We start from the raw sequence: 115343 nt of genomic DNA on the forward strand, positions 1-115343 counted from the left end.
GGATCTATCGAAAAGGCCCTGGCTCAAGACGGAGAACTTGGAGTTTGGATAACTAACCAGCGAAATAGAAGAATTCCTGAAGAAAGGGCTAGGTTATTAAAGTCAATCGGGGTAAATCTTAAATCACGCTTTGATAATGCCTGGGACAAGGCATTCGATTTGTTGATGGATTACCTGGAGAAGAACGAAGGGAAGCATCCTCCACTGTCCTTTCGAACCGAAGATGGTTTCGCCCTGGGGAACTGGGTTAGTAACCAGCGGCAAGCCTATGCATCCTCGAAAATGTCTGAGGAAAGAATTTCACGGCTTAAGTCAATCAATTTTATCTTCAACGCAGAGGCTGCTGCCTTTGAAAAAGGGCTGAGCGAGATAAAGATATACAAAAATAAATTCGGCAACTCTAACGTGCCGAATAACTACATAAGCCCAAGCGGCTATAAACTTGGCCTCTGGATAAGAACCACCCGGCATAGAATGTTGGCTGCTCCTGATAAAGAGAGAATTGAAGCCCTTGAAAAGGCTGGGCTTGAAATTATTAACACTAAGTGAATTTATAAAAATAATTTAATTATACTTTTAGTGAAATATATTTTTGAAATAGTCAAAATGGATTTGGGACATCCGGCGCAGCGTCTTTTATGGCAAGATATTGTTCATGCGTAGGCATTTGTATTTCAATACGGCCAAAAGATCCAATTGGATGATGCTTTAAGCGAAGTGCAACTGCCTTATTCCACGCGGGTATGTATCCAAGTTTCCCAATATTAAATCTCTTTCTTTTCCACTTTCCTTCATCAAAATATTTGCAAGTAAAATACCCATAGCTTTTAGCCGCCCTCCTTTCAACTTCAAGGTGCACTCCGGAAAGACCATCTTCACGATGTCTACTATTTACTCTCACAATTGGGGAGTCTGAAAGTCTCGATGGCAAGTCGTATACTAAGTACAAAGAATCTCTGTATTCGATTGCTTTTTGGAGGGCCTGCTCTTTAGTGACAGCGCTGGTGATATGGAACGATACACGCAGACTAAGCCTTTTAACCCTGACCGTATAATGAGTTCGATTAAAGCTGATGTAACTCATGTCAATCTGGTCTTGATCCACGAAGTTACCATTATGAGCTCGCTCATCTGGATTGAGCTCTGGTGAAATGGCCAGCGCGATGTCTCGCAGCCGTAGTCCACGCTTTTTAGCACCTTTTTTGATTTCGTTAGTGATATCACTTAGCGCCTTTACTTGATCACTAACATCTGAGATTTTCTTTTCCAGGGCTGCACGCTGTTTATCCAGAGCGGCACGCTGATTTTCCAGATCCTGCAAAAGTTCAAATTTGCTCATGTGACTCACTCCGCTGGATAGACTACCTATCCTTAATACTCAGATTTCTTGAAGTGTGAGCGCGCTCATCATCAATCGCATTGTAGTAAACATTCTCGGTCGTCGACTGATGAGCATGACCGAGATCGATCTGAAGATGCTTTACAGGCCTGATCTCTGCATCAAATGTAGCAGCGGTATGACGCAGCCAGTGAAGCGATGCCGAGCGTAGTTGAGCAACCTCGCTCTCAACGCGCCCTTCAGCCTTCATCTTCATGAACGCCTTGTCGAAGACCTCTTGAACAAGTGTCCTGATGTGGCGGTCGGATAGCCCCCCACGGCCATATGCAGTCTGGAGCAATGGTGTTTTCTCAGCATGGGAGGGGTAGGGCGACAAGTCTCTGCTGAGCCGATAACGCTTTAGATACGTATCAACGAACTCCTGCTTCACCGACACCTTGCGCTTCTTGTTTCCTTTGCCGATGACATGCATCCACCAGTTACCTTCGGAGTCCAACCGGAACGCGCCCATGGTTGGTGTCCAGTTATCACGGCCTACGATATCCGATACACGCAGGTACATGGAGAACAGGCAAGCTATGATGAATAATGTGCGCTCATGGGGCGGATCTTCATCGGCCATTTCTTCAGCGGTTTCGAGAATATAAACCCACTGAAATTTACTGAGCACCCTGGCATCGCCAGCATCCTGTTGAAGGAAAGCTGAATTCTTGTCCTGACCGTCTTCTGAATCCTTGCCCTGGTTCTTGTAGCGGTTGCGCTGTTTAACCGACTTGATGGGATTGGATTCCCCCAGGCCTTCGTGAAACATGAACTCGTAAAAGCTGCTGCAAACATTGAACAATGCGTTCAGTGAGGCCTGATTGAACGAGAATTGCTCTACCTTCAGTGCCTGATTGCTTTCCGATGCTTGCTTGCGAGCAGCTTTTGACACGACCCAATTGAAAGGCCGCCACTCTTCGTTCACCACGTAGGTGTCAGAATCAGATGCTTTGCGGCCTCCGATCCTGATGAACCTTGATTTCGTGACTGGGCCTATCCACTCAGCTGGCGGATTCTGGCAAAAGGCAATGAAGTCCTGAGCATCAGTCCGCTTGAGGTTGAGAATCGGTTTCTTTGCAACCAAAATGCTCCACAGCAAAAGGCGCTCTATGTGGGTGCGGTAGCTGTTGTAGGTGGTGGCCACGCCGTTGTATTGCTTGAGGAATAGCCTCACAAGGCGGTACGAATCCAAAGCTCCTACGGCGTCTGGTTGAGCCTTCAGAAACTCCATGACCATGGGGCGCTCACGAGTGAAGCCGTGGAAATCCAGGTCGTTGAACTGCTCGTAGGTGTCGAAGAGAGGAGTAGGGCGCTTGGACATGGATTTAGATCACAGATGGATTTCGGAGATTCTCCCACAAGACGCGTAAATGGCAAAAGATGGTGCGCTGTGATGTGTCTTCCTTAGGCCGATTAACCTGATAGGTGACTGATCTTGATAGCCAAATCGGGCTAGACGATGGCGCCTGATTTGAAAACAATGTCGAGGCATTACATAAGCGAAGGCTGGCATTATACTGAGCCATCTGGTCAAGTCTTAAGGTTTGACGGGAGATCTGTTCGATGAGCAACCCAAAAACAGTGATGCCCTAATGAAAGTCATCAATGCTATAAATGTTCGACAGGGCAGAGGCGCATTGAGGTTGGCCAGAGATGTGGATGCGGGTTCATGGAAGATGACCAGGCAGCACCTCTCGGATGAATATACAACTTTCTTTGGCGCCATTTGCCGAGAGCACGCTAGCTTTAATGGCTTTTTCGCCGATTTGCGATAAGCTGATCGTATTTTCTAAGATGAGGTGTGGCGATGATGGACGAGCGTTTCGTATTGCAGAGCTTGGAAAGGGCACAAGGGTGGATTGACGCCTACTCGGTTTCTACAGGAGCCACCGCGCATGAGTCAGCTTCAACGCTGTCCCATATCTGTGGCTTTAGCAGCTGGGACGAAATGGCTCATGCCATAAGTACGCTGCGCCCGAGTTTGCCTGACAATGCCATTGGCAAGAAGTCGGTAAAGCAGCGGCACCGGGTATTTAGAAAAAGACTGATTGATATCCACGCGATGGAAGATGCCCACGCCAGGTACATCATCTCTCATCTGTCGCCATCATCAGAAAAGGCCTTTAAGCGATTTTCCCTTAATCTTGAAAAGATGTATGAGCCATCGGATGCAGGCGGATTAAACCTGATGGAAATGTTCGAAGCATTCGACATGGACGATCAGGAAAGTTTTGCAAAAGCCTCAAAAGAAATCTTTGGGGATGTCATGCCGGAGGGGTACGACTTTTCCAATTTCGAAGATCGACTACGCCTTTCCGGGGGTATAGAACCTGCTTGCTGGTTCAACATCCTGACCAGCATTGGCTGGAATGTCCTGGATGATGAAAGCTATGACGAGGAGGCCGCTTTTGGTTCACCGTCCATGCTGATTGACGAGCCAGATCTGGGCATCGTTCCGGTTTACCTGTGCGCTGCCAGCAGAACGCCATACGACCATGAAGATGGCGCCGCAAACAGCATGATGAAGGCGGCCCTGGACGACATGAGGCGGAACTGGCCGAACTCCAAGACAGGTTATATTCTTTGGAAAAATCCACTTTCAAAGCAGATAAATGGGCGTCATTACTGCCATTTAGGGATGATTCTCTATGACAACGAATGGCGCGAAGCCCTGATAAACCAGCATACCGACTCGTTTGGAAAAATGTATAAGCAGAACGAGAGCCTGGTAAATATTGACCTACCTCCATCGTCACTTGAGGATAAGGACAAAATCCTTTTGACATCGATCATCAGGCACCTGGCTGGCATGGACGAACCCGATGCCCCCAGGACAGGCTGGAAGTCAATGGAGGTGTCGTCTCCTTCCGGATGGACAAGCCTTATGATTGGGCAAGGCTGAGCGCCAACTGGAAACTGACCACGGCACTGCGTAGTGTGAATTTTCAATGAGAGGCTTTCAATGGCCTCTCAAAATGCTTTTCTGCGCCATGATGTCCTGTGTTGTTGATGCCAGACATCATCAGGGCAGGGCATCATCTGCAAGATGAATTTAGATCTTTCGACGCTTGGCGATCATCAACACGAACGTCTTCAATGATGTTTTGAGGGCTTTCGAATTCACTACCGCGTTCAAGTCCATATTGCCTGCGGTACGGGCAAGACCAGGCTCGGCCAGGCTGTTGCTTATGAGCTTGAGTTACAAACCACACTCTTGCTGTTCACGTCGAGATGACAACCGAGCCAATGTCGTGCAAAAGTCTGGAACTCTGGTGGACGTATCAAGCGAGCAACATGGTGATCGCAACCAGCTCACCGTCTCTCTAAGTGGTCGCCAGGTCTCCCTGGGCCGCTCCCGACAGAATCCGTTGAAGTCCAGGTCATTGAACTATTCGTAGGTGCCGAAGAGAGGAGTAGGGCGCTTGGACATGTATTTAGACCACGTATGGATGAGGGTAGCAACCGCTATCATGCCGATGGTGCACAAGCTAGGCGACAGCGCAGCTTGTTGTTTTGCTTTACAGTGACAAAATAGGATCTAAAGGGCACCTCTAGCTTAAAATTTGACACTAGCACAGATCAATTATCAAAATACAACCAAGGTACTCATTTGATGAATTGAAATGATAAGGTTTCTTATGATAAACAGCCAACTGGCTTTCCTTAAAGCAATTAAAGAAAACCCCGAAGCCGCTTTTCAAAGTATAAGTGAAGGTTGTCTTCACCCGGAAACACTTGTAAAGGCAATCGAAATTAGCCCTTTCAACCTTATGTATCTGCGGAACATCGAACTCACTCAAGAATTTTTGGATGAGCTAAGGGTGCTAGCGGTCTCCTTAAACAAAGAGGTGATAAGCATCATACCGGAAGAACGGCAGACGCCTGAGATGATATCAAAAATCCCATTGGATGACCCAAGAGGCATCGATCTGATATTCAGGAATGTCAATAAATCGCTTTTAACACAGGAAATGTTTGACGCGATGCTATCCAACTCAAAGTATCCGACAATGGAAGGATACCCAAAACACTTGATGACTCAGCAAAATATAATTAGGGTTGTGCGAAATTTCGCACCGGCTTTTCCATATATTCCTGATGAATACATAAGCGAAGAGGTGGCTCAGGCGATATTTCTTTGTAACCCAGGGATATTTCCATCCTTGCCTGATCAATTCAAGACGCTAGAGTTTGCAATCAAATACACTGAAACTCCAGCCCAATTGTCACGCCTTAAAAATGGTTATGCTGAACATATCGCAGGCATGTGGCTTGAGGATCCTGAATCTGTCGCGCTGAAATTCGAAGCACCACTCCCAACCGATCCAGTTAGTGCTTTAAAAGCTCTACGTGAAGCTGATGAAACCTACACGAACGAAAACTGGTTCTATCAAACGGGTGTAAAAATAATCCTTACCAAGGTTCTTGCCTCTTTCTCACCGAAAATCGCATGGAGCGCCGCAATGTGCAACGATGAAAAATCGTTAGTAGAGAAGGCATTTGGACGCGATAGGCTTGTGAGGGAGGTTGATTTGGATGCGAAAACCAAGAATAAATGGATTTCTGATAGCCTTGAAATATAAGAGTATGAAATAGTAGAGATATTAATTTATTCAATGTTATTTGCGATTCGAAATAATCGGGTGGAGCCAATTTTACCATGTTCAAAGATCAAGCTGAATTTTTGGAGATCGTCAGGATAAAACCAGAAGCGGCATTTAGAGATATAAATGCTGACTGGCTTCACCCTGATACGCTTGTTAAGTCAATTGAACTGGATCCCATGAATATTAAGTATATCCAGAACCTTGGACTTGAACATGATTTTCTCAGCGAGTTACAGCTGATGGCTGTGTCGCTTAATAATGACGCGCTAATGCTTATTCCTAAAAATGAGCACACTGAAAAATTGGCTGCGAAAATACAGCTTGATTCAAAAGGTTTGGAGCTTATTGGAAACCACTTAAACAAAAAATTAATCACCCAGGAAATGTTTGAGTCAATTTTTGCTAATTCAAAATACAGCATGTTCGAGGATTATCCAAAACACTTGTTGACCAGTGAAAACATTTCACGTGTCGTCAGCAAACACCCAATGGCCTATGTCTGGATTCCGGATGAATATATTGATGAGAATGTTGCACAGGCCATTTTTATTCGCAGCCCTGGTATTTACCCCTCATTGCCAGAAGAATTCAAGACCATTGAGTTTTTAAAAAAATACGCTAGGGATCCGTCTCATATATCAAATATACCTTTATCTCAGGCTGCACATATCGTTGAATTATGGATGAACGACAAGGATTCAGTGGCTCTGGAGTTTGAGGCAGAGCTATCTAATGATCCGAAGGTTACAATAAGAGCTATAGCAAAGTGCGATGAAGGGTATCGGGAACAGAGCTGGCATTGGAAAAATGGCGCTAAATACATCTTAAACTGCCACCTGAAAAGATTCGATCCCACAGCGGCATGGAAAGCAGCAACAACAGTGAACGACAGAAGGATAGTCGAGGAATGCTTTGGTCGTGATCGGCTGGTTAGAGAGGCGAAGCTTGATGGAGCCACGAAGAAGCGTTGGTTGAATGATAGTCTGGAGCTGTAGGTTCTATTCGACCTAGAAGCAGCAGCCACTAACGCTGGGAAGCCAGCCTTAGAATGTGGCTCTAAAAACTGTTATAAACTCTATACAAAATAGTGGATCTGTAGATATGTTTGACATGATAAAAAGCTATATAAAAAGTTACCAAAGTGGCGTTAGCATGCCTGAAAAAATTGACTTGGCCAGCCTCGTAATTCGTAAAGAAAGCGCAACATGGTACAAATCTGCCCAGGCGACCTCTCTCGTTAATGTTGAAGAAGTACGTTCGTTTTTCGATGAGATACAGAAGGCAGATCCTGTTGCTTTCTTTGCATTGTTTTCCGAACACATTTCAGAATACACAAGGAGATGGGGGGCACCATGCTTTACCTATCGTTCTGAAAGAAACTGGAAAGGCTGGGTTGTTGAGCTAAGCAAGGACGAAAGTCTTATTTTGCTTACCTCTAAGGGAGGTGGATCAGCATTCGAAATATCAGGGCCTGGCACGGGACAGTGGGCGCCAAAACTATCCAATGACGCTTTGGAGGTGCTTCTGCGAATCATGGTTACTATAAACGATGAAATAGCTGGGCCAATTAAAAAGAGGATTGAGGAGAAAAGGTCAAATAAAAGAGAAGATGATGGGCCTAGCCCTTGAGACGCAGATCGGCATAAGCAATGGGGAGTGCTCGTATTTGGGTGAATCAGATCAGCCAGATCGCATGGCTCAAGGCATCAGGGTACAGAGGTGCCTTAGGAATCATGCGTAATAAGACCGGGAAAGCCGTATGTGCAATATCCGATGATAGAGGATATCGGATATTGCATAGATAGTTAGGAAGCCCCTCCTGCTCCGTATACAGGTATCCATGATACTAGTTAGAGAATCTAAAAACACCCAATAAATCCAAGGGCCAGTGGAAACTAAATATCTAAACTATTATTTAAATCAAAGAGTCTATTTAAAAGTGGAAGTCTATCAACTATCGAGGAATTTAGATCAGTTCTTACTGCGGTTTTACTTAGGTATTCTAATATTTCTTTAGTAGGCGTAAAGACTATCTCATAAGAAACATTGGGCAGGACAAAGATCTTTTTATTGTAGTAAAAGCTGCGAACATTCCCCTCTGCTAGTTTCTCGCATACGGCAAGATTAATTTTTGATGTGAACTCCTTGTCTTTTGAAATTCCAGAAATATCTACATAATTAAGTAAATTCTTATGTATCATTTCTCGGCAAAATTTATAATGAATATCTGAAAATCTCCCAGACTCGTATATCTTTGCAAGAATGTCTGGCAATCTATGTAGACAAAGCTTATTTTCGAATTTCAAAATTACAGACAAATCGTATTCGCATAGAAAATCGTAACTATATATATCGCCTCCTCCAGCTAATGTTAGATGAATACCAAAATCAAATTTATTATGATTAGCGAACCAAAGGGGCTTTATTTCAGCGACCTTGTCCATAAACATGTTTATTTTACCAGCTTCTACATAAGAATAATAATAAACAGAGTCATTTTCCACATTTTCCAGGTAGTCGATTATTTCCATTAAGTCATGTTTGCTGAACGAAATTGAATAGTGCTCGTTTATATATTTTCCATAACGGAGCGACTCGTGGAAGCATTCAAATTCTATAGAGTCTCCAGTTTCATTGAACGCCCAACTACCTGGGTTGCTTGTCCAAATTTGGAAAATGAAAGGTGCCAGATAATTGTATTTTGATATATTTTTACTGTATGTTCTTTCACTACTTATGAAAAATCTATCACCTGTATGATTAAAATCACCAATTTTTGCATTTCCTCTAGCTCCAACCTTTGTATTTAGTTTATTTACAACTAATCTTGCATTATCACTTGACCTCTTTGAGCCTCCATAGACCTGGCTGAATTTTATCAAGTTCTTTTGAAATTGGCTTTGCGAATACGCCTGGAAGTCAATAAGTTCAATAAGCGGGAATACCTTTATACCGCCGCTACTTCTTTCGACTAACGATTGAGAATTCAACTCAAAGAGTAGCCTAATTTCGTTCTCTTTATACCATTTTGTAAGCATATTTTCGCGCCAAGAATTAGGCCCTTCTGATATTTTATAGAAAAGTCTTTCCTTTAGCTTCGAATATGGGCTTAAACTTGAACTGTATTGTGTTTGACCAACTCCTGAAAGATATTTAATTCTCCTGGCAGTAATTCCTTTTTCAGCTAGTCTATTTTCATTGAGATCAAGCTTTAAAACAACGCCATACTGATCATACTCTTCGTCCTGGCTTATTGCCTTCTCTTTGCAATATCCTTCCCTTATAAAATGTCTTTCAGATGATTTGTTTATAGTGCCGCTCAGCACCAAATAAAGGCTTGATGAATAGGCTCTGACGAAATCTCTTCTCTTGTCTCCAATCAGTTGCTCAAGTGTTATGCCCCTGACTAAGCAATTCCATATAGATACCAACCTGTCATAACTAACAAATTCGTTTGACTTCATTTTCCTAACAAAAGATTCATTCTCTAATTTGAGCTTAGCTACGGTTTTACTATTCAGTGGAACTCCAGTTTTTTTACATAACTCAATTAGGCTATCCCCATCCATTCTGATTGCATATAGCGCAGGGAAAGTTGAAAAACCTTTCAGGTCATTGTTTTTTACAATATCATTAATTTGGCATGATAAGATCTCAATTATTTCAGTGTCATTTTTTTCGTCTGGAAAAAGCTCATATTCATCGTTAAGATCTATTGCCTCTGTTGTGCGTAGTGATAGGTTATCGCAAACCATGTTTGCGACCCTGAGATTTAAATATTTATAGAATTTCATCTTACACCCTCTGCATACGTACGTCGTCACATTCTCAATATGGCTCATGTGTGCGACCTTTAAGTCAATAATATCATATGATAATATATATTATCCATACAAATATCATTGCTAGAAGGCTACTAAAATACAACTTATTACTTGGTTTAGTGGAATTTCAGGCAATACTTTTTCTTGCCACGTGGCCGATAGCTGCCTCATGCCTCACTACCCGCAACACACTTCAGAGGTGAACGTAAAACATGATTTAGTCGGCGAGCGTCATAAGGTGGCATAGATTATAGTTATTTCATGATTTTTGAAATTTTATCCAATACGCTTTGAGGTATGTTATCCACATCAAATTCACATGATGAAATATACGCAAGTATGGCTTCATAGCGACTTTCTAGTGGGAAGTGTGAATTCATACTTCTGTTTGCCCACTTGGGAAAATAACCACATGCTAATATTTTAGAAGCAACATTATAAAGCACTCTCTCCCTATCGCTTTCGAAATCGTAGCCATAGAAAAGCTTAACGCCGCTCATGTGAGCGTTTTCAACTATATAAAGAAAAGACATTAAAGTGTAGACTCTTTCAACCAAATCAACATCTACAATTTTTCGCCTAATCTGCCTTACGATTCTTTCTGCTTCTGATTTTTTCATTTAGCAACCTTAATTATTATGAGAACCAGCTGTTTATAGTTAATTACGCTTTACTCGACTCAATGATTCAACCTGCACTTCAGAGTACACAATACCTATTAATCAAATCAGATCCCTCTGAGCCACGATAAAGAAAATATTCTTGTCATTGCAGTAAAACCCAGTGTGCAAATCATCAATGCTAAAGAACCCGCCCCCATCAACAATTGCATAAGCGTCCTCATGAGGCTGCACAACCTTGTTTTTGGCATAAAACTTCGTATTCAAGTGATTCGATAGACGAATAATCCTTTCCCTCGCCTGGGCATGGCACTGCGCTTTTGATTCAACTGACCCGATGAGCATGGAAACCTCGAAGTGATTGGTCACCTCCCCCCTTTTGCTGTAAACGGTCGTTTCAGGTAGCCCCATACTTCGTAAAACCTCACCATTGAAGGCTGTCTTCAGGGATACCTTGTCTTCTTTCAGCATGTAGCCGTACTTCTTGTCTCCCTGCGTAAGGAAAGCAGTGCTGCCGACCGGCAAGTTAGGCTTGATGTTTTTGAATTGACTGAAATCCGCATTTCTCGCATAGGGCGACTCGATTTTGGCGATTTCCTTTCTCATCAGGATTTCTGGCGCATTGAACATCGTTGGCGCGATAAAGGCGATCACGACACCACACGCAAGACCCAATATCGTGTTCCATCGAACAAATGGTTTTTCTGCGGAGCTTCTTCGGCCTTCATCGGTTATCCTCAAATCTATCGAAATTCACTTTCATTTACGAACAAGCAGTAGCTCCAAAATCATGACCAGGCGCTACCCACCACTCAGACCCTCATCCAAGCGCAGCCAGCCAGGCGAAGCTCTCTTTGTTTACAAACCATTCCGTCTTGCTGCATGAGCCACTGCTTATGCTCTTCATGCGTATCGCTGCCTTGCTCCCGCTGAGATCCTGGCCCGCATCAATCACTCGATGCCACCGCTATGTGGATCAACAAACATCACCACGACCAAGCCCCCTGCCCTACCTCACGTTCGGCGGCCATATGGGAGAGGTGGAATAGCTAGGTATCGATCCTCATTGCCTCATCTATTCGTCAATAATATCATATAGAAAAGAAAAGTTTGCGGGTCAGATGCTTGCCTGATGAATATTTTTTGGAAAACCAGATTATCGAGGTATCAGGAGTGGTGATAAGGTGTAGATAAAGAGAATGTTCGTCGTAATGATTTCACATGTCCAAGTCTAAGCGTCGTGGATCATCTTAGAAACGCGCATTTACCTCAGTAGTGCGTCGCTCAATTTGGCTACAAAAGCTTCAAAGAAGCTAGCCTGCCAGTTGGCAAATATTTCATTAGGGATTTATGCTGTCGATTGATAATTTGGTTTCAGGCTCATCTTTTCTGTATTTGGCTATGCTTGATGCACTCACGTCTAATTTGCTATTTTCGAAGGCATGAGCTATTTGATTCAAAGAAAATTGAGATTGGTTGTCTCTTGGAAATATTTTTTGCTTTCTCGTGCATAGCCTGATGCCGGTTTCAATTTCTACTATTACAGATGATATATTTTCTACGTTAATAGTCGAGTTAGGTTTCAGAGCCAACCTGTAGTCAGGGTATTTTACGTCAGGAGGCATCTTGTACTCGCAAAGAACGCAAAATATCTCCTCTGCCTGTTCTAGCCTGCTTTTGTCGCTATACAAATCAATAACGTTATCGAAGAATCTTTTCGCCCCCTCTGGCGATCATTGGCGTGAGCAAGAGCACTTATGTTCTCAAGTAGAGCTAATTTTTCTCTCTTTTCGAGCGTATTAAGTCCATAATGTCCAAGGAGCTCATGTCTAAGAGTTCCTGCAAGGTCTTTCGTGGAATCGATGTTGGAGGAGATAACGGCAACAACTCCGCTTGAGGGGCTGTAGGCGCCTTTGAACTTTCCGAGCCTTTCTGCGTTTTGTTCACCATAGATTTCCTTGGCAGTCTGTCTTAATAACCCGGAGCCCGGTTTTTACGGACTTTCCAAAACTCTTCTGGAAGGCTCGATATGACAATTTCTCGATCTGCCAGGTATTGGCCTGACTGAGCAGCTCGTTCACAAGCTGACCATGTTCATTCTTGCGGCGCGCCTGTAGCTTTCGCTCACTATTAGCGATCTGGATTCTTAAGCGCTGTAGGCGCTTGGAGCTTTGGACTTTCTGTCCTCTGATCCAGCGACCTTTATCATTGAAGGCATGGGGGTTTGTGACCCTCAGCGAACGATCAGCCTTGCGCTGCAAGCGCCGTAGCTCTTTGGTGCATGGCTCGACACCAGGGCAAAACCGGTGGAGGAAGGCCCCTGAATCACTGAAGCTGGCTACGGTTGAGGGGCCGATATCGAGGCCTCCTAGAGCATTCACTGATTGGCAGGTGGCTGGAGCAATGCCTTCCAGGGTTAACTGAGCGAAAAATCGCTGCTTGCCCTTGATGTTACGCCAAAGCACCCGAGCGAATTTAACTCTTTTATGGAGCGCTTCATCGAGGTATGGATCTTTCCCCGCCCTGGGTAATAAAACAGGCATCAAAAGGCCTGCCCAATACAGGCAGGCGGTTTCTGGCTGATAGCGTATGGCAGACGCCGCGCTTTTACCTTCTATCGAATGCAGGGGCCGCTTGCGGCCCTTGAAGCGGGGCAGGCCCCGCTTCTTGAAGCTGTATTGCTCCAGGGATGAAAACACCCGTTTAGCCAGGGTCTGTGGCTCATGGGCGCCCAGATGATCCTTCCATAGCCTGTTTTTAAGCGCAGTGCCGAACGCTGAAAGCTCATATTCCGAGAAGGCGTATTTCTCCCGAAGCGCCTTGTAGCCCGCCCTCTTATCCTGGGCTTTCGGGCACCCCTGCAATGCTTTCCATTCGGAATCTCGTCGCATAGCGTTGAGCCTGCGTAAGCCTTCTGACAGCAAGGCGTTATAGAGCCGCCTGGCTGCCTCAAACCGTTTTCGCATCACTGCGACATCGCGACCCTTGGTCACGAGCGGCAGGGTGATGACAAAGCTTGCGGTTGAGGCTTTCTTCATACGCTTTTCTGCTGCTCGATGTACTGCTTGATCACTTCCAGCGGCGCACCACCGACAGTGGAAACGAAATAGCTATTCGTCCAAAGTGAGGGCAACCGGGATTTTATAAACCGAAATTCGGAGCGCAGAATACGGGATGACCGTCCCTTGATCTGCTTCACCAGACGATGAATGCCAAATTGAGGGTCGACCTCAACCAGCAGATGGACGTGATCAGGCATCACTTCAAGCTCAATCACTTCACATTCAAGCTCTACACAGACAATATGTATAATCTCTTTTAGCCGAGCATCAGCGCCATCAATCAAAACAGGTCGACGGTACTTGGGGCACCATACAACGTGGTACTTGCATGAGTACACCACATTATTGTTGTGCTTATAGCGTAGCTTGTATTCGGACATGGCCGCATTATACAATGAAGAGCAGAATAATGCAAGCCGCTAGACCCCATGGATGAATCCAGGGGCTTGCGCGGCTTTATTGGTCAAGGCCGCTGAAAAGCCGTTGATGTGATCTGAACATTACGGAAGGCCCAAGCTGTCACAGGTGAAGCTGGATATACATGATGAAGACAGGCTGTTTTCATTCAAAAGCTGTATAGGACGACTGAGGAGCGTTTGGCTCATCTGAATGCTTTTTTGGTGCGGATTCCCACGCATCACACAAGCTTCATTCTATGCGCGTAGCAGAAGGTATATGATAAATGTTACACACAGAAAAAAGTCAAATGGAACAAGGGCTAAGTCGCTGCTATACTCAAAAAAAATGAGGCCATTTTATGAAAAATCAAGACACATGCTATGTTTGGGTATGGCTACCAAATGAAACAGAACCTGTAGCAGCTGGTAAGCTATCATCTATCATCAATAATGAAACAAAAGAAATATTCAACTTTGAATATCTTGATTCTTACTTACTTAGGCCTGACGCAGTCCCGCTTAACAAGTCAGAACTCCCTTTGATTCGCGGGACTATTGCTCCCTTTAATGATTTAATCATCTCCAATGCACTTCGCGACTCTTCCCCAGACTCGTGGGGGCGCAGAGTTATTTTGAACAAGTTGTTTGGTAGATATTACGATGGCAACACCGAAGAGCCAAATGAAATAACATATATGCTGATGTCCGATTCGGATAGAATTGGCGCCATAGATTTTCAAGAAAGCGGTACTATATATAAACCAAGAAATCCTTCATCAGCAAAACTAGAAGACCTTATCAAAGCAAAAGAATATATTGAGAAAGGAATACCATTGCCTGAAGCACTAGATCAGGCAATACAACATGGCACTTCTATTGGTGGAGCAAGGCCAAAGGCGCTTCTTGAAGATGGTTCAACAAAATATATTGCGAAGTTTTCTGCTACAGGCGATACACATAATGTCGTAAGATTTGAGTATGTAACAATGAGGCTCGCAGCCCTGGCAGGACTCAATGTAGCCAAGGTGAAACTAACTAAGGCTGGTCAAAAAGAGGCTCTTTTGGTGGAGCGCTTTGACCGTGAAAAAACAGATTCAGGCTGGCGCAGAAGGATTTTAACATCTGCACTTACACTCTTGGAATTAGATGAGATGCAAGCAAGATATGCATCTTATGCCGATTTGTCAGAAAAAATGAATGAAGTATTCGCAGATCCGGCCTCAGATAAAAAAGAATTATTTAAAAGGCTTGTTTTTAACATTAATTGCTCGAATTCTGATGACCACGCCAGAAATCACGCAGCGATTTTTGACGGAAATTCTTATAGGCTTTCGCCAGCTTACGACATTTGCCCTGACTCTAGAGGTTATGAGTGCAATCAGGCAATGTCGATTAGCGGCAATTGCCGTTCAAGCAAACTTCAAAACTGTATCGATGCAGCATCGTTGTTCGGTATAACAAAAAAAGAAGCCGTAGAAATAATGGAGCATCAAGTCAAATCTATTAAGGAAAATTTTAACTCAGTATGCATTGAGGCAGATCTCGGAATTGTAGAAAGACGTGTTCTTCTTGCTCGGTATCTTCATCCATATGCTTTTGACGGCATGGATGTAGAATATGATATTAGCAAATCAGCTAATAATGCACGGGAGTCAATAATGCAGGATCTAAGTAATTTTGAAGGCTTGTCTACGACCCCTAAAAGTATTGGGAATATGTTAAAAAAAGATCACAAATCTGATTATGAGCCACAATAATTAGCCGCTGTTATCACAAGGTTAATTAATGAAGCGCTAGAGCAGGGAAAATAGGCTCAAGGTTTTCAGTATTGAATAACGACAGCCTATAACTTGATACTTAAAAATCTCAATTCTTCGATCAGTATTTCAAAGTTCAGACAAAAGTTTCCCAATTCGCAAAACTTTAATTCCCGCATTGGAAATGTCGCATTGCAATAAAATGCCTCTTTGCTTTGGTTATCGCATCTCATGAAGACATAAAAATCTTTGATCCGCCAGATAGGCAAGATCTATAATGACAGTAATACATACCCGACTGCTACTGGATAGACAATCTGACGCCGGTAGAGAATAAGGATTCACCGTGAAGCAAATAAACGCAACTGAAAAACGATACCCCCGAGAAATTTTTACCAGAAAACTAGTGAAGCTTTGTCAGCATTTGGATCAAATCTCAATTGAGCGCGTTAGCTGGAAAAGCAGATACAGCGATGAGACAACAACAAACATAATAAAAATCCAAAATCTTTGGGTTGTTGGCTCATATGCAAGGGGTGCTTTGGAGTGTGGCGACCTAGACCTAGTCATAAATTTCACTAGCGAAGATATTGTCAGGCCTGGCCTACACGATGTGGTTAAGTGCTTCTTTGGTCGAGTTCAGAACACCAGCTTCTTTGAGGGCACTCCAGAGCAAAATAGCTCTTATGTACCTTTCCCGGATGCAGTAGATATTTGGTCAGGCCCTGGTTGTGATTGGGAAAAGGCCATTGAATCGATCACTCCAAATCCAGATGCAGGAAGGGCATCACGTCCATCAGATTTGATTCCACTTCGCCTGAGTCAACTGAATACCACTTTTGAGCGTGTTGATGAGATTATTAGCATGTTGGATGCCGGAACGATTGAGAGTGAATTCGTTCCATTTACAGCAGATCTCCTTGAACCACTAACTGATGAGGATAAGAAGGCGCTTATTTCAGAAAACTGGCAACGAGTCGGCCTTGCTACTGAGAAAATATTGCCTGCTATTGTCAGGGTTCTTGAAGAAAAAGACCCTTACTTCGATTTTTCCACTCTGGATAGATCTATTTTCAGGATCGGCGGAACCAATGTTCACGTTGGTAATCCGATCATACCAAAACTAACGGTTCTTGATGATATTTCCGTTAGACAACTGGCCATCGTTCCGCATTTATGTGCGAAAGGCCCTAACGGTGTTTGGTTTATAAGGAGAGGGCCAAACCATCCATTGTTAAAATCATTTAAAAACAAGAGAGCTTATGTCTTAACACGGGATAACGAAGCCAACTACATTGAGGAATCGTTCTTGGGGAGCTATCAGAGATCATGGGTTTTGGACACCTATACCAGCAGAAAATCAGCTAAAGAAGGTCTGGAGGCATGGACAGATGGGCTCAGTAGCGATGACGCTGCTGCCTACTCAATCGCACAGCTATCAGGAAAATCTCTTCATGATGCCGTCAGCGGATGTGATATTGTTGAAGTTGATTCCATGGCTTTCCCACTTAATCATAACGCGGCTATTAACATGGGAGAAAAGAAATGCGAGCCAATTGATCTTCTCAAATCTTTTTTAGAAATGAAAAGCCCTCGGACTACCAAAGTTAACCGACAGACTCGCGTTGAAGATCCTGAGATTTTCTGCCTTTGATGCAAAAATTAATGTTATAAGCAATTGCTCGCTTTGCATTAAAGGTCATACATTCCGATCAATTCTAATAGAGACAATACGCATCTTACGATGAGCTATAGAGCAATTGGCAAGTCTTATAGTCGACAAGCTCAATAGCTTGTCGAAAATGGTTTAAATCAGATCACTTTCCTTTGAGGAGGACTCTAACACCAGAATCCGTCAATATCCCTAAATCCAATTTCCACGATCCCCGATTACGCTGCTCCCAAAGCTTGAACGCTGCCTCGATCTCCTGATCCACCTCTGCCCTACTCAGGCCACTGACCTTTATCTTGTGAGCAATGGCCTCCTCGGCTTTCCCCTGGATGTTGGCATAGCCCATATGGGTGTACAGATGGCAGGATTTGCAGAGGCTGACGATGCGCATCAGTTTCTGGACGCGGGTTGCGTTGTCATAATGCCAGAGCTCATGCGCGTCCAGGTAATTACCGCTCTCTGGATCCTCAGCGGCGCCACATATCTCGCATTGGCCCCCTGCCCTCGCCCGTACCAGCTTACTGAGTACACGCCAGTGGGATTCTTTGATGTCGGAGCGCACGTTCTTGAAAAAGCACGAAGCCGGGATTAAATCCACGAACAACCCATTACCGCCGAAACTCCTGTCCTCCCCCTTGAGCTCCTCAAGCCCCATCACCAGGCGAAGATCATCCACCTCATCGTCTGCCATCGGCTTGAACTGCGCGGACATCGCAGAGGACACCGCATCATTGGGAGCGTACCAGAGTTTGAGATCAAAATTGAATTTGGCGCCGAGCTTTTTGGCTAGGTCTTTGTCGTTGAAGCTGACGTGATAGAAGGTCATGCGGTGTTCCTAATGAAAAGGCACATGACCGTTTGAAGAAGTGAGAGATCATGCGATATATGTCAATAATAGCATATTGAAACTGCGTAATGTGAACCTCATACTGTTTTTCAGCATGAGCTTACTTGACCAATACTTACTGATCTCTGAATCCATTAGAACTCAAGTGACTGTTCTGTTTGCGTCTTTTTGGGGCGCTTAATAATACTTGCTGACGGCATGGTAGGGAGTTTCCGAAGACCCTCTTTATCCATCAGCATCCATTGATAGCCATGTGCCTTATAAGGTGAAAAACCCAGCCCTTGGTAAAAACCGTCTACCTTGCTTTGCTCTTTCTTGAACAGTTCATCATAGGCTTTTGTTTTCTTGAAGACTTCTTCCCCTGGCCGTGACAAACGCATTCCTTTAACCTGTTCATCTGCTGCATTCGGAAAACTTTGCAAAATCAGATAGTCAATATCCCTAGTGAACTTCTTGAGCATGGCCATTAGGCCTTTACCAATGCCCTTACCTCTCATTTCTTTATCCACCAATACATCTTCAACGAATCCAATTTTGGCCATGTAGTGAGTAGCCCATATCACTTCTTCAAATTCATCGACATCATGATTTTCGTAAACTTCACCAAATTGCTCATGGATGAAAGATAGAAACTCAGGCCTGAATCCTTTAGTCACATCCTCTCCAGTAAGGGTAAGGGGAGTTCCGTGATATAGGGTGCTATACAGTCTATCCAGGACGCATGACTCATCGAAGATATCTAACATCCCTTCCTCCATCAAACCCATCATGTCGAAGATGTATCCATCCAGACGGCCAACTACCTTATCGCCATCATGAGCTAGAACCTCGATTGCGCGGACATAATCTCCTGATTCATCATAGTCACACATGTACTTATTTTTCTTGCTGCTCACGCTATATTTGATATCAGACATTGCTTTACTCATGTATTTTTGATTGGAATTGTCTATATTGTAACACTCAGCAATAGCCAGATTTCCATAGAAAGGCTGATTCAATCTATCAATTGCGCGGAGTACTCCATCCAGAGCGCGTAGCGTTTGGGTGGAGGTGAAAGCGCCAGCGCGGTAACGCGCTCGGGCTCTTGATTCTTCTCATTTACAAGTCCCGCTTAGATCACTATACTGTACAGGCATACAGGGAAAAAGTCCATGCAGTTAACCGAGCGCATCCTGATCAAGCGCAATGATCCGAATTTCAAATCGGTTGCTCACTTGTGTCGTTCGGCGAAAACCCTTTTCAATTGTGGAAATTATCTGATTCGGCAGGCTTTTCTTGCCGGTGATCGGTTTGGCTGGATGCAGGCTGATCTCGCGCTGAAGCAAGGCTCGCATGCCCATCCTGCTTACCAGGCCATTCCAAATGCGATGAGCCAGGCTGTTTTGCGCAGGCTTGGCCAGGACTGGAAAGGCTACTTTGCAGCCCTAAACGAATGGAAGAAGAACCCCGCCCGTTTCAAGGCCAAGCCCCGCATGCCTGGCTACGCCAGGCAAGCCAAAACGGCCTCGATGCCGTTTCAGCACTTAAGCTGTAGAGATGGCCAGATCCATTTCCCAAGCAAGACTGGGATTGCGCCTGTAAAGGTTCGCTGCTGTGTCGACCAGGCACTCAAAGCAAAAGGCGCTGACCAGATCATTCAAGAGATCCGCTTCGTGCCCCATGGCAGCTGCTATTGGCTTGAAGTGGTATATGAGAATACTGCTATACAACAAGGAAAAGGCTCAATTCTCCTTGATCGAAACAAACACCTTTCCATCGACTTGGGTATCGACAACCTTGCCACACTGATCTCCGACCAGCCGGGTTTTCGCCCTGTTCTGGTCAATGGCAAGGCCATCAAGTCAGTCAATCACCTGTACAACAAGGACGCGGCGGTGTTACGCAGCAAGGGACATGGGCAAATACTCAAGCACAAGGCGGTGAGCCGCTTCTGCTGGATGAACGACCACCTGCACCGAGTCAGCCATTTCGTGATCGACCAATGCTTACAGTACGATATCGGTCGCATTGTGGTCGGCCTGAATCCTGACTGGAAACAGGGCGTTGGCATCGGTAAGGTCAATAATCAGAAGTTCGTCAGCATCCCGCATGCACGACTGGTCGAGCAGATTCGATACAAGGCTAAAGCCTATGGAATCGAGGTAGTTGTCCGGGAGGAAAGCTACACATCCAAGGCATCATCCCTGGATCTGGATAGACTACCGGTTCATGGACAGCCAGGCGTTCGCAACTTTACAGGCAGGCGATTGAAACGAGGGCTGTATCAGAGCAGCACGGGTTTATTGCTGAACGCTGATGTAAACGGTGCTTTGAATATTTTGCGAAAAGAAATCGGTGATAGCTTTATTAAGTCGGTAGCCGATGAGGGTCTTGTCTTCAGGCCCAGACGAGTCACATTAGGATGACTCGCTTAGAAGTAGAAAACCTTGCGACTGTTTATCGCTCTGGATTTTCTACAAGCCCCCACTATAGCGCGAAGCGTTTAGTGGCGGGTAGTTGACGATGGCTTCATGGTATACACCTAGATAATGAAATGGGTACATCGATGAAAAAGTATCAGCTTGAATTTACCTTTAAGGATGATCATGTCCGGAGACATGGTTGCGCCAGGGTCAGCCACTCCAACAAAAAAGAAGCTGAACAAATGCTTCAGAAGGCCATGGCAATGACCGTCAAGGGAGGTTCTGTTAGTCAGTTTCTTGAAATTGGCGAGAATCAGCCAGATGAACATTTCCCCCGACAGAATGTGAGCATTGAGATTGGAATTGGGGCTGGTGACACCTGTTCAAGCCAATTAGCAAAACACCTTTTACTGGATGATGATTTAGCGCCTCATTGAAATAATCGCTATGAACAAGGAATTCCACCAGCGTGTTTTCCTTACTGAAACAAAGGGCCTTTGGCATTGACAACGAATTGGCCCATTAAGATGATAAAATAATGGGCTATTTCAATCGTTAGCGAAATGTGTTTAGTTATCCCATCTAAAACAGATTAACTAATAATTACATGATGCCATCCATGGCAAAAAATAATCAGGTGCGCTATTACATCCGCGTGCCTTTGGCCTGCTTGATATACCTTTTTGCTTCTGCCTTGGAAATACCCATACTCTTGCACAGTAGATCAATCATCCGAGCCTCATCGGCTTGCCGTTCTTGCTCGTTCGGCCTTAGGGCAGTTTCCATAAATTCAATCAGTGGTCTTACCAGTTTAGTGCCAGGCGTGCCATCTTCTTTTGATCGATTTAAGCCCATCGACAACATCGTTGTCATGGCACCAAATGGGGTATAGCCAACGGCGATCATGTCATCGTAGGCTTTGTCGGCAATAGACATTGCTTTAAGCTTTTTTGCATTATCAGCCAGGTCAAGCGCTTGCTCTTCAACGCAATTGGTCAGTGGCGAATAATCCATAACGATGGTAGACGCTTGATTGAAGATGGAAAGTGCCGTCATCAAACCAGGTTTTGAAAGCGCCCTTTGATCCATGTCTTCCTGAGTCGCCTCTGGGTAATTACCACGGATGAGCGCTACGTTGCCAGGGCTTAGGTTTGGCGGATATGCCCCATTCAGAAGCTTGATAATCACCAAGGAAAGGGCCATTGACGCGTTGTCTTCATTGTTTCTAGAGAGATCTTGGATGCGGTTTGATATCTCGTCGGCCATTTTTTGTACTTCAGGGATTGCTGGCATCTTACTCTCCTTTAGGAAATTACTTTAGCTTCATGAAGATGGAACTTGTTATCAAAAAAGTCATACTGCAAAACGAGCGAAATTACAGGCATGCATCATTTTTCACACATTTACCCTATTTTTGATGGAATCTTGATGCAAGTTCCCATAAGTTCATTAATGATCCTTGCAAGCTTCAATCCTGAAGCCCCATCTTGCACCGCCGTTTCAATGCCAATAACCGCAAGACTGGACGCGGCACCTAGCGTCGAATAGCCAAGATTCACGATATCGGCATAGGCTTTATCTACAATGGCTTGTGCCTGAGTGAGACGACCTACATCAGCAGTGTCCATGGCTACTTCTTCTTGACAGTTAGTCAACGGGGAGTAATCCATGATCATTGTCGAGAACATCTGATAAAGCGAAAGCGCTGAACGCAGTCCATCCTCGGAAAGAGATCTCTTTTTGATATCGGCCTGGGTTATCACTGGACAGTTCTGCTTAATCAGTGCGACGTCATTTTTACCCAAAGATGGGGGGTGCATCCGATTGAACAGGTCTACAATAAGAAGCGAAAATGCCATCGTCATCATGGACTCGTTCCCATCAATCATGTCTTCCAGTCGAACAGATATTTGGCTCATGAGGTCTTGCATTTCTAAGTTAGCTGGCATTTTATACTCCAAGAAACACGATCAATCGGTTGTACATGAGGTGCTAAATAAGACAGTCAGCACCCCAGCGCGTGAGAATAATACTAGCCTAGCCTTCATCCAGACAATGGCAAATTGGTTTTAAAATACAAACTCCCTCATTTCTTGAACCTCCTCGTCGCTCAGCAGGCTTACCAATGGGTTCTCATTCCATGAGCGTGCACAGATACCCACAAGCCCCGTTCCTTTACGTTTCATTCTGAGCCGGATCTCTTCACGATTTGCAATAATCCAACCCGCTTCCCGCTGAAGCTTCAACACATCGGCTAGGCGTGTGCAGAGGTTCGCTAACTCAGGTATTTCCTGATTGACCTCGGTGTAACTATCAATAGCTCGCGCAACGATATCCGTCGCCCATTTAACCTGTTTATAGGTTCCCTGAATCCCACCAGGCCGGTTGTTAAGAATGTCCCGCGTCATAGAGATAGATTCGAGCCATGGCATTTCAATGTGGCTGACGACATAGGTAGTGCCGTTATTGTCTTCTTTGAAGACAAATCCATACTCCATGTGAAGCTCGCTTGGCATCCACAACACAGAGGGCTCTTGTCGAAAATCGCTGCTCATCCCCATGGTTTTTGCGATAGTGACAGCCTGCTCCCAATCCTTGCTGAATTTTTCAGAACGGTAGGCTAGATCATAGAGCTCACGACCATCTGAACGGATCTCCTCATCACGCTTGATCGCTTTCAGCGTATCTTCAACCGTTGGAAGGTGTTCCCAGCCAAAATCGATGGGCGGGATTACGTAGATGAAGGGCTGTCTGTTTTTATGGGAATCTAGTCGGTGACTGACTGATAACTCATCTTCGTAAGATACCCTGGCAGCGGTTGGCAATAGCTTATGATCAAAACCATCTGCCTCCCGAATTGTCGCGCGTAGGACACTACCTTGCCCCTCTTGTATGTCATATGTCGCCATATGGTTGCCCTTCATGACCACGTCATCAAGGACAAGCAGAAGGTCTGTGTTTGGGCCCTTTTTCCGTGATGATTTGCCAATTTTTGTTCCAAATGAAAATACAATCGAGCTTGGCCTCTCCAGTTTTTTTACGCAATCTATCAAGCCTTGTATGATGCATCGGTTGGCTGTTGTGTCAGATACATCAGCCTTGTAGTAAATAGATTTGTCCTTTCGCACAATGCTGGCTTCGTAATAGCCCAGCCGAGATTGAGCGTCACAGCTACCCACAGAAAGGATACGAACAGCGTCTAGGCTCATAAAGGCTCCTTGGTATTTTGGCAATCGAATAGGCGGGATATCCTAGTGGCACCTGGATACCCCGTCAATAGACATTGTTCGATTTAGCAAAAACCACGCGCTGTTGTGTGTTGAAGACCTGCGGATCAGCAACATGAGTCGTTCGGCCAGCGGCACCCTGGAAGATCCAGGTCGTAACGTGAAGTCCAAATCCGGACTGAACAAGGCGATCCTGGATCAAGGCTGGGGCGAATTTGGTCGCCAGATGGGAAAGAAAGCACATGAGCAAGGCTGAATGCTTAATTTTATTGTTGTTGCTTGAATTATTAAATATAAAAATTATTCGCAAAGAGCCCATGTATTTAAATTATTAGATCGTGAACAGCAAATTGTCGTCATTTCATCTAGTGAGAATGTGTCTATAATTATAGGTCTCCCCTTTTTTGGAGGGCTCATTGAAACATCAAAAAATCTAATAGCCCCCTTCTGTATCTCATCCACATCATCCTTTGCGTAAAGCCCCACAAATCCCCTATCACACAATCCATTGTCATCCTTAATCCCAGGATGAAGCCTTCCGCTCATCTCACGAAGCTTTAACACTGCGTTGGCAAATGAGGATGGCGCTCGATCTGTTTTGTCAGTGGTGGATTCCAGAGGCATGAAAATGATGCCGATCATTCTGGATTGGGGTAGATGCTTATGAACCAGGGAGACTTCCGATGACATTTCGTAGAGACGCCCTGTCAGGTTTTTATCGTAGTTGCCACTTTTTCCGTCAGGGGTGTTTAGGCCTTTCAGTGAAAATCCAACCTCAAGCCCCAGAAATCTGTCTGCCACTATGACGTCAATGGATTTTGATGTACTGGAATTGAGCGGCACTAACGGCTCTGTACGTAATGTTTGCGCATCAGGGAGAACAATTTTCTTCCGAACGCATTCAATTGATCTGACACTGTCCGCAATCATCATGGCACACTGATCAGCGAAAAGCTCGCTCCAGCGCCTTTTTTCATTCTGACTATTGGCAGCAGAAAATGACCCAGCTTTCTCCAGAGCGGCTACCATAGCGGCCTCGGGATCAAGATCGCGCCATTTAAGCGTAGTGCCAGGCGCAGGTGCATCTGGTTTTTTGTTTGACAGCAAATCTACAGCAGGCATTTAGATTGCCTCTTATTGTTGTGGTCTGCCACTGTGATGGGAGACGTGGATGGCCAAAATTTTTTCTTTCAATGGCAGAACAGGCCATCAAACATTGAATTGCTTTTCATTTCTGCGCAGCTGCTTCAAAAATGGTGTCTGGCTGGATTGATATCACATAATAACCTTTATTTAGCCATCATGGTGTCAATATAGTAATATTGTATGTAGGGTTAGCCGTGTTGGCAATAAGCAGACCATTGACAAGCGTTAGCAATTATGTTATACGAGTAAAAAGAATGCCAAAATTATTCAAAGACATATTAGAGATTAAGAAAGCTTTCGGGAAATTAATGAAACTTGAAACCAACCGGCAACTCTATCAAGAGCTTTCGAAAGCATCGAGTCTTGAAGAGATTAATTCCTCTGGCTGGCATATTATCCCTGCTGGCTATAGACTTGTTCGGGCAGATGGAAGAGTAAAAAGTAATTTAGACACTTTTGAGTTGGCCTTGCTTTGCGACACGACAAACGAAGTGGCCTACTATAATAAGGTTATTGTTACCAGTATTTGCGAACTTAGTTCAAAACCAGCCACGCAAAGGTTGATTTGGAGAACGCCAGAGAATAGGCATCGGAATGCTATTTCCGGCCTCTCCTCAAATATATTTTTCAACTACATTCTTCCAAGGTACGATGCCATATTGAGCGATGGCAATCAAAGCGTATTTGGCAAGTTCTTTTGGGAATCACAGATATCGACCGCTCTTGATCTTGACAAGCATATCTACTTTTACAAAATGATGAGCGCAGAGTTAGAACCCATTAGGAACAGAGAAGATTTTGAAATTCTCAAAGAATCGATATGGGGCCAAAGTGCTGATCATGAATTTCATCTTGTTATCATCAGTCAAGAGCCACTCCCATTGGATCGAAAGTACGAATTACCCATCGATACTATTCTTGAGCTTGATCGAGAAGACGCTTCTCAACCAATACTCAGGGATGATGAAGATTTAACCCCATGATCTTTGTGCAAAAAAAATCCACCCTCGAAACGATATTGTTCAGCATTCCTCACTGGGCAATGTCGGCTTGAAGCCGAGCATGCATCTCAGATTTAACAGCCGCCCAGGACTCCACAGCATTTCTGACCTCGACGCCTGAGGCCTCACGTTTGACCATCGATTCAAAAATGTCCTGCGAGTTTTCCACAATGGCCATCGCCGTCATCATCGAAACAGGCTGATTGCGCTGCTGCTCGATGTAACGCGATGGCAAGCCATCTTCTGACAGCGGATTGATGTCACGAATTTGGTTCAAGGCTCGATCATAGATCTGGATCTTGTGAGCCGCACCCGTCGCGTAAATCTCATCGACGGTATCGAGAACGCCTTGATAGGCTTCGTCATGAACCGAAATCGGCGCCATTCGGCCATGGCCTTTGGTGATCTTCTGTGTCTCATAGCGCATAACGATGCCGGTAACGCTCTCCATGGCTGGAACCGCCATGGGCCTGTCCAGGACGGTAAAGCCATTTTCCTTGAACTGGAGCAATGTGCTGGTAATGGGGTTTGGGCTACGCATGGTGGACTCGAAGACCACGTTAAAGCGGTTATCTAGTGCATGCTGCAAAAGCTTTTGCGTCCAGACCCTTACATATGGGTCTGTGAGCCTGGCGTAGTTTTGTTCGCATTAGATGAGGATTTGGTCTGAATCTGAATGCCATCCGCGATATTCTTCACGAATTATTTTGGCTTTAATTCATCATCATTGTTCTTAGAGGCCGATAATTGATCAAAAATCTTATTTGATGATTGAAGTCCGGTATCTTTTATATTGTATGCTGGGGAAGGTCTGAAGTAACCCTGTATTTCCGGTCGACTTCAGCCCTCGCTGCTTTTGAAAGCGGGCCGTCGATCAAAATCGACCAGGTAACCCGCTCAGTTCTCCGTTTTTGGCCGCCGCGAGCACCTCGCAGCAGCCATTTCCCGCATTACAGGCGTACCTCTCCTGCGGTAGTCAGCAAATGTCGGCGCGCCATCCACAGGTTCGACAGCGCGAACAGCGTCACCAGTTGCGCCGTGTTCTTCGCCAGACCACGGAAGCGCACCTTCACATAACCGAACTGGCGCTTGATCACCCGGAACGGATGCTCGACCTTGGCTCGTACCTGAGCCTTCGCCTTCTCAATCTTGCGCTTGGCTTTGTACAAAGCACTGCGCTTATCAAGCTTCTTGTAAGTACTACGGCGGGCGGCGATCTGCCAGATGACCTCCCGGCCTTCATGTTCAGGGCGTTTCTCGACGCCGGTGTAACCCGCGTCGGCACCGACCATGTTCTCATCGCCGTGCAGCAGCTTATCGACCTGGGTGACATCGGCCACGTTGGCCGCCGTGCCCACCACGCTGTGCACCAAGCCCGACTCATCATCGACACCGATGTGCGCCTTCATGCCGAAGTAGTACTGGTTACCCTTCTTGGTCTGATGCATTTCCGGGTCGCGCTTACCGTCCTTGTTCTTGGTCGAACTCGGCGCATTGATCAGCGTGGCATCGACGATCGTGCCTTGGCGCAGCGACAGCCCTCGGTCGCCCAGATAGCCATTGATTACGCCGAGGATGCCGGCTGCCAGCTCATGTTTCTCCAGCAAGCGACGGAAGTTGAGGATGGTGGTTTCGTCGGGAATGCGCTCCAGGCTCAGCCCGGCGAACTGACGCAGGATGGTCGTCTCGTAGAGCGCTTCTTCCATGGCCGGGTCGCTGTAGCCGAACCAGTTCTGCATCAGATGGATACGTAACATGGTCATCAGCGGATAGGCTGGACGACCACCTTCACCCTTTGGGTAGTGTGGCTCGATCAGGGCAATCAATCCCTTCCACGGCACCACCTGATCCATCTCGATCAGGAACAATTCCTTACGGGTCTGCTTGCGCTTGCCGGCGTACTCGGCGTCGGCGAAGGTCATCTGCTTCATGGAAAAACTCGGCTGGCGGGATCGGCGTATTTCACCAGATTCGGGAAGTCTTTTTCAGACCTTCCTTAGGCTAGTAGACTCGCTGGATAAGCCAAGTTTCTAGAATACTTGCTCCGCGAGAGCATTTACTGAGTTAGGACTAGTTCGCTGCTTTAGTACGTTTTAGAAACATGCTCCGCATTGCAATATTGTAATGCAAGGAACATCTTTGCGTAAGGTTGGCACCTTTAAGCTATCTAGCATCAACTACCAAGAGGTGTTACCGATGAAAAATATTGCAGCTGTTTTTGCTGTTGTTATAGCCATCACTTCTTCCTTCGCAATGGCTGAAGTGGATCGAAATTCCACGATGCAGCATGACTATTCGACCGCCGAGGGCAGGCAGGCTCTAAAAGTCCTTCTTGAAAGCGGTGATGTTCTAAGTGTGTCTCCAATGGGTGGCAAGAGTGTTGTAGGCAGGTCAAGTGGTCGCGTGCAGCCATACGAAATCAAAATTCGTACTCCTGATGGACTCGTTCACTCAGTTGAGTTCCGTAGCGTGCCGGTTGGAATAAATAACGGTTAATGATTTAAAAAGTCGTTATAAGCCAGTCGCATGATCGTTGCGATTGGCTTATCACTTATTTTTAAAGTGGCCGATTTCTCTGCATAAGAGTGGCAGTAGTAAAGCCAAGCGCGTTGGTTTGGGTATAAGAAGTAGGTGTTCCTCTGCTGAATAACAGCGCCATCCTGCCAAGACCATAAACACTATCTTGGCAGGAGGCGGCTTGCTGGTTATACAGCCATACGCTCACATTCTTCAGCACAATTCATACAGGCTTTCGCGCATTCTTGGCAGTGATCCATCTGATGCTTGGCACACTCTTCACCGCAGGCCCGGCAAATTTTTGCACACAATGCACAAAACTCTTTAGCCAACTCGCTCTGGCGACTCATGAGTCTGGCTGCCAGAGCACACATGTCAGCACAATCCCTGTCGAGCTCAATGCAACGAGCCATCGCTTGTACGTTTTCTTCGCGTAAACAGGCAGATGCGCATGCTTCGCACACTAGTGCGCAGTTTGAACAAGCTTGAATGCAGCTATTGAACATTGTATTAGTCATGACTTCCTCCAAAGTTCGTATTTAAGCGTTCAGCCTTGAGCCGGCCCGAGGCATTCCTCAGGTAGCACATAAATCCGACACGTGTAGAGTTCGTCCGTTTCAATAGTTGAAATTACAATCTTGTAAGGTTGCTCATGAGCGCTATGCGGCTGATTTTGAAATGTTATTTATTTAGACGGGGAAGCTCTATGTGAAAGCCCGTCACGCCGTCTACTGAGGTACACCAGATTCTGCCTTTATGGGCCTCAACGATGGATCTGGTGATTGCCAGGCCAAGGCCAGCGTTGCTTGGGCTACCCTCGCGTCGGGCAGGATCGACCCGGTAGAAGCGATAGAAAAGCTTGTCCAGGTGCTCAGGCTTGATCGTCCCTCCGGGATTCTCGACGCTGAGGGTGACCGTCCTTTCCGTCTCGTGAATGGTTACAGAAATAGTTTCCCCAACCGGGGTGTAACGCAGCGCGTTGGATAACAAATTGGAGACCGCTCTATCGAGCATCAATTTATCTCCAAGCACATTGCCTGCGCCTGAGAGACGGATATCGCGTTCGTCGGCTAGTAAGTGATAGTAATCAAGCAGCTTAACAACGACATCAGCGAGTTCGGTAGGCGCTTGTTCGGGGATAATCAAGCCATTGTCGGATTTGGCCAAAAAGAGCATGTCGTCAATCATGCGTGACATACGCTTCAATTCCTCTAGATTGGAGTACAGATTCTCCCTGATAATTTATGCGATGAATAACCAATCTCTTGAAGGACATGGCTTACCCATCTTGGCATAGCAACAGAAGGATTTTTCTCAAGCACACCATTTTCAATCGTTGCAATTAAATTGGCTGCTGACTCAGTATTATCCCAGATTTCTATTCTTGTTGCTATTTTGGCCGCATGAACTAGATTATCGCGACTTTCTTGGTATCTTTTTCGTACAACGTCGTCGTCGACAGCATGACCACCCCTAGCAACTCGTTGGTGTACACGTTCCACATTTAGCTCAGCTGAAGCAAGACCAATATAACGTAGCTCGGTATAGTATCCTTCAGATGCCGTCTTCTCCATTCGTTTCAAAATTGACTTTCCCGTCAAAGTTGATTCCATTGTAAAAGACTTATTTCTCTCAAGAGCCAATTCAAATATCCTAATGGCCTCTTTGCCAGCGGCAATATCAACAGATCGAGGGTCTTGGGGATTTATTTTACGGGCAACTTGATCTGGATCGATATGAATATCGATACTCTGATCATCATAAGCAGCCCGAAGAGTTGTCTTACCGGAGCCGTTCGTTCCGCCATAAAAAATAGCAATAGGCTTATCTACTGAACTCTGGCTCATGATTTGTCCGATTTTGTTTTTTATTATTTTTGTCAATCAGACTGGATGCGTTTTCTGCTTTTTCATCCTTAATCAAAGGATAGCCTTGTGCAGCGAATTCAGCAAAACGCTCCATTGCGCGCTTTGCTTTTTCATTTTTATCGAGGAATTTGTTCATTTCTAGATACCTCTAAATTATTTTGGATAATAGCATTTAAGCCAATCTTTGTAAAAGATTAGCAACTAAATTATATGATGATATTATTACTTCGCATGGCCATCTCCAAATCAATACTCAATGCGTCAAATACAACCCACCCAGCGGCTGATGCTTCGACTCCGGATCTCTGTTCACCAGCATGGGCTGTATCCAGCGCAGCCGGTACTGTTGACGCCCCTCCCCGTACGGCTGATTGCGCCAATGGCCCCGCCGCCAATGCTGCCGACGACTTTCCTCTGATCCACCACCAATCCCGACATGCTCCTGTACAAATTTCAGGCCGCAGAAGTGCAGCGGGCGATAACCCATCTTCTCCAGCATGGATTCCATCTTCTTCTTGTTGCCCTTTGACTTGTCACGAACCTGCGCCTGAACGTGTTTGGGCAGCTCTGGCCAGACCCTTTCCACTTGCTCCGGGTAGCTGCTCAGGTAGCACAGGCTGTTCACCACCAGGCGTAAGGCCTTATGTCCGACCTCATGGAAAGCCTCGATCATTTTCTTCTCAACCGCCGCGCGCAGATGACTGTTCGAGGTCACCATTACCTGCTTCACCCCTCCTCTGCCATCAGGAACCGTCTGAACACGATCAGGGATCGGATGGTCAATCTCATGCTGAAGATCGGCGATTTTTTTGTCATACGTTTCATCCATCGCCTGGCCGAACGTTTTGTCGTACTGCTCTCCTGATATCACCATGAAGTAGCAAGGATCGGGCTCCTGGGCCCAATTCCAGGAACGCTCCAGGTTATCCGGGACACAAGTAACCATCATTTGAAGCACTTTGTGCTCTGGCATGTGCATCACATAGGCACCATCGACATGCCAGCCTTCGGTAAATGGCATGTCTTCCTGGCGCCCGAAGTACAGGTAAAAACAAGGGTACGGCGTCTTCATCTGCTGGACGGGCACATCATGGACATCCGTCTGCTTGAACAACGTGGTGAGGTTCTGATTGATGTCGAAGATCTGTTTGCCTTTGGCTACAAACTGGTTGTGGTAGTAACCCAGCTGGAGCTCGTTTCGGGTCAGGAAGGAGGTATTGCCCGAGTTCTCGTTGAGTCTGCCCTTTAGCGGGAAGGATTCCAAAAGCGCAGACATCTCGTCTACCAGTGCTCTCTGGCCTTTTCCGTTATCTTCTCCCGTTAGCGATGCAGGCGTGATTGAACCGTTTTTTATGTATTCACGGGTTACCTTGGCGCGTTCCGGGTGATAGCGAGCCATCGGATTGGTGATGGGCTTGATGGGGGAAATGGGTTCGTCGGTGTAGAACACTTCATCCAGGTTGTTACTGGCCTGCACGATGGTCATCATCATGAGCTCTGGCTGCGTCGTTTCAAATACTCGACGCTCCCACAGCAAGTCCATCATGCTCGGAGTGTCGGTCACGATATCAACGGTGAGCTTGTAGGTAGTGACGTCGATGGCCTGTATCGAGAAATCCAGGGTAAAAGGATGGTTACCTTCGAAATTCTCAAAGTGAGCATTCATCGCGATATCTTCCTGGCGAACCCAGGCTGTGAGGTCGTCCAGGAAGGCGGTGTCAGCTTGCGAAGCCATTGCCAGTAGCTTCAGTGCCTGACCTGCCTTTGCCTTATCTTGATCAGGAAGAAAGTACAGATAGGTGCAAAGGCGTTGCCGATCCTTGTGAAAGAGCATCATTAACTCATTAGGATCGATTTGACCGGCTATGAGTTCGTCAACCAGGTTGTCGACAGCAGTTGCAGCCAGCTCCATATCCATGCCCGTGATTGAGGGCGTGATGGGTTTGAGGTGTTGCTGGAGAAGCGCGAGGGCATTTTGGGACATGGCAGGGCTCCTTTTTTAAATCAAAGATAGTACATGCTATGAACACAAAGTCAAGGAGCCTTAAATGCGATTTTCAATTGAATGAGTTAATTCTTGTCAAGCAAATCTAGAATGTCTAATTCGAATTTTAAGACATTTCTACCCTGCTGTTTGATTTTATCTAAAAATTCCAACTTAACTTCATTGCTATTACTATTACCCTCAATCTCTGAAGGCGACTTGTCATTTTGCAATATTATGAGCCACGGTGGCATTTTGAAGGTTAGGTTTCTGATGTTAACCGTCAATGGTTTGCGGACAAACATCAAAGCTTCAAGAAGAAAGGCAGGAGCCGCAGTTATAGCAATAATACTGTCTTTACTCAGATTTGTATCTTTCGATAGGTAAACGACTACAGCAATCGAAATCAATAGTGCAATGTGGCGAATGAAGTATCGTTTTCTAACATCACGAAGAAGGGCCTTGTACTGCTCAAGGGATATCGGGTTGCTTAGGTAATCTTCTACACTCTTTCGTTCAATGACTATTTTCATCTGAATAAGCACTTATCGCAGCTATTATAATTAACCCTATTGAACCGCTTTTCAGGCTGCTTGTAAATGACAATACTGTTCAAACTTAGTTATATTCAGTGCAACTGAAGTAATGCATAGCATTTATTTTGCAATTGCTGCGGATGACCAATACACTATAAATTGCCATTAGTTTCAACAAGAAAACTAAGGTGATTAACATGACAGCGTCAAAACAGAGTTATCTCGGCATCAAGCGTTTAGCCAAAGCCTATACCATAACCATTCCCGCCGCCCGCAAAGCCCTCATGGCACACAAAGTCATGACTATAGACGGTCAGCCTGTTAAACCCGTTTATGCCAAAACCAGTGTAATGGAAGATGGGACGATTTGGCATCAATGGGAGAAAAAGATAGCGCACAGAGCCTTCAGCAAATCCGGCTATAAGCTTGCAGACAGTATTGATCTACTTGGACATGCCCAGGGTCGACATCAGGCCGACCGGCAAATAGATCTCTGTTTAGTCGGAATTGGCGATCTGGTTGATATGAGTAAGCACAGAGATACGAAGGATGCCGAAATTTCTAAAGCCTTGGATATTTATCTAGGTGCTAGTTTTCATGATTGCCACGCCATCGGTGGCCCCTGCGCTGTTCTGATGATTCATTCACCTGAGAGCTGCGTTGAATTTATCAAGCGCCTTCATTTTGTGAGCATGGATTACGTGGCTACGTGTAAGAAGATGGCTAAGAATGATAAGGTTAGGGAGGAAATTGACAGGTATCACCATTCTATTAAGCGATTGTCAGATTGGGTGCAGGCACAGTACTTCAGGTGATTTAAATTGTCGCTAATCATATAAAATACCCAAGAAAAATCCAGATAAATGCTGAGTAGCGAATTACTTTTATTGGCACATCTCTACAAGGCATTTAATCTATTGCTATTTATCCTAAACCCAGTATCTTTGAGCTTAGCTTGAATCCATCAAAGTCCTGAGGCATGTTCGTATTCTTCTGTTTTGTTGCTATACTTTTTAAGTATAGTACGAACGTGATCAACATTTTCTACGCTCAATAGCCTTTTCTCATCCCTCAAGACAGATAGCTTTTTCTCAAGAGCCTCAATCTTTTCCTTATTTGGGTTATTGGTTTCGTTTTCATTAACTATAAGGTTTATGACCTTGCCGGTCTCTTCAGCCAATAGCTCTATAGCAGACTCAAGCCTTGCTGTCTTAGCTATGATGTTGTTGCTTTTCATAAGTTTCTCCTCTGGCTTGCTAAATATAGCCTATCCATTGAAAATCTTTAAGAATGAAATTAATTGCCTGAAACAATGTGTAATGCAAGGTTTGCATAACGTGGATTCAGCGGCGGCCTCGTATACCACAAGATCCATTAACGCCTCAGCGCCAAATGAGAATGCCTATAGACAGGAATATTGGGTACTGTGATATTCTTTTAAAAAGACATCTCTGAGGAATTGGCTATGGGTTATGTCGCAGTAGGCGAAATTACAGATACGCACGCATCTAAAAAAACAAGGTTAAAGCTTGCCTGCCTTGCTCATGCCATGAGCTACAATGCTACTTCTTACCAAAAAATTCAAGAATACAGACGCATCCAGTCCGTTGCCAAGAAGCATATTGAGGAGCTTGAGTCCTCAAATCTTACTGAGGGTAGCGCTATTTCTCTCAAAGACGCCTCAGTCGAGGTAATGCAACACTCAATCTCGGCTGCTAATGAATGCATCGAAAAGATTAACAATAACGTGTTGCTAAACACCAAGCGCCAGGATTATCTTTTCAAGGCATTGATTAAAGACGGCTATTATGATTTCAAGAATAGAGCCTTCACTGTTGCGAACACGGGTCGATACCTCGATTTCATCAGGAAGAGTAAGGAGAAGGAGGGATCATGGATGGTTGACAATAAAAAGCTCGCAGAGATGTTTGTTAAAGACTTCAAAGAAAGCCTTCCCCCAGGAATTCCAGACAATGCATTTTCTTTTTGCTTGCTGAAAAATATTGAGAGTCGTTTTCAAAAGTCAGACGCGCTGGTTGTCGCCTTTAATCACGTCCTGAAAGATTCGGTCAAGGAGGCGCTGATTAAGGTCACGCAGATGAATCTGGCACGAATGAATCAGGATGATTATCCAGAAAACGTTAAGCCAGAATCTGATACTTCTGACACACATACGCTTAAGTATGATGATGTTAGGCGTCTAGCTTATTGCATGCCCTATTTAGTTGAGACTACTGGATCGAGTAGCTCTACTGGAGATCTGACTATTGAAATTCTTCGCTCATCTGATCCAGTAACAAGGATGAGCGAAATCGAGTTTCAAGAACAATTTCCCCTTATGAAGATTGAGCATTACGCTACGTTTGACAACAAACTGAAGGGCTTTATTGAAGATGCCTTTGGTGGGTCAATAGGCAGAAGCGAAGACGGCTACCGCAGAGCCATGAAGATCTGCATGGGTCATTATGCTGAGGAAAGGTCTAAGGAATTTAATATTGAAAAGGAATTGGCAAAAGTAGATGAGAAAATTATAGGAAAAGTTGAGCATGGGGTCTCTGACTACTCCATGTAAGGATCGCTTACTCATAAAGCACTAGATAATGGCGTCTCTATCGATGTATCGCCATGGGCATTAACCGCACTACAGTGGTTTTTAGTAATACTTATAGGCATAGGAGATTTTACAACTATTTGTTGATTTTCTATTCGCACACCATCATCATGAAATTAGTAAGTAACAAGCAAAAGCCATGCACAACGCCATTACATTAGTAAGATCAGCCATGGAGCGCGGAGAGCTTGATCAACAAGTGATCGCTCTGCTCAAGCGTTGGCCACTTCTTCATTTCTCTGATCACGCTGAAGAAATTCAACAGAACGGCTTTCGTTATGGGGAGAATAACCTCCATGCTCTTGATTGCACCTACTCGTACCTTCAGGAGCGCAAGCAACATAATCAGCCAGGTTATGCCTTTGCCTTTAATGCTGTGGGATGGAGCGTTGAAAATGATGTACTCGATTTTGAGGTCGCCGGGCCAAATTCCATGCGTAATCTGACTGGCATGTATGCCGAGTCCGCCCTGCTATTTTCAGGCAATGGGCTTTACACGCGTCATTTTGATGAGTTTAACCAAGTCATTTGCTGGGGGCCTGATATTGATACCGGAACCTCACTACTTCTGACCAATGCAGGCCATCAGGAGGTCGATGGAGAAGTCGTGCATGACGAGAATGGCAATGCTGTGGAATGCTGGACGGTTAAAGCTGGAGATGGCTCCACCCTGATTACGGCGGACGAGCATCTGACGCTGACAGAATGCGTTGTCAGAGGGGTATGTTACCTTGCAGATAAAAAGCTGCTCTCCCCTACCGCCATTAAGGAAGCGCGGGAGCTATATGCAACTGAACTAGAAGCCCTTGGTTTGTCGCTTGATTTTCCTCGTTCACGTGAATACGAGCACGTGTCAATAGGCAGATGAAAGGAATCTTGAAATCCAGCAAAGAGGAAAATCCCTCAGGATCTTGGCTAAGTCTTTTGAGAGCTCAATCACTTCATAAGTTAACTAATTAGGGAGTCTGTTTCTAATTTTTCCTTTTTTCTTTTCATTACTGTTTTTAGCAGGAGTTAAATCTTCAGCAATAAGCGGATAGCCTTCCTTTTTAAATTCTGCTAAACGCTCCATCGCCTTTGCGGCTTTTTGGTTTTTCTGAAGAAAGTCTTTTATAACCATACCCCAACTCTCATAATTTACATTGAAGTTCATTGATCGTGTATATACCCAGGAGAATTGAACTTTACACGAGTGATTAGAATTATATTATTGTCTTTTCACCGCCTGAAACCTTCTTTAAATTCCAACTCAACTTGCGCTATATTTGAAGAATCTCAATGCTACAGAAAAACGATACCATCTAGAAAATCATGGCTCGAAACCATCGCCGATCTCTTTATTAAAATAAATCACCTCAGTCGGTGAAATGGTTTGATTAAAATCAGGCTTAGGATGTGATCCATTGTTTTCTGTCAATTTGTTGAATCTAATCGCAGCTTTAGACAGATTTAATTCATTTTTGCTATATACATTGAAGTTTCCGAATCGCTTCAGATGGGCCTCCCTCTTCGCCCTTTTTTCTTGAATTTCCATTAATGCTCTTGGAAACCTTTTTTCAATAAATGATTTATGGAAATTAGGATGCGTAAAATCTATAGCCTCCATAACGTCAATTTTATGCTTTAAGTAAAGTTCGCAGCCTTTAATGCTTTTGCATATGCCAAAAACAGTCTCTACCATTTTTGAAATTTCGCTTGTCCAACCCCTATCAAGCTCTTCTCGAATAAAGGCTTTGCAACATCTTGCTGCAATATCAATTCGATACAACTCTTTTAGTTTGTCTGATTTATAAGGGGCGAAAAAATTATGTATTCTCGACTTTAGACACAGAAGCGGATTTATAAGAGGCAGATCAAAATCATCAATGGTAACAATCTCTGTTCCGTTTTTTATCTCAGCTACCTCTAACCCGCCGACTGACTCGATAATATCTACAAGAATATATCCGTTATCATTGTATATCGAGGGAATGGTGAATATACCCAGATTAACAGTCGGCTCGAAATCTTCAGGCGTTTTGATATGGACGTTTAACTTTTTTCGGAGAAACTCTAAAGACAGTTTCAGACCAAAGAAGTCAACATCATCGCTGAAGCTGTAATGCACATCCATAGGATTGCTGGTTGAGAAATACTGATAATGCCAAACAGCTAGCGCTTGACCACCAACCAAAATTAGATTTAGATTATGGACAAGTTCAGCCACATTTTGATCAGCATATACTCGCTTCAGAAGCTTTAAAAAATCGTTCCGATTAGCTAAATAACGAGCTTCATCAATCAATTCAGATGCCAAATCCACAATCCTTGAAGCTGCGGCGGGATTTAATCTTGGGTGGAAGCCGGCCTTCGGCTGCCGCTCGATCAAAATTTTCTTTGGCGACTACCCAATCTTCTGCTGACATATTTCTAATTGCCTGCTCTTTTCTTTCTTGAAGACTGCGCTTTGCTTTTATGAGATCAGCATAGCTAGCGTTTTTCATAACCCAATACCCCTTTGCTTCTTCTTTCACCTATACTTCATTCTTGGTAAATAGTCAACTATTTATGGAGCCTATGCGCGGCGCATAAAGCGCCGCACACATCTTCCCATCAATCCGTCAGGTAAAGCCCTCCCAAGAGCTTCGAGTCATTTTCCTTGTTGACGAGCATTGGCTGTATCCATCGCAAACGGTAATTCTGACGCCCTTCGCCATAGGGCTGGTTACGCCAATGGCCACGAAGCCAATGCTGCCGCCTACCCGCCTCGCAATTCCCAATCGTGACGGCATTTTCCTGAACGAACTTAAGGCCGCAGAAATGCAGAGGACGGTAGCCCATCTTTTCAAGAAGCGACTCCATCTTCTTCTTGTTGCCTTTGGCTTTATCCCTCACATTCGCCTGGACGTGCTTGGGCATGCCAGGCCAAACCCTCTCGATCTCTTCAGGATAACTGCTGAGATAGCACAGACTGTTGACCACAAGCCTCAATGCCTTGTCAGCGACCTCATGGAAGGCCTCGATCATCTGCTTCTCGACCATCGCGCGCTTGTGGCTGTTTGAAGCCACCACCACCTTCTTTTGCCCACCCATTCCATCAGGAACCATCTGCATACGATCCGGTATCGGGTGATCGATTTCATTCTGAAGGCTCGTACGCTTTTTTTCGTAGGATTCGGTCAAAGCCTCGCCAAACGTCTTGTCATACAGATCCTCACCAATCGTCAGGAAGTAGCAAGGGTCTGGATCCTGTGGCCAGTACCAGGATTGCTCAAGCTGATCAGGTACACAGGTGATCATCATCTGTAGAATCTTATGCTCAGGCATGTGCATCACATAAGCTCCCTCAACGTGCCAACCTTCTTTCAGTGGCATGTCTTCCTGTCTCCCAAAATGAACATAGAAAGCAGGATAGGGTGTGTTGATCTGGCTAACCGGTACGTCATTGACGTCGGTTTCCTTGAACATGGCGGTCAAGTTTTTGTTGATATCAAAAATCTGCCGGCCCTTGGCCACGAACTGATGGTGGTAGTAACCCAGCTGGAGCTCGTTGCGAGTTAGAAATGAAATCTTTCCAGAGTCGTCGCGTGCCCGGTACTTCAGTGGTAGATACGAGAGTATATCCCCCATTTCGACCACCAAACGTCTTTGTCCCTTGCCTTCATCATCGCCCGTCAACGATGAAGGTGTAATGTAACCTTTCTTGATGAAAGTGCGAGTGACCTTTGCTCGCTCAGGATGGTAGATGGCAAGCGGATGATCTATTGGCTGTATCGGGTTATAAGATTCCCCCATGTGGAAAATCTCGCCAAGATTTGGACTGACGCCGACAATCCCCATCATCAGTATCTCTGGCTCAGTCGTTTCGAACTCCCTACGCTCCCAAAGCATGGATTCGATGCTTGGGGTGTCAGTCACTATGTCGATAACCAGCTTGAAATGAGTGACATCAATGGGCTTGACGAAAAAATCCATGGTGAAAGGATTGTCGCCCTTGAAGTTCTCAAAATGCGCGTTCATCGCGACATCTTCCTGCCGGATCCATGTCCTGACTTCTTCTATCAACGTATGAACATCAGGCTCTCTTATGACAAGGCGTTGCACTAGCTCAGGTGTTGAGGGCTGGTGAGTAGTCGCCAGTACCTGTAAATAATTGCTGAACAGGCTGTGATCTGCCCTGAAGAATGACAGAAGTTCATCAGGGTCAAGGCTACCCTCTAAGACCATTGATGTGCCGCGCTCGACTGTAATCGATGCACCGTCTGTATCATCGTGACCGAAACGAAATTGCAGATCCTTTCCGAGTTGCCTTAGCTCTTTTTTCATCGTGAGCGACCTCCTGGGCTTTTGCGGATGATAGCAAGAGACCATGTGATCGTTAAAGATTCGAAAAAAGTCATGTTAATCAGATGAAAAGAGTAACCGGGAAGAAGTCAGAAAAGTTGACTTTTAATCAAGCTTTGTGCCGTCCTCTGCTTCAATAGATCGTTCGCAGCCTAACATGTGTCCTGATATTAACCCCCATTTTTCATCGTAAACAGCCGAAATGCGCCTATTATCGATCCTTGACGTTATTATTATCTCGTAGTCGGCTCCAATTCTTGTACTCAAGCCAGTAAGATTTACTTTCAGTATAACAATCTCTTCGTCAGTAAATTCATCGGCCATCCAGTTCATCAATGCGTCTTCGCACATTTCTTTTGAATGAAATAAATAGACTCCTGGCTCGACTTCACCTAATCTTGATGATCTATCACCTATTCTAGGCTCTAATCCAGCTTGGGCTATTTTAGATAGATTTTTGAGTGGTGTGATGTGATAACCAAATTTCATCTTATGAGCTCATTGTGCCAATGGTATTTTTGTATTATCAGAACAGTTTAATTAATTACAGCAAAAACTTTTTCTAGTCAAGCACCCTGGTTTGCTCAAGGGCTAGCATCTCGATGCGAAACCATTGTTGTTTCCAGTTTATGCCAATGAGATAATGAGCTATCGGTAGTGGGCATAGCTTTTATTCTGAAACTATTACGGGGTTCACATGGGTGTAAATGACATACTCGATGAGCTTGAGGCGATGAAATCTGTCGAGGAATATGAGACAGAAATCAGCATGCTTGGTCGTGAATTCAACTCGATCCCGGAAACAAAGAAGAAGCCTGTCGCAGAGCTATTGGCAAGATCACACTCGGGCTTCAAGAGGATACCACCTGATCATCTCACCGCCGAAATGATCAATATGGAAAAGCACAGGATTTGCGAGAAAGTAGATGCCCCAGGCGAAATCACTTCTTGGCCGTACCCTGAATTGGTTGAATATCTTTTGATTGAAGGACGTATGTCTTTCAGCGCCGTGCACCCTGTATTCATCACCAAGGAGTTAGTCCTTAATGTATTTAGAGCTGGCAATGATGCAGGGTTTCATATAGGCGTTACGCCGGGAGCTGGGCTGATCATTGATGAAGAGCTCGCTAATGTAATGGTAAAGCTTGATGTTCGTTTTATATTGCATGTTCCAAACCCCGCTGTTGTTGATGACCATTGCCTGCTTGAAGGGTTAATGAATAAACCAGACAACGCTCATTATCTGGCCAGATTCGGAAGAGAACATGTTGTAAGGAAAGCCGTTGCGGAAGGATTGTGGCCGAGCTATAAGCAAAAACCTAAGTCCTTGGTAGAAGCCATTAAGATGCGGATGAAAAACCAAAAAAATGATGATTTAAATGCCTACCTAAATGCCTTCATCTCAAACTTTCAGCCAGATGAAGTAGTGCCGTTAATGAGAAGCGAAGCCCGAAAGAAGGTTCTTTTGGGGATCTATCCTCCCGATGTCTTGCTTAATCTCATGCCAAACGATAACTTCGTGAAAACTGCTCTTCTTGATCAGGCGATGGCTCTCTGAATATCTTAGAAATCTGATGAAATTAAGTTGAAGATCAAGGATTTTGCTGTACTCTCAAAGTTTTCTGATCGCCAGCTCAAAATTGTCATCCCGCTTTATTCGCCTGGGTCTATTGGTGGTGAGCCTTTTGTCGAGATTACTAACGTCAAGTTTGGTAAGCGAAATATGTTACCATTTACCAATAATGAGCGTGGAAGCCCTATCATTTTTAAAGCCTCTCATGGCGTTTAGTTTTTTATTCAGATCAGAGTGATGCGAAGAGGATCTATGACTTTCATTCAATAGCACGACATCTTGGCTCACAAAACTATCAACGCCAGGCATGGCGAGCGTATTGAACGCATTATCCATACCCACAGCCTATTTTGTCTTCACATTAATCAGTACATCATCGCTCTGTCTGGCTTGCTCTATTTTCGAAGGCTTTGGCGCCGTAGGGTGAACAGTATTTCGATCCAAATCGTACTTGGTAATCCATTCCTTTGAGATCCGCCTGCTTTGCAATCTCGCAGTCAAAAGATTTGTGTCGCCGTTAACTTCAATAAGCATATTCAACGCATGCTGATGGCTAATGAAAGGTTCGACACGGTAATCCTCCTGAAGCTTTAACGCCGTTCTATTGACATGGCGATATATCTCCATATCTTCACTTTTTAAATGGCGGATCATATCTGTGGTTGAAACGCCTTGCTCTTTCATATTAACGAGCTGTGCATGAATCTCTTTTGACATTTCTTTTTCGGCTTCGTAATTAGACCTGAAAAAGTTCAATATCTTACTAACAAAACCCTGTTCATTAAGGTTTTCAGCAAGATGATTGACCCTGTCGCGCTCAAAGTTAACCGCGCCCCTGTATGACCAATTTGTGTAGAGCGACTTTCCTAGGAATAATGTTGCCGCGAAAGAGACAGCTAAAATGGAAGTGGTGAAAATATGAGACTCAGGGCCACCCATGAACATTTGCAACGTCGAGTTCATTTGGCCGATAAAGCCTTCATTAGCGTGATCAGCCACATATCTTCCGATTGGGCCTACACCCGCTCCGGCTACAAGGATCGTAAAAAGGGCTTTGCCTCCAAAAATTCTGGCAAAACCAAGTGCGGCGGATGCTCTATCACTCTCACCCGCTCTCGAAATGAATTGACTTAAACCAATTTTCTTAACGAAGTAATTGTCTACAGTGGCATCATGGAGTTTATCTAAAATACGTTTGTTATCGGCGTAGTCGACAATTTTGCTGTGAATAGATCGATCTTTTGCGAACCCAATAAAGCCCTTAGCCTGATCCTGGTCGAAAACATCACCAAGTCGTTCTACGACAACGTTAGCGACTTTGACTGTTGCTTTCTCAGATTGGTCGACCTTCTGATCAAATCGCTTGGAAATCAGCGAGTTCATTCTTTTTTTATTCATGTCGAGTTTTCTCTATTTCGTCTAAAAACGCAGATACCTGGTATTGATATTCAGAAGATGCACCAATGAAATCCTGTAAATCTTCAATAGACTCGTCTTCAATTGCGCCCTCCAGCTGAGGAATGTAATTGCATGAAAACAACAAGCCCAGTCGCCCGCTGATGACTCCCAGTCTACGAAGTGTTTCAACGGCATCTGTATCATCTATTCCATCTTGAAGCTCGCAAAGTCTTTGTGTCAATACAGTGTTATCAGCAAGCAAGCTTTCGATAAGTGCGATATCTAGAGGAAAACTCATATAGAAACCTTTGGCCACGAGTGTGTTATTTAGATCTCAGATGACAGGGTTTATCCTTTCAACTGAGTTATGCTTAATTACTTTATTGCACAATAATATCACATTGAAAGCTCTCAGTAATCATTTTTGTGAATAGCGATAGTGGTCGCTTTCCACATTTTTTCTGGCGTTTTCTTCATATTCTGGTTTAACCTAACCTACACACGCTTGAAGGATCGGCTATGACCTTGCCAGACGACACTATTGTTTATGTCGACATTCAAATGTCTGATGAGCAAGCCGTTGAGCTTTTGCAGCTGATTAGGTCGCTGAGAGAAAAACACCCGAATCTCGTTTCAGTATTTGATGCCATCGAGAGAGAAGCAACAATGTCTCTTGAGTACAATGCAACGTGCATACCTGGAACTATGAAAAAACGCACAGGCCTACACTGACTAACAGCCATTGCGCTATTAGTGGTCGATTAGAGAGACACTGGGTTTGAAAAAGCTAGAAACCTGGGCCTACCATGAATGAGACCAACATGGCCGCTGGAGAAATCGATCTGTACATCACCTCTCTAGCTCATAGCAAAGGCATTACATGCAAGCAAGATGACCTGTCTTCGATGGCCACAACAATCACTCGACTGGCTGGGGATGATGTCGAGCTCGATCTCACCGCCAATCTGATGACCAAACTGGCTCACAAAGGCTTACTCAGTCCAGAAAATGTCGTGAGCATGCAGTACAAAAGGATCCTAGCCAGGCAGGCGCTCAAAAAACCACCCTCAAACACAAAGCCCTTCGACCCATTCGATGACTTCAATGAAAGGGGTTACCTGCGCAACAGGTTCGAAATCAAAGATTCCGACATCATCAAATCGCTAGAACACGTAGCATTCGCTTCTAGCATTGGTTTGGCCGTCCAATTTCTTGATAAACATGCACGTATCGGCTACGAGCAGTATCTGGATGTCCACAAGATCATCTTTGGTAGTCTCTACCCGTGGGCCGGGCAGGATCGATTACAGACTGCGCCTTGGAAGGTCATCACCAAAGGGTCGCCGGCATCAACCGACCACACGATTTTTGCGCCGCCCTCGGAATGTCGTAGGTCGATTGAGTACGGCCTGAACCTGGCACACAGCATTGAGCTCAGAGATCGTCTGGGAGAAATCATTGGATATTTTGCCTATGGTCACCCATTCCTTGATGGAAATGGGCGAACAATGATGCTTGTAGTACAAAACCTGTGCCAGCGCATGGGTGTTATTGTCAGATGGGATGACGTTGATCCAGATGAATTTCTACGAGCTTTAAGTGGCGAAATTGAGAAGCCAGGTGAGAAGCTACTCGATGGACTCCTAAATGATTTCATGGAATGAAGGATAATTTCTTCTTGCAATTTCATTGAAGTTTGAATTGCACTAGATCCCATCCCCTCCATTCCTTCCATGAATCAAGGTTAAATGCTTGAATATAGTACACCGCGTGTAGAACGAAGTCCTCTTTGGTTTTTGAGTGATTCAATAGACTCGGAAACTTCTCAGTCAGAAATCCTAGGAAATCATCTTCCGTACTTTCCATCTCATCAGCATGAAAAAAAACAAGCTCTTCACACATCTCAGCAGCCTGCTCCAGGTCATGTTCGTTTTCAAATGCCATGCAATCAAACACTTCGCCTACAGCCTCCATGAACATCATCTGGGCTTTCCCATCTTCCAGTCTAACGTTCTCCAGTGAGTAAATTGACAACATTCCAACAAGGTCAAGGCTCATGGCATAAAGCTTTTTGTCAGGATTCTGTTCGCAATAAATAATGGCAGCATTGAAGTTCATTGGTACACCCCTGGAATGGTTCGTTCTGGATAGGGGGTACTATATCCAGCTATCGGCGCCTGTAAAGACCCATCCTTGATGTTAACCTTCAGGCCTGGTGTGCAATTGTTCACCACTGTACTTCAACGGGGGATTTCCGATGACGTCCAAACACATCCGTCCAAATCCATAAAGACACGTATAAATTGGACTGTCGATCCGATTTTCGACCGAAAACCAGACATCATGGCCGCCTGATTTCCGACGAACGGCGCAGCCTTGAGCGATAAGAGCTTTGCCAGCCTCAATAGTGTTGAGCCAGCGGGATATCATGCGGCGCGAAGCTGCAACTGAAAAGCTGGGTTTGCTTAAGCTCAACATGAAATATCTTTGCTCAGGCCGAGGATTGTTCGCCTTTACTTCTTAACTGAACTAATTATCATCAATCAAATTGAGAGACTACAATGCCCTGATCTACTACAAACTCAAGACCTAATTCATTTAAAATAACTTCCAGCTCTGAAAAGACCTCGCTGACGAAATCAAGCTCATCCGCCGTAGCCTTTCCATCAAGCGTGACCGTGCATCCTTGGAAAATGTGCTTATAGCGATAGAGGTCTTTGCCCACTAGGAAAACGACCTCGCTGTCATCATTGTTAGGGGTTACTGCTACCTTGACTCCTCGATGATAAGCCTTGGCTACCAGAGCCTTATAGGCTTCGAGATCAGTGACGGAATTGCGTACTTCATAGGGATCGCTTGAACTGATTGAAGCAGATTTTCCTTCAATTACATGAATGTAAGGCATTTTATATCTCTTATATTGTCAAGGTGAAGATGGATTTTACGAAATTTTAATTGGAAGAACTGATTGGATCAACTTCACAACGGGATAGCCTCGCTATAAGTTTTGGCCCACCGTTCTCCATAAGTAGATTCTACAGTGATTACTTGAACCGGCAATCCCAATTTATCAGAGAGTTATTGCTCTAGCTGAGCCAGATCAAGTGCGCTGACTCTACGAGAGCCTTTGCTAACGAACAAATCTAAATCACTCCTCTCCTTGTCAGTCCCTTTTGATGTGCTAACCCTGAGGAAGTGGCATCAAGTGGTCATGCTTGCGATTAAGCTTAGAGCCTAAATGTAGTATTTTAGACAGAGAATAGCTCATCCTTTAAGGAGCGTAACAGTCTGTGTAACCGATGACAAATTGCGTTCTAATGCGGGAAAGGGGCATCAGCCCCTTTTTGTCATTCCTCTGAATCTTCGATCAGGTCGACGGCGCCTCTTTGAGCTCAGAGCCCGTCCAGAGATAGCTCAGTTCTACTGTTTCGCTTGGGCAGCACTGCGGGTCATCAGGCCCATGCTGGAGGGTTGAAAGAGCAACCACGCCTTCACCCTTGCTCTCAATCTTATCTGTGATTGGAGCGTAATTTGCGTAGGCGTGAGTGAAGTCACTTCCATTGTTAATCAGAACCGACAACATCTGGTGAGATCCGTTAACGCCACCCTCCCCTTCGATGGTATACAAAACGACGGCGTCTTCAAGGCCATTGCCATCGAGATCGATATGAAGCACTTGTCGCGCCTCTTCATACTCCGTCCCTGCATCCTCGGCGCTTAACGCATTGGTCAGGTATGCATTAAAACTGCGCTTGATTAATTCATCCTTCGAATTTACCGAGACATGTGCTGTTTCGGATACCTGAGCTACCTGTTCGATGGGGTCACTTTCCAGGGTGTCTTGGCCCAATAGCTCAGCAAAAGACTTAGCAGCATGAGCGGTTGGATTCAAGGCTCGCTCGAATTCTGCACGGATGTCTTTAGGCATATTCATGCTGGCAAGATAGAGCTTCAGCATCATGATTCTGGCTTCTTCTGGCATGACATCATCATCAACCAGCTCCTGCAAAATGCCAGGCGTAACTCTCAAAAAGTCGTTTTGAATTGCCACCATGTCGAAAACGACTTTATCACTTGGCTTCGAGTCACCCATGAACCAGCGCTTGAAGAACCAGGGTCTTTTGCTTTCAAACTCATCGACTTTTTCGTCAATAACTTCGTTATACCTCTCAACAAAAACCTCGCTAAACTCCTCAGGCAATCCTTGTGATGTAAAGGTGTCAGCGATCTGGTCGAGTCCATTGGTCGTAAGTTCAAGGGCCGTGATGCTAAGGTCGATTGCCTCATTTGTGCAATCCACGGTGTTCTTATTAGCACAAGCAGAAATATGCTTACCCAGATCCTTTTGCAAGTTATAGGACTTGATGTTATCGCAGCCAGACAACACAAACGCTACGCATAAACTAGCCGCAATTAGACCGATTTTCATTCCTTGACCCCTGATGTTAGTTTGGCGCCATGCATAATACAGAGCATACGTTTTACTTGCAACTAGTGAACACCGATAATGACCATGAAGTTCACGCATCATCAGTATACTTGCTCGGTTTTAAGTTGAGCTTGCCGTGTTTGTCTTGAATCTTGTCCCGACACCAATCCTTCCAGTGCAAATGTCCCACAGTAGCCTACTAGCCTGTTCATCTCCATGGAGCCGAACAAGCTGATCGTAGAGTCCGAATGGCACACCATCAGCCAAAATAACGGAGCCACCCTTCCCTTCAGCAATCCTGACCAACCCGAAACGCAGCAAAAGCCCCAGATGAAGCGCGCCGACCTTGGCTTGCTGATGACGTTTTACGCTGTTTGTTGTCGCGATTCTTGCCAAACTAACCCGCACGGCAGAAGGCAGAGCAGATAGCCGCTTTAGAAAAGTGAGCGTTTCGAAGAATAGGCTCTCGTTGAAAACAGGATGTAAGCCCAAGGATTGACATTTATCTCGATGGACGCTGTCCCAATGCTGATCAATGAAAGCGCCTGATGCGATATCAAGGTCGACGCGATACCCACCTATTTTACAAAATGCTTCCTGGAGAGGATGAGGCTGCTGGTCAGTCCTGTACATCCGCTGCGTTTTAGGTTCATAGGCCGCTGATACCGCATGATTTTCACAAAACAGACCGACTCGACGCCAGTCGACCAGCTCTTGAGGGTGCAAATCATCGGTAATGACCCTGTAGAGCAAGCTGAAGCACAGAGCGCTGCCGGAGTCCTCCAGCGAGTGCTGACACCCAGGGTACTCGCATTTACCCTCCGAGCGGTAAAGGATCCTCCGTGCCATCTGGCTACTGGTAAATGAGGTGCTACCAGGCATGAGAAAAGGAGAGCCTTTGCCAAGAGCTCGCATCGAGATTGCGTGCGTTACATCGCTTATGGATGACCCTGGCAAGGAGTCAGGGGCATGCAACGTCTGAACAACCAGCCCTTTCTTGCAGGAAAGCTTGAGCATGTTGCGCAACACCGGCATTTTCTTTGCCGCATCGATGAGCATGGGATAGGAGAGTAAAACGATGCCCTCTTCTCGATACAGCTTGTCGATTAGAGACCAGTGCTCAGGCGTTGTAGGCTGATCTTCACCGATGATCAACACGTAATCGATACTGAGTTCAATCGCAGACGACAGCTCGCCATGTTGATCAAAAATTGGATACGGATAATCGTTGAGAAGACCCTCGAAGGTGCTGAGCAGCGTAGTTCTCTTATGGGTGGCGCCAAGGTCTTTTTTCCACTGCCTAACCTGATCGATGCCCTCTTCACATCGATAGTAGAACTTCGAACCGGCTTTCCAGCCATGCAGGAAAATCCGTCGCTTTGAGCTTTCAATCTCTACAAGCGTTATTTTTATCCGGTTGGCTTCGGTGCTCAGGTATACAAAGTCTGGCTTTCGCCACGAAGGCAGTGGGACTTGCGTGAAAATTGAATCAGCAAGCAAGCCGCCACTCAGCAGGTTCGGCGTGAACAGCAGTGAAGGCTCCTGCTCGAACAGGGGTTGAATCAAGCGTTCGTTGTCAGGTTCGCGTGTAGGCGCGACCTTAAGCTGCTTGCTAACCCGCGCCCGCTTGGATTGACTCATCTCACCGCGCACCCGATAACGATTCGTAGAAACGGGCGGTGTAGCCGCAGCTGGCTTGAACACTTCGCGTTTTTCAAGCAGGGCCTCAAGCCTCTTTGTGGCGAGTTCTAATCGCTCTAAATCCATAACGCGCCTCCAAGACTGCGACTATCCATAGGTTTCCCTTGAGCTAGTTTAACGCAGACCTCAGAGTAATCGTTGCTAACCGATAGTCGCTTTCACGCGACAGAACGAGCACACTGCGGATCCAATCCCATCATTCTGCTCGATTTGAAGTCGCGCTTGTATTGAAGATACACAATGTAAGCGCCTAGCGCCGCCACCAGGTGCTTTACGGAGTGGCCACTGATATAGAGGAACAGCTCGTACATTTCCGCATCCCAGTGCTCACACAATTTAGCAAGCGCGTAGTAAGTAATCACAAGCCAAATCGTTTTTGACTTCAAAAAATCCGCACTGCTTTTGCTAATTAGTATGGGGACAAGAATCAAGGGAAGAAATTGAACAAGTACGTAGGCTCTAAGGTCGCCCTGGCCACGCCATTCCGTGTCAACTACCCGCCACTAAACGCTATCGCGCTATAGTGGGGGCTTGTAGAAAATCCAGAGCGATAAACAGTCGCAAGGTTTTCTACTTCTAAGCGAGTCATCCTAATGTGACTCGTCTGGGCCTGAAGACAAGACCCTCATCGGCTACCGACTTCATGAAGCTATCACCGATTTCTTTTCGTAAAATATTCAAGGCGCCGTTTACATCAGCGTTCAGCAATAAACCTGTGCTGCTCTGATACAGGCCGCGTTTCAATCGCCTTCCTGTAAAGCTGCGAGTTCCTGCCAGCCCATAGGTCGGGATTCGATCCAGATCCAGGGCTGATGCCTTGGAGGTGTAGCTTTCCTCCCTGACAACCACCTCGATTCCATAGACCTCGGCCTTGTATCTGATCTGCTCGATCAGGCGCGCATGCGGGATGCTGACGAACTTCTGATTATTGACCTTACCGATGCCAACGCCCTGTTTCCAGTCAGGATTCAGGCCGACCACAATGCGACCGATATCGTGCTGTAAGCATTGGTCGATCACGAAATGGCTGACTCGGTGCAGGTGGTCGTTCATCCAGCAGAAGCGGCTCACCGCCTTGTGCTTGAGTATTTGCCCATGTCCCTTGCTGCGTAACACCGCCGCGTCCTTGTTGTACAGGTGATTGACTGACTTGATGGCCTTGCCATTGACCAGAACAGGGCGAAAACCCGGCTGGTCGGAGATCAGTGTAGCAAGGTTGTCGATACCCAAGTCGATGGAAAGGTGTTTGTTTCGATCAAGGAGAATTGAGCCTTTTCCTTGTTGTATAGCAGTATTCTCATATACCACTTCAAGCCAATAGCAGCTGCCATGGGGCACGAAGCGGATCTCTTGAATGATCTGGTCAGCGCCTTTTGCTTTGAGTGCCTGGTCGACACAGCAGCGAACCTTTACAGGCGCAAGCCCCGTCTTACTTGGGAAATGGATTTGGCCATCTCTACAGCTTAAATGCTGAAACGGCATTGAGGCCGTTTTGGCTTGCCTGGCGTAGCCAGGCAAGCGGGGTTTAGCCTTGAAACGGGTGGGGTTTTTCTTCCATTCACGCAAGGCTGCAAAGTAGCCTTTCCAGTCCTGGCCCAGCCTGCGCAATACGGCCTGGCTCATGGCATTTGGTATGGCCTGGTAAGCAGGATGTGCGTGCGCACCTTGCTTCAATGCGAGATCAGCCTGCATCCAGCCAAACCGATCACCGGCAAGAAAAGCCTGCCGAATCAGATAATTTCCACAATTGAAAAGGGTTTTCGCCGAACGACACAAGTGAGCAACCGATTTGAAATTCGGATCATTGCGCTTGATCAGGATGCGCTCGGTTAACTGCATGGACTTTTTCCCTGTATGCCTGTACAGTATAGTGATCTAAGCGGGGCTTGTAAATGAGAAGAATCAAGAGCCCGAGCGCGTTACCGCGCTGGCGCTTTCACCTCCACCCAAACGCTACGCGCTCTGGATGGAGTACTCCGCGCAATTGATAGATCACCAGGTCGAGAAAGGAAATTTTGATAGACTTGAATTGTAGTACCTTGCATCCCCTGTCACCTCTACACCAAGCCAGGATGGGCGCTCAAAATACTCATCCTCCTGCTCAAGCTCTACCTCTGCGATGACAAGCCCTTCATTCTCACCGGCAAAGACATCGATCTCATAGACATGTCGGCCACATGGAACGAGGTAACGGGTTTTTTCGATTTTGCCCTTCTCACACATGGCGAGCATGACGCGCGCATCGTTCAGATCGATAGGTTTTTCCCACTCGTAACGACTGACCCCTGTTTCGTTACCAATTCCCTTGACCGTAATGAAGGCATCGCTGTCGCTGATTCTGATCCTTACCGCTCTGGCGGGATCGGAATTAAGGTAGCCCTGAGCAATGTATTTTGAAGGGTAGCTGCTTAGGTTGGGCAACTCTGGAATCAGGAATTTTCTCTCAATCTCAACGCTCATATCAGATCCTCGTGCATGCAGTGATCATAACCATGTTTTCGTTGCATATCAATTGACGAGTGCATGCTCAATGTTCATCATAAGCCTACACGCAAAATGACGAAGGACGCATCGTGCAGCTACCAGATCTGAGCAAAATTGTTTTGACCACTTCCAGTGAAATCAAGCGCCGAGAATTTGCCAGATTCGGCCCAAAGGGTCTTGCCATTGAGTCTGGTGATGATTTGCCCGAAATCATGAGCATCCCTGATGACATCATTGTCCACAAGGCGATTGCAGCGGGTGAGAACAAGCTGGTCGAAGACACCATTCTGGTTGTCGATGGACAACCATGGGTAGACATCAAATTTAGAAAGCATGAGCTTGAGAAAGGGCATGTACCAGCTGGCACTCCCTTGGTGTGGGAGGTTAGGCTAGGATTCGTTCAAGATGGCAAGGTTTACAGCTATCTCGGCCAAATCAGCGGACAAAGCTGTAAATTCACAATCCCAGGCGGTGGATTTGACCCTTATTTTTTCATCACAGAACAAGCCAAAAGCCTTGCGCAACTAGAGGTCGAGGGCATCAAGGATGCGTATTCATCGCGGCGGATAGCCCTTGAGAAGCTTACTCTGGCGCAGCCCTACTCTGTACTCGAAAGATCATCTATTCAAAAGTGGGAAGGAGCCTGGCAAAACCAGTCATGAGGCTCAAGCATTAGATATGCCGGGAAAATGCCGATTAAGAAAATTACCCAAGATCATGCAGCCTTCTCTAGTCCAGCTAAAGCTCAAAGTCGACATCGAGCATTTTGGTTCGCTCGGCGCGATTCCCGGCCCTCTGACACGCCTCCCAGCGCGTCATTTCATAGAGCGCTGGCAGCTTTTTCAACTCAACCGCAGCCAGGACAAGGCCATGGCTGCGATCTTCCCTGATTACACTCAAAGCCCCACGCCTTATCTCCGCTACGTTTAGCTTCCCAGTATCTTTGAGCGGAGTTTCCAGAAGAAAGTGGACACATGCCTTATCACTTAGCCTGCTCATGAACTCGGAAAGCCATTCTGCGTAGGCAGGCCTCCACATCATCGTGATGGCATCAATGACATGTTTTCGGGTCGCCTTTCCTTCAAGCAACGCACTGATAGACGTCATAGCCAAAATAGCTTCAGGCTGCATGAAACAATGCGTCATGACGTCGTTTGGCGCATCCTGATTGAATCTGCACTTGTACTGAATCTCATAAACAGTCTGATTGCCTGGTGCAATAGACGCCCTATCCAACATGATTTTCGTTAGTTGAGCGTTAGGTAGAAGCATGTTTTTGACTGCAAAAACAACGTCTTCGAGCGATATCTGGCCAGCAAGGTGCTTGTCAACATCAGCGCGGAGGCTCTGTAGCTATACTATGCTTAAAGGCTGATTTTTGGACATACTGTGACTCTGCCCCTAACAATCATTGTCTGCTTGGTATTCAGCCTAATTTCCAGCCCTGAAATTCAACCCCATACGCTCTAAATCCAAGGCGATTCCAATGTTCCCGATAATCGAGCGAGTCATGGTGATGTCCATGAATAGCTTCTTGAACACCAAGCGATTGAGCAAGCTCGTCGAGTGCAGCAAAGCCATAGGGATGACAACTTGGTGCTTCGTGAGCAACCAGGATCTCTGCGCTTTCCATGGCAAGCGAGTAATAATCGTCAGGATAGATGCTCGATAGAGCCTTTAGCTTCATATTGTCAGCGACATGATGTGCCTTACTCAGTAAAAGAGTCTGCTTGCAATAATCCTCATAGTTCTGCACATCAGCGCTCTCATATCCGGGCATCCAGACTGACTGCCGAAATACACCACCAAGGCCAGCGACCCTACGACCATCAACCTCACAAACCCTACCGTGAAGAGATTTGTTCGCAAGATTGCTGTCATACAGGTTATGCCAAAACTCTTCTTGATAAGTATCATGATTGCCATGGATGAACCAGATATCTGTCATATCTAAGATAGGCCTTAGCAGGACATGAAGCGGGAGAGGCGCTTCTATGTCTCCAAGCAATACAATAGCTTCAGGCTCTTGTCGCCTAACCTCACGAATGATATGACGAAATTCACCATGAGGATCACCAAAATATATGATCATATAAAGTAGTCAATCCTCTTCTGAATCAAAGTGTGAGCCACAATATTCAGTGAACGTAGAAAGCCCCTCCTTCAATTGATCTGCGCAAGCATAAATGCCAACGACAGCGAGGTTTGTTTTCAATGACATCAAGGTTTGCGTGATCTTCTTACAGTCTTTATCAAACTGCTCATCCAGCGATTTAATGAGCCTAGCATCATCCATGTATTGATATGGTTGGATCAAACAGGCCAAATGAATGTTTCGTTTATATTTCTTTTTAAGCCTTGAAAGGCAAAGCTCCAAAAGTCTTACCCCTGAACCCTTTTCAGATTCCTGAGAACGCTCCCAGTGAGCTAAAGTAACCAGATTGCCGTCTTGGAATATGAGTTGTGTATTGATAATGCTTTTGTCAACTTTTTGACCGTGAACGTCCTGTATCATCTCCTGAAAAGCTGAAAGTACGACGTCGACAATTCGAACATCAAGGTCATTTGTCTCATCAGCAGCTGATACCAGTTCGAATCCAGAGACTTCATTTGTTGGTGATCCAGATATATATGAACCCGACGCTGTTGCAAGAACATCACCTGAAGCTGTTTGAAGTTGTCCATTCCATGTATAGGTTCTAAAATCTTCGGAGTCGATCATGTCACGAGAAACACTGAAATAAAAATATTCTGAGCCAAGTTCTATCTTCTCGACTCCAGGGTGGTCTTGCAGACGATGGGGTGAAGTGTACATACCCTCATTATCTCGTTCGCGAAGAAACAATGAGCTTGCTGGTCTTCTTAAAATGTCTTTATTTAGAAATTCACGGAGATGAGAATACAAATTTGGGAATCCATTTTCATTGCGGGGCAGGTTTACCAGGTCTGACATACTCATCCCGGTAGCCTCAGCAAGTCTCACCATATCCCCGTAATTGACCGATAATAGAGAACTAAACACACTTGGCATTATGTCTTGCAGAACGGTCTCCGCCAGCTCCTGATCCACCACATCCGCAACTTTATTATCATTAATTTCTTCAACAGAGATATTCGGACATAATCTGGAAAATAGAACCGCCGCAGATGGGGAATTAGCCACACGCGTCAGAAATGAGTCTGAACTGATAGACCTGTTGCACCATGCTTGTTCGAAAACGCCTTCAATCTCCTTGAGAATGTCTCTTGTTAAAACACAGCCTTTGCCTTCAAAATTCCATCTGTTGATAAGATCTAGAGGCCAAGTCTTAACGAAATCATTTGCACCTTTGTTTACTCCCAAAATAATAGACAGGCGCTCTAAATGACCAGCTTCATCATCGGGCAGATTTTGCGGGGAGAGATTTAGTTCAGCAAAGTTTTTAGAGATCGAGTGCGTATCGCATATGCCGGGAATCACAACATCCGAGCTATTCTCTACAGCTTCAGCATAGTCTTTATAGCCTAAAGATTGGGCCAGAATATTCAGCGCATCAGTCTTACTTGGCTTCATGTCAAAAGGCCAGGTATCTCGAATAAACATGGCTACCTGATTGAAGCGGCCCGACTCGATGTCATCGGTTGAGAGTGCTACTTTTCTATAGAGCATGCTGATCCTGACCTGATTAGAGCTAATTGCTCAAGTCTATGTAATTGGAGCTTTTTTGCAAGCCATAAGTAGTTGATCAATTTTACCCTACTGAACACTCGTGTGCCGTGGCGCCTGGTATACAGCAATATCAACAAGAATTTCCTTTAAAAAGCTTCGCTTTCGATACAGTTTGAACAGCCCTTGACCTGTTAACAATCGTTGCACGGTGTTGACTATTCGCGCATGTAGAGTAGATAACGATCTCATTGCACACCCTAAAATGGGCAAGCGAAGGGGTGTTCGGGCTTTGGCCTCCAGCCCTGAGGGCTCAGGCATTGAAAATCAGCCAATTTTATGAAATTATGCCACAGCAATAATTATTAGCGACGTCTAATTTGAGGTAAGCGGACATGAGCATATTCCATCGCCCCCAGTTAGCGAGCTTGATGGCAAAGCAGCTTTTGAGGCCTGGCGTGCTTGACGAGGGGCTGCGCTCTGGCCTGTTCATATCAGGCTTACGCCGAACTGGCAAAACGACGTTCATTACCGCTGACCTGATACCTGCACTGGAATCCATGGGCGCGATTGTCATCTATGTCGATCTCTGGAGCGACACGCTGACCAACCCAGCAGAGCTGGTTCATCGAGCGATCAAGGCCAGGCTTGAAGATCTGCAAAGCCCCTCCTCTTCCGCAGTCGAAAGGCTCAAGCGCGTCAATGGCATTGATCTTGGCGTGCTTGGCTTCAAATTCGGCTTTAAGCTGGAAAGTATTGGTAAAGCTGGTGGCCCAACCCTTGCTCAGGCGCTTCGCGAAGTAGTCGATCAAGCGAAGACCGATCTGGTGCTGATTATCGATGAAGTCCAGCAATCCATCGCGACTGAGGAAGGCCAAAATCTGTTGCTGGCCATCAAGGCGGCGCGCGATTCCATCAACCCAAGACCAGCGACGCCAGGGCATTTCCTTTTCATAGGTACTGGATCCCATCGGGCGCAAATCAGCGAGCTCACAGCCAAGCGTAATCAGGCTTTTGCAGGGGCTACATCCATCCCCTACCCTCTCCTTGGCAAAGACTACGTCGAATTCCTGCTCTCCAGGGTTGCTGATCAGGTCAGCGAAGATAAGCTCCCATCTATTGATGTCGCCTCCCAATGCTTTGACCTCCTTGGAAACAGGCCAGAGGAAATGATTAAGGCGATCAAGCAGCTGGTCATGCAGGAAGGTGATCCAGATGTACTGCTCCCAATTATCGCCAGCACGATCAGGTCGACTACTGCCGATAATGAAATTCTTAAAATGGAACGGCTAGGCAGTCTTGCAATTGCTATTTTTTCAAAAGTGGCGGGTTCACCTGATTATGCAAAAGGTCTTTTCTCAGCAGACGCCGCTGCCGACTACTCGTTGGCGGTCGGCAGAGAGGTAAAGATTGATGAAATTCAACCTGTAGTTAATGCGCTAGTAGCGGAAAATCTAATCATGAGGGTGGGACATGGGTCGTACACCATTTCAGATCCTTTTGTTAAAGAAATCTGGCAAGAATCAAGATCACTAGATATTCTTCCACCACCCCACGGAAATGATTGACCATGACCTGACGGTTGCACCACCTATAATGAGAGATCATTCGAGACGAGCAATCGTTTAAGGCTGTGGTGAGATTTCAGGAGTTCGTGAGGCAGTTCCTTAGCCAAGGCTGTCTTCACGTCATTATTGACAGCCAGTCTTTCAAGTTTTGAAATGAGGTCATGCGCTCTGCCAATCAGTTCAGGCGACGCATTCAATGCATCGCGAAGACCACTCAGAAAAAGAGGGTTCGAAAGCGTAAGGAAATTCATATCAAAGTCGCTAAAATACTTCTTTTCAGTAAATGGAAGCGTATCGCAATCTGTATTTAGAAAGTGATAGGCGTAGTACTTCAGCGGTTTATCTTTTGGCTCAAAACAGTCTCTATCAAATGCTTCCGATGCTGATGCATACCATGAATTAAAGTCAGGCATTTTACGATATGTCTGGCTTGCCTTTAATAGGATATCGATTCTATCATTCGATTTTGGATATTTTTTCGTTCTATAGAAAATTGCTTTAGAGAGTTTTTCCGCACCAATAGCATGCAGTCGAAGCGCATCTTCCATAGCAATTCTTGGACTCATATCGACGCTCAAGCTCACATCCTTGATAACTTTGGCTAACTGTTTATCTCTTGAAACAAGGTATTCAACGACCTCAGAGCTCCAAAGCGAAGGTATTAATTTACTCCCGAGGATATCGGCAATTCTATATGCGTGCCGATCACGGTCAGAAAACTCCAGCATGGCATCCATGCACACAAATGCTGGCTCGAAATGTTTTTTCTCCATTAAGCCTTTAATCAAAAGAAAAAATTGCCGTCTATAATAAGGCAAATCCGATCCGCCGTACCCATAATGAACATCAGAATCGTTGACTATTTTTTTAACCAAGACTAGGTTTGTGTCTTTACTCTCTGCCTCTCTGCATGTAACCCCATAATAAACAGGAAGATTGTTAACTACGTAATCATATACGGGCTCAGGTAGTTCCTCAATGCTGAATTTTCTGTAAATATAGATCAATGACTCTTTGAAGTTGGCTTCTTTAAATTCAATTCGTGAAAGTCTGTTAATTTTTAAGGAAACAGTGTCAGCCTTGTTTTTGTCCCCCGCCGCCAGGGAGTCAATCAGTTTATTGAAGTGGTGACTCAATCTTTTTACAAGATTTTCTGGTTTTGTGTATTTCGTTATAAGCAAGTTAAGCATAATCGGCATTGTTATTAATTAGTGAGGATTATCCAGCGTTTTAATTGAAGTGATCTACAAACCAAATGAGTTTGTGATGATTTTCCTCTTTGAGGATCTGTCATACAAGTGCTCATAGCCTTCAATAGAAAAAGCAGAGCAGACTTTTACCAAAGTCTTTGGTACAAATAGCTTTGGCAAAATCTCTTCTAGGTCATCACGACCCTTTGTTACCTTTTCAAGGCCGTCCAAATGTGTGTTGACCCTCTGGAAAAGCACACCAACCCCCACGCCATAGAAGCGCTTAACGCCTTCCTTAGCATAGCAACCCTCTTTCGCCTCATCCAGAAAGGCGTTTAAGAAGGCTGAATGACGCTCTTCGCTATCAAAGATCCCCGCTCCCGCCATTTCCTTGGTGACTGAGGTGAGCCAGAGCTCTGGAGTCGCAACCGAACCTGTCAAAAGAATGAATTTCGAAAAATGCCTGTCACGCACGTACGGATCGTCTGGGTAAATGGCTAATAGCCTTTGATTCACCAGCCCAAGGGCAAGCGGGTAAAAAGGAAAGTGCTTGTCGAGCATATCGACTAACGCATCACCTGTTTCTGTAAAACTGTCGGCTACGCATAGGACAGGGTGACCAATGTATTGGGCGTGTTCAAGATTATATTTCATGGCAGATGATTTCTTTATGGAATATTTAAACTCTAGCACATCGCGCTATACTCTTAACAACGTTGATTAATGATTACACATACCTTTACAGGCCAATCCATGAAATCCAATGTCATTAAGAATGCCAAGGTTACTGACTTAGGCTCAGATGATGAAATCGAAATCACACAGGAAGATTTTACAACCATCGTGAACATGATGATGTTCTATGAAAAGTCACAAATGTGGGACTGGCTTTCAGAGCTCAATGGCATGCTGGAAGAAATTGACCCCATGACTCGACTCATATGGCTCAGCCACGACCTTGGCGAACGCGATCCAGAAATCCTGTGCAAGGAAGTCCATACGCGCCTTTGGTGGGTGCTGATCAACGAGCGGAACGATGAGGTAATCTCTGAGCTCAAGCAATACCTGAAATCTGCTGATGGCAAGGGGCTCAGACACGTCATGGGCCTTTGGCTCAGCATGATGGGCGAAGACGACAACGCAGATGATCGCCCACCGACCGAGATCAATATCATTGAACTGCTCGAAGCCTGATCTTCCAATACCAAGATCCGGCTGATACCGCTGATTATTCGATTGCACTAAATTGACATCACCCTTTTGGCTTGAGTATGATCCTGCGCTCATCTTCAGGAGGAATCATGCTCAATCTCGCCGCTGCGTTCATCACGCTCACCACGTTGCTGACGTACATAAACTACAAGGTAATGAAGCTGCCACCCGCAATCGGTGTGATGGTCAACGCGCTACTGCTTTCCGTGGGCATCCAGATGCTGAGCTTTCTGGGCTTCCCTGGTGTTGAGGCTGAACTGAAGGAGCTCGTTCAGGGGATCGATTTTCACGAGATCTTGATGAAATGGTTCCTTCCCGCTCTTCTGTTCGCGGGCGCCTTGCATGTCAATATCAACGATTTGAAGGAACACCGATTTGAAATTACAGGTCTGGCGACCATTGGTGTAATCGTCTCGACGTTTGCCATTGGCTATGCAGCCTACTTTTTGCTGGGAGCAATCGGGTGGAACGTAAGCTTGCTGTACTGCCTTATCTTTGGGGCACTTATCTCCCCTACTGACCCGATTGCTGTTATGGGCATTCTGAAATCATCCGGTGCTCCAAAGCCACTTCGCATGACCATCGTGGGTGAGAGCCTTTTTAACGATGGCACCGCTGTTGTCGCTTTCAGCATCATCCTGATGCTCATCACATTGGATACCGATCCAACCATGGGCACCATCTCAATGCTGTTTGCACAGGAAGCCATTGGCGGAATCGTCTTCGGATTGCTGCTTGGCTACGCAACGACCAAGTTGATTGAGACCATTGATGAGCCTCAGCTCACCGTCATGCTGACGCTTGCGATGGTTTTTGGTGGCTCTGCCTTAGCAAGCTACCTGCACATTTCAGCACCCATCGTTGTCGTAGTCGCAGGCCTCATGATCGGGAACAAGGGGCGTTCGCTTGCCATGAGCGAATCCGAACGGCGCTATGTCGACAAGTTCTGGGAACTCATTGATGAAATCCTTAATGCCAGCCTCTTTGCCCTGATCGGCCTGGAGCTTCTCCTGGTGGACTTTACGCTTATGCATGCAATGGCAGCTGTCGCGCTTGGCTTCGTCATGCTGCTGAGTCGATATGCTATCGCGGTGCCCGGCATCTTCGTCATGAACCGACTACACAAGAGCAACGAACCCATGTTCAAGAAAGGATCAGGGCTTGTTCTTGCGTGGGGAGGACTGCGGGGAGGGATTTCCGTGGCGCTAGCACTGGCTCTGCCCGCTGGGCCAGAGCGTGACATCATCCTGCCTATCACCTATGTCATCGTCCTTGGCTCGATCATCATCCAAGGTCTGACCATTGGATCGCTCATTAGACTTCTTTTCGGCGAAAAAACCGAGCCTGCCGACACCAGGGAAGTAGAGGCTTCGGTCTAATCGCTTGAAGTAAATTGGCGTAATCGTTTACTTGAGAAAATGGCAGCCAGGTTAATTTCTGCTTGGCTACCGTATCAAGCACAGAGCAGAAAGGAGGACTCTTGCAGATTTTGCGCGCCACGTCTAACCATCACACTACGAAACCAATGACTACTTGATTTTGGGTCAAAGTCCATTAGCGTTAACCGTAATAACTAGTGACTATGATACATGGCAGAACGTGAAGGAATGTAATGCCTCCTTCCACTATAACCGCAGCCTGCTCAAAATACACTAATGCTATTTAACTTTCCTATATTTACAATGTTTATTTCTCACGATAACCTGTAATCGAATAAAGCAGAGCAAGCTTGCTAAAATAAATTGCACATAGAAAATAACCATGAAGACCGAGAACTACGAAGAATTTAGTTATAATATCAAACAAAAGCTTTCCATTTCTAACAACCACCCCATCGTCGTAATAAGAGAGTATGAGCGTTTAGCTTTTAGAGGAAAAATCTTTCTCAATACTAGATATTTTGATATTTTGGAGGACATTGTTATAAATTTTTTCGATGATGATGGAGTAACACAATTTGGCATTGCAATTATAGATTCATACAAACTCTACATAGAGATGGGTTTTTCAGAACAACTAAATTATGTTGTTGCCAAATACGACAAATTTTTCGAAAAGACAAGTGAAAGGGTTAGGGCAAGGCTAAAAAAAGCACAATCCAATCTTTCTGACTTAAGGCACAAGCTTACAAATAGAAGTACACTTAAAATACTATCAGGAAAAATACAGATTTACGCTAGAGATGCAATTTTTTTACTTGAAAACACAAGCGATATGGATGATCTTATTATAGATTCCATGGGCTTATCAAAAGGAATAATAGATATAGATTTTATATTCAAAGATAACTCTGGGTCTGAAATTGAAGTTATAAATAAAGATATTGTATCAAGAATTTTATTACTAACTATTAACAAGGATTCAACTGGTCGACTATTTGAACGTACTGCCGGTGAATATTATAACTCTCCTAACTTCGTGTACACACGATTTTGTATTTCAAACCTAATTGAGTTAAGTAATTCCAAACCAGAAAATAACAAAAGTAATAATCATAGAGCTATAATTCAAAAATTCATTAATAAATATCAAAATACAATCATACAGATCCAGGAAATGAGAAGTGCGATTGCGAATAACATGGAGGCCGATACCAGGCAGAGAATTCGAATAGATAGAATAAAGCCTTTCCCCTTAAAAGAACTATTATGGCTATCTGAAGCAGGTGGTTATAACCTTGCAAAAATTTTCGCCGGATCATGCTATTTAACTGAGCAAGGCGGTGGAAATATATACGACGTACACAACCTTTTATTTCATGATGAACACATCCCGAGCGTTTATTTCATTAACATACTAAATAACACAATCGAATCCTGTAGATACAATAAAAACAGTGCATTCAATATTGATAAATATGGTTTTGTGCAATACTCTATAATGTATAATATTAATGACATTGCAGAGCAGCTTAATGAAATAGATGATAGTTATACGAGTACTAGCGAATACATCGAGCAGCTCGCCAAACAATACAAGCAGGCCATTTATAATAATGATATTGAAGTTGAAAATTTGTACAAAGCTAGAATATTAAATGACCTTGAAAGCCTAAGTAAAGAGTTTATTGAGCTAATGCTTGTGTGGCTTAAAAAGCATATTCCATCATCCATTTTAATGAGCGTTCCCAGCATAAAGATAATTTCTATATGCAAAGAATTTGAAATTTAACTATATAATTATTCCATCAATCAAATTTGCATTTTAGAAAAGAAGTTCGCGTTTATAAGCGAATGCTATCAAAGTGCTTGGAGAATAAAAATTAAGTAACTATAAATAAAGCGTTGAAAGATCTTGATCTTTGTTCTCGATATTGTTTAAAGCTTTTATTTATGGTGCGCCGGCAACACTTTTGTCAGACTAGTTTTTCATTCTATCTATCAGCCAGGCGGACTTACCTGCTTCACCTAATGCGTGTGATGTGGTACGCTCCGCTGAATCTGAAACAGACATATTGTCAGGCTTTGATCATGAAGACCCTTCTCATACCCATCGCCATTGCAGGCGCCGCGCTTTCTGGCTGTGAAGAATACCAGCCAACCCAAGAGGAAATCAGCCAGGAGTCCAGGCTTCTCGCTGCCAAAGACACTTTGGATCTACAGGAAAAGCTCGCCGAGATGCAGGCACTTGACCCAAGAATTCAGGATGCGTACTACGGTTTCAATGCTAATGGAGAGAAAGAGCTGCACATCATTCGCTCCGAAGTCGATGGCATGATGAGTGATGTCGTGTTCCCAGCGGCAGCTGCTGGTCTACTGGCGGGCTACATTTTCTCTAACGGCTTTGCATCATCTGCCAACCAATATGGGCTGAGAAGAGATCAGTTTCCTCCTGAAAAGGAGAAAGAGCGCAAAAACGAAAACGGTGCAAGACCCATGGCCTATATACCTATCGCCGGTAGATCGCTGACACAACGGGCTAAATCGTCTGTCATCTCGACAAAGTCATCAGCATTTTCTTCCACGAGCTCTGTTCGTGCGGGTGGTTACTCTTCAGGCGGTTAGCATGGATCTTGAATTTCACCCTATCGATTTCGAAATTCTCGAATTCGTTAAAAAGGAAGCGCCATTTTCTGCTGAGCTTAACGGGCTTGAGACAGCCAATAAGGACGTCTCAATTCTGCTTGAGCATCAGCTCAAGATGAGGCAAGAGATGCCATTCTACGCAATCAGCGAGGCTGCCTTCACCGAAGCCAAACACGTAAGCGCAGGTCTCTACGCGGGGATGAAGCGCGCCATCGCCATGGCCTTTGAGGATCAAACGCTTCTGAGATTCTTTGAGTGTGAGTTTCTGAACCGGTATGCCAGGCATTTCGTGCCCTATGCCCGCGCCTCCCTGTTAAGAGGTGATGAAGGGCTCTACGGTCGCTTTGACTTCGCATACGACGGTAAGAACGACACCATCAAGGGCATGTTCGAATTCAATGCCGATACCCCTGTAATGCTGTTCGAGTCAGTGAATATGCAAGACGCCTATACACGCTCAATCACTGACAGCTATAACCAGGGCAATGAGTGGTATCAGATAATGGCCTCACGGAATCTCCCAACAGGATCCTGGGCGGTTGGCTGTGATACACGATTTGTCGATGACCTGTTCACCTGTGAAACCTTATGCCAAGGCATTTATGCCGCAACTGGGATAACGCCAGCATTCATCGACATCAAGGACATTACCTTTGACCACGGAAACCTGGAGCGCCCCTTTGAAGTAGGCGGTCATAGCCTGGACAACATTTTCCTGCTGCTACCCTGGGAAGAAATGGTCGATGGCAGTCCTGCGATCTTTGCACAGTGGCAGCAGTGGTTTCATAAAACGAGGTTCTACGAGCCTCCATGGCGCTGGTTCATGTCCAATAAAGGCATCATGGCACTGGTCACCCACCTGCTTGAAACCGATGTTGATTTCCGAGCTCAGTACGGCCATTTGCCATGGCTTTCAACCACGCTGGATCAGCCAGCAGGCGACTACGTGAAGAAACCCATCTATGGCAGGCTTTCACAAAACATTGAAGTCGTAGTCAATAACTGCGTTGTCGAACAATCGGATGGGTGCTACCCACACGCCAAGAGCATATATCAGGCCTACTGCCCGCTGGATGAAATCAACGAAAGCAAGTTCATTGCGTGCATGTGGATGTGTGGAGAGGCGCCGGCAAGCCTGGCATTCAGGGAGTTTGATAGCAAAATTTCGGTACTCGATGCCGAACGGTGGATACCTCACATCCTGAAAGTCTAGTGACTGGAAGCGTCTAGCGCGGTTGGAATATCTCCGCTCGCGCCAGACCTTGTGCATGGGAAGATCATCCGAGATCAATGATCTCATCATCGCTGTCACACCCTTGCCCAGCCCCCAGCATATCGGCATACATGCCCTTTAACGCTTGTTCGCCCCTGCCTTCACTGAGTGCATCAATCTTACGCCAGGTCAGCAATCGCTCAGGCTGAAGAAATCGGTAGGGATCTTCCACAAGACCACATCGATAAGAGCCATCACCCACTGGCATGAGCGCCTTGCAGTTCTGGTCGTCGCCAAGCTCCACGCCTAGCGCACAAACCTGCTCAATGCAGCAGAGGCCGCATCCATTGCATGGACTGCCGAATGCAGGCTTCTCTAGCGAGACAGAATTGATGATGTGCCATTTCACGAAGGAACACCCTGCTTTCCAGGTTCTGGTCTCACAGAATACGTCGCCGAAGAGGCACCAACAAGATTATTTGCATTGTTAAAAGAGAGTAATAGGACTATTCGCAGTTAACCGTAAAATAGTACACTTAAATAAAATAAGAGAATATTCACCATGTCGCTATTACATAACCCAAATAGCTGGCTAAAGAAAGCCGTTATCTTAACGTGCATGGCCACTGTTCTGTCGCAAGCCATTGCGTTGCCCGCCACTGCAACTGAGCAAGTCAAAGATGCTGCCAGTACAGCCACCCTTCAAATAGGTGAACTGGACAATGCCTACGCTTTCACCACCCAGTCAATGAGAGGCGAGAAGGTCACTTTCCTGAGCCCAGAATCCGAGGCTGTCTCCAGAGTGATGCCTGAGTTCAGTAGCCAAGGGCCGATGGCGGCGTACCTGAAAACCGCAGAAGGCGATGTGGCCTGTACCGTATCTGAAAACCCTGGCATGGTGGCCAATCTTGGAAATCGAATCATTCAAATTGATTCAACGGCAACGGGAGCCGTGGTGGATGGCTCGCTGACCCGTCTGGTCACAGCGGCGCATGAATATGGCCATTGCCTGGATATGCTGGCTAGCACGTCGATCAGCAAAAGCACTCAAGCAGCAGGGATCTCCCCCTACTCTGTTCCTTCTGTAGCCATTGAAAAGGCGCTTCATAATGGCAGCGGCGAAATGGACTTTGACTGGATCAATCGCTCTGAAGCAGCACCAGCGACCACAGCTGTCGAATCAGCACGCGGTTATCACGCAATGGGTATCTCGGTACTCGAAACCTACGCCGACCTACAAGGCGCACTACAGACTGCCTCAACCACCGGAGATCTTAGAGGATTTACTGAGTTCGAGATGGCTATCCGCCTGAACAACCTGTCGTCCATGGATCATACAAGCGCATTTGCGGTGGCCCAGATTCTCAAATCTGAGGTAGACAACGGCTTTGATGCCAGCTCATTGAAAGGTCAGTCATTTGACGCTGTAAACCATCAGGTCAACGAGATGTTCATTCGCCATTTCAGCAAGGATGGCACGCTTTCCATTCACAGCGATGGTTTCAAGAATATCATCAAAGAGTTCCAGATGAAGGAGCAGATCGGCGTCCAGGTTGATAGCCCCACAAAAGAAGCGTTATCGTCTCTCGCACAGGCAACAGGAACAGAGCCTAATGCAGCCGAAAAGGCCATTTACATTGAGCTGATGAACCAAAACCACGCCAACCAGGCAAGGCTGGTTGCATCAGCCCATCCATCCTACGTGCAGAACTCTTCCGTTTTGCAGATGCTGGATGGTTTGCAGACAAAAAATGAAAACGCACGGATTGCACTCAATGCCGAGGCGGGTAACAACCTTGTGTCAATATTTTCAACAAGCCAGGTTAGTCAGGGTGAAGTCAAAGATGCCGCTTTGGATTTCTTTCACAAGGCGCTTAGTATCAATGAAACCAAGCTCCAAACAGGAACAATTAAACTGACCGACTTACTCAAGGATAAAGCGCATAGTGGTCGAGCAATGGATTACACAATGTAGTGGCGGTCAATCTCATTACTCACATAAAATAATGTATCAATCATATTTCAATAGGTAACCCAATGCATCGATTCGTAACCAGCTGCGTGAGTGCGCTGGGTGAAGATATAACAGAAATGTGCGCCGTGGCATTGAACAAGGAAATTAGCAATGGCCATTTTATCAAGACCATTGCGACAAATAATGGAATAAAGGATGAAGTTCTTCGCATGTTGGGATACGACACCATGGCCTTTTTTGCAAACGACTGGGCGATGAGTTGTCACAAATCGTTTTATCAAGGCATTCCTTGTTACTACATCAGACACAGTGCGATTGAGTATGTGTTCGTCGACAAGCATGACTACGATAAAGTGGAATTCGATCATGACGTATCAGTAAAACGTCATGACACCATCAGTGATTTGGAGGACTTGCTTGCCGAGCATATGAGCAGTGCAAGCATAGATACACCTTCAAAAATGTACAAGGCCATGAAGGCGTTCTATCTGACTAACAAGGAAATGCTGGTCAATGGGAGAATCCTCATGAGCTCCCTCACTGCTTATGCCACACCGTATCGGGAATCTGCCGCCTTGATTGACAAGAAGCTTCATCTCAACGAGCTGACCGGCGCCCGGTTTATGGAATCTGCGAATCTACGCAACATCAGCATTCGATAATTGATTTTTTCATTAGAGCTTGCCATGAAGATCAGGGCTTACCACGGAACAAACTTCGAATTCGATAGATTCGACACAAGTAAACTAGGGATCAGTTGCGACAACCCGACGACCCTGTTCGGATTTTTCTTTTCAGAAGACAAGGAAGATGCCCTTTCATGGGCCACTCGGGCGAGTGAAAGGCGACGCGTTCAGAGCAAGCCTTCGGTGGTGACTGCCGAGTTCGAAATGAACAACCCGATGCACATTCCCTATGAGGTGTTCTTGTATTACCTCAAGCATGCAAGGCGATCCACGATCACAAGGCACAAGGAAAAATGGATCGATGAGGGGCATGACGGCCTGATGGTCGTCAGAGAAGGCATACAGTGGTACTGCCCTTTTGATGTGAACACCATTGAGATCAAGCGGCGGTTCACCCCAAAGGCAGCACAAGCGCGTGACGTCTGCGAAAGCCCATCACCTTGAGGCACTAAAGGTGATGGGTACATGCCTTAGTGCTGAGGCTTGATCGCGCTGTAAATCAGGTTCATGTGAGGCTTAATCGCCGCCTCAAGCCTTGTCATGTGCTCGACCATCCAGGCGCTGATGGCACCCCAGTTGTCCTTGTCGTAGCTGTCTACAGCCTTGGCGTACTGGATCCGACATGACTTCTTTTCTGGCAAGGGTAGCCAGTCCAATGCAGCGCCAAACGCCATCTCGATCTGATCCTTCATGGACAGGAGCGCCTGATAGGCCAGCGTGTTCTGCTCAGCCTCGCTGCGTTGCATGGAGAATTCAACCCGGATCTCGTTTTTGCTGAAGATCAGGTTGTATGGCATGGAGCTGATCCCCGAGCCTGCACTGATCCAGTGATCCTTTGTCGGGCTGATGTTGTTGAACAGGTTGCAGCCGCTTTTGCCAAAGGCCTCAAGCGCCCTACCCCAAAATTCCATACGCCTGCTGTGCCGCGTCTTCTCTTCCATATCGGTGTGGCGTTCCTCGGACTCCTTGGCCACCATGCCAATCATGAATTCCTTGGATTCTGGGGTTGGAATGATCTGCTCAACGCTAATGAAGATATCATCGCCACTCTTGTAGGGCGTGACCTTGAAGCACTGACACGCAAGACCAAACTGACTAAGCCACAGCACGGTATTGGTGACTTCACGGCGATACCGGCCTGCGACCATCATGATGCGTTGCGACCTGATTCGATTGAGCTGAATGGACTCAAAGTCATCTGCGTCAAGGAACTCGATGATGACCTTTTCAGCGCTCAGTGGCTCCTTGCCCGATACCGCTGCCTTTTGATTGAGATAGCGCTGGAAGATTTCGACGATCTGCTGCTTGCTCAAGTTCGCGCAATAGCTGGCATATTTGAGGGACTGCCACACGACATCCTTGCCTGAGTCGTCGAGCTTGTTCTCGATGATGACCAGGTTCCCTTCCTTGTCCAGCGCCAGCAGATCCAGTCGCTCTTTGGTTTCATCGAAACCATCGAACTCCTTTTGAATGATAAGGAGCTCATCACCTTCACCACGACCCAAAGCCTCCGGGCAGTTTTCCAGCCATTCCTGCAAATGCTTGCGCTCTGAGAACCCGAGTTCAGAAAATCGCTTGGACTCCAGCGCCTGAATGGTATTGCTGCTCGTGTTTACCTTGAACATGTGGCCCTCCATCCATAGAAAAAATCCATATATCAACATGCGCTTCTTGCGTCAAGTGGTAAGTCATTGTCGCCTCGAATCGGCATTAAAATGCTGGTTAAAGCCAAATTAGCGGATTAACAGGAATTATAATGCCGATTTTAAAAAGTAGACGTAACCGCACTTTAAAGCAAAGCAAGCCCACAGCCATATACAGATTTACCAAGCAATGTCAAGCGTAAAGCCTTTTTATATTACGAATGGCATTTATTGACACAGCTACGGAACCTTTGTAGCCTTTCTGAAATCAACTTGACGGGCTCGTTATGATGGCTGCATCGCTACAGGAACTGATCAACACCCCTCTTGAGGACATTACGGTCGTCTATTTTTCCAAAACAAAAAGCCCCAGATTTCTTGGGGCTTTTTATCTTTAATCATTACAAATCAAAGTCAGAAGAAATGATCTTCTTACTGATTTGCTGTCGCTCATTACTGCCCAAACATTTCAATATCTTTTGTGATTCATGCGTTGTTATTTTTCCTATCACAGCCGAACCCCAGTCAAGCTTGAAATCCTTTCCCTTATCGCTTGTAAGTTTGTTGAACAGATTGAAGGCAAGGACAGTATTCCCACCTTTACGCAAAGCAATCTCAACAAGCGCAAGGTGTCCGCTCTTGATCGTGGTATTACGATGGCGAGCATCAAGCAATTTTACGACGTCTGGCAGTTTTTCAACAACATCCTCAATAATTGAACCCGCGTATATATCACCCGTTTCCATCACAATGCTTCGCTCTGGATTATCATTGTTTTGGTAAGTCGTTTTTGTATAAATGCTGTATGGGTTTGGATCATCATCTGCTATGTCTAAAATCGGAATCCGAGAGCATCTCTCAAATGTATCCTTAAATGAAACCCTGCTTATTTGCTTGGTAAATTCATCAAGGGCTTCAATTCCATGAACTTTCAATGCCTCGAATAACTTATTAATTCGGCTCCGCTCAGTATTATCGAGCGGTAACGGGTAGATCGAATATTCATACAGTGAGTCGTATAGATTATTTAACTTCTCTGGCTCATGTCCAAAAAAACGACAGAAAGCCTGAACACCGGGATCCTGAAGAAGCGACAGATCTTCCAGGTCATACGCGGTATCAGTGAAGCTTGACAATATTTTGCATTGCAACAAAAGTGGTAGGGTGTTCATGCTAAATGCCTAACTCCGTGCTAATAGCCTGCTTTCTTACCAGGCGCCTGTCATGAGGTGAAAGCATACTCATTATAGTTTGAATCTCTTTGCTGGAAGCGTTTTTGTTTTCAAACTCTGACTTGCTCCAATCCAATTCTAATCTCACAGAGCCAGTTTCTATGTCGTATTGACCTAAGAGTAAAGGTATTTGAACCAGCTTTTCATTGCCTCGTCTAAGCGCTATATGTGCCTTAGTAATTTCACCATCAGCGCATATATATTTCGGATGCCTTTCTCTTAGTATCTTCATAGCATTTTCAATATGACCCATTGGGCCTTTTATATCTGAACAAGCATAATATCCATCGTCTTCATACCATGTTAAGTACGAGCTGGCGATATCTTCATAAGCAATGAAGTATTCCAGATTATAGGGTGTGTAGTCGTTTGCATCTATTTCCAAAACCGGGAAGTTAACCATTGATTCATAGCATTTTTTAAAAGACATTTCGCACGTTTGTTGAATAAAAGACTCCAGCCCCTCAAACCCGTATCGCTCCAGGCTGCTGAAAATGATTTCCTGATTAACGATATCATGAACCCTGAAGGCAAGTGGATACATGTTGGTATAAGCCATATTAATACTTAATCTTTCAAGATCAAGCTTGTTTGGATTGCAGTCGAAAAATTCAATGAAATGTTTTACTGCCGGGTCGTCTAGAACGCTATCATCGTACAGGTTTTCGTTGGACACTGGACTTATCGAAAACAGTGTTTTTCTTTGTCTGAATGTGTCGAGTAACATATTTAAATCCTAATTATTTAAAGCTAAACGATGTTAGCAAAATATTTTTGAGCCCTCCCGCCATCTCCTGTTAACAGAAAGTGCACAGGAGTGGCAGGTGGATAACATTGCTAGGTAGATAACGATCTCATTGCGGCCCCATTAGACGCCAGGCTCAGTCGGAAACGGGTTGGGTCTTTCGGCGAGGCTGACTGAAGATTCGCCGTCAACTGTTAGCAGCGGCACAACCTTCGCCGGCCTTTGGCCATCATAGAAATATTCGCCTGGGTTTCTGGCCTCGTAGACGTCCCTGGTTGAAACCTGTGCGACAGCAACTACCTGAGGCTCGCCCTCATAAATGGCTGTGGTCACGGCATGCTCAATGGCCATCATGATTGTCTTTTCGATACCTGGCCTGACCGGGCTACCCTCTTCATACGCCTGGAGAACTCGCTTGGCCAGGGTATAGAAGGCACCATAATCAAGCCTGTATACGTAGTCCATTGGATGAATATGCTTGCTGTTGGCGTCCATTGCCCTGATCACGGCAACCTTGCGAATACCCATTGATTCACTAAGCGGCTCCCCACGCATCGATTCTCTTCGAGACGACAGAAGCGATGGTTCCAGAAGATGGCCAAATTTTTGCTGCATCACGTCATTTTCAAAGCGCGCAGAAACCAAAATACCTTCCTTGACCAGAACCTCACTGTTTGGTGCAAGATCCCCACGCAGAATGTCGCCTTCTTTGAATTCAAATTCCAGAATGACATCATGGTCATCCGTTCCACCCAGGTAGTACTGAGTAAAATCAAGGCTGGTGCCCAGGAACAAGCCGCCTGGATAGGCATGGCTTGAACCTAGTGTGAGATTGACAGGCTTTCGCTCCATCAGTGTTTTAGCTGTTAATGTGGCGATGTCGTAAGAAACGACGCGATAACCAGTTGGCATGGAAAGCTCCCCCTTTTTCAATTAGTCTATATCATTAGCAATCCGACACTCAAACTGATCAAATCATCAGGCACAAAAAAGCCGCCAGGTTTCCATGGCGGCTTTTCATCACTCCAGAGTTTAGATGCCCTCTGGCATCTCCTCTCCACCCATCGCCTCAATCAGCTGTGGAATGAAGTTCTGGAAGGTCATCATCATCAGCGTGAAGGAAGCATCGAGCTGGGACAGCGCATCGTCGCCGCCATCCTGGTCTGCTTGATCCTGAAGCAACTCCTCGAATTTCAGGCCCTTGACGATCAACTTGTCATCCAGCGTGAAGGACAGCTTTTCCTCCCAAGCCAGTGCAAGACGGGTCACCTGCTTGCCCACTTCCAAATGGTTCTGGATTTCTTCGCTGGTCAGATCCTGACGTTTGGCTGAGATGTTGCCACCATCCTCATGCGTATCGGTCAGCACGGCATTGTCGAGGATGTAGAAGTCCTCAGCTGCTTTCTGCTCTTTTACCCAGCTGGTCAGGGTAGCCGATGGCGCAATCTTCACTGTCAGCGGACGCACCGGTAGAGAGCCAATGCATTCGCGCAGTGTCGAGAGCAGGTCTTCCGCTTTCTTCGGGCTCGCCGAATCCACGTAGATGAGCCCCTGGTTAGCATCGATAGCGGCGAAGGTCACGCTTTTGCGGATGAATGCACGAGGAAGGAATTCCTGAATGATTTCGTCCTTGATCTGATCACGCTCCTTTTTGTATACCTTGCGCGCTTCATCTTGCTCGATCTGATCGACCTTCTCTTTAACAGCGTCACGCACCACGCTGCCAGGAAGAATGCGCTCCTCTTTGCGCGCACTGATCAGTACGAACCCGCTGCTGGCGTGGACAAGTGGGGCATTCTCTCCACGACCAACGGGCGCGATAAACCCGTAGGTGGACAACTCTTGGCTTCCGCAAGCGCGAGCTGGCTTCGTCGCAAGAGCCGATTCGAGCGTATCGGCGTCCAGAGGAATTTGGTTGGTCAGGCGGTAAACCAGCAGATTACGAAACCACATAGGAGCACTCCATTAGAAAAGACACGCAACGTTCTTGGTGATGCGAACTGTAACGGTGTTATTGACACCTGTCAATCCCTGTTGAGCGCCTGCGTTGACAATTTGCACTATTCGGATATGATCCCATGCTATCAGCTTTTGCCAGGAGTCAGGCGTGATGAATGAAGTGCCGAGCAATATTGAACCTCAAAGCGACTTCACCTTTGCTGAGATTGTCCTCGGCATGGGCATGATCGCCATCATAACCATTATTTCCATGTCCTTTTATTCGAGTGCGAATGATGCATTCGTGAATCAGAACATCGTAAAAGCAGTCATCTCTTCGCTGAACAGTTCGGAGCATACCGATCTGAATCAAGAAATTCATGGGGTCAGGCTAAGCTCAACCGCACCATCTGATAAGGCGGTCGTTACGATTCATGATGTGGATGAAGACGCATGTGTGCAATTGGCCTCCATGCTCAGAAAGGAGCGGCTTGAGGTTGGGTTTGTGGGATCCAATTTGAACTCGCTATCGGTCTGCACCACAGGCAACAGTCATTCCATAGAGGTTTCGGCCTTTGAAAATACGATGCCTAAGAAAGCCCTTTCTCAGACGTTTGCGACAGCATCAACTGACACGTTCTGAATCAATAACAACCGATGGATTGAAGAATGAAGAGTGAAAAGGGCTTTACGCTTTTCGAAATGATTTTCGTTATGCTGGTTTTATGTGCCATCGTGTTCGCCTCATTGATGAGCATGGTTTCGGCGAGCTCAAATTACGCCAAGGTTCTCACTGCCACCAAGCATTTACTCGACAGCCACGAGCCATACAAGAATGATATTTTGGTAAATGGTATAGCAATTGCGCTTAATAAGGATGGTTCAGTAGCCAGACTGCATAATGTCGACCATACTCTTTGCGATTATCTAATGAAAGCCGGGGACAGCATTGGGTTGAAATTCAAGATAGAGGGTTTTTCGCCTGATGAAGAAAAAGCATGTAAAGGATTGACAAGTGGAACACTGACTGCCAGTACAGATGTGATTTATTCACCAGATCCGCCAGAGAGCACTGTGCAGAATCATGTGAAAAATAAGCGTTCTTTCAATACAACGGGTGGATTCTAAACAAGAACATTCGGTATCCTATTGATATAGGTAATTATCAATACGCGAAACCAATGAACATCAAAACCCAAATCATGGAACTGCATGCCAGCGGCATGTCAAGAACCAAAGCCGCTAAACACATTGGCGTTCCAAAAGAAAAATTCGATGCAATGTTGGACATCCTGAAAATCGAATGGAAGCCACGCATTCGTGGCGGCAACATTGAGATCAATGGCGTGAAAGACACGCTAGAGAACCATGCCAAGCGTCAAGGTATAAGTCCCCATACGCTTCGCTATCGATTGGCAAAAGACAAACCACTGGATGATCCAGCACCAGCAAAACAGGTCACCCAGCAAGAGGCTGAGCGTTTTTACCTTCTGAGAAAGGAAGGTGTCCCTGCATGGGATGCTGCCAACCAGGTGGGTCGTCCCTATCAGACACTTCGTATTGCTGCTAAACGCCTCTTTCCTGACTACGAAAGCGTTGTAAAGGCAGCCCCACGAATTCGCCGTCGCCCTGAAGAGATGCAATGCAGCCCTTTTAGTGAAGTTGCATAGCCACGGCGGTTCTTGATAACAAAAATAGCCACTTGCGTGAAAAAACGATTCTGCTAATAGGTTACCCCTAATGACTCATTTCAAAAAATCACTGGAAGAACGCTTCAAGGATGAAGAAACCATTGGTGTCTATGTTGAAGATAGCGATACAGGATTAAGTGAGTCGGAGTTTTCACAACGGTATCCAGATAAAGAGTTCTCGGGAATTTCCTTATTGCCCAATGGCGAGTCGTTTTTTATCTGCACCAACTCTGCGAAATTTGTCATCCAGACGCTTCAAGAAGGCGAGCTTTACGGATTCGTGACCGATGACAATCCATCAGTCACGCACAGTGAGATTCTTTCATCTGAGGGGCATGACTTCGCCCTACTCAGAAATAGATACATTGTAGACCTATGGATTAGCCACTTCACCGGCTGCGAGAAGCAAGTCGTTTATGACCTATGGGATGTAAATGACCATGCCAAAATTAAAGAGATCTATGGTGATCCTACGGCTTGGTTAAAGTACGAAGAAGGTAGAGAGTGGGTGAATTATGAAAGCATGAAGTCAACGGCCAGGCCAAGAATGAGGGTCTTGCCAGACATTGATGCGCAAAATTCCCCTGATATCTAAGTAAACTAATTTAGACTAATGCAAACTTTGACATCCTCCCTCCACTAAACGGCTTTGCCGTTATAGTGGGGGATTCCCACAACTGGACGCTCATGCCCGAGCGCGAGAACATTCTTTGCGGCGTTAACGTCGCGATCATGAGTGACACCGCACCCACAACAAGTCCATTCTCTTATTCCAAGCCCTGCGATACCTCTCGGCCTCGTACTGGGGAGTGATCCACAGCTCGAACAGGTTTGGGTGGTGTATCGCTCATCCACAACCTTGAAAACGATGCCTGCGTGCTCGCATTTATAAGACAGCATCGATTTCAACATGCCCCAGCCAGCATCCAGCACTGACTTGGCCATTTTGGTTTTGGCGAGTTTGGTTGATGAAACATTTCCAACGACGATCAGGCCACTGCGCTTTACCAGTTCACTGCTGAATTTATGCAATGCATCTTTACGTCGATTGGCGATCTTGGCGTGAATGGCCTTGGCTCTGCCCTTTTTTCCGGTACGCTGAGCCACAGCTAGCTTGTCTTCCAGATCACGATAAAATCGCCCTGATTCAAGCTTGCTGCCATCACTACAGGTCGCTGTTGTTTTCAGCCCAAGATCAATCCCCAGGCGATCTTGACCCGGATGGATTTTCTCCTCAACTTCAACAGTAACATTAAAGTACCATCGTCCACGACTGTCCTCATTGAAACTGCCTGAGCCGAACTTGAACTGACTCAGGCCAAAGCTATCCCACACTTCCAAATAGTGCTTATTGTGATAGACACATCCATTTTTGAAACTGATGCAGTCATGGCGGACGGGAATCCACCCCAATGAGCGGCGATCTCCGCCTGATTTTCGCCACTGTAGTCGGGGTTTTTTAAACTGATTGCGCCGATTAGCATATTCATGACCAATCATCTGAATGGTTGCTGAATTGATGCCTAGCTCTTTGCTCGCACCCCTGGTGTAATTTTGAAGATCATAGCCTGACAGCCAGCGCCTCTTTTCAACAATCGAACGATGGCTAATCTGGTTACAATAATTCCACACCTGGTTGACAGAAACTGCCCATGCGCGAAGCACTTTCGCATGTTTGTCACGCACCCTGACTTTCAGGGTTTTGGTATGGAGTCGGTTGATCATAGCTGTTATAGTAATAAGACGCTTACATGGTGTCAATCTATGAAGTCACATTATCACTGCGTTTACGACATGAAATTTCACTTGGTGTTAGTAACCAAGTATCGACACAAGTGCTTCACGTCAGCCATCCTTGGTCGGATTGAAGAAATCGTCCGCGAAATGTGTGAGCGATGGGAGATTCAACTTCTTGAGTTCGGTGGGGAGGCGGATCATGTTCACCTTCTGCTTAGCTTCAATCCTACTGTTCAACCATCAAAATTTATTAATAGTCTGAAGACTGTAACGAGCCGATTAATTCGCAAAGAATATGCAGATCACATGAGTACGTTCTACTGGAATCCTGTGCTGTGGAGCAGAGCATATTGCCTTCTGACTGCTGGTGGCGCCCCACTGGAGGTATTGAAGGAGTACATTGAGAATCAAGATAGACCGACCTGAGCATTTGCTGCGCTATCCATCTCCACCCAAATCAAAGATTATGGATGGAGAATTCCGCGCGTTTCGTTAAAAATGGTGCGCGATTTCTCACGCACCGCTTCCCATCAGGCACCCTTTACGCAAAGAATCTGCTTGAGCTGATGGATAACTTCGACCAGATCACTCTGGTTTTCCATCACCTCATCAATATCCTTGTACGCCCCTGGGATCTCATCAAGCACCTCGGAATCCTTTCGGCACTCGACACCCTGAGTTTGCGCTCGCAGATCCTCAACCGTAAAGGTACGGCGCGCCTGCGCCCTGCTCATCTTTCTCCCCGCACCATGTGAGCACGAGCAGTACGACTGCTGGTTTCCTTTGCCCCGCACGATGTAGGAACGCTGCCCCATGCTCCCTGGAATGATGCCCAGGTCGCCTTCGCGCGCCCGAATCGCGCCTTTACGCGTCACCCACAGGTTTTGACCGAAGTGGTTCTCACGCTCCACATAGTTGTGGTGGCAGTTGATCGCTTCCTGGGTGATCTCAAACGGCTTAGGCACCAGCCGGCGCATAACGGCAACCACCTTTTCCATCATCTGGCGACGGTTTTCCATTGCATAGTCTTGAGCCCATTGAACGGCCTCAACATAGTCGTTGAAGTCGTCGCTCCCCTGCGGCAGATACGCAAGATCAGCATCTGGCAGCGTAATAAAATACTGCTCCATCGTGCGCTTGGCTTTCTCGATGAAGTAGCTACCGATCATGTTACCTACCCCACGAGAACCTGAGTGCAGCATGATCCACACGTCCTGATTCTCATCCAGGCAAATTTCGATAAAGTGGTTGCCTGAACCCAGCGTGCCGAGTTGACCCGCCGCCTTGTCCCAGCCTTTGCCCGCAAACACACCTTCGCTGATCGCATGGTAAGCACGCGAGGATGGCTTAGGCAGCAGTTTGCCATTTGCGCTTAGCAGATCATTCTTCTTGTGCTCCCCGCCTTTTCCAAGCGGAACGTCTCGCTCAATGGCATTGCGGATCGCCTTGAGGTTATCAGGCAGATCGGATGCCTTGAGGCTCAGTCGCACAGCGTTCATGCCGCAACCAATATCAACACCCACAGCAGCCGGAATGACGGCCTTGTCGGTTGCAATCACGCTGCCAACGGTCGAGCCGAAGCCCGCATGCACATCCGGCATCGCCGCCACACCGTTCTTGGCAATGAAGGGCAGACGGGACAGATTTTTGAGTTGGACGAGCGCAGCATCTTCTACATCGTTCGTCCAGATCTTGATTGGAACGCCACCGTCTTCCCGGATTACCGTTTTCATTGCTTTTCTCCTGTATTCGAGCCTTTATTATAGTTGGTATAACAGAGTTGTCAATACACGATAATCCTTTACTCGCGAGCCAGGCCGCTGCCCCTGAACCATCTGATCACCACCTGGCCTTCCCTCAATGGCACCGCTGACCTTCAAAATGCCCTTGTCACATAGCCTGCGCGTAAACCACAATCAACAGATAGGGGGAAGCAATGCATACGAATTTAAAAACAGCCATTGCCAATGGCGACTACGAGATTGCGTTTCACGGAACGGCTACCCGGACGCGAGCATTCACCAATGAGCGGATTGGCTTTGGCGCAGACGCCAACAGTGCCCTTGGCCTGTTTCTAACCGAGCTCCCTGAATCGGCGGTTGAGTATGCCGATATGGCGGTTGCCTCGAAGGAAGGCGATGAACCCATAATCTACGCCGTCGCCTACCCGGCGCGCAAAACCTACAGGTTCGCCAGCCATGAGGCTTTCTATGGGCTGGATGGCGAGACAACTGATTTTACGGCGTTCCGGCACCAGCTCATCAATCAGGGCTTCGATTCAGCTGAATTTGAAAGCGGTGAAGACGTAATTCGTATATGCCTGAACCCAGATCAGGCACTGATCATTGCAGAGATCGGATCCGAGCAAGCCCTCACACTTGAACAGGCCATGTTCGACAGCCCAATGATACTTGATCTGCTTGCCCGGCACGGCTGGCTTGACCTGATTCAGGATCCTATGCCGAGCCCTGCCCCATTCGCTTCGGCTACGCTTTCAGACTCGATGGCCATGATCAACCGGTGGCTTGAGCAGTTCGATGGATTCCCACTTGAATGCGATGGCATGACCCGCGCCATCTCAACCCTGCTCCACGCCAACCATATCGAACATGAGGTTCATGCTGGGCGTATTTGCTCCACGACCGAAGAACAAAACGGCATCAGCCACTATTGGATCCAGTTTGAAGATGGATTCATCATCGACCTGAGAGCCAGGATGTGGATGGGGAAACAGGCGCCCCATGGCTACTTTCTCAATGGAAACATTGATGTCAGCTATAAAAGCGCGGGCACAGTCGATAATTTCACGCTTGATCCAATCCTCTTTGAGATACTGACCGAACGTTCGATTGATGCCGTCACGCCTTTTCCGGCGCATGCCTTGAACAGAAAGCCCGTCAAGCACCCATTGCTTGCAAATACCGTCGTGTCAGACAGCCTTGGAAACCCACTCAGGGTTTTCCGAGGCGAACATGGCCCAGTAGATCGTGATACCGCGTTGCTGAGCACGCATCTCCCGTCAATCACGTTCAGCTCCTGTTCTGTGGCCAACACCTATGCCATTACCCCAAATGTCAAATCGACATGGAATGAACAATTGAGCCAGCCTCGTATCGTGCCCTGTTACCTGTCCATCACAAATCCCGTGTTTAGCTCCAAACGCGATCCCTACGTTGATTACACGGATCTTGTAAGCCTCATGGGCACGACTGAGGCGACCAAGGCGTTTCTGCGCATTAGCCGCAGCGTTGAAGACACCAATGCCTTCCACGAGCTCTCTGTAGAGTATGGTGTTGAGACCCTGTCTGATTTGATCAGATGCGCACCAGAATCGCTTACCGAGCTCTATGGCCTGGCCTGGGAACTCCTTGATGACCCGGAGTTCGTTAGCTGGTGCATCAGCAAGGGTTACGATGGAGCGATCAACCTTGGAAGCGGCGCGTCTCTGGATACGCTCGAATACCGGGTTTTCGACACAAAGCAGGTTGTGTCAGCCATCACCCTTGAAAGCGATGCGGACAGGCCTCTTGAGTACGGTACTCCATCCACAGTCATCAAGCGTGAAGAAGGCTCGATACACTCACGTCACGCGACTTCGCCGAGTCCTTAAGGCGCGCTTGCAATCGTACCGCTCTTATTGACAGCGATTATCAATCAGGCCATCATCCAAAAATGATCGAGAATCATATTCATTTAAGGGTGGTGGCTAATGTGGGTTTGCATATGCCTGGGCGTCAAGGACAGTGATATCGCACGGCTTGTTGCACAAGGCTTTCAAAGCATGGATGCCATACAGCAGCAAACGGGCCTCGGAACCAAATGCGGGAAATGCAAAACGCTTGCTGGCGAGTTAATCGAAGACCTTACGCAGGCCATTCGCCCTATTACCCATGAAAGCAGCGCGGTCAAACAATGGTCTCCAGCCGATGGATCAATGACTGGCCGGGACTAGCAAAGCGTGTACAAGTCGATATTCATGGTGTCAAATTGATAGCTCGTGGGTTATGAGGCTCCTCCTAAGGGATGGATGCGACGCCAGGATGTCAGGAGGCAGAATCCTGGCAAGCTCAGCTTTTACTGACTCATTTGTTGCAAGCGTCTCTAGTCGTTTCACGAGCACATGGATCCGCGACAGCACTTCAGGTGACGCGTCGATTGCATCCCGCAGCCCCGATAGGAACAAGGGAGAGGAAAGCTTGATGTTCAGGTAATCAGGGCCAGGTGTGTCCTTTGGGCTGAAGGGGAGCGCATCGCAGTCAGTATTCAAAAAATGATAGGCGTAATACATCATCGGCTTCTTTGCTTCGACAAAGTTTTTCCTGTCAAAAGCCGAAAGAGCAGAGGGCGCCAGCGATTTAGAGCGTGGCATCTCGGCAAACAATTTGCTCGCTCTCACAAGGATACTGATATCTTCAGGATATGCCGGGTAATTGGTTGTGCTGTAGAAGATTGCTTTTGATAGTTGCTTGGCACCTATTTCGTATAGTCTTAACGCCTCTTCCATTTTAACCTTTGGCGCCGACTCTAGGTTATACAAACTAAATCCGTTTGAAATTGCTTTGCATATTGTGTTTTGATTTTTAACAAGATAGGCGGCAACCTCACGATCACTCATAATTGGAAAAAGTGATTTCTCAATTAAATGTGCAACTTGATAAGGTTTTCCGCTTTCACAAGAAAACTCTAAAATACTGTCAAACGCAAGGAAGGCAGCCTCAAAGTGGCGTTGTTTAATTAGTCGATGAAATAGCTCCTCAAATCCCTGTCGATTCCCTGGTGATCCTGATTCGCCATCAAGATGAATTGCAGAATCAGTTACCATCTTCTGGATCATTATCCGGCTGGTAGTACTGCACTCAACCATCATTGAGCAGTGCGATTTTAAATAAACGGGTAAATGCTGTATCAGGTAGATTTTAGTTTCGGGTGGAAGTTTTGATATTCCATTCTCAAAGTAGGCCCAGATCAAGCAAGCCCTAAACTTTTCTCGACCTTCAGTCTCGGATAATCTGTAAATCTCTACGGCACTTTTGTCGGCTTTCTCTATCCTGCCCTTTTCAATGGCGCAAGCGATTTGCTTGACGAGGTAACTCAGTCTTTTATAAAGAGCGTCATTTTTTGATTTTCCGTTGAGCATTAAATGGATCATAGCCTTCCTTTTTCTCTCATATTAGCAGTGCATGACGTTAGTGGGGAAATCCAGAACGCATCGATCCATTCGACTTTTGGCAACCCTCAGTCATTTTCTTCAGCAACTGTCAAGCTGGTCTCATTCTGACATGTCACCTAAAAAAGCATATTTACATAGACGTTTATTGACGATAAGCTGGCCGCTCTTTTAGGGGGTAGTCTATGGATGATACCAACGCGCTGAGGCAGCTCGTCAGTGAGAAGATAGACCAAGCACACGCTGGCAGGGAGGCTGCATTGCGCCTAATTGAGCATTTTGAATCGAGCAGTAAGCCCGCGCGCTCGCTTCACAGGCTGTCTCAATTGTTCACCCAGGCTCTCGAACAGATGAAGAGCTTCACCAGCACATCATGCTCAGCGTCAATGCATCAAAGCCTTTTGACAGCTGATGTGCTGATCAATGTGATGAGACAGATTGAGCAAGGCATCAATTGCACGAAAGGCCCTGCCGACGATACCCAAACCCGGCTGGATCCTAAAAGCGATATGTAATCTTTAGGCGCAGAGGCACAGGCGCCAGCATTCCTCACTACAGACCAGGACGGAACGTGAGTGGGTCTCTCGTCAAACATGGATCCAGCTTCCTAACACTGCATCTGTAGGCCTGACAGCCATCCCCTATGGGCAGCAATCACCGCAAACGATCCGCCTGCTTGTCTTAGCCTCTCCCTTCCCTGAAACCCCCTGATACCCAGTGAAACGGATTGGGACATCTGAATTGCTTAAATTGACACCAGTGCCAGATTCTGTTATACTTTATATCATTAGAAATCCAGGATCTCGACATGAACGATCAGCAAGAAAGCGCCGTTAACACCCCCATCCCAAGCGCAGCAGACCCTCTCTCTGTGGCTATTTCTCAGCAACAGGCTCTCGCACAGGGCGAATTCAAGCTCTTGAGAGCTTACCTGATCGATTCGCTAGCTCCAGGTCGCCGTGTCTGCTTTGAGCTCGATGGCGGTGCCGTGCTGACGGGGGTGAACGGGCGAGGCAAGACCTCACTTTTGCAATTGCTGCTGCTGTTCAATGGCACGAACCCCAACCAACTGGTTTCCAAGGGCAAATCCTCGTTCATTGAATACTACCTGCCCAACAATACGTCCTACATTGTCTTTGAATACCAGGTTGAGGACGGCAGTAAGCGCATGGTCATTGCGTATAGCAATTCGACCGGAGACAAGGTTTTCTATCGTTTTGTGCGCCAGGGTTATGACAAGGCGATCTTCGTCGATGAGGATAAGCGCTTCATCACCAATAGCGACCTCAGAAAGCGCCTGACCAACCTCAAGATCGTTCACAGTCCGCACCAGATCGAGACCTACACCGACTACCGCGCAGTCATTCAGTACAACGTTCCTCAGACCGTTGACCGCAAGCACCGTGACAAGATCAAGGATCTGTGTGCCGATTACGCCTTTACCCGTTACAACAAGCCACTGACCAATATGGATCGGCTCGGCTTTGGCATGTTCTCCCAGACCAGCAATTTCGATGTGCTCAAGTCCATTGTCATTGAATCGATCTTCGACAACCAGACCAGTCACCGTGTGGGCACACAGCGTAGCGCCATTGAAAGCTGGCCAAGCAAGTACAAGGCCTACCTTGAGGTCATGGAGGCTCAGGACAAGTACGAGGAAGCCAAGGACAAACTGCTGCTATGCGATGCCGATATTGCAAGCCTGTCTGAAATCCGTGAGCAGGTCGCCCTGCTTCTCGATGACATGACGATCAAAGAGGTACAAACCCAGGCATCGCTAGACCAGGCCAAGCATTCGCTAGCCGAGGAAGTCAGCAGCTACAACGACAGTCACATGCAGCTTGAGTCCCGTCGCGTGCAGCATGTCATGCGAATTGAACAGCACACACGTGACATCGCTGCCATTGATGCAGACAAGGCTCAATACGACTCACTGGATATCCATACCAAGCAGATTGAATACGCCAGTCGCCCAAATGTGGCAGGCCAGCTCAATAGCCTGAAGGCCAGAAAAGATGCGATGACAGCGTCGCACACCCCTATCGTAAGCCGCTTTGAAATGATCAAGGCCGAGATTATCTCGCGCTTTAGCACTGCGCAGCGCCTGCATATGGCCGCAGTCGATGAATGCCGTGAAGCCTCGCAAGTGAAGCTTGATGCCATTACCGCCAATAACCGCGCGGTAGAAGAACAGCACCAGGCTCAGTACCTTTCCAAGCGCAGCGCGTTGATGAATGAAATCCAGGCATTGTTCCAACAGCTTGGTGCGTGCCAACAGAACCTGAGCAACCCTCAGGTTCCCGAGTCAATCGTTCAGCTGCTAGCCAGAGCCGATGACACCTTGACGACAACCCGTGTTGCTTATGAAAAGCTGCGCGAGATTCTGATTGGCGCCGAGCAGGAGCTGGCCAAGGCCAAGAAAGCAACCGAAGCGGCACAGGATAAAGTCAGCCGGGGCGCTGAAGAAATCGTGCGTCAGCGCGAAAAAGTCGATCAGATCATCAAGGACAATACCCCGGCCAAGGATTCACTCCTTCATGCATTGCGCGAAACCAAACCCGACTGGAACACGGATATTGCACGGGTAATCCGTACCGACATCCTCCATCGTAATGATCTATCGCCTACATTCTTCGAGGGCACGGGGATCTATGGGCTTGAGCTCGCCCTGGATAATCTGGATGCCTGCCCTGAGTCCGATCCTCATTACCTCCAGCAGCTGGTTGAGGACGAGCAGCGCAAGCTCGACAAGATGGTCAGCGCACAGAAAGAGCTCGAAACCACGCTGAAAAGCCTTGAGCGCGTTGAAAACGAAAAGTCCCAGGAGGTTTCGGGGCTCAAGCGTGAGTCGATCAATTCCAAATCTCAGCTCCAGCAGGCTGAAGCCGCGAAGGAAAAGGCCAAGTTCGAATTTCAAAAAGCCCAGAAGCATGCCAAGGACATTGCTCAGAGCGCTGCTGACGACGTTGAGCAAAAGCTGAAGTCCGCACAAGCGTTGCAAGAAGATTTTGAAACCAAATCAACGCAGGATCTCAATGCTCGGAAAATGGCATATGCCAAGCAGGAGCAAACGGCCAAGGATGAGCGCAATGAGGAAATCGCGCGACTTGAAAGGGAGTTCAAGTCCAAGGAGTTGCAGCGCGAGGTCGATTTGGCAAACTGCCAGCGCGAGTGCAATGAGGCACTTCAGGAAAAGGGTATCGATGCGCAATCCTTGAAGGCACTTGATGACCAGATTCTTGAGTGCGAGCAAAAGCTGGAATACATCGACTCCTTGAAGCCCCTGCTTGGAAAGTGGGTGAACTGGCACCGTGAGGTTTACATCAAGCGAGATAGCTTGGCCAACCTGATGGAGCTTGAGATCGAAAGCAATGAAGAAGTTGTCGCATCCCAGGCTGCGCTTAAGCAAAAGCATGACGCGCGAAAGACCGAGCTAGGTGAGACGATCACTCAGTCAGAGGATGCGCTGAAAAATCTTGCCGCCCTGAAGACCCGTGGTGCCTTGATGGGAGATCGGCTGGCGCAATACGTGCTCCCTTCACGGCATCAACACGTAGACCCTTCATGGTCTATCGATGGCCTTTCACAGTTGATGGCCTCGGTGCTTGAGTCCCTTGAGGCTAACAACAAGGGCCTGGACAAGATGGTTTCGTCGCTTAAGCGTAAATTCGAAAAGACTGTGAATTCGACCGTCTTCGAGACCTATGAGCATTATCGTCAGAATCATACGATGGACAATGCTCGCGACTACATGGCGTTCTTCGAAACCTGGTACACCCAGGCGCACCAGAGTGCATTCGATACGCTTCGCTCGGTAGCGGTATTGTTTACTCAGGACATCATCAGCTTCCACGACAAGCTCAAGACCTTCTCTGACAAGCTCAACCGCTTCAACCGTGACCTGCAAAATCACCTCAGCGGCTGCAACGACTACTTCCGGGAGATCCAGGATCTAAGCGTTCACATCTACTCGGCAGTCGATGAGCTCAAATCATGGGGCACCATCAAATCTATCGTCGAGAACCGTGGTGATTGGATCAATGGCCAGGATCGCCTGCCCGATGGCAAATTCGTCAGCGATGTCGAGATGCTGCTTGAACAGTGGGACATCAAGAACGGCATTACGGCTGAATTCATCCATCTGATCAGCATTCGGGGACAGGTGACGGAGAACGGAAATGTTCGCAAATTCAAGCGAAGTGAGGATCTGAAAGGCGTTTCCTCAAATGGCCTGTCTTACCTGATTCTGATTCTTCTGTTCGTGGCGTTCTGGAACAAGATCAAAAAGGATTCGCCGGTTAATCTGCTGTGGGCGCTCGATGAGCTCAAGGTCATCAGTGAGAACAACATCGAAAGCCTCATGAGGCTGCTGAGAGACAATCGTATTACGCTGGTCAGCGCATTCCCTGATCCAGACGTCAATACCCTTCGCCTGTTCAAAAACGCATACACCGTCGATCAAGACCGCCGACTGGTCAGCACACGCATTGCCAGTGCTCAGGAGAACCGCCATGTTTGAAGCCACCGTAACGCGCCTGATGTCGGGCCAATTCATTTGTCAGGTCAGTGATCCGGTCGGTTATGAGTTTTTGACTCGAAACGACCTGCACAACGGCAAGACGAACAGCGAAGACGTTAATCAGTTCCTTGCTCGCGTTGGCATGAAGCTGTCAACCACTCAATCTGGAACCGCCTTCTATTGCAGCCACCTGGATATTGATGACCAGGGTAAGAAGGCTGCCAAAGCATTATTTGCTGAGCTTAAGAACAATCTCCGTCTGCTTGTCGATTTCTTCAAGCTGGTCATGGACACCACCGGGAATGACTTTTCGGTCAACCCTGGCCAAAAGCTGGATTTGAACCGCCTGGGGGCTGTTATCAGCCAGAACCAGAACCTGGTTGAAGCGCTGCGCAAGGTCGCTCTGATGTGCAAGGGCGTGGGTGGCGATACGGATCGCGGCAGGCTGGAAAAGGTCGTCAAGAAGCTCAAGCTCGACGGCTATCTGATTGAAGTCAACAAGGAGCAGGATATTTACCAGTTCACGGGTAAGGTCGAGTTCTTTCACGACACCCTTCAATTCCTCATGCAGCATGATCAGATCAGTGAGGAAGATGAGGCGTTCAATGACAAGGTGGACAGTCAATGAGCGCCAGCAACAGCGATTACCAGGACATCGTCAGCTACATAGAGCACCTGCATTCATCCAGGCACCTGATTGCCCAAGCCTATTGCGATGGAAGCATTGACATCCTTGAGGAAAATTCGCGCCTGTTGCGTCAGCTTCAGCAAATCCGCGTGATGCGCAACAACGTGAACCGTGAAGAGAGCCTGCGCCTTTCTTCAGTCATGATGAAAATGCTCGACCAGGCTGTTCATCGTGTACGCACGATGAAGGGCTCGACCAACCTGAACGACCACATCTCCAGAATGTATACGCTGGCCGAGGGATACCTGAAAGCTGGTATTGAGGGTCGATTGGAAGATCAGGAGGTCTATAGCAGCGACTTCGACCTGGCGGCTTATGACGTGGCTGAAGAGGTCGACGTGATGCTTATGCACGTTGACACCATGGCCCATAACAATTTCGCCAACGTCTCAAGCTACAGCGAAAAAATCAGGCAAAACGAGCACTACCTAAAAGAGATGAAGCGCCTCGTGGATGCAATGGGCATCCTCAATGATCCGGCGTTGATCGACATCCTTGAATCAAGCCTCGACCTACAGCCGTTGTCACTGGTTTACTCCTCGCACATTTTGAACAACATGCATAAATGGCGCGCCAAGCTTCTGGATATCATCGCCCACCTTGAGCGTTACATGCACAAGGTCAGGGAGATTGAGCCTAAAGCCAGGCGAATTCGCGTGTTCAGCATGTTTTTCCATCGACACCCGGAATACAACCCACGCGAGACAGAGGAATACCCTCATATCCCAGAATGGGCTTACCGGCATGAAGGGCTTAATATCAACCCAGTCCCTGACGTGCTGAACGAGGAACAGGCCGAGCCACTGATCCCTATTGCATACTCGATTGAACGGGCCGATTCGATTACGACCAAGGTTCGTCAGGGTGGCATGCTGATCGATGACGATGAGGATCTGGAGCAGGTTGTGTACATCCAGCCGACGCCGTTCGAGGAGGCGGTGCATCAGCTCGTGAACCATGCGAGAACCGCAGGCTCTGAGGTTTCTGCCAAGGCGTTCTTTGCATCCAATCCGCTTGTAAATGAAATTGCAGGCAGAGTAACGCTGATCTGTCTGGCATCCTTGTTGGACAACTCCCCAAAAAGCAGCCTATTCGGCTTCGATGATCTGACCGTAGAGCGAGAGGTTGAACAGGAGCTGGATCCTGCCAGCGGCAACGTCTTCATCGAGGATTTCAAACTATGTCTGCGTCACTGATACGTACACTGCTACGCCTGCACCAGAAGCGCCCTGAAACACCTCAGGGCGGCGTAAACCTGGTTGAATTTTGCGAGGCCTATGGATTGGGTGAGCTACGCAAGGGCAAATACAGGCTCACAGAGGCTGACTATGATGAGACCGGCGTCTACCTGACCAACATCGCCGGCATAGACCCCAATACGCCTACAGACGCCTGGGACGGGCTCACGCGGCATGAGGCTGCAAACCTTTCTGCAAACGAGAAGATGACGAGCTCAAGGGTGAAAGAGGGTCGTGTTGCGATCAAGGCTTTGCCTGGCAAGAGGCTTTCCGTTAACGGATCGCTATTGGCCATGCCTGATGGGGCTCACCTTGATATGCACTGGGATCAGATATCCCTTGGCGCAATCCATGCCAGCGTACTGGTGATCGAGAACTGGGAGAATTTCGAAAAGGTTCATATAACCCCTTTGATCGAAGGGATTGAGGGCAATCCGCTGGTGCTGTACCGGGGAGACCCCATGTACAACCAAAAGTACAGCAAGAAGCTTCTCGAAAAACTAGACATTCCCGTGTACGCGTTTGTCGACCTTGACCCGGAGGGGTTGATCATCGCAGCCACCCTACCCTGCTTTCAAAAACTGGTGGCACCTAGCAATGAGGATTTGCCAGCGCTGTTTGAAGGCGCGAAGAACGCTGATCGGTTCATTCGCCAAAAGGCCGTGAATATTAACGCGCTTGCTAGTCTTTCCAGCCCTCAGCTAAAGCACATATGGATGCTGATGGATAAAAGCTCTGCCGCGTTTCCCCAGGAGAAATTCATCGAGGCGCAAGGTGTTTCAATCCATAGCTGATATATTTTTCACTTATGCTTTGATCGTATTAATCATGGCAATCATGGCTGCGGCTTTATTTACCATTTATTATGTTTTAAGTAATATAAAGCCTTCTTTTAATAACTACGACGATGCCGCTTGATACTTTAGCCTTTATTTTCCGTACATAATACTGGAAAAGTCTGATCTAAAGAATGTGTCTGTTCTGATGTATTTTGGGTGGACTGTTGGTGTCGAAAGGGATCGCTATCTTGTTTTCAGAAGAGGATTCTCATTTAAAAAATTCAGGATTGGCGACCGATTGAAGGCGAGGCAGTTCCTTGTGCCTAAATGTACATCTGGCCTATAATTTGATAATACTGTGCCAATAGCAAGTCATCGCACAAGATTCATTGCTCTTAAAACCGCTGCGCTAGCGCAGCGAAATAACGACTCCCCCCACTCAATATTGACAAACAAAAGGACGACAATGGAGAGTATTAATTTATTGAACCACCAAAACAGGGCTCAGCTTATTGGTATTTGAACCATCGCCAAGTTGTTTATACCAGTTGTACCCCCAGCACATCATTTTTTTATTTATCAAAATCGCACATGAATGAGAACCTCCCGCCGCAATGTCAATAGTCTCATCAATAACGGCAACCTTAACAGGAACAGCTTTATCTCTTTGCGTATCATCTCCCAATTGACCGTAATTATTTCTACCCCAACACTCTATAAAACTTCCTATGCTGGCGCAGGTGTGATGGTCACCAGCAACGAGCCTCACGGCTTTAGATGAGATCTGTGCAATTGAGGGAGCCGAAGCATTATTCTTGTTACCATTCCCAATTTGCCCATATCTGCCTTCTCCCCAACAGCTAACTGAACCATACTTCAATAATGCGCAAGAATGATTATAACCAGCGGCAATTTGTTCAACTTCTTTAACTTCAAGTACGTTAACAGGAAGCAACTTTCCAACACTTGTACCGTCACCTAACTGACCCTGAAGATTGTACCCCCAACATTTAACATAACCAGTGTTAGTTTTTGCGCACGAGTGACCATTTCCCGCTTCAACTTGATCTGCGTTGTCAATTCCGTTAACGAAAACAGGTGTCGTTCTGCTTACCTTTGATCCATCTCCAAGCTGACCTACAGAGTTATTTCCCCAACACTTAACACTTCCAGAATTTAACGTAACGCACGCATGACTTGAACCAAGCGTTAGCTGCTTAGCGTCTTGTAAATTATTTACCACTACCGGATAAGCGCTATTCTCCGTTGTGCCATTGCCTAACTGCCCATTTTCGTTGCTCCCCCAGCAAACTACCCCTCCCGACAACAAAAGAGCACACGACTGAGAACCTCTAGCAGCTATCTGTGCCACACCACTTAAATTAGCCACAATTGTTGGGGCTCCTCTATACAAAAAGGAGCCGTCACCGAGCTGACCTTGATCATTCCTACCCCAGCACACAACTTGATTTTTAGTAGTAATCGCGCAGGTATGATGGGATCCTGCTTCGATATTAATGGCCCCAAATACAACACCACCGACATTCAGGGTATAGATTCGCTGACCCTCACCTTTTTCATAAGTTGCCAACACTTCAAAAGACGTTTTCTCTTCTTCTGTCGGAACACCTTCTAATATTCCATTGTTCGTAAACAAGAGGCCTGCTGGTAAAGTGTTTTTAACAGTCCATGTAAGGGTGGGGGGTTGATTGGAACCCGACCACACAGCCAATTTAGAAAAGTCGTAGTAGTAAGAATTACCTACCGCTGCATCAGGTAATTTACGGTCTTCTAGTGAAAGCGATCCTTCATCTGTAGGATTTTCTAGCATTGCAGCAGAAATGATAGGCGCATGTAAGCGTATTACATTCATTGAATATGAATAATGGCTACAAGATGCAAGCATGACAAACAAAAAAAATTTAAACATCCTGACACAACCTAAATGATATTTAAATGAGTTTACCATAGATCAAACTCGACGGTCTTATGGGGATTTGGTTTTATTAAATTTAATTAAATTAAATTATGTTAGATCTTGCGCCCACGGCTCCCGCGTGCAAGGTTGATCTCAATCTTTGACGCGATAGCTGACATCAGATCGATACCAAGCCGCTCGGCTATTTCAAAAGACTTCGCCACCAACCTGACCAGGTAATCTCCAAGTAGCTCATAGTCATCTTTTCGACTAACGTTGACGGCCTTTCCCAGAATGACGTTCAAATCCAAAAAACACCGCTCAATAGGCTTGTACGCAACTTCTTTATCATCATGACCGATCAGTCCCATCTCGATATCGAGTCCAAGAAGCTCTGTGAAGTCGATGCAACGCAGGACAACATCAGCAAGCTCAAGCGCAAAATGACTGGTAACGCCAGAAAGCGTAACCTCGTCTGCCGCCTCCCCAATTTCAGACGCAATCATTGCAAGCGCCTCAAGGTACGTGCGGTTGTGCCAATTCATGGACGCAACCCAGCCATGGTGCAATTTTGCCAATTCATTGAGAGTCATCACATCTCCTGCCTACTCGTTAAGGATGTAGACAGTATACATCAATAGACGCCAATCATTATAACCCTAGCTGTTCCGAAAGGAACTTTTTGCGATCTGATTGTTTGAGAAGGCTCTTGAATTGGCTAAACGACTCTTGTCGAGTGAGGCTGGCCAGGGCGGACGGCTTCATGTTTGTCTTAAGCCATTCACCCATCTGTTTATCTGACTCAAATGAGCCGAGAAGGTCTTGGTGAAACGGGCTATGTCCAAGCTCTTGATGCCCGTAATCAGAGACGAAGCTTTCGGTAAAGAGCTTTTGATGCGTAGCAGTGCGGTTATGGCTCGAAAGAGATTGTTGGAGGAGCATTTCGGCTACCTTTGGATGCTCATGCTTCATGAACATGTAGGTATGCGCCAACATATGAGCAGACTGACGAAGCGAGTATTTGTCGCGTGTAGCCTGATGCGCGATGAAAAAATCGACCATTTTGCATGCTTGATCCTGATCGGAGTCAGGGCTCAAGGAATCTAGCACCTTGTAAACCAGTATTCCTAGCGGCATGTACTGGCTGTTAACGTCAAAGCCTTTATATTTAGAGCGCAGCATAGTTACATCTGAATTACCCATTGCCCACTAAACAGATATATCAACCAACAACTCAGGATTTGGGAACAGATGATGCTTGCTCCACGCGATGTCGGTCACATCACTCATGTACTGAGACCAGTTCATAAAATATAGGCTATAGAATGGCGTCATATCGTAAAGCATTTGCTATTCTTCACTCATAATGAAAAATCGTCATTCATGAGATGCTTCTTGCCAGAAGGTGTCAACTGGCCACGACGATGCAAATACCTTAGGTAGGCGGGCTCGACGAGCTCAACCATTTTTGCAAGTTCCTGATGAGCGAATGCGGCCTCATCGGCTATTATTACGCCCTTTACCGAAACGCTACCTAGCTCGATTGCGGGGGCCTTTTTAAACTCTTCAACAAGCTTCTCAGGCAAAATATCAAATGGAAACTTAACATAATAGACTGATTCGTTAATCAAATTGTAGGAACGTGGTTCGCACACACGTCGAAGCAGGTGAGGGTCTTTGGCCACATTCAAGACAGCATTGACGTATCGAATGGTCTCAAGCGCCCCCACTTGCTCAGCAGAGAGCCTCCACTCTTCGTCTGCCGTGACCGAGTAGCTCAATCCGTCATTGCTTAGATGTACGTGTTTAGATTTGATCATGAGGACACCTTACATCGAAACGGACAAACCCGCCTCATCCCGCTCCCGGCGAACCTGGAGGTTAATCAGCTCTACAAGGCGCGATGCTTTCAGATCGTATGTAATGACGTCGTATGCGCGATCACCTTCCCCATTACGGCATGAAAATGCCTTGTCTATCCCGCCGAGCTCAACCAGTGCTTCCAGATCATCGTTAAGCTGCTGGCAACCGAGCTTGTCAGAATCAAGCCTGGTATAAGGCGCTTGGCAGAAATTGTGATAATCCATCACCATCCTGTAATCCACCGATGCATAGAATGGGTTGCGACCTAGCCAGCGCTCAAGCCACTCCATGCGGTCTTGCTTGGTAATCTGATCTGCTTTGTTAGTCATGATATTCACAAAAATGTCAGTCTGGATGTTCCATTGTGCTCTACATACACAGCAATATGTCAATATTCATCTATCGGATCGATGCGCTAGAAAGGTAATCGCTTTGCTCGCCATCCTGGCGATAGATGCAATCGTTGTATGCGTGAGCTCGTCTAGCGATACCCAGCGATACCCTTTGCACTCGACTTCAGTGATAAACTTATCTAGTTAATAGTCGAAGCGGGAGCGCGTCATGACAAAAGATCAGGCTGTTGAAATGATGCTTAAGCATCCAATAGATGACAAACGTTTCCACGGGATACCAAAGCAGCTACAGGGCAAAGTTGCGCTGGCTGTAATTGAGCAATTACATCACAAGATTGAAGTTCCAGTGCTATTTAAAGAAGCAAGCAGCAAACGTCTCTCCAACATAGCGCATCTTGCAGTAGCTGCTATTGCCGAGCTTGGGATTGAGAGCGTATTGCCTTATGTCAAAACTCCCGCACAGCGCAGGATATTGCACCAAGTTTTTGGCGCCAAAGCTTCACTGGAAGTAATAAAACCAAATACGAAAGAAAAAAGAATCTGGGCTATGCACGATTTAGATATTTGATCTTATTAAGACTAGATTACTCTTCCTCGGCTACCACGCGCGATGTTTATCTCAACTTTCTCTGAAAGAGATGCAATAAGATCGATGCCTAGCCGCTCACCAATTTCAAATGATTTCGCAATGATTTCCACAAGATAATCACCTAGAAGATCATCGTTGCTGGCTCGTGCGGCATTGACTGCCCTTGACAATAATCCTATCAGATCAAGAAAGCCTCGCTCCAAAGACACGTAAGCAACTGAGCGCGTAGTTGGTGGCAAAATCCTTGACTCCAGGTCAATACCTAGCGACTCCTTGACATCCTCCCCGGCATAAATGCCAGGATTCCCTACGGTGTCACTTGACAGATGCCAAGTGCTCACTTCGATGGGTTCCTGCTGCTGATGGCCTTACTGCACCATTCACTTCACAGGCGATCCGGCCATAGCCCTGGCCTTTGAGCGAGTTCAATCCGCGCTCACGGATGTTCTTGGCAGCGATCAGGTCGGCATTCTCGGTGTGGGCGCAGGCCACACACAGAAACACCGCCTGGCTTAGCCGATTTTCAGCACTGACATAGCCGCAGCAGGGGCAGGTGCGACTGGTGTTTTGCGGCGATACTGCTATCGCGTCACCCCCGCACCAGGCCGACTTGTACTCCAACTGGCGACGAAATTCACCAAAGCCTTGATCCAGAATAGACCTGTTCAAACCAGCTTTGGCGCGAACCTGTCGGCCCGGAGACTCTGGCGTACCCTTGGCGGAACGACTCATGTTGCTCACTTGCAAGTCTTCCAGACACAACAGCGCGTGGCTTTGGCTGATGCTGTGTGAGGCTTTATGCAAGAAGTCGTTGCGCGCATTGGCGATTTGGTGGTGGATCTTCTGGACGCGTGCTTTGGCTCGCTTCCAGTTGCTGCTGAATTTAACTTTATGACTTAGTTGGCGCTGCGCCTTAGCCAATCTAACCTGATGGCGCTTAAAGCTGTGCAGCGGCGCAATCACCTTTTCCTGCTGGCCATCCCATAGGGTCGCGAAGCGGACAATCCCCAGGTCAATGCCAACTGCTGTAACAGCCGGGTGGCGTACGATGTCCACTTCCCGCTCAGTCTGAAATGAAACATGCCAGCGACCGGCCTTCAGGCTGATCGTAGTATTCTTGATCTCGCCCAATACAGTGCGACTGGCGCGATACTTCATCCAGCCGAGCTTGGGCAAAAACACCCGACCTTTTGCCTGATCGAGCTTAACGCCCTGCGGGTAGCGGAAGCTGTCCGAAAAACCCTTCTTTTTGAATTGAGGAAATTGAGCCCGTTGCGCGAAGAAATTCTGATAAGCCGCTTCCAGGTTTTTCAGCGACTGCTGAAGCACCTGTGAGTGAGGCTCTTTTAGCCATGGTGTCTCAGGATCTGTTTTCCACGCGGTCAATGCCTTGCACATGTCCGCATAGGAGAGCTTCTTGCCAGTGCTCTTGTAGTGCTCTTGTTGCAGGCTCAAGCCGCGATTGAACACATATCGAGAAGCCCCGGCAAACTGGCGCATTAAGCGCTGCTGGGCACCGTCCGGACAAAGTTCGAATTTAAAGGCTTGCAGTCTTCTCATCGTATTATTATGATTAGGTCTATGGATAAAGTCAATGACATCAGGCGAGGCAGGCACTGCATTTTTAACATGCATGTGCATTTGGTCTTCGTCACAAAATACCGCCGAGATGTATTTGATCAGGCTGCCATTACACGGCTGCGTGAGCTGTTCGCGAAGATCTGCGAGGACTTTGGCGCAACGCTGGAAGAACTTGATGGCGAGAGGGATCACGTTCACCTGCTGGTGACCTATCCGCCCAAGATTTCCGTTTCCTCGTTGGTCAATAGCCTTAAGGGCGCTTCCAGCCGTGTCTTGCGCAGCGAGCGGCCTGATATTGCCAGGCATTACTACCAGGGGCAGCTGTGGTCACCCAGCTATTTAGCCGCGTCCTGTGGTGGGGCACCGCTGGCGGTGATTAAACAGTACATTGAAAGCCAGGCGTTGCCAAAAAGCTGAATCGCTACGCGATTGGCACCTTATATCCCCGCCATGAATGATGGGGCTTTACGGTGCCTTTTGGTAAAATCAATACAACGAAGAACAATATCCGCAAGTTCATGCTTAAACTTGTTGGTAACACCGGCTAAAGAAATCTCGATTGCCGCCTCCCCCATCTCTGAGCCGACCATGGCTAACGCCTCAAGAGATGTTCTGTTATGCCAACCCATGGAGGCGACCCATTTGTGGTGACGTTTTGCTATACGACTGATTTCAATAATCATTAAATTCCTAAACCTCATTTATCAAAATATAACCTATAAATCAAACCCTTCATCTATTAATTTCTTTTTCGATGATGGAGTTAAAAGATGGATAAGTTTGCTGAAACTATCGCACCTTACAAGATTATCAATTGTTTTAGGCTTAAGATTTTTAGAGAGCCAGGTGCAAAGTTCATGCTCTGAATTGAACGATGAAATCAGATCCTTATGAAACACACAATCATTTAGGCGACTATGGGCGTACTCCGGCGCGATATTTGAAGTGAAGCTTTTTTGCAAAGACAGACTGCGCTGATGATTGATGGTCAAGTCAAGAAGCTCTTTGGCAACCTGTGGACGCTCATCTTTTAAGTACTTATACAAATGAGAGAACATGTGAGCCGATTGTTTAAGAGAGTATTTATGCTTGGTTGCTTGATGCTCTACGAAAAAACCAACAAGATTCTCAGCGCAAAAACGAACTGTAGAATCATCTAAAGACTCAATTACCTTATATATCAGAATGCCAAGCGGCATGTACTGGCTATTTAAATGAAGCTCGGCATAGTAGGACTTGAGCCTTGAGCAATCAAGCTTTCCGAATGACCACTCGGTAGCTATATTTGTAATTAAATCACTATTTGGAAATAAATGAAAATGGCTGAGTGTTGCCTCTTCAACATCAAAAGAAAACTGATTTTTGTTTTTGTATTCCAAATAATAAAAACATTTCATGTCATATAGCATGGCATTACTCAATCAAAGTGAAAAGTCATCATCAATGACACGCTTCTTTGCAGAGGGTGGTAGCTGACCACGACTATGCAAATGACGAAGATAGGCGATTTCAACCAAACTCACCATTTTCTCAATCTCTTGAAGCGCAAAGAACATCTGATGCTCAGTTTTTCTTCCCGGAACGGAAACGTTCCCGGCTTTAGGAATCTGAACAGCGGCATTATCGAACTGGATTTTCAGACCTGGCGGTATCATTTCAAGAGGCAATCCCACGAAATAAACCTTCTCAGCGACCAAGTTGTATGCACGATGTGCGCAAACACGTCGTGTAAGATCTGGGTCGTTCGCCACATGCAACACCTCACCAACGTATCGGATACTCTCTAGCGAATCAGTCTGTTCGGCAGAGAGGAGTCCCTCTTCGTCAACGGTCACCCTGTAGTCCAACCCATCGTCACTTACATATACATGTTTAGATTTAATCATGATCACCTTACATAGAATGCGAAAGGCCAGTCTCAAGATGGCGTTTCTTGCTTACTTCACTGGCAATCAGCTCAACAAGTCTAGCAGGCTTGAGATCATAGGTAATGACATCGTAGGCGTTTTCGCCCTCTCCATTTCGAATCGAAAACGCTTTATCGATGCCGCCCAGGTTTACAAGCGCTTCCAGGTCTTCATTAAGCTGCTTACAGCCATACTTGTCCGAGTCCAGTCGCGTATATGGTGCGCCGCAGTACTTGTGATAATCCATAACCATGCGGTAGTCCACCGATGCGTAAAAAGGATTGCGGCTGAGCCATTGCTCCAGCCATTCCATGCGCGACTGCTGTGAGATCTTTTGCTTTTTGGACATTACCTGAATCCTTGAAGATGAAATCTTCTTCTATTTTGATGTCAAAACGTACGCGCTTGTCAATTTACACGCAATATATAGAAAGACATGGCTGCCAAACTATATGATAGGTATATATTGTCATATATGAGGTATGCATGAACAACTCGTTTTCAAAAATACTGGAGCAAGCGTATCGTGATGCTGGCGTTGTTGCGCAGGTGCCGGAAAATACTGTCGGCTTCAATGAAAATCTCACCAAGATCGATCATTACCGGGCGAATGAGATACTGGCCAAAAAAATGAGGCATGTCCATACGAGCCTTGAAGGGCCGAATCTGTAAATCCTAGGATTGGTGTAAATTAAGCTGAGCTAGGGCCTTGGTCGCCATGCGCTTAAGCGAACCATTGGCTGTTTCAGCCAGCGATAAAAGGTCAACCCATTGGTAGCCTTTGCATTCCTCTTCGTTAACCGTCACAGGCTCTTTGGAGTCTTGGAAGAAGAGAAAGCTGAAATCCACGTGCCAATGCTCAGGCTCTTGCTTTCTCGCGCTGTACGGAATTTTGTGAATGTCGATATCGAGAATGGCTTCTTTAGCAAGTGTCATGTCGTACAAGCCAGCCTCCTCGCCTGCTTCACGCCTTGCCGCCTCGACGGGGGTTTCCCCTTCATCAACGTGCCCACCGGGAGGAAGCCACAAGTCGAGCCCCTTATGATGGATGAGCAGTGCCTGGCCAACCTTGGGATCTACGATGAAAGCTGACCCCGTAATATGCCCCTCGGCATTGCCCCGGCTAAACGGGGACTCGCTTGCAATGATTTTTTTGAATACCGCTGGAAATGCATGGGATTCACTCGTGCAATAGTCATGCACCATATTAAGCCAGAATCGTTCACTCACTGCGATTTCTCCATGTCGTGTTTCAACCAAATGATAGCATGCCAATCGATATCTAAAGTGCTAAATTGACATTATGGAGCAGTCTTGTCATTATAGCCCAGTCCATGGCTAAGCCATGCTTTACCCCACCACTCAAAATGAGGATGGATCATGCGTATTTTTGTCGTTGAAAAGCCCACTACCGCTCGCGAGCTGGCTCCCCATTTAGCAACGAAGTGGCCTGAAGAAGAGATGATGTTTCTTTCGATTGCCACTGTGAACCTTGTGAATTTTACATCCCCAAGGGCGCTTCCTTACCAGGACTACCCTCTCATTACCGATGCATTCTACAAGCCCAATCTAAAACGATGGGGCGTACGTGATAATGAGGGATGCTTTGTTATCGGCTACAGCCAATGCGCCGGCAAGCTTGGCGAGAGGATGAATCTCACGATTGATGATGTAACCGAACTTCTCGCAAAAGCCGATTCCATCGTATGTGCCACTGACTGGGATGCGAGTGGAATGTGGGGTTTTGACTTCCTCCTTGCTCAGTGCTGCCCTCAAAGACATTTGCTTGAGCACCAGGTCTTGAAGCTACATGGAGGCTATGACGCAAAATTCATTAAGCGGTGCATAAATTCACCCCTTTCAACACGCGATGAAAGCTATCTCAAACTGCTCAACGCGGGTAAGGTTAAGCGTTACTTTGACTACAATTTCAACACGAATAGCCTTGTCATTTTCGGTAAGTTATACCGAGAACTTACCGGTAGTAAAAAATCTGTATTTATCAGCAAATACATGCTCCAGGCTTTTCTTTATTTTGTGGAGCAAGGTTCGATCAAGCACTTCAAGGCTGCCCTGATCCTTCAACAATGGAAAGGGACTGGAAAATATTCACCAAACAACTCTGCCCACACGCATGGGATGGGAACGCCGGCCTCAAGAGGTTCAATGCTGAAAAACCTCACTGATCTAGGTTTGTTAAAACAAGATGAACATCAACTGCAACTATCAGAACTCGGTACTCAATTTGCCAGCGCTCTGCATAAGGATTGCTGCGATCCAGACCTGCCATTCAGGTTAGACGCATGGATGTGTATGCCGTTCGAAGAAGCCAAAACAAGAATAGACTCTTATCTGATGCGACTCTTTGGCAAACAGAAACGCTATCAGAACTAATCCCTCAAAACTCCATGTTATACTGGCATGGAGTTCGAAATGTCACCTTACCTTAATACACAAGAAGAATACGCATGACAAAAAGAATAACTAGACGCCTGACCGAAACAATAAAATCAGAGTCTTTCCGGCGAAAAATGCGGACAATCAGTATTCTGGATAACTATCAAATACCAACAAATGAATATCTACCAGAACTTCCTAGCAGTCGTAATATAGTGCCGCGAACCATTAATGACATAGCACACCGCGCAATGTGTTTAACGTTGATGGGGGCAAAGGGCGAAGATTTGGAGCAAAATCATGTTGATCGTTATATTTTGAAATATAACTTGAAAAATTATTTATCTGATAGCGAATTATTGTTCTTAAGTGACCCCGATCCATCAGATGAAGACAGATGTTCAGCTAACTGGCGCTATGAAGGTGCTTATGTAATGCTATGGGCACTCGGTCATATGGAGCTTGAACTTCCTTTTTCTATGTGCCCAACTCCAGAGGTTGCAGAGCGAGTCATCGCATTCGATGAAATGATTAGTGAGGCATCACCAAGATCGATAGGTGAATTGCTTAATCAGGCTGATATCGCCTATCGTTGCCACTGGGCAGCTGTAAATCAATCCATTTCAAGCAATACGTCTGATGAGCCTGATAATTTCATAATCGACATTGGCGTATGTTATGAGCGCCGCCTTGCACTGGAGTGGCTGATTGGAGGCCCAGACCTGGATTGGGATGATGTCCGAACCGACACGTGAATTCATTTATAGTGTCGCAAAGGAGCCCTTGTATCGTTAAAGTTTTATTGACAGGCCGAAAACCAATTAACAAAAATGGTGGTCATCAAGGTTCGTGACTGAGATCATGACGCCGCCCTGGCTGAACGAAAATCCCTCTTTTCAGTCCCAGTCTGTAAGCCGACTTATGCGCTTCAAACCCCGCTTCCGAGAAGCATTGTTCATCAAGGCCTTCCGTAGGTGGGCCTCCACACCATTCGAAGGTTGCCAGGATAAGTTCAGCTCCTAGGCCTTTCCCCTGATGCTCATCCTTTATGCAGACTGCGCCAGGGGTATTGTAATAACCAACCACCTCAGCATTCTGCCCTTCTTTTTTAAGAAGTAGCATCGAATCAGATGACGGAGAAAGAAAATACCCGTTCATCAATTCCTGCACATCATCTGGATCCCACTGCTGATCAATATCATTGATGTAGTCATCAAAGTGCTGATTGCACCAAGGATCTGGCCCGTCAGCATCACAAAGGAACTCATTGAGAGACATGACGGTTGGCTCAAGCGGCTTTCTGACCGTAAGGGCTTCCAAATTCTCGATTACAAAGACAGCCAACGTCTCGAAATCATTGAGTACACACTCAATGCGATGCTCATCAATATCGGTATATTGCATAACATCAACCAAACCGATTACCGTCATCCGAGGAATAGATCCAGATACGTGCTCAAGGTGGCTCGAAATGACATCAGGCTTGTGAATTCCATTTGCATCTAAAATTAACCCATTACCTGCGCAAATGAGTCCGCTATGCACGGCTACGCCGCACTGATCAAACCAAACGGCAATCGATTCTTCGCAGCCGTAGGTTGCGGCAAGCGAAGCGGTGAGATCATGAGGATTCTTATTGTAGTGCAGGATCAATCCAGTGATTTTCCCATATAGCTCGGGGTTATCTTCCCTTACTTCATACAAGGCATCACTGTCTTCCAGGATGTCTAAAAATGGTGCCATTCCTCCCGTTGAGAATTTCTCAATAAGCTTATACCCTGATGGAAATCTCGATAACATCAAACTTATATCCATTACAATCCTCGTTCAAACGATTGCTCTCTTTTTGAGTAGGCCGGTGAGTCCATAGTTGCAACAATGTTATAACCAATATCAGCAGGACTAGGGCTGGCATTAGATAACAACACTATTTCAGCTAGTTTTTCACTGGTTGTATATGTCTCGTATGATTCAGCGTCCCCGCCAGTATGTAAGAAAGCCTCCCTGGCACATTCATTAAGTTTTTGCATGTCTAGCACATTGGCCGTTACTTTCATTGAAAAGAGGCCATCACCTATACACTTAACGCTGACGGACTCTAATTTAAGCCCATACTCAGCCGGCTCTTTCTCCATTTTTGTAGCAAAGTACTCAAGCGCCTTGATTGTAAGCAGTGGAATATTTTCAGTCGAAAACTCTGCTTTTGTTAAAGCAATGTATTCAGCTATAAGGTCGGCAGCCGAGGTGATGCGAAGCTGCGCCTCGAAAGCATGCAGATTATTTTTTGTCATGGTTGAGATGCCTTATGCGAATTTCGACTAATGAGCACATATATTATGTGTATTTCATTACTCAATGTATATGATATCTTAAGAATAAATGATGTTGCTGTCATATGTCGAGAACCATAGAGAAACACGCACTCACATTCTGGCCAGGGATGTTTCGCAGCCAATAGGAGACAATGTCGAATGGTAAACAAAAAAATTTATGCGGTGAAAAAAGGCTGGAAACCCGGCTTATATGACCAATGGTATGGTGAAAATGGAGCGCAAAAACAAGTTGATGGCTATAACGGAGCAAAGCACCGTCGTTTCCACAATGTTATGGATGCGATGGAGTGGATGTCGGGTGTTGATTTAGATCCAATGCCTGAAGATTTTAATCCAAAAGGTTATGCCATTACGCTTATGATGATTCCGAAGGGTCGTGGTGAAGAATGGGCAGAGTTCGTTGCGGCTGACATCATTGATGCTAAGTCGCAGGAAATGGCAGAACAGGAAATGATGGAAAAGTATTGGTCTACCGGACATCAGTCAAAGGGCGTGCCTCTTCTTTCAACCATAAGCCTTAAGCACGAGAACGAGCGGGAGGCTCGATCATCAAAATTTGATCTTGATGATCCAAGCCCTTTTTAACCTGATCTACCCGTTAAGCGGTCTCAGGCACTTGCATAAGAGACTGCTCGAAACTGGTTAGACAGGCCTCCTGCAAAGGTAAAATTGAATCCCAGAATTTGTAGAAATCAATTTTTGGCCTGCCGCCAAGCACTGGCCCACCTTCAGACATATAAAAGTTGCCACTTCCAAGCAACCATATAAGCTTGTCAACATGATAAGCAGTTTTTCCAATCGCTTTAGCAATAGCCCTTATCTCTGCTTGAAATTCATGCTCACTGGCATTGTTGGCGCAAAGACCTACATACTTTAGAATATCTTTAACATGCACATCAGGCTTGCCGTAATCTAGGAAACCCTTTTCTTTCAGAAAGTCACAGGCCAGGGCATACTGAACACCATCTACATGATGCGCAATCCAAAGTGGCAAAGCATCTTGGGATCTAATATCTGAATAAAGACGATTCGCGCATATGTAAAAGTCTTGCCCACTTTCGAATTTTGAAAAAAATCTGGCAGCCGTGAACATCGTGCGGCAATACTTAGGCCACACCCCTCTTGGCTCACGATTTACTCGACCACTGGGTTTTAGAACCGCTAACACTTGCTCAAATATTTCATCTGAAGATCTGTAGTGTTCAACGACCCACGAAGGATCAAAATCATTGGTGATCCTGGCGAGCTGCCCAATACCACCAATAGCTCTCCCTATCTGGTTTGGCTTTCCCTGTACATTCTGGGCGGAGATGAGCAATCCTTCATAGAGCTTGTTTAGCGTCACATGTGACTGACTCGCATCTTCCAGATCAAGGTGCTTAGCCATTATTTCCATAGCCCTTGCTTCAGGTAACTGCTTAATGAGATATTCAAAGCTTACGCTGTAGAATTGCTTGCGAAGACGCTTCTTGTCCATGGCCCCCTCCTATTTGGTGGATGCCATCATAATGCCGCCCTTCGTTATTTGTACATCCTCTTAACAGGAATGTACTTGCCAATCTGAAAGGCGACGGTGTGACCTTTATGTCTAGATGCTGTTCGACAAGCAATTCATAGGCCATCATTACGAGAGAACAATGAGCAACAGTGAAGATAACTTCCAGATACATAGGTCATGGCTTGACCATCTCAAAGACGATTTCGATTCTCAATACATGAAAAGTCTTATGAGATTTTTGCGGGAAGAGCAGCAAGCCGGTAAAGACATTTACCCACCAAAGTCACTGGTATTCAGCGCTCTCAATTCAACCCCATTAGCCAACGTGAACGTCGTCATACTTGGTCAAGACCCTTATCATGGGCCTGGCCAGGCGCATGGGCTTTCGTTTTCCGTGCCTAAAGGGGTCGCGATACCCCCTTCTCTTCTTAACATCTTCAAAGAACTTAAGCGTGACTATGGATTTGAAATTCCAAAGCATGGCTGCCTTGATCATTGGGCTAAGCAAGGGGTTCTGTTGCTCAATACATCGCTTACTGTTGAAAAGGGAAATGCTGGCTCACATTCAAAGAAGGGCTGGCAGATACTGACAGACAGGATCATTACCCTGACAAGTGAAAACAATTCTGGCGTTGTGTATATGCTGTGGGGCGCTCACGCGCAGGCAAAAGCCAGGCTAATCGATCAGAGCAGGCATTTAATCTTGTCCTCTGCGCACCCCTCCCCGCTATCAGCGTATAGGGGCTTTCTTGGGAATGGCCATTTCAGGAAGTGCAATGAATTCCTAGCGAGCCAGGGAAAGGAACCCATAAGATGGTCAACGCCAAGTCCGGTACTGGCTGAATCTCCTGGGCTCGGTTGCTTTTAGGGTGGACAGCACCCTGCATTGCACAGGGTGCCATTTACATCAGAATGCGAGTGATGCCTCAACCCAATACGCACGAGGGCTCTGGGCCTCTGGGCGGAAATTGGCTTGATCACCCAAGATGTTCACTCCCGAGCCACGCAAACAAGCCCCAGGGAAGTTGAGATCTGCAAAGCAGCGCTGCACATACAGATCGAGGCTTTCCTGCCTGTCCAGATCCCAGCCCGATACCCAGTTGTATTCTGAGACGCGCGAATACATACCGCCGACTTTCCAGTTGCTATCGATCTTGTAATCACTAAGCAACGTGAAAGTCGACGAAGGAGTGTTCACCGCAATGTTTCTTGCCTGATCGCCTTCAAGGTTGCTATCAGCGTCAGCGTACGAAGCGCTTGCGACGATCATCCATTGGTTTGAAGGCCTCCAGTCGACACTCATTTCGACACCTTTGACCGTGCTTGGGTCATCCACACTAATGGTGCTCAGGATGTAGGCACCCGTTGGGCTCAAGACACCTGGATTTGGAGCCATTGCCGAGTAAACGATTGAACGGTATTTGTCGACAAAAAAACGCAGCTCTGAAGAAAGACGATTGTCTTCACTCTTGAACAGCCAGGATGCCGAATACTGATCGACACGCTCCGGATCCAGTTCATTAACGCTGTAGAAGTCGTAAGCCTTCAGACCTCCTGCATCGATGAGCGTTGCGCTACGCGCAGCCTCCTGCTCATACAGGATTGGCAGGCGTGTTCCTGTGTTGTAGGAAAATCTGAGATTGTGCTGGTTATTGAGTTCATGTAGCAGTGTTGCGAGGTAGGCGTTTGCTTTTTTTGACGTGATGGTTGACTTTTCTGTCATGAAGCCAAGCGTCAACACGGTATCTTCGAGAAATCTCCAAGAATGATTTCCGAAGGCCGAAGAGTTCTCGATCTTGTAATCGTCTTCGATAAAAAGAGAGTCACCCTCTACGCGATCAAGCCCGTACTTTACGCTAAAAGACGATGAGTGCTCAGCATTCCATGCTTTGACGAATTTTCCCTCTGCGGCACTTGAATCAAAAGAATAACCCTGCGTCCAAAGCACTCGGCCAAAACCTGGCTGCGGCCCACTCAGGTAATATGACTCGCGATCCATTACGGTATGGTTCAGGTTCAGAGAGAAGTCAGTGCCATCACTGAAAATGTGATGCCATGACGAGTTGAGGAACCAGGAGCGATCTTCCGCGTCATGGGTGTCCGTATCAAAATTCGAGAATGCCCAAAAATCGATATCGGATTCACCATAGCCTGCTGTTACGCTCAGCTCATCCTGATCGGTCAAAGCGGTGTCCATGCGAAGAAAGACTTGCTCGGTATTTCGAGTATCCTCGCGGTTGATCAGGCCATCATCTTTTCTCTGGTTGTAGGAGACGGTATAGGCCACATTTCCCAGCTGCGAGCCATGCTGGACAAAATTATCCTGAATGCCCTGCTGGCCGCGACGGACTTTAAATGACGTGCCTTCACGCTCCATCGCCCGTGCAGTGAAAATTCGGATGGTATTGACCATGGAATTCGAGCCGGTTTCAGCATGCGACGGCGCACGATAAACTTCGATACGCTCGATATCTTCGATGGTTCCAGGTATGTTGAAAGAGATCATTCCACCGATGGTGGGCGTAAAAACAGACCTGCCATCAACAATGATGTTGGTACGGCGCATGTACTCTTCAGCACTGCCATGAGACCCAACGGAAAGCGAATGACCAAATCGGTTACCAACGACAACCCCAGGCACAATGCGAAGCAACTCACCGATATTCCTTGCGCCAGATGCTTCGATCATGCGGCGATCAATAACGGTCAGCGCAATCGGGCTAGAATGAGGATCATTCGGAAGCACTGAGTCAGAAAGTCCAACGGCAATATCATCAAGCTCATCATTTTGCTGCGCATAAGACGTCAATGAAATGCCTAGTAGCGCTGCAAGAGTCAACAACTTGACTCGACGCTCTGAAAAGTACATCTTAATCTTCCCCGTGTATCTTTTTTGGTAGAGTGGCGACGAAAAAATAGCGCCTTAGGTTTGGCAGGGCGCAATGATGCAAAAATGTTTTTTCTCATGCAAGGTCGTTTCGTCAGGGAGTCATATGAGTATTTTACTAATTGCGCTTTCTACTCTTTCGCTCCTGGCATGGATAATTGGCCACAACGGCGTAAGCATTGTCATCGCCCTGTTCACCTTCATATTATTTGTGATTTCGGTCGAAGGCATCTTGCCAAGCTTACTTTACTCAAAATCAAGAGTTAAGGCGGCAGCCTTGCCAGACTCTTATGGTTACAATAATGTCCTAATAGTTCATGGGATTGATACTATTTAAACTGAGGCTGGCAGCGGTGAGCTTTCTTTTTATTCATACGCGAGATTGATAAAGGCCAGGGACATATACAATGAATGCATTCGCCTGAATTTGAATTGTCAAGTTTTAATAACGGGTGGAGTGGTTGCGCGTGACCACCCAAATGAAAGCGTTTTGATCAAGATTTTAGCGCCGCATACTACGTTTCATGCGCAGCATGATGCGCTAGTCTAGGCGCTATCCGAGCTTGCGAGGATCATCTTGGTTTTCGATGTACTTCAGCAAGGTTTCGATATTGGCTCTGCCGCCGACACTGATGAGTGCATACGCATGGTTCCAGAAATAGGGCTTCCAGTAATAGGGCGCCAGCTCTTCCGCAAACTCCTGCCGCATTTTGCGTGCCGTCACCGATTTCAGGTTCTTCACCAGGTCTGACAATTTGGTGGTCGGCGCCGTTTCGAACAGCAGGTGTACGTGGTCACCTTCACCACCAAATTCCACCAGGCGACCATCCCATTTGACCAGCAGGTCGCCAAATAACTCCTCCATGCGCATTAGCATGGCTGAGTTCAGGCACTTGTGCCGATACTTCATTACCAACACCAAATGGTAATAGAGCCTGTAAGCACTGTGATTGACGGTTTTAAGGCTTGAAATCTCCACGCACTCCACCCATAATTCAACTATGGCAAAGGCAATTATACGCACGGATAAGTGGCCGCTTCAAGCCACCGCCGAACAGCAGAGATTGGCTCAGCTCACGGTCAATGAGTACCGTGCTTATTGCCGCGCCCTGTGCATTGTCATCCTCAACAACTGGCCCAAGTTGGCCAATGAGCCTGCGTTCATGCCTGCCGTTGAGCGGCTGATGCATCCGACCACGAAAAACCCTCAGCCCAAGCATCAGTATTTCAATAATCGCTTTTACAAATTCCCATCTTATCTGCGTCGTGCTGCCATTAATTTTGCGTATGGCCAAGTCTCGTCGTACATGAGCCGCTATAGCGATTGGCTCGATGGTAAGCGTAAGCATGCGCACGCCAAGCCGCCTGTATTCAACCCCGTTTCTGGCTGTTATCCAGCGTTGTACCGAGGTCAGCTGTACAAGCTCGACGACACGTTCAAAACTGCCTCACTCAAGCTGTGGGATGGTAAGCAATGGCTGTGGCACCAGATCCCTATTAAAGCAACGCGTCAGCGCCATACCCAGGGTGAATTAAAATCCCCTTCGCTGATCATCGGGAAATCGATTCATCTCTCGGTGCCGGTGTCGTTGACACCGGCACGTCTGACCAACCGTCAACGGGTATTGGCGGTGGATATCGGCATCAACACCCTGGCAACGGCCAGCGTGGTGACTTCATCCGGCACTGTGACTGCGCGTGGATTTTTCCACCCCGCAGCCGACATAGACCGGCGTAACCAACGGGCGAATACCATTCGCCAAAAAGCGCGTAAAACCGCTGTACTGAGCAAGGGATTCTGCAAAGGCCATTACCGTAAGGCCCGGCACATTAACGAGCAGATCGCGCAACTGACTTCCCGTCAGCTGGTCGACTTTGCCCGTGAACACCAGGCTGACACGATAGTGCTGGAGCACTTGAAAGGCTGGCGCCCGCAAGGCGGGCGCAAGCGTTCAGCGCTGAAGCAAAAGTTCCATCAATGGCTGCACCGCAGGCTCGCCAACCTGATTGAGATGAAGTTTGTCGAGATGGGCGGGAAAGTGGTGTACATGTATGCCAGAGGAACGTCTTCCTGGGCCTATGACGGATCTGGAAAACTCAAGCGCGATCCTAAACAGTACGAACTGGCAACCTTCAGCACAGGCAAGAAATACAACTGTGACTTGAATGCCAGCTACAATATTGCGGCCCGATACTGGGCCATGGTGTTAAAACTGACTCACCGAAAGGATGAGCAGGCTGCGAAAGGCCAAAGTTCCTACGCAGCACCGAGAATACCGGTGACGCTCTCGACCCTTTGGGGAACGAAGAGCAGATACCCCTTATCATGCGCAGCATGATGAGTGGGAGTATTCATAGGACTAGCGCGTTATAGATATTTAAGCCTCATGGGGTTCAATAATAAATGAGATCCTTGCCTTATAATCTCCCAGGGAAAATTGCATCGCGAAGAGAATCAACCAGAATACTTGTAGCTTCCATTTTCATAATCATTTGAACATTTAATAGGTTAAGCTTTTGCATCTTTTCCTTGTCCAACTGAGCTGCTGTAAAAGCGAAGATTGGTTTTGTGGAATTTACAGAGTACTCACGTATTCTTTGGCTGACTTCGATTCCATTTATAATGGGCATCATGATATCAACGCAAATTGCGTCATATTCATTAATTATAGCAGACTGAATACCAGACTCTGGGCCAAGAGCAATATCCACCACCGCACCATGAGATTCTAAAAATTCACGGGTAAATTCCAGATTGCTGAGATTGTCGTCAATTAAAAGAACACTGCATCCATGAAGCTTATTTTCCTCGCTATTAAGAGTTTTACGCGTACTTGTCTGCACAGGGATTGAGCTTAACGATAAAGCCTTGTGGCATGACATTATTAAATTATCCATTGCAACGCTGTTATCTAGTACAATATCAGCACCAAGCAGCATGATATTGTCCTTACCAAAATTTACCCGTTCAAAAGATTCCAGGTCAATAATTAGCATTGAGCTGAAAGACTTCAAATCATTAATTTGAACATTATTTAAGTTGTTAGAAAGCATATTCTGAAGAATTAGAACAGATGGTCTTTTTTGTTTATTCGCCTCGGTCATGAGAGAAACAATATCAGAAAAATTATTTGCCACAGCGCATTCGGCATTAAAATTTTCAAGCCTAGTGCGAATGCCATCGGCCCATGATTGGCGCGTATCGTACAATACGAACATGGCATTCATGGATGCAACAAGCGGTATGCAATTTGACTGAATAGCGCTAAGTGCATGAACTGGGCGTTCTACCGGAACCGTTATTGTGAATTCGGCACCGGATCCGTCAGATGTTAAATATCTATTACCATTTAATGACTTTATGTAATTATCAACAATGGCAAGGCCAATGCCATAACCGCCCTGAAGCCTCGTCGTAGCATCACCCACTTGCGTGTAGTATTCAAAAATTCGTTCTTGATCAGACTCTGGGATCCCAATCCCTGTATCGCTGACCACCAATTTCACCTGAAACTTGCTAGGGGTTTGATAATCGCAAGCTTCGATGTAAACGGTAATTCCACCTTTATCAGTATATTTAATGGCATTACCTACCAGATTATTAACAATATGCTGAAATCCAGACGCACAACTAACAATCATGTTTGGTAGGTGAATTCCAATTATTAAATCAATATACAAGCCTTTGCTTTGAGCAGAGGCTGAGTGAGAGCTAACAATGGTTTCAATTAGCTTATAGACGTCAAACGTTTGTGTTTTAGGAACAAATGACTGCATGCCATTTCTGGTAAAATCCAAAACATTCTCGATTTGACTCTTTGCATTTTCAAGATGATTCAGTACGGTATTAATATAGCTTTTGATTGACTGATTTGAGGAAATATCTTGATGCCGTGACATGTTTGTGAGCGCCATTATTGAGGAGAATAACGGCTGATTGAGCTCGTGGCTCAAAATGCTAATAAAATTAGATTTGCTCTCCGCTGACTGATTAGCCTTGTCCAGGGCTATTGTTAAATCCCTGGTTCTTTCGTTGATGATTTCTTCCTGTCGTTGTAGGAGAAGTTTGAGCTCGTCACTGCGCTGTACAATCGTGTTGTTGAAATTCTTTGAATATGAAATAAGCTCAGAAATTTCTCGCTGCTCGCTAAATGGCAAATCAACCTGTTCTTCAAAGTCACTGCTTTCAATCTCCTTCATGGCGCGAAGAATGCCGTAGATTGGGTCTGAAACTTCTTTTTGTACCCTTGAGCTAAGCGCCAATGCAAAAAATATTATCAAAAGAAGGCAAATACCAGCGACAGCAAAAACCAAAACCTGCACATCAAGGCGATCAGAGAAATCGAGCACAAGGTGCACAGATCCGATGTTCGTGATATCAACAGTGCTGAAGTCACTGGCGTTGTAAATTGAAGGGCTTATCGATCCCGTGTACTCTGGGTAAGCCAGACCTCTTAAATATGGTACATCGTACTCTTTTGATGCATTCCCTTTTCCGTAACTAAAAGGGTCAGGCTTAAAAACAAGTTCTTCTCCCACAACTCCAGACGGAAGCCTAACCTCAATATATTTGAGGTTCTTGTCTTTCATAGCGATATTTATGATTGCCTGAACCGCCTCATAATCACCGGTTAAAAGCGGCGCCAATAACTTTTCTGAAATACCGTCTTTAATTCTTTCTGAAGTGGCAATAAATTCCTCATTTATAGCGTATTGAACACTTGCAGCTCTAGTTGTAAGAAAAAGAATAGCAAAAATCCATGCAACGCCAAGCATGCCTGTTTTGAAGAGAGATCTAAGAGGAAAACGCCTAACCATCCAGGACGCAATTAGATTCCATGGCAACCACTTGTAGTTTTTAATAATTTTCTTCACTTGATTCTGACCTGACATCAATTCCCAAGCGTTTTGCAAGGAAGCTATTAAACTTAAAATAGTACGGGGCCGAGGCTATTTTTATTTCTGCGCAGGGAAGAAAAGATAACTTCTTTCTAATATGCTGACCAAGGGCGAGATAGTCCGTAAACGCCCCTGCAAATACTCCGGATTTGACATTATCAGAGCTTGTCCCTCCAATTATCAGTTTCCCTTGTCTGACACTGGCTAGAAGATAGCCCTTGATATCACTTGGGGGCCAGATTACCGGATTCGACGTTACCAGTATAGCATCGACCTGCCCTAGGAGGCGACGAAAATGCCTGCCAGCGCTATCACCATCAGGAATTTTAACAGCAACAAGTTCTAAATTTAATTCCTTGGATGCGTTATTGAGCTCATCAACAACGTCCCTATTTGAATACAAAATACCAACAGTTTTAATTGCTGGGATATTTTCAGAAATAACTTTTAAATGATTTTTTATTGGCTGATCTGTATAAACATAACCAAAATCCTTGCCTAGCTTAGTTCTTAAGTTAGCGATTGCTTCCTGTGTGTCGATGACAACAACACGCGACACGCCGCAATTCAAGACAGATTCATCAGCAATCTTCACGCCAAACATAAATACCTTTGAGTACTTGAAACACTCAAAGTCTTTAGTCATGCTTGATGAGGTTTTTATTACCGTAACATCGATACCAGAGAGGCCATTAATGAAATCCGTAACGCTATCATCCTTGACTTCATAAACTATAAGAGCGGCTGGCAGAGAGTCTTGAAGCTTCGACAATGAAGCATGTGCGTAATGGAAGAAAACAAGAGCAAAAAACAACATTATTACTCGAAGGATTAGCGAGATTTCTTTGTCGACAAGGGTGCCGGCATTTGTAATCATTTTTTTAGATTGAAGATTGAATAAATTCTAAAAGATTTATATGCAAAGCCGTATTGAAAATTCATAAAGGGTTCCATAGTGAATTTATTAACAAGAACCCACAAGAGGCTGTTTAGTGCACGAGAATAATAGCAATTATATACATTAAATAAAATTTAAGTCAATTTTGTTACGTTTCTACACGATAAATGGATGGCGTGACGTTTTACTGTCGCACTCATGTGCATTTGTCAATTTTATGTTACATCGAATGATGGCTTACTGCCCTGAAGGCGTTTCGCGTTTTGGCGCACCATGACTGAACAGTCTAAAAATAAACAACATTTCTCTTTTAAATAATGCTAAAGACCTGGCTCCTGCCTTATACTGTATAAAAGAGGGTTTAACATGACAAATTATACCGAGCTAGAACAGGGCATTATCTCCAATTCTGTTGTTAATGATGGCTCCGAAAGAGTCTCAACAAGGGCTATCCCTGAGGACTGGGATAAGCCAGTTACACCTCAAGAACGAGTGTCAGGTGCTGAATCAATATTGCAGCAAAAGATGAACCTGCCAAGATACGAGAAGCCGATGTCTGTTGCAGATCGTGTCCTAAGCACTAAGATGAACGTTCCTAACCTTGTCGAGGAAAAGCCTGTAAGCTACATTCCAGAAGACTGGCTTGATGAACTGCCGAAGCCAATTAGTAAAGAACCATCTGCTGCTGATGTTCTACTCAAAACAAAAATTCAGATTCCAACCTATGTTAAGCCTGAATCTGCCGTAGAGAGATTGCTGCGCACACCAGTTGATGCATCGCATTTGCAGGTTAAGCGAACCTTTTCGGATACCTTCAAGGACATTAAGGAGCAATCAAAGGATCTTGATAAGGACTATTCTCCAAAATAGCGTGGAGGGTATGTGGTCAATTAATTTCTATTGATCACAAATCGAATGAGAATTCTGTTATTTTTTTCTTAAGTTCCGCATCACTGATGTAGCGCATTAAATCGTGGCTGTCGTGTAGCTCCAGCGCTATTCCAGATAGAATCGGGTCTGATGACGCCAATCTTGCAGCAGTTTCTACATCATGCAAGCCTAGCGCTATGCACGCTAATGCGCGGTCGTGCGTATTTGAAAATATATCATCAGCTGCCTGATAGATTAATTCTTTATTACTTTCTTCTTTGCGCGTTTCTATGCCATGTATGATCTTGTCAATCAATTTTGGGCAATATTTCATTTCCTCATCATCTAATATACCAACAATAATATCAATAGACAGTTTTAAATCGTCAATTAAGGTGGGTATTTTTCCAGTACAGCTAGCGCAGAATAGAGCATTCTCTTTTGTTCGATGCGCTAAAGAAAGGTAATCCCAGTAGTTTGAACTAACTGATAAAACAAATTTGGCAATTCTATCGCTCTGGAAATCGAATCCATCTTTAGGCACTCTCAGCAGATCTGCATTCAAGCTCACGGCTTTAAACATCATCTCTTCACTTATGTGTTGGTCTGGTATATGACTGATAAGCTGTACATCGTGAGAAAAGGCCAATCCGCTCACTGTAGCCGTTCTGAAATCTCTCGGGAATCTTCGAAAAATAGATGGCTTTACCAGCATTAAAGCTTCTGCGAAATCATCACTCCATAGCTCACGCTTAACGTAATCAATAGCGTCTGATTGCTCCTTGATAATACCAAGCATCTCAACCTGCTCATCATTCAAGTGATCAAGCCTGGGAAATTCTTTAAGGGCATTTAGAACAGATGAGTGCATTACGAAATTCTCTTTTAATTATCGCTTTATATCCAATCTATCATTGTCATTTGGAAAAGTCGATTGTTTACTCTGATGGTCGACGACCAACCTATGAGAATAGAAGGCTAGCTATCATTCTGCTTTGCAAATAAGGCTTACATTTTTTACATTGTGGGGTGTAACCTATTAAAAAAGAGGGCAGAAAAATGTTAGTCATTTTCACAGAAACGTCATTGGACAGCATGTTGGTAAACCTTGACATTGCATTGCGGCATTTTGACGAGGTAAATGAGGATCTTGAGTACTGCCTTCGTCGTGAGCGAGCCAAGGAGATACTGACCTGTCGGGATCTTAACATCCCGTATGTTGTATTGCATGAGCACGAAAACAGCCTTAAGCCAGAACCAGAGAGTACGGTTCTTGACACCAACATTGACTTTAGCAATCTCCCCTCAGAGCTAACGCTAGTACCCAGGTGGAGGCGAACTGTGCCCCTACCCTTGCCTCTGCGTGTCGGTCGTTTTCTTGTAAGCAAAGAACAGGATCAGGCAGTATCTCATTGGCCAAGTTCCATTGTCAGTCCTGACAAGTTTTTGAAAAGAATGGTCTATTTAGCCACGCAACATCAATTTAATGAGCTTATGAATAGCGGGAGCCTAGAAACACCTATTTTCATCAAGGGTGTTAGCAAGGGCTCTTATAATTTCAGTTTGCACCACGTTTTTAAAGATGATGCTGCTCTCAATTCAATGCTTATGCCTTATGCAAAAGCGAAGCAGCTCGATAAAAACGTAAGCATGATCATCAATAACGCTAAAGACACTGACTTTGTTGCTTTTCAGCCTGGAACTCCATGGTATTGCCCATATCGAGAAATGGAGCTTATCTCGAAGCCAGGCCTATTTAATCCAGCAGATGGAGTGATTGTTTCAGAGGTTTTGGAAATTTCTTACGAAGACAACAAAAGGCAAGAATTTAGAGCCTTCATTGTTTCAGGTGTGGTGACGAGCTTGTCAGGCTACACGGACTATGAGTCAATGCCTGTGCCAAGTGAAATTGCAGAGCTCGCAAATGAGTTTGCGAAAGAAAACAGGGATTTGGCGCCAGCATTCGTAGCTGATTTTGGTATGACGGACAGAGGCCCAGTTCTTATAGAACTGAACGGGTTTGATTTCTCAGGCAGATATATTGACAACGACCCGGCAAGATTGTACTCAGCTTTAAGGGATAGTCTTGAAGATCATTCCTATACTTTCATTGAACCGGCTCCCATTAAAGAAGTTAATGAGCCTGAGTTCATGAAGGCCATTAGGGCGAACTTTGATGATTCCTTTAGCTTGACGCCGTAACAAAAAAGCCCGAGGGTATCCTCGGGCTTATTTTAGCAGTGTCTGTTACTTGGTAACATTCATGTCAAGCTGGAGGTCTTTTGCTGCCTTGACCGCCATGATTCCCATCATTTGAGCGATCTCGTCCTGGCGGCTGGTTGCGCCACCCTGGGATCCGCCCATCACGATACCTGGAACTGGTGCCTTGGTGGCAGCTTCTGCCCAAACCTGGTTGATCTTGACCATGGCCTCAAGTTTCTGCTCCAGCGCCCCGTTTGCCTTGATTTCGGCTTCCTTTGCATATGCACTAGCGTCGGCAATGGTTTTGGTTGACTGGGCGTCAATTTTAGCCTTTTCAAAAATCAAGGAGGCTGTCTGACGCTCGATCTCAGCGCGCTCTTTTTCACGTTCGGCGTTGATAACCGCCAGTTTTTTGGTGGTCTGTGCCTTGGTTGTCGCTTCGATCTGATCGCGCAGTGTCTCTTGACGCTTCTGCTCAACCTCTTTCTCGCCACGTGCAGTAACCAGCAGCTTTTCCTCTTCTTCTTTCAGGCGAGCCTGGCGGGCGACAGCAAGCTCAGCAAGAGCAGTCTGCACCTTGACCATGCGGTCTTTATAAAGAGGGTTCGGCTCGATGTTGGTGATACGTGCCTCTACGACCTCGACACCCATCGCAATGAACTGCTGAGCCTTTCGGCGTGGCTCGTTTTTATCGTCCAACACTTTTTCGGTCACGAAAATGCTTCGACGGCTATCGTCATCTGTAGAGCCCGAGATATCAGCGCCAGACATCAGGCCACCGGCCTCATTGCGTCCACGGGCGGTTTTAGTGATTACCTCTTTGCGCTTGGTGATGTACTGACCCTGGCGAAGCTGATTTTCGAACTCGCTACCGAATTCGCTCCG

The 115343-nt window shown here is 46.2% G+C and carries 120 protein-coding genes and 3 pseudogenes (2 of these 123 cut by a window edge); 52 read left to right on the top strand and 71 right to left on the bottom strand.

The features are described from left to right. A protein-coding gene (locus P5704_024440; protein WOF81949.1) for a Helicase associated domain protein crosses the window boundary here: on the top strand, window positions 1–549 show its 3' portion. The gene continues 1884 nt to the left of window position 1, outside the view; 549 of the gene's 2433 nt are visible here — the last part of the coding sequence; the start codon falls outside the window, past its left edge; its stop codon occupies window positions 547–549. 52 nt (window positions 550–601) lie between these two features. Here P5704_024440 and P5704_024445 read toward each other — a convergent pair whose 3' ends face one another. Both P5704_024445 and P5704_024450 read right to left on the bottom strand, forming a co-directional pair. Next, on the bottom strand, window positions 602–1339 hold the full coding sequence (locus P5704_024445; protein ID WOF81950.1) for a hypothetical protein: 738 nt from the start codon (window positions 1337–1339) through the stop codon (window positions 602–604). A 22-nt stretch (window positions 1340–1361) separates the two neighbouring features. Further along, window positions 1362–2702 (bottom strand): tyrosine-type recombinase/integrase, encoded by a 1341-nt coding sequence (locus tag P5704_024450; GenBank protein ID WOF81951.1) that lies wholly within the window; start codon window positions 2700–2702, stop codon window positions 1362–1364. Between the two features lie 486 nt (window positions 2703–3188). Here P5704_024450 and P5704_024455 point away from each other — a divergent pair, with 486 nt between their 5' ends. The 4 genes from P5704_024455 (at window position 3189) to P5704_024470 (ending at window position 7617) form a co-directional block, all read left to right on the top strand. Beyond that, the gene (locus P5704_024455) at window positions 3189–4283 is read left to right on the top strand and encodes a hypothetical protein (protein WOF81952.1); all 1095 of its coding nucleotides are present in this window, start codon (window positions 3189–3191) and stop codon (window positions 4281–4283) included. Window positions 4284–5019: 736 nt separating this feature from the next. Continuing rightward, on the top strand, window positions 5020–5964 hold the full coding sequence (locus P5704_024460; GenBank protein WOF81953.1) for a hypothetical protein: 945 nt from the start codon (window positions 5020–5022) through the stop codon (window positions 5962–5964). Between the two features lie 77 nt (window positions 5965–6041). Then, window positions 6042–6983: a hypothetical protein gene (locus P5704_024465; protein WOF81954.1), complete on the top strand. Its 942-nt coding sequence runs from the start codon at window positions 6042–6044 to the stop codon at window positions 6981–6983. A gap of 106 nt (window positions 6984–7089) precedes the next feature. Beyond that, the gene (locus tag P5704_024470) at window positions 7090–7617 is read left to right on the top strand and encodes a hypothetical protein (GenBank protein WOF81955.1); all 528 of its coding nucleotides are present in this window, start codon (window positions 7090–7092) and stop codon (window positions 7615–7617) included. 266 nt (window positions 7618–7883) lie between these two features. Here the strand turns inward: P5704_024470 and P5704_024475 are convergent, their stop codons facing one another. From P5704_024475 to tnpA (P5704_024495), 5 genes are all read right to left on the bottom strand, one after another. Further along, window positions 7884–9782: a hypothetical protein gene (locus tag P5704_024475; protein ID WOF81956.1), complete on the bottom strand. Its 1899-nt coding sequence runs from the start codon at window positions 9780–9782 to the stop codon at window positions 7884–7886. Between the two features lie 284 nt (window positions 9783–10066). Next, complete coding sequence (locus P5704_024480; protein WOF81957.1) at window positions 10067–10432, bottom strand: hypothetical protein; 366 nt, start codon at window positions 10430–10432, stop codon at window positions 10067–10069. A 102-nt stretch (window positions 10433–10534) separates the two neighbouring features. Further along, a complete protein-coding gene (locus P5704_024485; protein ID WOF81958.1) occupies window positions 10535–11086 on the bottom strand; it encodes a hypothetical protein in 552 nt (183 codons plus the stop codon). A 1289-nt stretch (window positions 11087–12375) separates the two neighbouring features. Then, a complete protein-coding gene (locus tag P5704_024490) occupies window positions 12376–13470 on the bottom strand; it encodes a transposase (GenBank protein WOF81959.1) in 1095 nt (364 codons plus the stop codon). Beyond that, window positions 13467–13874 carry an IS200/IS605 family transposase gene (tnpA, locus tag P5704_024495; protein ID WOF81960.1) on the bottom strand — a complete coding sequence of 136 codons (408 nt, stop codon included), beginning with the start codon at window positions 13872–13874 and terminating at the stop codon, window positions 13467–13469. The genes P5704_024490 and tnpA (P5704_024495) overlap by 4 nt, the downstream gene beginning before the upstream one ends. Window positions 13875–14251: 377 nt before the next feature. Here tnpA (P5704_024495) and P5704_024500 point away from each other — a divergent pair, with 377 nt between their 5' ends. Together P5704_024500 and P5704_024505 are read left to right on the top strand one after the other, a co-directional pair. Continuing rightward, complete coding sequence (locus P5704_024500; protein WOF81961.1) at window positions 14252–15649, top strand: HipA domain-containing protein; 1398 nt, start codon at window positions 14252–14254, stop codon at window positions 15647–15649. A 346-nt stretch (window positions 15650–15995) separates the two neighbouring features. Then, window positions 15996–17303 (top strand): hypothetical protein, encoded by a 1308-nt coding sequence (locus P5704_024505; protein ID WOF81962.1) that lies wholly within the window; start codon window positions 15996–15998, stop codon window positions 17301–17303. Between the two features lie 163 nt (window positions 17304–17466). On the opposite strand, the gene P5704_024510 is transcribed toward P5704_024505, so the two are convergent. Both P5704_024510 and P5704_024515 read right to left on the bottom strand, forming a co-directional pair. Continuing rightward, on the bottom strand, window positions 17467–18147 hold the full coding sequence (locus P5704_024510; GenBank protein ID WOF81963.1) for a DUF5710 domain-containing protein: 681 nt from the start codon (window positions 18145–18147) through the stop codon (window positions 17467–17469). Between the two features lie 155 nt (window positions 18148–18302). Next, a complete protein-coding gene (locus tag P5704_024515) occupies window positions 18303–19085 on the bottom strand; it encodes a GNAT family N-acetyltransferase (protein ID WOF81964.1) in 783 nt (260 codons plus the stop codon). Window positions 19086–19322: 237 nt separating this feature from the next. Between P5704_024515 and P5704_024520 the strand changes: the two genes are divergently transcribed. Then, entirely contained in the window at window positions 19323–20576 is a 1254-nt protein-coding gene (locus tag P5704_024520) for a transposase (GenBank protein ID WOF81965.1), read from the top strand. A 140-nt stretch (window positions 20577–20716) separates the two neighbouring features. Then, window positions 20717–21010, top strand: a complete 294-nt coding sequence (locus tag P5704_024525) for a hypothetical protein (protein ID WOF81966.1) — start codon at window positions 20717–20719, stop codon at window positions 21008–21010. A gap of 208 nt (window positions 21011–21218) precedes the next feature. On the opposite strand, the gene P5704_024530 is transcribed toward P5704_024525, so the two are convergent. From P5704_024530 to P5704_024540, 3 genes are all read right to left on the bottom strand, one after another. Then, complete coding sequence (locus P5704_024530) at window positions 21219–21866, bottom strand: hypothetical protein (GenBank protein ID WOF81967.1); 648 nt, start codon at window positions 21864–21866, stop codon at window positions 21219–21221. A 110-nt stretch (window positions 21867–21976) separates the two neighbouring features. Continuing rightward, window positions 21977–22522: a hypothetical protein gene (locus P5704_024535; protein ID WOF81968.1), complete on the bottom strand. Its 546-nt coding sequence runs from the start codon at window positions 22520–22522 to the stop codon at window positions 21977–21979. Between the two features lie 120 nt (window positions 22523–22642). Further along, window positions 22643–23782 (bottom strand): hypothetical protein, encoded by a 1140-nt coding sequence (locus tag P5704_024540; protein WOF81969.1) that lies wholly within the window; start codon window positions 23780–23782, stop codon window positions 22643–22645. 85 nt (window positions 23783–23867) lie between these two features. Here P5704_024540 and P5704_024545 point away from each other — a divergent pair. Further along, window positions 23868–24029, top strand: a pseudogene (locus P5704_024545) (transposase). Between the two features lie 71 nt (window positions 24030–24100). Here the strand turns inward: P5704_024545 and P5704_024550 are convergent. Then, window positions 24101–24922: a hypothetical protein gene (locus P5704_024550; protein ID WOF81970.1), complete on the bottom strand. Its 822-nt coding sequence runs from the start codon at window positions 24920–24922 to the stop codon at window positions 24101–24103. 278 nt (window positions 24923–25200) lie between these two features. On the opposite strand from P5704_024550, the gene P5704_024555 reads away from it, so the two are divergent. Next, a complete protein-coding gene (locus P5704_024555) occupies window positions 25201–25929 on the top strand; it encodes a hypothetical protein (protein ID WOF81971.1) in 729 nt (242 codons plus the stop codon). A 49-nt stretch (window positions 25930–25978) separates the two neighbouring features. Here the strand turns inward: P5704_024555 and P5704_024560 are convergent. Together P5704_024560 and P5704_024565 are read right to left on the bottom strand one after the other, a co-directional pair. Next, a pseudogene (locus P5704_024560) lies at window positions 25979–26578 on the bottom strand (zeta toxin family protein). Between the two features lie 319 nt (window positions 26579–26897). Then, window positions 26898–27878 carry an IS5 family transposase gene (locus tag P5704_024565; GenBank protein WOF81972.1) on the bottom strand — a complete coding sequence of 327 codons (981 nt, stop codon included), beginning with the start codon at window positions 27876–27878 and terminating at the stop codon, window positions 26898–26900. A gap of 265 nt (window positions 27879–28143) precedes the next feature. Here P5704_024565 and P5704_024570 point away from each other — a divergent pair, with 265 nt between their 5' ends. Further along, window positions 28144–28443 (top strand): hypothetical protein, encoded by a 300-nt coding sequence (locus P5704_024570; GenBank protein ID WOF81973.1) that lies wholly within the window; start codon window positions 28144–28146, stop codon window positions 28441–28443. Window positions 28444–28652: 209 nt separating this feature from the next. Here the strand turns inward: P5704_024570 and P5704_024575 are convergent, their stop codons facing one another. The 6 genes and pseudogenes from P5704_024575 to P5704_024600 all read right to left on the bottom strand — a co-directional run bounded on the left by P5704_024575 (window position 28653) and on the right by P5704_024600 (window position 32849). Further along, window positions 28653–28982, bottom strand: a complete 330-nt coding sequence (locus tag P5704_024575; protein ID WOF81974.1) for a four-helix bundle copper-binding protein — start codon at window positions 28980–28982, stop codon at window positions 28653–28655. A 163-nt stretch (window positions 28983–29145) separates the two neighbouring features. Then, a pseudogene (locus tag P5704_024580) lies at window positions 29146–29697 on the bottom strand (ATP-binding protein). After that, window positions 29676–30311 carry a zeta toxin family protein gene (locus tag P5704_024585; GenBank protein WOF81975.1) on the bottom strand — a complete coding sequence of 212 codons (636 nt, stop codon included), beginning with the start codon at window positions 30309–30311 and terminating at the stop codon, window positions 29676–29678. The pseudogene P5704_024580 and the gene P5704_024585 overlap by 22 nt, the downstream one beginning before the upstream one ends. Continuing rightward, on the bottom strand, window positions 30289–30468 hold the full coding sequence (locus P5704_024590; GenBank protein ID WOF81976.1) for a hypothetical protein: 180 nt from the start codon (window positions 30466–30468) through the stop codon (window positions 30289–30291). The genes P5704_024585 and P5704_024590 overlap by 23 nt, the downstream gene beginning before the upstream one ends. Before the next feature lie 117 nt (window positions 30469–30585). Then, window positions 30586–32316, bottom strand: a complete 1731-nt coding sequence (locus P5704_024595) for a hypothetical protein (GenBank protein WOF81977.1) — start codon at window positions 32314–32316, stop codon at window positions 30586–30588. 86 nt (window positions 32317–32402) lie between these two features. Then, window positions 32403–32849, bottom strand: coding sequence for a hypothetical protein (locus P5704_024600; GenBank protein WOF81978.1), 447 nt, complete (start codon window positions 32847–32849; stop codon window positions 32403–32405). A 200-nt stretch (window positions 32850–33049) separates the two neighbouring features. Here P5704_024600 and P5704_024605 point away from each other — a divergent pair, with 200 nt between their 5' ends. Next, on the top strand, window positions 33050–33667 hold the full coding sequence (locus P5704_024605; GenBank protein ID WOF81979.1) for a hypothetical protein: 618 nt from the start codon (window positions 33050–33052) through the stop codon (window positions 33665–33667). 149 nt (window positions 33668–33816) lie between these two features. Here the strand turns inward: P5704_024605 and P5704_024610 are convergent, their stop codons facing one another. Further along, window positions 33817–34089: a hypothetical protein gene (locus P5704_024610; protein WOF81980.1), complete on the bottom strand. Its 273-nt coding sequence runs from the start codon at window positions 34087–34089 to the stop codon at window positions 33817–33819. 228 nt (window positions 34090–34317) lie between these two features. On the opposite strand from P5704_024610, the gene P5704_024615 reads away from it, so the two are divergent. Beyond that, window positions 34318–35424: a hypothetical protein gene (locus tag P5704_024615; GenBank protein ID WOF81981.1), complete on the top strand. Its 1107-nt coding sequence runs from the start codon at window positions 34318–34320 to the stop codon at window positions 35422–35424. 178 nt (window positions 35425–35602) lie between these two features. Continuing rightward, window positions 35603–36331 carry a hypothetical protein gene (locus tag P5704_024620; GenBank protein WOF81982.1) on the top strand — a complete coding sequence of 243 codons (729 nt, stop codon included), beginning with the start codon at window positions 35603–35605 and terminating at the stop codon, window positions 36329–36331. 84 nt (window positions 36332–36415) lie between these two features. On the opposite strand, the gene P5704_024625 is transcribed toward P5704_024620, so the two are convergent. The 5 genes from P5704_024625 to P5704_024645 all read right to left on the bottom strand — a co-directional run bounded on the left by P5704_024625 (window position 36416) and on the right by P5704_024645 (window position 40275). Then, window positions 36416–36616 (bottom strand): hypothetical protein, encoded by a 201-nt coding sequence (locus tag P5704_024625; GenBank protein ID WOF81983.1) that lies wholly within the window; start codon window positions 36614–36616, stop codon window positions 36416–36418. A 156-nt stretch (window positions 36617–36772) separates the two neighbouring features. Further along, a complete protein-coding gene (locus P5704_024630) occupies window positions 36773–37759 on the bottom strand; it encodes a hypothetical protein (protein ID WOF81984.1) in 987 nt (328 codons plus the stop codon). Then, entirely contained in the window at window positions 37749–37976 is a 228-nt protein-coding gene (locus P5704_024635) for a hypothetical protein (GenBank protein WOF81985.1), read from the bottom strand. The genes P5704_024630 and P5704_024635 overlap by 11 nt, the downstream gene beginning before the upstream one ends. Window positions 37977–38055: 79 nt before the next feature. After that, window positions 38056–39768, bottom strand: a complete 1713-nt coding sequence (locus tag P5704_024640; GenBank protein ID WOF81986.1) for a hypothetical protein — start codon at window positions 39766–39768, stop codon at window positions 38056–38058. 123 nt (window positions 39769–39891) lie between these two features. Beyond that, on the bottom strand, window positions 39892–40275 hold the full coding sequence (locus P5704_024645; GenBank protein WOF81987.1) for a hypothetical protein: 384 nt from the start codon (window positions 40273–40275) through the stop codon (window positions 39892–39894). 208 nt (window positions 40276–40483) lie between these two features. Between P5704_024645 and P5704_024650 the strand changes: the two genes are divergently transcribed. After that, the gene (locus tag P5704_024650) at window positions 40484–41344 is read left to right on the top strand and encodes a hypothetical protein (protein ID WOF81988.1); all 861 of its coding nucleotides are present in this window, start codon (window positions 40484–40486) and stop codon (window positions 41342–41344) included. 27 nt (window positions 41345–41371) lie between these two features. Beyond that, entirely contained in the window at window positions 41372–41575 is a 204-nt protein-coding gene (locus tag P5704_024655) for a hypothetical protein (GenBank protein WOF81989.1), read from the top strand. 129 nt (window positions 41576–41704) lie between these two features. Here the strand turns inward: P5704_024655 and P5704_024660 are convergent, their stop codons facing one another. Then, window positions 41705–42757, bottom strand: a complete 1053-nt coding sequence (locus P5704_024660) for a hypothetical protein (protein WOF81990.1) — start codon at window positions 42755–42757, stop codon at window positions 41705–41707. After that, on the bottom strand, window positions 42750–43055 hold the full coding sequence (locus P5704_024665; GenBank protein ID WOF81991.1) for a hypothetical protein: 306 nt from the start codon (window positions 43053–43055) through the stop codon (window positions 42750–42752). Before P5704_024665 ends, P5704_024660 begins: the two co-directional genes overlap by 8 nt. Before the next feature lie 221 nt (window positions 43056–43276). On the opposite strand from P5704_024665, the gene P5704_024670 reads away from it, so the two are divergent. Together P5704_024670 and P5704_024675 are read left to right on the top strand one after the other, a co-directional pair. Beyond that, window positions 43277–43489, top strand: a complete 213-nt coding sequence (locus tag P5704_024670) for a hypothetical protein (GenBank protein WOF81992.1) — start codon at window positions 43277–43279, stop codon at window positions 43487–43489. Window positions 43490–43563: 74 nt separating this feature from the next. Continuing rightward, complete coding sequence (locus P5704_024675; protein WOF81993.1) at window positions 43564–44421, top strand: Fic family protein; 858 nt, start codon at window positions 43564–43566, stop codon at window positions 44419–44421. Window positions 44422–44443: 22 nt separating this feature from the next. Here the strand turns inward: P5704_024675 and P5704_024680 are convergent, their stop codons facing one another. The 7 genes from P5704_024680 to P5704_024710 all read right to left on the bottom strand — a co-directional run bounded on the left by P5704_024680 (window position 44444) and on the right by P5704_024710 (window position 51347). After that, entirely contained in the window at window positions 44444–44875 is a 432-nt protein-coding gene (locus P5704_024680; protein ID WOF81994.1) for a hypothetical protein, read from the bottom strand. Between the two features lie 421 nt (window positions 44876–45296). Next, window positions 45297–45662, bottom strand: a complete 366-nt coding sequence (locus tag P5704_024685; protein WOF81995.1) for a hypothetical protein — start codon at window positions 45660–45662, stop codon at window positions 45297–45299. A 462-nt stretch (window positions 45663–46124) separates the two neighbouring features. Then, window positions 46125–47186, bottom strand: coding sequence for a hypothetical protein (locus P5704_024690; GenBank protein ID WOF81996.1), 1062 nt, complete (start codon window positions 47184–47186; stop codon window positions 46125–46127). A 120-nt stretch (window positions 47187–47306) separates the two neighbouring features. Beyond that, a complete protein-coding gene (locus P5704_024695) occupies window positions 47307–48953 on the bottom strand; it encodes a DUF4263 domain-containing protein (GenBank protein ID WOF81997.1) in 1647 nt (548 codons plus the stop codon). Between the two features lie 92 nt (window positions 48954–49045). Then, window positions 49046–49249, bottom strand: a complete 204-nt coding sequence (locus tag P5704_024700; protein ID WOF81998.1) for a hypothetical protein — start codon at window positions 49247–49249, stop codon at window positions 49046–49048. A gap of 223 nt (window positions 49250–49472) precedes the next feature. Continuing rightward, a complete protein-coding gene (locus P5704_024705; protein ID WOF81999.1) occupies window positions 49473–50726 on the bottom strand; it encodes a transposase in 1254 nt (417 codons plus the stop codon). Window positions 50727–50879: 153 nt separating this feature from the next. Beyond that, on the bottom strand, window positions 50880–51347 hold the full coding sequence (locus tag P5704_024710; protein ID WOF82000.1) for a CYTH domain-containing protein: 468 nt from the start codon (window positions 51345–51347) through the stop codon (window positions 50880–50882). Window positions 51348–51460: 113 nt separating this feature from the next. Between P5704_024710 and P5704_024715 the strand changes: the two genes are divergently transcribed. After that, window positions 51461–52033 (top strand): non-canonical purine NTP pyrophosphatase, encoded by a 573-nt coding sequence (locus tag P5704_024715; protein WOF82001.1) that lies wholly within the window; start codon window positions 51461–51463, stop codon window positions 52031–52033. 76 nt (window positions 52034–52109) lie between these two features. Here P5704_024715 and P5704_024720 read toward each other — a convergent pair whose 3' ends face one another. The 3 genes from P5704_024720 to P5704_024730 all read right to left on the bottom strand — a co-directional run bounded on the left by P5704_024720 (window position 52110) and on the right by P5704_024730 (window position 55020). Next, window positions 52110–52610 carry a hypothetical protein gene (locus P5704_024720; protein WOF82002.1) on the bottom strand — a complete coding sequence of 167 codons (501 nt, stop codon included), beginning with the start codon at window positions 52608–52610 and terminating at the stop codon, window positions 52110–52112. A gap of 187 nt (window positions 52611–52797) precedes the next feature. Beyond that, window positions 52798–53463 carry a metallophosphoesterase gene (locus P5704_024725; protein WOF82003.1) on the bottom strand — a complete coding sequence of 222 codons (666 nt, stop codon included), beginning with the start codon at window positions 53461–53463 and terminating at the stop codon, window positions 52798–52800. Window positions 53464–53472: 9 nt separating this feature from the next. Then, window positions 53473–55020: a hypothetical protein gene (locus P5704_024730; GenBank protein ID WOF82004.1), complete on the bottom strand. Its 1548-nt coding sequence runs from the start codon at window positions 55018–55020 to the stop codon at window positions 53473–53475. Between the two features lie 392 nt (window positions 55021–55412). Here P5704_024730 and P5704_024735 point away from each other — a divergent pair, with 392 nt between their 5' ends. After that, window positions 55413–56585 carry an ATP-binding protein gene (locus P5704_024735; GenBank protein WOF82005.1) on the top strand — a complete coding sequence of 391 codons (1173 nt, stop codon included), beginning with the start codon at window positions 55413–55415 and terminating at the stop codon, window positions 56583–56585. A gap of 23 nt (window positions 56586–56608) precedes the next feature. Here the strand turns inward: P5704_024735 and P5704_024740 are convergent, their stop codons facing one another. Then, window positions 56609–57775: a hypothetical protein gene (locus P5704_024740; protein WOF82006.1), complete on the bottom strand. Its 1167-nt coding sequence runs from the start codon at window positions 57773–57775 to the stop codon at window positions 56609–56611. Window positions 57776–57829: 54 nt separating this feature from the next. Then, window positions 57830–58429, bottom strand: a complete 600-nt coding sequence (locus P5704_024745; protein ID WOF82007.1) for a hypothetical protein — start codon at window positions 58427–58429, stop codon at window positions 57830–57832. Between the two features lie 99 nt (window positions 58430–58528). Here P5704_024745 and P5704_024750 point away from each other — a divergent pair, with 99 nt between their 5' ends. The 5 genes from P5704_024750 to P5704_024770 all read left to right on the top strand — a co-directional run bounded on the left by P5704_024750 (window position 58529) and on the right by P5704_024770 (window position 64225). After that, window positions 58529–58969: a hypothetical protein gene (locus P5704_024750; protein ID WOF82008.1), complete on the top strand. Its 441-nt coding sequence runs from the start codon at window positions 58529–58531 to the stop codon at window positions 58967–58969. A gap of 107 nt (window positions 58970–59076) precedes the next feature. Beyond that, a complete protein-coding gene (locus P5704_024755; GenBank protein ID WOF82009.1) occupies window positions 59077–60366 on the top strand; it encodes a sodium:proton antiporter in 1290 nt (429 codons plus the stop codon). Window positions 60367–60748: 382 nt separating this feature from the next. Continuing rightward, window positions 60749–62158, top strand: a complete 1410-nt coding sequence (locus tag P5704_024760) for a hypothetical protein (GenBank protein ID WOF82010.1) — start codon at window positions 60749–60751, stop codon at window positions 62156–62158. A gap of 299 nt (window positions 62159–62457) precedes the next feature. Then, window positions 62458–62991: a hypothetical protein gene (locus tag P5704_024765; GenBank protein WOF82011.1), complete on the top strand. Its 534-nt coding sequence runs from the start codon at window positions 62458–62460 to the stop codon at window positions 62989–62991. 1 nt (window position 62992) lies between these two features. Beyond that, a complete protein-coding gene (locus P5704_024770) occupies window positions 62993–64225 on the top strand; it encodes a glutathionylspermidine synthase family protein (GenBank protein WOF82012.1) in 1233 nt (410 codons plus the stop codon). Between the two features lie 64 nt (window positions 64226–64289). Here the strand turns inward: P5704_024770 and P5704_024775 are convergent, their stop codons facing one another. After that, window positions 64290–64634, bottom strand: coding sequence for a hypothetical protein (locus P5704_024775; GenBank protein ID WOF82013.1), 345 nt, complete (start codon window positions 64632–64634; stop codon window positions 64290–64292). Window positions 64635–64787: 153 nt separating this feature from the next. Between P5704_024775 and P5704_024780 the strand changes: the two genes are divergently transcribed. The 3 genes from P5704_024780 to P5704_024790 all read left to right on the top strand — a co-directional run bounded on the left by P5704_024780 (window position 64788) and on the right by P5704_024790 (window position 67330). Next, the gene (locus P5704_024780) at window positions 64788–66200 is read left to right on the top strand and encodes a hypothetical protein (protein WOF82014.1); all 1413 of its coding nucleotides are present in this window, start codon (window positions 64788–64790) and stop codon (window positions 66198–66200) included. A 62-nt stretch (window positions 66201–66262) separates the two neighbouring features. After that, complete coding sequence (locus tag P5704_024785) at window positions 66263–66862, top strand: hypothetical protein (GenBank protein WOF82015.1); 600 nt, start codon at window positions 66263–66265, stop codon at window positions 66860–66862. Between the two features lie 24 nt (window positions 66863–66886). Beyond that, on the top strand, window positions 66887–67330 hold the full coding sequence (locus tag P5704_024790) for a hypothetical protein (GenBank protein ID WOF82016.1): 444 nt from the start codon (window positions 66887–66889) through the stop codon (window positions 67328–67330). A gap of 26 nt (window positions 67331–67356) precedes the next feature. Here P5704_024790 and P5704_024795 read toward each other — a convergent pair whose 3' ends face one another. From P5704_024795 to rdgC, 5 genes are all read right to left on the bottom strand, one after another. Continuing rightward, complete coding sequence (locus P5704_024795) at window positions 67357–68511, bottom strand: DUF4268 domain-containing protein (protein WOF82017.1); 1155 nt, start codon at window positions 68509–68511, stop codon at window positions 67357–67359. 419 nt (window positions 68512–68930) lie between these two features. Further along, entirely contained in the window at window positions 68931–69701 is a 771-nt protein-coding gene (locus P5704_024800) for a hypothetical protein (GenBank protein WOF82018.1), read from the bottom strand. 1 nt (window position 69702) lies between these two features. Next, the gene (locus P5704_024805) at window positions 69703–70437 is read right to left on the bottom strand and encodes a hypothetical protein (GenBank protein WOF82019.1); all 735 of its coding nucleotides are present in this window, start codon (window positions 70435–70437) and stop codon (window positions 69703–69705) included. Between the two features lie 192 nt (window positions 70438–70629). Beyond that, window positions 70630–71418, bottom strand: coding sequence for a hypothetical protein (locus P5704_024810; protein ID WOF82020.1), 789 nt, complete (start codon window positions 71416–71418; stop codon window positions 70630–70632). A gap of 120 nt (window positions 71419–71538) precedes the next feature. Beyond that, complete coding sequence (gene rdgC / locus P5704_024815; GenBank protein ID WOF82021.1) at window positions 71539–72459, bottom strand: recombination-associated protein RdgC; 921 nt, start codon at window positions 72457–72459, stop codon at window positions 71539–71541. A gap of 157 nt (window positions 72460–72616) precedes the next feature. Between rdgC and P5704_024820 the strand changes: the two genes are divergently transcribed. From P5704_024820 to P5704_024835, 4 genes are all read left to right on the top strand, one after another. After that, the gene (locus tag P5704_024820; protein ID WOF82022.1) at window positions 72617–73087 is read left to right on the top strand and encodes a hypothetical protein; all 471 of its coding nucleotides are present in this window, start codon (window positions 72617–72619) and stop codon (window positions 73085–73087) included. 26 nt (window positions 73088–73113) lie between these two features. Then, window positions 73114–73572 (top strand): type II secretion system protein, encoded by a 459-nt coding sequence (locus P5704_024825; protein ID WOF82023.1) that lies wholly within the window; start codon window positions 73114–73116, stop codon window positions 73570–73572. A gap of 53 nt (window positions 73573–73625) precedes the next feature. Further along, complete coding sequence (locus tag P5704_024830; GenBank protein ID WOF82024.1) at window positions 73626–74114, top strand: hypothetical protein; 489 nt, start codon at window positions 73626–73628, stop codon at window positions 74112–74114. Between the two features lie 70 nt (window positions 74115–74184). After that, on the top strand, window positions 74185–74730 hold the full coding sequence (locus tag P5704_024835) for a hypothetical protein (GenBank protein WOF82025.1): 546 nt from the start codon (window positions 74185–74187) through the stop codon (window positions 74728–74730). A gap of 44 nt (window positions 74731–74774) precedes the next feature. Here P5704_024835 and P5704_024840 read toward each other — a convergent pair whose 3' ends face one another. Then, window positions 74775–75860, bottom strand: a complete 1086-nt coding sequence (locus tag P5704_024840) for a transposase (protein WOF82026.1) — start codon at window positions 75858–75860, stop codon at window positions 74775–74777. A gap of 39 nt (window positions 75861–75899) precedes the next feature. Here P5704_024840 and tnpA (P5704_024845) point away from each other — a divergent pair, with 39 nt between their 5' ends. After that, window positions 75900–76298, top strand: coding sequence for an IS200/IS605 family transposase (tnpA, locus tag P5704_024845; GenBank protein WOF82027.1), 399 nt, complete (start codon window positions 75900–75902; stop codon window positions 76296–76298). Between the two features lie 104 nt (window positions 76299–76402). Here tnpA (P5704_024845) and P5704_024850 read toward each other — a convergent pair whose 3' ends face one another. Beyond that, window positions 76403–77605: an RtcB family protein gene (locus tag P5704_024850; protein ID WOF82028.1), complete on the bottom strand. Its 1203-nt coding sequence runs from the start codon at window positions 77603–77605 to the stop codon at window positions 76403–76405. Between the two features lie 203 nt (window positions 77606–77808). On the opposite strand from P5704_024850, the gene P5704_024855 reads away from it, so the two are divergent. Continuing rightward, entirely contained in the window at window positions 77809–79482 is a 1674-nt protein-coding gene (locus P5704_024855; GenBank protein ID WOF82029.1) for a hypothetical protein, read from the top strand. 99 nt (window positions 79483–79581) lie between these two features. Beyond that, window positions 79582–79824 carry a (2Fe-2S)-binding protein gene (locus tag P5704_024860; protein ID WOF82030.1) on the top strand — a complete coding sequence of 81 codons (243 nt, stop codon included), beginning with the start codon at window positions 79582–79584 and terminating at the stop codon, window positions 79822–79824. 30 nt (window positions 79825–79854) lie between these two features. Here the strand turns inward: P5704_024860 and P5704_024865 are convergent, their stop codons facing one another. Then, window positions 79855–81021 carry a hypothetical protein gene (locus tag P5704_024865; protein WOF82031.1) on the bottom strand — a complete coding sequence of 389 codons (1167 nt, stop codon included), beginning with the start codon at window positions 81019–81021 and terminating at the stop codon, window positions 79855–79857. A 203-nt stretch (window positions 81022–81224) separates the two neighbouring features. Here P5704_024865 and P5704_024870 point away from each other — a divergent pair, with 203 nt between their 5' ends. The 5 genes from P5704_024870 (at window position 81225) to P5704_024890 (ending at window position 88278) form a co-directional block, all read left to right on the top strand. Next, window positions 81225–81554 carry a hypothetical protein gene (locus P5704_024870; protein ID WOF82032.1) on the top strand — a complete coding sequence of 110 codons (330 nt, stop codon included), beginning with the start codon at window positions 81225–81227 and terminating at the stop codon, window positions 81552–81554. Window positions 81555–81847: 293 nt separating this feature from the next. Next, complete coding sequence (locus P5704_024875; protein ID WOF82033.1) at window positions 81848–85558, top strand: ATP-binding protein; 3711 nt, start codon at window positions 81848–81850, stop codon at window positions 85556–85558. Further along, window positions 85551–86186: a hypothetical protein gene (locus tag P5704_024880; protein WOF82034.1), complete on the top strand. Its 636-nt coding sequence runs from the start codon at window positions 85551–85553 to the stop codon at window positions 86184–86186. Before P5704_024875 ends, P5704_024880 begins: the two co-directional genes overlap by 8 nt. After that, window positions 86183–87442 (top strand): hypothetical protein, encoded by a 1260-nt coding sequence (locus tag P5704_024885; GenBank protein ID WOF82035.1) that lies wholly within the window; start codon window positions 86183–86185, stop codon window positions 87440–87442. The genes P5704_024880 and P5704_024885 overlap by 4 nt, the downstream gene beginning before the upstream one ends. Continuing rightward, window positions 87427–88278 (top strand): hypothetical protein, encoded by an 852-nt coding sequence (locus tag P5704_024890; protein ID WOF82036.1) that lies wholly within the window; start codon window positions 87427–87429, stop codon window positions 88276–88278. Before P5704_024885 ends, P5704_024890 begins: the two co-directional genes overlap by 16 nt. Before the next feature lie 466 nt (window positions 88279–88744). On the opposite strand, the gene P5704_024895 is transcribed toward P5704_024890, so the two are convergent. The 5 genes from P5704_024895 to P5704_024915 all read right to left on the bottom strand — a co-directional run bounded on the left by P5704_024895 (window position 88745) and on the right by P5704_024915 (window position 92373). Further along, on the bottom strand, window positions 88745–90193 hold the full coding sequence (locus P5704_024895) for a putative Ig domain-containing protein (protein ID WOF82037.1): 1449 nt from the start codon (window positions 90191–90193) through the stop codon (window positions 88745–88747). A 101-nt stretch (window positions 90194–90294) separates the two neighbouring features. Continuing rightward, entirely contained in the window at window positions 90295–90774 is a 480-nt protein-coding gene (locus P5704_024900) for a hypothetical protein (GenBank protein WOF82038.1), read from the bottom strand. Between the two features lie 58 nt (window positions 90775–90832). Then, window positions 90833–91363: a hypothetical protein gene (locus P5704_024905; GenBank protein WOF82039.1), complete on the bottom strand. Its 531-nt coding sequence runs from the start codon at window positions 91361–91363 to the stop codon at window positions 90833–90835. A gap of 179 nt (window positions 91364–91542) precedes the next feature. Then, window positions 91543–92001, bottom strand: a complete 459-nt coding sequence (locus tag P5704_024910) for a hypothetical protein (protein WOF82040.1) — start codon at window positions 91999–92001, stop codon at window positions 91543–91545. A gap of 9 nt (window positions 92002–92010) precedes the next feature. Continuing rightward, a complete protein-coding gene (locus P5704_024915; GenBank protein ID WOF82041.1) occupies window positions 92011–92373 on the bottom strand; it encodes a hypothetical protein in 363 nt (120 codons plus the stop codon). A 232-nt stretch (window positions 92374–92605) separates the two neighbouring features. Between P5704_024915 and P5704_024920 the strand changes: the two genes are divergently transcribed. Further along, window positions 92606–92965, top strand: a complete 360-nt coding sequence (locus tag P5704_024920; GenBank protein ID WOF82042.1) for a hypothetical protein — start codon at window positions 92606–92608, stop codon at window positions 92963–92965. 11 nt (window positions 92966–92976) lie between these two features. On the opposite strand, the gene P5704_024925 is transcribed toward P5704_024920, so the two are convergent. Beyond that, window positions 92977–93327: a hypothetical protein gene (locus P5704_024925; protein ID WOF82043.1), complete on the bottom strand. Its 351-nt coding sequence runs from the start codon at window positions 93325–93327 to the stop codon at window positions 92977–92979. Continuing rightward, window positions 93302–94546 (bottom strand): transposase, encoded by a 1245-nt coding sequence (locus P5704_024930; protein WOF82044.1) that lies wholly within the window; start codon window positions 94544–94546, stop codon window positions 93302–93304. The genes P5704_024925 and P5704_024930 overlap by 26 nt, the downstream gene beginning before the upstream one ends. A gap of 21 nt (window positions 94547–94567) precedes the next feature. Here P5704_024930 and tnpA (P5704_024935) point away from each other — a divergent pair, with 21 nt between their 5' ends. After that, window positions 94568–94984 carry an IS200/IS605 family transposase gene (gene tnpA, locus P5704_024935; protein ID WOF82045.1) on the top strand — a complete coding sequence of 139 codons (417 nt, stop codon included), beginning with the start codon at window positions 94568–94570 and terminating at the stop codon, window positions 94982–94984. Between the two features lie 20 nt (window positions 94985–95004). Here tnpA (P5704_024935) and P5704_024940 read toward each other — a convergent pair whose 3' ends face one another. The 4 genes from P5704_024940 to P5704_024955 are packed head-to-tail and all read right to left on the bottom strand — an operon-like array spanning window position 95005 to window position 96823. Further along, a complete protein-coding gene (locus P5704_024940) occupies window positions 95005–95250 on the bottom strand; it encodes a hypothetical protein (protein WOF82046.1) in 246 nt (81 codons plus the stop codon). A gap of 33 nt (window positions 95251–95283) precedes the next feature. Further along, entirely contained in the window at window positions 95284–95976 is a 693-nt protein-coding gene (locus P5704_024945; protein ID WOF82047.1) for a hypothetical protein, read from the bottom strand. 12 nt (window positions 95977–95988) lie between these two features. Further along, complete coding sequence (locus P5704_024950) at window positions 95989–96453, bottom strand: hypothetical protein (GenBank protein ID WOF82048.1); 465 nt, start codon at window positions 96451–96453, stop codon at window positions 95989–95991. 7 nt (window positions 96454–96460) lie between these two features. Then, window positions 96461–96823 (bottom strand): hypothetical protein, encoded by a 363-nt coding sequence (locus tag P5704_024955; protein ID WOF82049.1) that lies wholly within the window; start codon window positions 96821–96823, stop codon window positions 96461–96463. A 137-nt stretch (window positions 96824–96960) separates the two neighbouring features. On the opposite strand from P5704_024955, the gene P5704_024960 reads away from it, so the two are divergent. Beyond that, a complete protein-coding gene (locus P5704_024960) occupies window positions 96961–97146 on the top strand; it encodes a hypothetical protein (GenBank protein ID WOF82050.1) in 186 nt (61 codons plus the stop codon). 3 nt (window positions 97147–97149) lie between these two features. Here the strand turns inward: P5704_024960 and P5704_024965 are convergent, their stop codons facing one another. After that, the gene (locus P5704_024965) at window positions 97150–97704 is read right to left on the bottom strand and encodes an NUDIX hydrolase (protein WOF82051.1); all 555 of its coding nucleotides are present in this window, start codon (window positions 97702–97704) and stop codon (window positions 97150–97152) included. Between the two features lie 150 nt (window positions 97705–97854). Here P5704_024965 and P5704_024970 point away from each other — a divergent pair, with 150 nt between their 5' ends. Both P5704_024970 and P5704_024975 read left to right on the top strand, forming a co-directional pair. Then, window positions 97855–98868 carry a hypothetical protein gene (locus P5704_024970; GenBank protein WOF82052.1) on the top strand — a complete coding sequence of 338 codons (1014 nt, stop codon included), beginning with the start codon at window positions 97855–97857 and terminating at the stop codon, window positions 98866–98868. 74 nt (window positions 98869–98942) lie between these two features. Continuing rightward, on the top strand, window positions 98943–99626 hold the full coding sequence (locus P5704_024975; GenBank protein ID WOF82053.1) for a DUF4272 domain-containing protein: 684 nt from the start codon (window positions 98943–98945) through the stop codon (window positions 99624–99626). Between the two features lie 85 nt (window positions 99627–99711). Here P5704_024975 and P5704_024980 read toward each other — a convergent pair whose 3' ends face one another. Together P5704_024980 and P5704_024985 are read right to left on the bottom strand one after the other, a co-directional pair. After that, on the bottom strand, window positions 99712–100686 hold the full coding sequence (locus P5704_024980) for a hypothetical protein (GenBank protein WOF82054.1): 975 nt from the start codon (window positions 100684–100686) through the stop codon (window positions 99712–99714). Continuing rightward, window positions 100686–101162, bottom strand: a complete 477-nt coding sequence (locus tag P5704_024985; protein ID WOF82055.1) for a hypothetical protein — start codon at window positions 101160–101162, stop codon at window positions 100686–100688. Before P5704_024985 ends, P5704_024980 begins: the two co-directional genes overlap by 1 nt. Window positions 101163–101342: 180 nt before the next feature. Between P5704_024985 and P5704_024990 the strand changes: the two genes are divergently transcribed. Beyond that, window positions 101343–101789, top strand: coding sequence for an RNase H1/viroplasmin domain-containing protein (locus P5704_024990; GenBank protein ID WOF82056.1), 447 nt, complete (start codon window positions 101343–101345; stop codon window positions 101787–101789). A 13-nt stretch (window positions 101790–101802) separates the two neighbouring features. Here the strand turns inward: P5704_024990 and P5704_024995 are convergent, their stop codons facing one another. Then, window positions 101803–102681 (bottom strand): hypothetical protein, encoded by an 879-nt coding sequence (locus P5704_024995; GenBank protein ID WOF82057.1) that lies wholly within the window; start codon window positions 102679–102681, stop codon window positions 101803–101805. Window positions 102682–102841: 160 nt separating this feature from the next. Here P5704_024995 and ung point away from each other — a divergent pair, with 160 nt between their 5' ends. Beyond that, window positions 102842–103570, top strand: a complete 729-nt coding sequence (gene ung, locus P5704_025000; protein ID WOF82058.1) for a uracil-DNA glycosylase — start codon at window positions 102842–102844, stop codon at window positions 103568–103570. Between the two features lie 39 nt (window positions 103571–103609). Here ung and P5704_025005 read toward each other — a convergent pair whose 3' ends face one another. After that, entirely contained in the window at window positions 103610–105571 is a 1962-nt protein-coding gene (locus P5704_025005) for a TonB-dependent receptor plug domain-containing protein (protein WOF82059.1), read from the bottom strand. A 124-nt stretch (window positions 105572–105695) separates the two neighbouring features. Here P5704_025005 and P5704_025010 point away from each other — a divergent pair, with 124 nt between their 5' ends. Continuing rightward, on the top strand, window positions 105696–105926 hold the full coding sequence (locus P5704_025010) for a hypothetical protein (protein WOF82060.1): 231 nt from the start codon (window positions 105696–105698) through the stop codon (window positions 105924–105926). 216 nt (window positions 105927–106142) lie between these two features. Here the strand turns inward: P5704_025010 and tnpA (P5704_025015) are convergent, their stop codons facing one another. Further along, a complete protein-coding gene (tnpA, locus tag P5704_025015; protein WOF82061.1) occupies window positions 106143–106568 on the bottom strand; it encodes an IS200/IS605 family transposase in 426 nt (141 codons plus the stop codon). 22 nt (window positions 106569–106590) lie between these two features. On the opposite strand from tnpA (P5704_025015), the gene P5704_025020 reads away from it, so the two are divergent. Continuing rightward, a complete protein-coding gene (locus tag P5704_025020; GenBank protein WOF82062.1) occupies window positions 106591–107928 on the top strand; it encodes a transposase in 1338 nt (445 codons plus the stop codon). Window positions 107929–108007: 79 nt separating this feature from the next. Here P5704_025020 and P5704_025025 read toward each other — a convergent pair whose 3' ends face one another. Continuing rightward, window positions 108008–110464 carry an ATP-binding protein gene (locus P5704_025025; GenBank protein ID WOF82063.1) on the bottom strand — a complete coding sequence of 819 codons (2457 nt, stop codon included), beginning with the start codon at window positions 110462–110464 and terminating at the stop codon, window positions 108008–108010. Next, entirely contained in the window at window positions 110448–111365 is a 918-nt protein-coding gene (locus P5704_025030) for a hypothetical protein (protein ID WOF82064.1), read from the bottom strand. The genes P5704_025025 and P5704_025030 overlap by 17 nt, the downstream gene beginning before the upstream one ends. 387 nt (window positions 111366–111752) lie before the next feature. On the opposite strand from P5704_025030, the gene P5704_025035 reads away from it, so the two are divergent. Next, the gene (locus P5704_025035; protein ID WOF82065.1) at window positions 111753–112256 is read left to right on the top strand and encodes a hypothetical protein; all 504 of its coding nucleotides are present in this window, start codon (window positions 111753–111755) and stop codon (window positions 112254–112256) included. A 34-nt stretch (window positions 112257–112290) separates the two neighbouring features. On the opposite strand, the gene P5704_025040 is transcribed toward P5704_025035, so the two are convergent. Beyond that, complete coding sequence (locus tag P5704_025040; protein ID WOF82066.1) at window positions 112291–113127, bottom strand: hypothetical protein; 837 nt, start codon at window positions 113125–113127, stop codon at window positions 112291–112293. A gap of 470 nt (window positions 113128–113597) precedes the next feature. On the opposite strand from P5704_025040, the gene P5704_025045 reads away from it, so the two are divergent. Continuing rightward, entirely contained in the window at window positions 113598–114458 is an 861-nt protein-coding gene (locus P5704_025045) for an ATP-grasp domain-containing protein (GenBank protein WOF82067.1), read from the top strand. Window positions 114459–114503: 45 nt separating this feature from the next. Here the strand turns inward: P5704_025045 and P5704_025050 are convergent, their stop codons facing one another. Then, window positions 114504–115343, bottom strand: partial view of an SPFH domain-containing protein gene (locus P5704_025050; GenBank protein ID WOF82068.1) — the 3' portion only. Its footprint extends 486 nt past the window's final position; the window shows 840 of its 1326 coding nt (coding positions 487–1326); its start codon lies off the right edge, out of view; the stop codon is at window positions 114504–114506.

The sequence above is a fragment of the Pseudomonas sp. FeN3W genome (assembly GCA_030263805.2).
In the GTDB taxonomy this organism is placed as follows: Bacteria; Pseudomonadota; Gammaproteobacteria; order Pseudomonadales; family Pseudomonadaceae; genus Stutzerimonas; species Stutzerimonas stutzeri_G.

Coding starts and splice junctions, on each gene's coding strand:
- P5704_024760 (WOF82010.1), top strand. CDS start 60,749: ATGAAGACCGAGAACTACGAAGAATTTAGTTATAATATCAAACAAAAG.
- P5704_024555 (WOF81971.1), top strand. CDS start 25,201: ATGCCAAAATTATTCAAAGACATATTAGAGATTAAGAAAGCTTTCGGG.
- P5704_024610 (WOF81980.1), bottom strand. CDS start 34,089: ATGAAAAGCAACAACATCATAGCTAAGACAGCAAGGCTTGAGTCTGCT.
- P5704_024575 (WOF81974.1), bottom strand. CDS start 28,982: ATGACTAATACAATGTTCAATAGCTGCATTCAAGCTTGTTCAAACTGC.
- P5704_024680 (WOF81994.1), bottom strand. CDS start 44,875: ATGAACTTCAATGCTGCCATTATTTATTGCGAACAGAATCCTGACAAA.
- P5704_024535 (WOF81968.1), bottom strand. CDS start 22,522: ATGCCAGCTAACTTAGAAATGCAAGACCTCATGAGCCAAATATCTGTT.
- P5704_025040 (WOF82066.1), bottom strand. CDS start 113,127: ATGCACTCATCTGTTCTAAATGCCCTTAAAGAATTTCCCAGGCTTGAT.
- P5704_024480 (WOF81957.1), bottom strand. CDS start 10,432: ATGAAAAAATCAGAAGCAGAAAGAATCGTAAGGCAGATTAGGCGAAAA.
- P5704_024810 (WOF82020.1), bottom strand. CDS start 71,418: ATGCCAACTGGTTATCGCGTCGTTTCTTACGACATCGCCACATTAACA.
- P5704_025035 (WOF82065.1), top strand. CDS start 111,753: ATGACAAATTATACCGAGCTAGAACAGGGCATTATCTCCAATTCTGTT.
- P5704_024850 (WOF82028.1), bottom strand. CDS start 77,605: ATGAAAACGGTAATCCGGGAAGACGGTGGCGTTCCAATCAAGATCTGG.
- P5704_024490 (WOF81959.1), bottom strand. CDS start 13,470: ATGAAGAAAGCCTCAACCGCAAGCTTTGTCATCACCCTGCCGCTCGTG.
- P5704_024790 (WOF82016.1), top strand. CDS start 66,887: ATGAAGATCAGGGCTTACCACGGAACAAACTTCGAATTCGATAGATTC.
- P5704_025020 (WOF82062.1), top strand. CDS start 106,591: ATGGCAAAGGCAATTATACGCACGGATAAGTGGCCGCTTCAAGCCACC.
- P5704_024835 (WOF82025.1), top strand. CDS start 74,185: ATGACTCATTTCAAAAAATCACTGGAAGAACGCTTCAAGGATGAAGAA.
- P5704_024825 (WOF82023.1), top strand. CDS start 73,114: ATGAAGAGTGAAAAGGGCTTTACGCTTTTCGAAATGATTTTCGTTATG.
- P5704_024525 (WOF81966.1), top strand. CDS start 20,717: ATGAAAAAGTATCAGCTTGAATTTACCTTTAAGGATGATCATGTCCGG.
- P5704_024875 (WOF82033.1), top strand. CDS start 81,848: ATGAACGATCAGCAAGAAAGCGCCGTTAACACCCCCATCCCAAGCGCA.
- P5704_024475 (WOF81956.1), bottom strand. CDS start 9,782: ATGAAATTCTATAAATATTTAAATCTCAGGGTCGCAAACATGGTTTGC.
- P5704_024735 (WOF82005.1), top strand. CDS start 55,413: ATGAGCATATTCCATCGCCCCCAGTTAGCGAGCTTGATGGCAAAGCAG.
- P5704_024765 (WOF82011.1), top strand. CDS start 62,458: ATGAAGACCCTTCTCATACCCATCGCCATTGCAGGCGCCGCGCTTTCT.
- tnpA (WOF81960.1), bottom strand. CDS start 13,874: ATGTCCGAATACAAGCTACGCTATAAGCACAACAATAATGTGGTGTAC.
- P5704_024910 (WOF82040.1), bottom strand. CDS start 92,001: ATGATCAAATCTAAACACGTACATCTAAGCAATGACGGATTGAGCTAC.
- P5704_024740 (WOF82006.1), bottom strand. CDS start 57,775: ATGCTTAACTTGCTTATAACGAAATACACAAAACCAGAAAATCTTGTA.
- P5704_024895 (WOF82037.1), bottom strand. CDS start 90,193: ATGTTTAAATTTTTTTTGTTTGTCATGCTTGCATCTTGTAGCCATTAT.
- P5704_024955 (WOF82049.1), bottom strand. CDS start 96,823: ATGTCCAAAAAGCAAAAGATCTCACAGCAGTCGCGCATGGAATGGCTG.
- P5704_024770 (WOF82012.1), top strand. CDS start 62,993: ATGGATCTTGAATTTCACCCTATCGATTTCGAAATTCTCGAATTCGTT.
- tnpA (WOF82027.1), top strand. CDS start 75,900: ATGAAGTCACATTATCACTGCGTTTACGACATGAAATTTCACTTGGTG.
- P5704_025005 (WOF82059.1), bottom strand. CDS start 105,571: ATGTACTTTTCAGAGCGTCGAGTCAAGTTGTTGACTCTTGCAGCGCTA.
- P5704_024515 (WOF81964.1), bottom strand. CDS start 19,085: ATGTCTGATATCAAATATAGCGTGAGCAGCAAGAAAAATAAGTACATG.
- ung (WOF82058.1), top strand. CDS start 102,842: ATGAGCAACAGTGAAGATAACTTCCAGATACATAGGTCATGGCTTGAC.
- P5704_024780 (WOF82014.1), top strand. CDS start 64,788: ATGTCGCTATTACATAACCCAAATAGCTGGCTAAAGAAAGCCGTTATC.
- P5704_024690 (WOF81996.1), bottom strand. CDS start 47,186: ATGAAAATCGGTCTAATTGCGGCTAGTTTATGCGTAGCGTTTGTGTTG.
- P5704_024510 (WOF81963.1), bottom strand. CDS start 18,147: ATGACCTTCTATCACGTCAGCTTCAACGACAAAGACCTAGCCAAAAAG.
- P5704_024900 (WOF82038.1), bottom strand. CDS start 90,774: ATGACTCTCAATGAATTGGCAAAATTGCACCATGGCTGGGTTGCGTCC.
- P5704_024755 (WOF82009.1), top strand. CDS start 59,077: ATGCTCAATCTCGCCGCTGCGTTCATCACGCTCACCACGTTGCTGACG.
- P5704_024670 (WOF81992.1), top strand. CDS start 43,277: ATGACCTTGCCAGACGACACTATTGTTTATGTCGACATTCAAATGTCT.
- P5704_024540 (WOF81969.1), bottom strand. CDS start 23,782: ATGAGCCTAGACGCTGTTCGTATCCTTTCTGTGGGTAGCTGTGACGCT.
- P5704_024745 (WOF82007.1), bottom strand. CDS start 58,429: ATGAAATATAATCTTGAACACGCCCAATACATTGGTCACCCTGTCCTA.
- P5704_024980 (WOF82054.1), bottom strand. CDS start 100,686: ATGGATATAAGTTTGATGTTATCGAGATTTCCATCAGGGTATAAGCTT.
- P5704_024675 (WOF81993.1), top strand. CDS start 43,564: ATGAATGAGACCAACATGGCCGCTGGAGAAATCGATCTGTACATCACC.
- P5704_024840 (WOF82026.1), bottom strand. CDS start 75,860: ATGATCAACCGACTCCATACCAAAACCCTGAAAGTCAGGGTGCGTGAC.
- P5704_024600 (WOF81978.1), bottom strand. CDS start 32,849: ATGAAAATAGTCATTGAACGAAAGAGTGTAGAAGATTACCTAAGCAAC.
- P5704_024800 (WOF82018.1), bottom strand. CDS start 69,701: ATGAACACCCTACCACTTTTGTTGCAATGCAAAATATTGTCAAGCTTC.
- P5704_024590 (WOF81976.1), bottom strand. CDS start 30,468: ATGAACAAATTCCTCGATAAAAATGAAAAAGCAAAGCGCGCAATGGAG.
- P5704_024855 (WOF82029.1), top strand. CDS start 77,809: ATGCATACGAATTTAAAAACAGCCATTGCCAATGGCGACTACGAGATT.
- P5704_024450 (WOF81951.1), bottom strand. CDS start 2,702: ATGTCCAAGCGCCCTACTCCTCTCTTCGACACCTACGAGCAGTTCAAC.
- P5704_024725 (WOF82003.1), bottom strand. CDS start 53,463: ATGATCATATATTTTGGTGATCCTCATGGTGAATTTCGTCATATCATT.
- P5704_024460 (WOF81953.1), top strand. CDS start 5,020: ATGATAAACAGCCAACTGGCTTTCCTTAAAGCAATTAAAGAAAACCCC.
- P5704_024645 (WOF81987.1), bottom strand. CDS start 40,275: ATGAAATTTGGTTATCACATCACACCACTCAAAAATCTATCTAAAATA.
- P5704_024920 (WOF82042.1), top strand. CDS start 92,606: ATGACAAAAGATCAGGCTGTTGAAATGATGCTTAAGCATCCAATAGAT.
- P5704_024915 (WOF82041.1), bottom strand. CDS start 92,373: ATGACTAACAAAGCAGATCAGATTACCAAGCAAGACCGCATGGAGTGG.
- P5704_024615 (WOF81981.1), top strand. CDS start 34,318: ATGGGTTATGTCGCAGTAGGCGAAATTACAGATACGCACGCATCTAAA.
- P5704_024455 (WOF81952.1), top strand. CDS start 3,189: ATGATGGACGAGCGTTTCGTATTGCAGAGCTTGGAAAGGGCACAAGGG.
- P5704_024625 (WOF81983.1), bottom strand. CDS start 36,616: ATGAACTTCAATGTAAATTATGAGAGTTGGGGTATGGTTATAAAAGAC.
- P5704_024950 (WOF82048.1), bottom strand. CDS start 96,453: ATGATTAAATCTAAACATGTATATGTAAGTGACGATGGGTTGGACTAC.
- P5704_024470 (WOF81955.1), top strand. CDS start 7,090: ATGTTTGACATGATAAAAAGCTATATAAAAAGTTACCAAAGTGGCGTT.
- P5704_024890 (WOF82036.1), top strand. CDS start 87,427: ATGTCTGCGTCACTGATACGTACACTGCTACGCCTGCACCAGAAGCGC.
- P5704_024650 (WOF81988.1), top strand. CDS start 40,484: ATGGGTGTAAATGACATACTCGATGAGCTTGAGGCGATGAAATCTGTC.
- P5704_024710 (WOF82000.1), bottom strand. CDS start 51,347: ATGAGCGTTGAGATTGAGAGAAAATTCCTGATTCCAGAGTTGCCCAAC.
- P5704_024565 (WOF81972.1), bottom strand. CDS start 27,878: ATGAAGCAGATGACCTTCGCCGACGCCGAGTACGCCGGCAAGCGCAAG.
- P5704_024730 (WOF82004.1), bottom strand. CDS start 55,020: ATGCTCTATAGAAAAGTAGCACTCTCAACCGATGACATCGAGTCGGGC.
- rdgC (WOF82021.1), bottom strand. CDS start 72,459: ATGTGGTTTCGTAATCTGCTGGTTTACCGCCTGACCAACCAAATTCCT.
- P5704_024830 (WOF82024.1), top strand. CDS start 73,626: ATGAACATCAAAACCCAAATCATGGAACTGCATGCCAGCGGCATGTCA.
- P5704_024620 (WOF81982.1), top strand. CDS start 35,603: ATGCACAACGCCATTACATTAGTAAGATCAGCCATGGAGCGCGGAGAG.
- P5704_024995 (WOF82057.1), bottom strand. CDS start 102,681: ATGGACAAGAAGCGTCTTCGCAAGCAATTCTACAGCGTAAGCTTTGAA.
- P5704_024665 (WOF81991.1), bottom strand. CDS start 43,055: ATGAGTTTTCCTCTAGATATCGCACTTATCGAAAGCTTGCTTGCTGAT.
- P5704_024570 (WOF81973.1), top strand. CDS start 28,144: ATGAAAAATATTGCAGCTGTTTTTGCTGTTGTTATAGCCATCACTTCT.
- P5704_024865 (WOF82031.1), bottom strand. CDS start 81,021: ATGATCCATTTAATGCTCAACGGAAAATCAAAAAATGACGCTCTTTAT.
- P5704_024940 (WOF82046.1), bottom strand. CDS start 95,250: ATGATTATTGAAATCAGTCGTATAGCAAAACGTCACCACAAATGGGTC.
- P5704_024885 (WOF82035.1), top strand. CDS start 86,183: ATGAGCGCCAGCAACAGCGATTACCAGGACATCGTCAGCTACATAGAG.
- P5704_024530 (WOF81967.1), bottom strand. CDS start 21,866: ATGCCAGCAATCCCTGAAGTACAAAAAATGGCCGACGAGATATCAAAC.
- P5704_024585 (WOF81975.1), bottom strand. CDS start 30,311: ATGAGCCAGAGTTCAGTAGATAAGCCTATTGCTATTTTTTATGGCGGA.
- P5704_024985 (WOF82055.1), bottom strand. CDS start 101,162: ATGACAAAAAATAATCTGCATGCTTTCGAGGCGCAGCTTCGCATCACC.
- P5704_024785 (WOF82015.1), top strand. CDS start 66,263: ATGCATCGATTCGTAACCAGCTGCGTGAGTGCGCTGGGTGAAGATATA.
- P5704_024550 (WOF81970.1), bottom strand. CDS start 24,922: ATGCCTGCTGTAGATTTGCTGTCAAACAAAAAACCAGATGCACCTGCG.
- P5704_024660 (WOF81990.1), bottom strand. CDS start 42,757: ATGAATAAAAAAAGAATGAACTCGCTGATTTCCAAGCGATTTGATCAG.
- P5704_024750 (WOF82008.1), top strand. CDS start 58,529: ATGAAATCCAATGTCATTAAGAATGCCAAGGTTACTGACTTAGGCTCA.
- P5704_024705 (WOF81999.1), bottom strand. CDS start 50,726: ATGCAGTTAACCGAGCGCATCCTGATCAAGCGCAATGATCCGAATTTC.
- P5704_024930 (WOF82044.1), bottom strand. CDS start 94,546: ATGAGAAGACTGCAAGCCTTTAAATTCGAACTTTGTCCGGACGGTGCC.
- P5704_024990 (WOF82056.1), top strand. CDS start 101,343: ATGGTAAACAAAAAAATTTATGCGGTGAAAAAAGGCTGGAAACCCGGC.
- P5704_025030 (WOF82064.1), bottom strand. CDS start 111,365: ATGATTACAAATGCCGGCACCCTTGTCGACAAAGAAATCTCGCTAATC.
- P5704_024695 (WOF81997.1), bottom strand. CDS start 48,953: ATGGATTTAGAGCGATTAGAACTCGCCACAAAGAGGCTTGAGGCCCTG.
- P5704_024860 (WOF82030.1), top strand. CDS start 79,582: ATGTGGGTTTGCATATGCCTGGGCGTCAAGGACAGTGATATCGCACGG.
- P5704_024500 (WOF81961.1), top strand. CDS start 14,252: ATGAAAAATCAAGACACATGCTATGTTTGGGTATGGCTACCAAATGAA.
- P5704_024720 (WOF82002.1), bottom strand. CDS start 52,610: ATGTTGGATAGGGCGTCTATTGCACCAGGCAATCAGACTGTTTATGAG.
- P5704_024595 (WOF81977.1), bottom strand. CDS start 32,316: ATGTCCCAAAATGCCCTCGCGCTTCTCCAGCAACACCTCAAACCCATC.
- P5704_024970 (WOF82052.1), top strand. CDS start 97,855: ATGCGTATTTTTGTCGTTGAAAAGCCCACTACCGCTCGCGAGCTGGCT.
- P5704_024445 (WOF81950.1), bottom strand. CDS start 1,339: ATGAGCAAATTTGAACTTTTGCAGGATCTGGAAAATCAGCGTGCCGCT.
- P5704_024465 (WOF81954.1), top strand. CDS start 6,042: ATGTTCAAAGATCAAGCTGAATTTTTGGAGATCGTCAGGATAAAACCA.
- P5704_024870 (WOF82032.1), top strand. CDS start 81,225: ATGGATGATACCAACGCGCTGAGGCAGCTCGTCAGTGAGAAGATAGAC.
- P5704_024905 (WOF82039.1), bottom strand. CDS start 91,363: ATGCTGCGCTCTAAATATAAAGGCTTTGACGTTAACAGCCAGTACATG.
- P5704_024960 (WOF82050.1), top strand. CDS start 96,961: ATGAACAACTCGTTTTCAAAAATACTGGAGCAAGCGTATCGTGATGCT.
- P5704_024605 (WOF81979.1), top strand. CDS start 33,050: ATGACAGCGTCAAAACAGAGTTATCTCGGCATCAAGCGTTTAGCCAAA.
- P5704_024685 (WOF81995.1), bottom strand. CDS start 45,662: ATGCCTTACATTCATGTAATTGAAGGAAAATCTGCTTCAATCAGTTCA.
- P5704_024945 (WOF82047.1), bottom strand. CDS start 95,976: ATGCTATATGACATGAAATGTTTTTATTATTTGGAATACAAAAACAAA.
- P5704_024640 (WOF81986.1), bottom strand. CDS start 39,768: ATGAAAAAAGAGCTAAGGCAACTCGGAAAGGATCTGCAATTTCGTTTC.
- P5704_024880 (WOF82034.1), top strand. CDS start 85,551: ATGTTTGAAGCCACCGTAACGCGCCTGATGTCGGGCCAATTCATTTGT.
- P5704_024820 (WOF82022.1), top strand. CDS start 72,617: ATGAATGAAGTGCCGAGCAATATTGAACCTCAAAGCGACTTCACCTTT.
- tnpA (WOF82045.1), top strand. CDS start 94,568: ATGGATAAAGTCAATGACATCAGGCGAGGCAGGCACTGCATTTTTAAC.
- P5704_024520 (WOF81965.1), top strand. CDS start 19,323: ATGCAGTTAACCGAGCGCATCCTGATCAAGCGCAATGATCCGAATTTC.
- P5704_024975 (WOF82053.1), top strand. CDS start 98,943: ATGACAAAAAGAATAACTAGACGCCTGACCGAAACAATAAAATCAGAG.
- P5704_025010 (WOF82060.1), top strand. CDS start 105,696: ATGAGTATTTTACTAATTGCGCTTTCTACTCTTTCGCTCCTGGCATGG.
- P5704_024795 (WOF82017.1), bottom strand. CDS start 68,511: ATGTTCAAGGTAAACACGAGCAGCAATACCATTCAGGCGCTGGAGTCC.